Origin of the sequence: Serratia sp. B501 (genome assembly GCF_051172315.1) — a bacterium.
Classification (GTDB): domain Bacteria; phylum Pseudomonadota; class Gammaproteobacteria; order Enterobacterales; family Enterobacteriaceae; genus Serratia; species Serratia ureilytica.
This window is the reverse complement of the sequence record NZ_JBPIZB010000004.1, coordinates 55391-170733: the sequence shown is the minus strand read 5'-3', so window position 1 is coordinate 170733 and position 115343 is coordinate 55391. Positions and strand designations below refer to the sequence as shown.

General features: G+C 61.0%; 96 protein-coding genes, 1 pseudogene and 1 riboswitch (2 of these 98 running past the window's edge). Of the genes and pseudogenes, 55 read left to right on the top strand and 42 right to left on the bottom strand.

The window, feature by feature from the left end; all coding sequences use genetic code 11:
* A protein-coding gene (gene kefC / locus ACSBQV_RS14360) for a glutathione-regulated potassium-efflux system protein KefC (protein WP_033651689.1) crosses the window boundary here: on the top strand, nucleotides 1-1567 show its 3' portion. It extends 287 nt beyond the left edge of the window; the window shows 1567 of its 1854 coding nt (coding positions 288-1854); its start codon lies off the left edge, out of view; it ends in the stop codon at nucleotides 1565-1567.
* 34 nt (nucleotides 1568-1601) lie between these two features.
* Here the strand turns inward: kefC and ACSBQV_RS14355 are convergent, their stop codons facing one another.
* Nucleotides 1602-2216: a LysE family translocator gene (locus tag ACSBQV_RS14355; RefSeq protein WP_015376619.1), complete on the bottom strand. Its 615-nt coding sequence runs from the start codon at nucleotides 2214-2216 to the stop codon at nucleotides 1602-1604.
* A 128-nt stretch (nucleotides 2217-2344) separates the two neighbouring features.
* Here ACSBQV_RS14355 and ACSBQV_RS14350 point away from each other — a divergent pair, with 128 nt between their 5' ends.
* The 4 genes from ACSBQV_RS14350 to ACSBQV_RS14335 all read left to right on the top strand — a co-directional run bounded on the left by ACSBQV_RS14350 (nucleotide 2345) and on the right by ACSBQV_RS14335 (nucleotide 6302).
* Nucleotides 2345-3145 carry a threonine/serine ThrE exporter family protein gene (locus tag ACSBQV_RS14350; protein WP_099785592.1) on the top strand — a complete coding sequence of 267 codons (801 nt, stop codon included), beginning with the start codon at nucleotides 2345-2347 and terminating at the stop codon, nucleotides 3143-3145.
* Entirely contained in the window at nucleotides 3142-3606 is a 465-nt protein-coding gene (locus tag ACSBQV_RS14345; protein WP_168177245.1) for a threonine/serine exporter, read from the top strand. Before ACSBQV_RS14350 ends, ACSBQV_RS14345 begins: the two co-directional genes overlap by 4 nt.
* Nucleotides 3607-3749: 143 nt before the next feature.
* On the top strand, nucleotides 3750-4232 hold the full coding sequence (gene folA, locus ACSBQV_RS14340) for a type 3 dihydrofolate reductase (protein WP_033637073.1): 483 nt from the start codon (nucleotides 3750-3752) through the stop codon (nucleotides 4230-4232).
* A 180-nt stretch (nucleotides 4233-4412) separates the two neighbouring features.
* A complete protein-coding gene (locus ACSBQV_RS14335; RefSeq protein WP_099785587.1) occupies nucleotides 4413-6302 on the top strand; it encodes a PhoX family protein in 1890 nt (629 codons plus the stop codon).
* Between the two features lie 46 nt (nucleotides 6303-6348).
* Here the strand turns inward: ACSBQV_RS14335 and apaH are convergent, their stop codons facing one another.
* The 6 genes from apaH to lptD all read right to left on the bottom strand — a co-directional run bounded on the left by apaH (nucleotide 6349) and on the right by lptD (nucleotide 13110).
* The gene (apaH, locus tag ACSBQV_RS14330; RefSeq protein WP_033641832.1) at nucleotides 6349-7200 is read right to left on the bottom strand and encodes a bis(5'-nucleosyl)-tetraphosphatase (symmetrical) ApaH; all 852 of its coding nucleotides are present in this window, start codon (nucleotides 7198-7200) and stop codon (nucleotides 6349-6351) included.
* Between the two features lie 2 nt (nucleotides 7201-7202).
* Nucleotides 7203-7580 (bottom strand): Co2+/Mg2+ efflux protein ApaG, encoded by a 378-nt coding sequence (gene apaG, locus ACSBQV_RS14325; protein ID WP_015376624.1) that lies wholly within the window; start codon nucleotides 7578-7580, stop codon nucleotides 7203-7205.
* Between the two features lie 12 nt (nucleotides 7581-7592).
* A complete protein-coding gene (gene rsmA / locus ACSBQV_RS14320) occupies nucleotides 7593-8411 on the bottom strand; it encodes a 16S rRNA (adenine(1518)-N(6)/adenine(1519)-N(6))-dimethyltransferase RsmA (RefSeq protein WP_099785585.1) in 819 nt (272 codons plus the stop codon).
* Complete coding sequence (pdxA, locus tag ACSBQV_RS14315; RefSeq protein WP_099785724.1) at nucleotides 8404-9396, bottom strand: 4-hydroxythreonine-4-phosphate dehydrogenase PdxA; 993 nt, start codon at nucleotides 9394-9396, stop codon at nucleotides 8404-8406. Before pdxA ends, rsmA begins: the two co-directional genes overlap by 8 nt.
* Nucleotides 9383-10684 (bottom strand): peptidylprolyl isomerase SurA, encoded by a 1302-nt coding sequence (gene surA / locus ACSBQV_RS14310; protein WP_033641834.1) that lies wholly within the window; start codon nucleotides 10682-10684, stop codon nucleotides 9383-9385. The genes pdxA and surA overlap by 14 nt, the downstream gene beginning before the upstream one ends.
* Nucleotides 10685-10749: 65 nt before the next feature.
* Nucleotides 10750-13110 carry an LPS assembly protein LptD gene (gene lptD, locus ACSBQV_RS14305; RefSeq protein ID WP_021505352.1) on the bottom strand — a complete coding sequence of 787 codons (2361 nt, stop codon included), beginning with the start codon at nucleotides 13108-13110 and terminating at the stop codon, nucleotides 10750-10752.
* Between the two features lie 228 nt (nucleotides 13111-13338).
* Here lptD and djlA point away from each other — a divergent pair, with 228 nt between their 5' ends.
* Nucleotides 13339-14160, top strand: coding sequence for a co-chaperone DjlA (gene djlA, locus ACSBQV_RS14300; RefSeq protein ID WP_025301546.1), 822 nt, complete (start codon nucleotides 13339-13341; stop codon nucleotides 14158-14160).
* A 45-nt stretch (nucleotides 14161-14205) separates the two neighbouring features.
* On the opposite strand, the gene rluA is transcribed toward djlA, so the two are convergent.
* The 3 genes from rluA to ACSBQV_RS14285 form a co-directional block, all read right to left on the bottom strand.
* Nucleotides 14206-14856: a bifunctional tRNA pseudouridine(32) synthase/23S rRNA pseudouridine(746) synthase RluA gene (rluA, locus tag ACSBQV_RS14295; RefSeq protein ID WP_099785583.1), complete on the bottom strand. Its 651-nt coding sequence runs from the start codon at nucleotides 14854-14856 to the stop codon at nucleotides 14206-14208.
* A 57-nt stretch (nucleotides 14857-14913) separates the two neighbouring features.
* On the bottom strand, nucleotides 14914-17820 hold the full coding sequence (gene rapA, locus ACSBQV_RS14290; RefSeq protein WP_047025192.1) for an RNA polymerase-associated protein RapA: 2907 nt from the start codon (nucleotides 17818-17820) through the stop codon (nucleotides 14914-14916).
* 247 nt (nucleotides 17821-18067) lie between these two features.
* Entirely contained in the window at nucleotides 18068-20434 is a 2367-nt protein-coding gene (locus ACSBQV_RS14285; RefSeq protein WP_099785579.1) for a DNA polymerase II, read from the bottom strand.
* 215 nt (nucleotides 20435-20649) lie between these two features.
* On the opposite strand from ACSBQV_RS14285, the gene ACSBQV_RS14280 reads away from it, so the two are divergent.
* The gene (locus ACSBQV_RS14280) at nucleotides 20650-21420 is read left to right on the top strand and encodes a DedA family protein (protein ID WP_099785577.1); all 771 of its coding nucleotides are present in this window, start codon (nucleotides 20650-20652) and stop codon (nucleotides 21418-21420) included.
* Between the two features lie 27 nt (nucleotides 21421-21447).
* On the opposite strand, the gene ilvN (ACSBQV_RS14275) is transcribed toward ACSBQV_RS14280, so the two are convergent.
* The 7 genes from ilvN (ACSBQV_RS14275) to sgrR form a co-directional block, all read right to left on the bottom strand.
* Nucleotides 21448-21741, bottom strand: a complete 294-nt coding sequence (ilvN, locus tag ACSBQV_RS14275) for an acetolactate synthase small subunit (protein ID WP_033641839.1) — start codon at nucleotides 21739-21741, stop codon at nucleotides 21448-21450.
* A 3-nt stretch (nucleotides 21742-21744) separates the two neighbouring features.
* The gene (gene ilvB / locus ACSBQV_RS14270; RefSeq protein WP_033641840.1) at nucleotides 21745-23439 is read right to left on the bottom strand and encodes an acetolactate synthase large subunit; all 1695 of its coding nucleotides are present in this window, start codon (nucleotides 23437-23439) and stop codon (nucleotides 21745-21747) included.
* A gap of 111 nt (nucleotides 23440-23550) precedes the next feature.
* Nucleotides 23551-23664 carry an ilvB operon leader peptide IvbL gene (ivbL, locus tag ACSBQV_RS14265; RefSeq protein WP_154747116.1) on the bottom strand — a complete coding sequence of 38 codons (114 nt, stop codon included), beginning with the start codon at nucleotides 23662-23664 and terminating at the stop codon, nucleotides 23551-23553.
* A gap of 88 nt (nucleotides 23665-23752) precedes the next feature.
* Nucleotides 23753-24457, bottom strand: coding sequence for a thiamine ABC transporter ATP-binding protein ThiQ (gene thiQ, locus ACSBQV_RS14260; RefSeq protein WP_046688226.1), 705 nt, complete (start codon nucleotides 24455-24457; stop codon nucleotides 23753-23755).
* On the bottom strand, nucleotides 24444-26051 hold the full coding sequence (thiP, locus tag ACSBQV_RS14255; RefSeq protein WP_099785573.1) for a thiamine/thiamine pyrophosphate ABC transporter permease ThiP: 1608 nt from the start codon (nucleotides 26049-26051) through the stop codon (nucleotides 24444-24446). Before thiP ends, thiQ begins: the two co-directional genes overlap by 14 nt.
* Complete coding sequence (gene thiB / locus ACSBQV_RS14250; protein WP_099785571.1) at nucleotides 26027-27013, bottom strand: thiamine ABC transporter substrate binding subunit; 987 nt, start codon at nucleotides 27011-27013, stop codon at nucleotides 26027-26029. The genes thiP and thiB overlap by 25 nt, the downstream gene beginning before the upstream one ends.
* A gap of 57 nt (nucleotides 27014-27070) precedes the next feature.
* Nucleotides 27071-27189: riboswitch (TPP riboswitch) on the bottom strand.
* Nucleotides 27190-27226: 37 nt separating this feature from the next.
* Nucleotides 27227-28888, bottom strand: a complete 1662-nt coding sequence (gene sgrR / locus ACSBQV_RS14245) for an HTH-type transcriptional regulator SgrR (protein ID WP_033641844.1) — start codon at nucleotides 28886-28888, stop codon at nucleotides 27227-27229.
* Between the two features lie 90 nt (nucleotides 28889-28978).
* Here sgrR and sgrT point away from each other — a divergent pair, with 90 nt between their 5' ends.
* The 3 genes from sgrT to ACSBQV_RS14230 all read left to right on the top strand — a co-directional run bounded on the left by sgrT (nucleotide 28979) and on the right by ACSBQV_RS14230 (nucleotide 32122).
* A complete protein-coding gene (gene sgrT, locus ACSBQV_RS14240) occupies nucleotides 28979-29152 on the top strand; it encodes a glucose uptake inhibitor SgrT (protein ID WP_071883530.1) in 174 nt (57 codons plus the stop codon).
* A gap of 156 nt (nucleotides 29153-29308) precedes the next feature.
* A complete protein-coding gene (locus ACSBQV_RS14235; RefSeq protein WP_099785569.1) occupies nucleotides 29309-30505 on the top strand; it encodes an MFS transporter in 1197 nt (398 codons plus the stop codon).
* Nucleotides 30506-30649: 144 nt separating this feature from the next.
* Nucleotides 30650-32122 carry a DASS family sodium-coupled anion symporter gene (locus ACSBQV_RS14230; protein WP_033651677.1) on the top strand — a complete coding sequence of 491 codons (1473 nt, stop codon included), beginning with the start codon at nucleotides 30650-30652 and terminating at the stop codon, nucleotides 32120-32122.
* A 37-nt stretch (nucleotides 32123-32159) separates the two neighbouring features.
* On the opposite strand, the gene leuD is transcribed toward ACSBQV_RS14230, so the two are convergent.
* Genes leuD through leuA form a run of 4 tightly spaced genes read right to left on the bottom strand, consistent with a single transcriptional unit; the run spans nucleotide 32160 to nucleotide 36842 of the window.
* Nucleotides 32160-32762 carry a 3-isopropylmalate dehydratase small subunit gene (gene leuD / locus ACSBQV_RS14225; protein WP_025159634.1) on the bottom strand — a complete coding sequence of 201 codons (603 nt, stop codon included), beginning with the start codon at nucleotides 32760-32762 and terminating at the stop codon, nucleotides 32160-32162.
* Nucleotides 32763-32771: 9 nt separating this feature from the next.
* Nucleotides 32772-34172 (bottom strand): 3-isopropylmalate dehydratase large subunit, encoded by a 1401-nt coding sequence (gene leuC, locus ACSBQV_RS14220; RefSeq protein ID WP_033651676.1) that lies wholly within the window; start codon nucleotides 34170-34172, stop codon nucleotides 32772-32774.
* 1 nt (nucleotide 34173) lies between these two features.
* On the bottom strand, nucleotides 34174-35265 hold the full coding sequence (leuB, locus tag ACSBQV_RS14215) for a 3-isopropylmalate dehydrogenase (RefSeq protein ID WP_099785567.1): 1092 nt from the start codon (nucleotides 35263-35265) through the stop codon (nucleotides 34174-34176).
* A gap of 2 nt (nucleotides 35266-35267) precedes the next feature.
* Nucleotides 35268-36842: a 2-isopropylmalate synthase gene (gene leuA, locus ACSBQV_RS14210; protein ID WP_033641848.1), complete on the bottom strand. Its 1575-nt coding sequence runs from the start codon at nucleotides 36840-36842 to the stop codon at nucleotides 35268-35270.
* An 872-nt stretch (nucleotides 36843-37714) separates the two neighbouring features.
* Between leuA and leuO the strand changes: the two genes are divergently transcribed.
* The 5 genes from leuO (at nucleotide 37715) to cra (ending at nucleotide 44688) form a co-directional block, all read left to right on the top strand.
* A complete protein-coding gene (gene leuO, locus ACSBQV_RS14205) occupies nucleotides 37715-38662 on the top strand; it encodes a transcriptional regulator LeuO (RefSeq protein WP_099785565.1) in 948 nt (315 codons plus the stop codon).
* Between the two features lie 465 nt (nucleotides 38663-39127).
* Nucleotides 39128-40936, top strand: a complete 1809-nt coding sequence (locus tag ACSBQV_RS14200) for an AMP-dependent synthetase/ligase (protein ID WP_033641850.1) — start codon at nucleotides 39128-39130, stop codon at nucleotides 40934-40936.
* Between the two features lie 316 nt (nucleotides 40937-41252).
* Entirely contained in the window at nucleotides 41253-42971 is a 1719-nt protein-coding gene (gene ilvI, locus ACSBQV_RS14195) for an acetolactate synthase 3 large subunit (RefSeq protein ID WP_028127857.1), read from the top strand.
* A 2-nt stretch (nucleotides 42972-42973) separates the two neighbouring features.
* Nucleotides 42974-43465, top strand: a complete 492-nt coding sequence (gene ilvN, locus ACSBQV_RS14190) for an acetolactate synthase small subunit (protein ID WP_004932806.1) — start codon at nucleotides 42974-42976, stop codon at nucleotides 43463-43465.
* 218 nt (nucleotides 43466-43683) lie between these two features.
* The gene (cra, locus tag ACSBQV_RS14185; RefSeq protein ID WP_004932801.1) at nucleotides 43684-44688 is read left to right on the top strand and encodes a catabolite repressor/activator; all 1005 of its coding nucleotides are present in this window, start codon (nucleotides 43684-43686) and stop codon (nucleotides 44686-44688) included.
* Between the two features lie 34 nt (nucleotides 44689-44722).
* Here the strand turns inward: cra and ACSBQV_RS14180 are convergent, their stop codons facing one another.
* Nucleotides 44723-45163: an L-alanine exporter AlaE gene (locus tag ACSBQV_RS14180; protein WP_033651675.1), complete on the bottom strand. Its 441-nt coding sequence runs from the start codon at nucleotides 45161-45163 to the stop codon at nucleotides 44723-44725.
* A gap of 863 nt (nucleotides 45164-46026) precedes the next feature.
* Between ACSBQV_RS14180 and mraZ the strand changes: the two genes are divergently transcribed.
* The 16 genes from mraZ to lpxC all read left to right on the top strand — a co-directional run bounded on the left by mraZ (nucleotide 46027) and on the right by lpxC (nucleotide 63878).
* Nucleotides 46027-46485, top strand: coding sequence for a division/cell wall cluster transcriptional repressor MraZ (gene mraZ, locus ACSBQV_RS14175; protein ID WP_004932796.1), 459 nt, complete (start codon nucleotides 46027-46029; stop codon nucleotides 46483-46485).
* A gap of 2 nt (nucleotides 46486-46487) precedes the next feature.
* Nucleotides 46488-47429, top strand: coding sequence for a 16S rRNA (cytosine(1402)-N(4))-methyltransferase RsmH (gene rsmH, locus ACSBQV_RS14170; RefSeq protein ID WP_004932794.1), 942 nt, complete (start codon nucleotides 46488-46490; stop codon nucleotides 47427-47429).
* Entirely contained in the window at nucleotides 47426-47746 is a 321-nt protein-coding gene (ftsL, locus tag ACSBQV_RS14165; RefSeq protein ID WP_033651674.1) for a cell division protein FtsL, read from the top strand. Before rsmH ends, ftsL begins: the two co-directional genes overlap by 4 nt.
* A 42-nt stretch (nucleotides 47747-47788) precedes the next feature.
* Nucleotides 47789-49552, top strand: coding sequence for a peptidoglycan glycosyltransferase FtsI (locus ACSBQV_RS14160; RefSeq protein ID WP_004932790.1), 1764 nt, complete (start codon nucleotides 47789-47791; stop codon nucleotides 49550-49552).
* Nucleotides 49539-51026 carry a UDP-N-acetylmuramoyl-L-alanyl-D-glutamate--2,6-diaminopimelate ligase gene (gene murE, locus ACSBQV_RS14155; RefSeq protein WP_099785563.1) on the top strand — a complete coding sequence of 496 codons (1488 nt, stop codon included), beginning with the start codon at nucleotides 49539-49541 and terminating at the stop codon, nucleotides 51024-51026. Before ACSBQV_RS14160 ends, murE begins: the two co-directional genes overlap by 14 nt.
* Nucleotides 51023-52384 carry a UDP-N-acetylmuramoyl-tripeptide--D-alanyl-D-alanine ligase gene (gene murF, locus ACSBQV_RS14150; protein WP_033651672.1) on the top strand — a complete coding sequence of 454 codons (1362 nt, stop codon included), beginning with the start codon at nucleotides 51023-51025 and terminating at the stop codon, nucleotides 52382-52384. The genes murE and murF overlap by 4 nt, the downstream gene beginning before the upstream one ends.
* Nucleotides 52378-53460, top strand: a complete 1083-nt coding sequence (gene mraY, locus ACSBQV_RS14145) for a phospho-N-acetylmuramoyl-pentapeptide-transferase (protein ID WP_004932782.1) — start codon at nucleotides 52378-52380, stop codon at nucleotides 53458-53460. Before murF ends, mraY begins: the two co-directional genes overlap by 7 nt.
* Nucleotides 53461-53462: 2 nt before the next feature.
* Entirely contained in the window at nucleotides 53463-54782 is a 1320-nt protein-coding gene (murD, locus tag ACSBQV_RS14140; protein ID WP_042783688.1) for a UDP-N-acetylmuramoyl-L-alanine--D-glutamate ligase, read from the top strand.
* Nucleotides 54779-55981 carry a cell division protein FtsW gene (gene ftsW, locus ACSBQV_RS14135; protein WP_015376649.1) on the top strand — a complete coding sequence of 401 codons (1203 nt, stop codon included), beginning with the start codon at nucleotides 54779-54781 and terminating at the stop codon, nucleotides 55979-55981. The genes murD and ftsW overlap by 4 nt, the downstream gene beginning before the upstream one ends.
* Before the next feature lie 3 nt (nucleotides 55982-55984).
* Nucleotides 55985-57049 carry an undecaprenyldiphospho-muramoylpentapeptide beta-N-acetylglucosaminyltransferase gene (gene murG / locus ACSBQV_RS14130; RefSeq protein WP_004932773.1) on the top strand — a complete coding sequence of 355 codons (1065 nt, stop codon included), beginning with the start codon at nucleotides 55985-55987 and terminating at the stop codon, nucleotides 57047-57049.
* Between the two features lie 84 nt (nucleotides 57050-57133).
* Nucleotides 57134-58609, top strand: coding sequence for a UDP-N-acetylmuramate--L-alanine ligase (murC, locus tag ACSBQV_RS14125; RefSeq protein WP_025301571.1), 1476 nt, complete (start codon nucleotides 57134-57136; stop codon nucleotides 58607-58609).
* Nucleotides 58602-59522 (top strand): D-alanine--D-alanine ligase, encoded by a 921-nt coding sequence (locus ACSBQV_RS14120; protein WP_033651670.1) that lies wholly within the window; start codon nucleotides 58602-58604, stop codon nucleotides 59520-59522. Before murC ends, ACSBQV_RS14120 begins: the two co-directional genes overlap by 8 nt.
* 1 nt (nucleotide 59523) lies before the next feature.
* A complete protein-coding gene (gene ftsQ / locus ACSBQV_RS14115; RefSeq protein WP_004932761.1) occupies nucleotides 59524-60375 on the top strand; it encodes a cell division protein FtsQ in 852 nt (283 codons plus the stop codon).
* Nucleotides 60372-61628: a cell division protein FtsA gene (ftsA, locus tag ACSBQV_RS14110; RefSeq protein ID WP_004932758.1), complete on the top strand. Its 1257-nt coding sequence runs from the start codon at nucleotides 60372-60374 to the stop codon at nucleotides 61626-61628. The genes ftsQ and ftsA overlap by 4 nt, the downstream gene beginning before the upstream one ends.
* 74 nt (nucleotides 61629-61702) lie before the next feature.
* Nucleotides 61703-62857, top strand: coding sequence for a cell division protein FtsZ (gene ftsZ, locus ACSBQV_RS14105; protein WP_004932757.1), 1155 nt, complete (start codon nucleotides 61703-61705; stop codon nucleotides 62855-62857).
* Between the two features lie 103 nt (nucleotides 62858-62960).
* On the top strand, nucleotides 62961-63878 hold the full coding sequence (gene lpxC / locus ACSBQV_RS14100) for a UDP-3-O-acyl-N-acetylglucosamine deacetylase (protein ID WP_004932754.1): 918 nt from the start codon (nucleotides 62961-62963) through the stop codon (nucleotides 63876-63878).
* 114 nt (nucleotides 63879-63992) lie between these two features.
* Here the strand turns inward: lpxC and ACSBQV_RS14095 are convergent, their stop codons facing one another.
* Complete coding sequence (locus ACSBQV_RS14095) at nucleotides 63993-64508, bottom strand: DUF721 domain-containing protein (protein WP_004932751.1); 516 nt, start codon at nucleotides 64506-64508, stop codon at nucleotides 63993-63995.
* A gap of 26 nt (nucleotides 64509-64534) precedes the next feature.
* Here ACSBQV_RS14095 and secM point away from each other — a divergent pair, with 26 nt between their 5' ends.
* From secM to mutT, 3 genes are all read left to right on the top strand, one after another.
* Nucleotides 64535-65065 carry a secA translation cis-regulator SecM gene (gene secM, locus ACSBQV_RS14090; protein WP_033641856.1) on the top strand — a complete coding sequence of 177 codons (531 nt, stop codon included), beginning with the start codon at nucleotides 64535-64537 and terminating at the stop codon, nucleotides 65063-65065.
* A gap of 82 nt (nucleotides 65066-65147) precedes the next feature.
* On the top strand, nucleotides 65148-67856 hold the full coding sequence (gene secA, locus ACSBQV_RS14085) for a preprotein translocase subunit SecA (protein ID WP_042783690.1): 2709 nt from the start codon (nucleotides 65148-65150) through the stop codon (nucleotides 67854-67856).
* An 80-nt stretch (nucleotides 67857-67936) separates the two neighbouring features.
* On the top strand, nucleotides 67937-68341 hold the full coding sequence (gene mutT / locus ACSBQV_RS14080) for an 8-oxo-dGTP diphosphatase MutT (protein WP_033651668.1): 405 nt from the start codon (nucleotides 67937-67939) through the stop codon (nucleotides 68339-68341).
* A 39-nt stretch (nucleotides 68342-68380) separates the two neighbouring features.
* Here mutT and yacG read toward each other — a convergent pair whose 3' ends face one another.
* Both yacG and zapD read right to left on the bottom strand, forming a co-directional pair.
* Nucleotides 68381-68572, bottom strand: coding sequence for a DNA gyrase inhibitor YacG (yacG, locus tag ACSBQV_RS14075; RefSeq protein ID WP_025301578.1), 192 nt, complete (start codon nucleotides 68570-68572; stop codon nucleotides 68381-68383).
* 51 nt (nucleotides 68573-68623) lie between these two features.
* Nucleotides 68624-69364: pseudogene (gene zapD / locus ACSBQV_RS14070) on the bottom strand (cell division protein ZapD); the annotation flags it as partial.
* On the opposite strand from zapD, the gene ACSBQV_RS14065 reads away from it, so the two are divergent.
* On the top strand, nucleotides 69252-69482 hold the full coding sequence (locus ACSBQV_RS14065) for a hypothetical protein (RefSeq protein WP_434991465.1): 231 nt from the start codon (nucleotides 69252-69254) through the stop codon (nucleotides 69480-69482). The pseudogene zapD and the gene ACSBQV_RS14065 sit on opposite strands and share 113 nt — an antisense overlap.
* Here the strand turns inward: ACSBQV_RS14065 and coaE are convergent.
* The gene (gene coaE, locus ACSBQV_RS14060; RefSeq protein ID WP_047025205.1) at nucleotides 69382-69996 is read right to left on the bottom strand and encodes a dephospho-CoA kinase; all 615 of its coding nucleotides are present in this window, start codon (nucleotides 69994-69996) and stop codon (nucleotides 69382-69384) included. The two genes, ACSBQV_RS14065 and coaE, sit on opposite strands and share 101 nt — an antisense overlap.
* A gap of 361 nt (nucleotides 69997-70357) precedes the next feature.
* Between coaE and ACSBQV_RS14055 the strand changes: the two genes are divergently transcribed.
* Entirely contained in the window at nucleotides 70358-71401 is a 1044-nt protein-coding gene (locus tag ACSBQV_RS14055; protein ID WP_015376656.1) for a GMP reductase, read from the top strand.
* Nucleotides 71402-71455: 54 nt separating this feature from the next.
* Here ACSBQV_RS14055 and hofC read toward each other — a convergent pair whose 3' ends face one another.
* From hofC to nadC, 4 genes are all read right to left on the bottom strand, one after another.
* Complete coding sequence (gene hofC, locus ACSBQV_RS14050; protein ID WP_099785561.1) at nucleotides 71456-72655, bottom strand: protein transport protein HofC; 1200 nt, start codon at nucleotides 72653-72655, stop codon at nucleotides 71456-71458.
* Entirely contained in the window at nucleotides 72652-74094 is a 1443-nt protein-coding gene (gene gspE / locus ACSBQV_RS14045) for a type II secretion system protein GspE (RefSeq protein WP_099785559.1), read from the bottom strand. The genes hofC and gspE overlap by 4 nt, the downstream gene beginning before the upstream one ends.
* A gap of 5 nt (nucleotides 74095-74099) precedes the next feature.
* Nucleotides 74100-74537, bottom strand: a complete 438-nt coding sequence (gene ppdD / locus ACSBQV_RS14040) for a prepilin peptidase-dependent pilin (protein ID WP_047025208.1) — start codon at nucleotides 74535-74537, stop codon at nucleotides 74100-74102.
* A gap of 189 nt (nucleotides 74538-74726) precedes the next feature.
* Nucleotides 74727-75617 (bottom strand): carboxylating nicotinate-nucleotide diphosphorylase, encoded by an 891-nt coding sequence (nadC, locus tag ACSBQV_RS14035; protein WP_025301584.1) that lies wholly within the window; start codon nucleotides 75615-75617, stop codon nucleotides 74727-74729.
* A gap of 84 nt (nucleotides 75618-75701) precedes the next feature.
* Here nadC and ampD point away from each other — a divergent pair, with 84 nt between their 5' ends.
* Together ampD and ampE are read left to right on the top strand one after the other, a co-directional pair.
* Nucleotides 75702-76298 (top strand): 1,6-anhydro-N-acetylmuramyl-L-alanine amidase AmpD, encoded by a 597-nt coding sequence (ampD, locus tag ACSBQV_RS14030; protein ID WP_025301585.1) that lies wholly within the window; start codon nucleotides 75702-75704, stop codon nucleotides 76296-76298.
* Nucleotides 76298-77152, top strand: a complete 855-nt coding sequence (gene ampE, locus ACSBQV_RS14025; protein WP_434991456.1) for a beta-lactamase regulator AmpE — start codon at nucleotides 76298-76300, stop codon at nucleotides 77150-77152. Before ampD ends, ampE begins: the two co-directional genes overlap by 1 nt.
* A gap of 62 nt (nucleotides 77153-77214) precedes the next feature.
* On the opposite strand, the gene hemL is transcribed toward ampE, so the two are convergent.
* Complete coding sequence (hemL, locus tag ACSBQV_RS14020; RefSeq protein WP_015376661.1) at nucleotides 77215-78504, bottom strand: glutamate-1-semialdehyde 2,1-aminomutase; 1290 nt, start codon at nucleotides 78502-78504, stop codon at nucleotides 77215-77217.
* Between the two features lie 174 nt (nucleotides 78505-78678).
* On the opposite strand from hemL, the gene clcA reads away from it, so the two are divergent.
* Entirely contained in the window at nucleotides 78679-80118 is a 1440-nt protein-coding gene (gene clcA, locus ACSBQV_RS14015) for a H(+)/Cl(-) exchange transporter ClcA (RefSeq protein WP_033641864.1), read from the top strand.
* An 89-nt stretch (nucleotides 80119-80207) separates the two neighbouring features.
* Nucleotides 80208-80552, top strand: coding sequence for an iron-sulfur cluster insertion protein ErpA (erpA, locus tag ACSBQV_RS14010; RefSeq protein ID WP_033641865.1), 345 nt, complete (start codon nucleotides 80208-80210; stop codon nucleotides 80550-80552).
* 56 nt (nucleotides 80553-80608) lie between these two features.
* On the opposite strand, the gene ACSBQV_RS14005 is transcribed toward erpA, so the two are convergent.
* From ACSBQV_RS14005 to mtnN, 4 genes are all read right to left on the bottom strand, one after another.
* A complete protein-coding gene (locus ACSBQV_RS14005; protein WP_108680175.1) occupies nucleotides 80609-80857 on the bottom strand; it encodes a hypothetical protein in 249 nt (82 codons plus the stop codon).
* A 186-nt stretch (nucleotides 80858-81043) separates the two neighbouring features.
* Complete coding sequence (locus ACSBQV_RS14000) at nucleotides 81044-81658, bottom strand: TRIC cation channel family protein (protein ID WP_033641866.1); 615 nt, start codon at nucleotides 81656-81658, stop codon at nucleotides 81044-81046.
* On the bottom strand, nucleotides 81658-82464 hold the full coding sequence (btuF, locus tag ACSBQV_RS13995; RefSeq protein WP_099785555.1) for a vitamin B12 ABC transporter substrate-binding protein BtuF: 807 nt from the start codon (nucleotides 82462-82464) through the stop codon (nucleotides 81658-81660). Before btuF ends, ACSBQV_RS14000 begins: the two co-directional genes overlap by 1 nt.
* Before the next feature lies 1 nt (nucleotide 82465).
* The gene (gene mtnN / locus ACSBQV_RS13990; RefSeq protein ID WP_099785553.1) at nucleotides 82466-83167 is read right to left on the bottom strand and encodes a 5'-methylthioadenosine/S-adenosylhomocysteine nucleosidase; all 702 of its coding nucleotides are present in this window, start codon (nucleotides 83165-83167) and stop codon (nucleotides 82466-82468) included.
* A 129-nt stretch (nucleotides 83168-83296) separates the two neighbouring features.
* Between mtnN and dgt the strand changes: the two genes are divergently transcribed.
* Both dgt and degP read left to right on the top strand, forming a co-directional pair.
* Nucleotides 83297-84814, top strand: a complete 1518-nt coding sequence (gene dgt / locus ACSBQV_RS13985; RefSeq protein ID WP_099785551.1) for a dGTPase — start codon at nucleotides 83297-83299, stop codon at nucleotides 84812-84814.
* Between the two features lie 181 nt (nucleotides 84815-84995).
* On the top strand, nucleotides 84996-86438 hold the full coding sequence (gene degP, locus ACSBQV_RS13980) for a serine endoprotease DegP (protein ID WP_033651660.1): 1443 nt from the start codon (nucleotides 84996-84998) through the stop codon (nucleotides 86436-86438).
* A gap of 74 nt (nucleotides 86439-86512) precedes the next feature.
* Here the strand turns inward: degP and barA are convergent, their stop codons facing one another.
* Complete coding sequence (gene barA, locus ACSBQV_RS13975; protein WP_099785549.1) at nucleotides 86513-89239, bottom strand: two-component sensor histidine kinase BarA; 2727 nt, start codon at nucleotides 89237-89239, stop codon at nucleotides 86513-86515.
* A 66-nt stretch (nucleotides 89240-89305) separates the two neighbouring features.
* Here barA and rlmD point away from each other — a divergent pair, with 66 nt between their 5' ends.
* From rlmD to ACSBQV_RS13935, 8 genes are all read left to right on the top strand, one after another.
* Nucleotides 89306-90655, top strand: a complete 1350-nt coding sequence (gene rlmD, locus ACSBQV_RS13970) for a 23S rRNA (uracil(1939)-C(5))-methyltransferase RlmD (protein ID WP_099785547.1) — start codon at nucleotides 89306-89308, stop codon at nucleotides 90653-90655.
* Nucleotides 90656-90664: 9 nt separating this feature from the next.
* A complete protein-coding gene (gene relA / locus ACSBQV_RS13965) occupies nucleotides 90665-92896 on the top strand; it encodes a GTP diphosphokinase (RefSeq protein WP_099785545.1) in 2232 nt (743 codons plus the stop codon).
* A 99-nt stretch (nucleotides 92897-92995) separates the two neighbouring features.
* The gene (gene mazG, locus ACSBQV_RS13960; protein ID WP_099785543.1) at nucleotides 92996-93790 is read left to right on the top strand and encodes a nucleoside triphosphate pyrophosphohydrolase; all 795 of its coding nucleotides are present in this window, start codon (nucleotides 92996-92998) and stop codon (nucleotides 93788-93790) included.
* 358 nt (nucleotides 93791-94148) lie between these two features.
* A complete protein-coding gene (pyrG, locus tag ACSBQV_RS13955) occupies nucleotides 94149-95786 on the top strand; it encodes a glutamine hydrolyzing CTP synthase (protein ID WP_004932674.1) in 1638 nt (545 codons plus the stop codon).
* An 81-nt stretch (nucleotides 95787-95867) separates the two neighbouring features.
* On the top strand, nucleotides 95868-97163 hold the full coding sequence (eno, locus tag ACSBQV_RS13950) for a phosphopyruvate hydratase (RefSeq protein WP_004932670.1): 1296 nt from the start codon (nucleotides 95868-95870) through the stop codon (nucleotides 97161-97163).
* Between the two features lie 284 nt (nucleotides 97164-97447).
* Complete coding sequence (locus ACSBQV_RS13945) at nucleotides 97448-98638, top strand: NAD(P)/FAD-dependent oxidoreductase (RefSeq protein ID WP_042783697.1); 1191 nt, start codon at nucleotides 97448-97450, stop codon at nucleotides 98636-98638.
* Nucleotides 98635-99039 (top strand): hypothetical protein, encoded by a 405-nt coding sequence (locus tag ACSBQV_RS13940; RefSeq protein WP_099785541.1) that lies wholly within the window; start codon nucleotides 98635-98637, stop codon nucleotides 99037-99039. Before ACSBQV_RS13945 ends, ACSBQV_RS13940 begins: the two co-directional genes overlap by 4 nt.
* A 30-nt stretch (nucleotides 99040-99069) precedes the next feature.
* Complete coding sequence (locus ACSBQV_RS13935; protein ID WP_099785538.1) at nucleotides 99070-100266, top strand: methionine gamma-lyase; 1197 nt, start codon at nucleotides 99070-99072, stop codon at nucleotides 100264-100266.
* A gap of 36 nt (nucleotides 100267-100302) precedes the next feature.
* On the opposite strand, the gene ACSBQV_RS13930 is transcribed toward ACSBQV_RS13935, so the two are convergent.
* The 4 genes from ACSBQV_RS13930 to ACSBQV_RS13915 form a co-directional block, all read right to left on the bottom strand.
* Complete coding sequence (locus ACSBQV_RS13930; RefSeq protein ID WP_099785536.1) at nucleotides 100303-101697, bottom strand: amino acid permease; 1395 nt, start codon at nucleotides 101695-101697, stop codon at nucleotides 100303-100305.
* 102 nt (nucleotides 101698-101799) lie between these two features.
* Nucleotides 101800-103335 carry a histidine ammonia-lyase gene (hutH, locus tag ACSBQV_RS13925; protein WP_099785534.1) on the bottom strand — a complete coding sequence of 512 codons (1536 nt, stop codon included), beginning with the start codon at nucleotides 103333-103335 and terminating at the stop codon, nucleotides 101800-101802.
* Nucleotides 103332-105023, bottom strand: a complete 1692-nt coding sequence (hutU, locus tag ACSBQV_RS13920) for a urocanate hydratase (protein WP_025159649.1) — start codon at nucleotides 105021-105023, stop codon at nucleotides 103332-103334. The genes hutH and hutU overlap by 4 nt, the downstream gene beginning before the upstream one ends.
* 375 nt (nucleotides 105024-105398) lie before the next feature.
* Nucleotides 105399-106739: an MFS transporter gene (locus ACSBQV_RS13915; RefSeq protein ID WP_099785532.1), complete on the bottom strand. Its 1341-nt coding sequence runs from the start codon at nucleotides 106737-106739 to the stop codon at nucleotides 105399-105401.
* A gap of 327 nt (nucleotides 106740-107066) precedes the next feature.
* On the opposite strand from ACSBQV_RS13915, the gene queE reads away from it, so the two are divergent.
* Nucleotides 107067-107738, top strand: a complete 672-nt coding sequence (gene queE, locus ACSBQV_RS13910) for a 7-carboxy-7-deazaguanine synthase QueE (protein WP_094143835.1) — start codon at nucleotides 107067-107069, stop codon at nucleotides 107736-107738.
* A gap of 29 nt (nucleotides 107739-107767) precedes the next feature.
* On the opposite strand, the gene queD is transcribed toward queE, so the two are convergent.
* Nucleotides 107768-108127 (bottom strand): 6-carboxytetrahydropterin synthase QueD, encoded by a 360-nt coding sequence (queD, locus tag ACSBQV_RS13905; protein WP_004932638.1) that lies wholly within the window; start codon nucleotides 108125-108127, stop codon nucleotides 107768-107770.
* A 436-nt stretch (nucleotides 108128-108563) separates the two neighbouring features.
* Here queD and cysJ point away from each other — a divergent pair, with 436 nt between their 5' ends.
* From cysJ to ACSBQV_RS13890, 3 genes are all read left to right on the top strand, one after another.
* Entirely contained in the window at nucleotides 108564-110363 is a 1800-nt protein-coding gene (gene cysJ, locus ACSBQV_RS13900; protein ID WP_033651649.1) for an NADPH-dependent assimilatory sulfite reductase flavoprotein subunit, read from the top strand.
* Nucleotides 110363-112078: an assimilatory sulfite reductase (NADPH) hemoprotein subunit gene (gene cysI / locus ACSBQV_RS13895; protein ID WP_033641880.1), complete on the top strand. Its 1716-nt coding sequence runs from the start codon at nucleotides 110363-110365 to the stop codon at nucleotides 112076-112078. The genes cysJ and cysI overlap by 1 nt, the downstream gene beginning before the upstream one ends.
* Before the next feature lie 61 nt (nucleotides 112079-112139).
* Nucleotides 112140-112874 (top strand): phosphoadenylyl-sulfate reductase, encoded by a 735-nt coding sequence (locus ACSBQV_RS13890; RefSeq protein WP_047025218.1) that lies wholly within the window; start codon nucleotides 112140-112142, stop codon nucleotides 112872-112874.
* Nucleotides 112875-112929: 55 nt separating this feature from the next.
* Here the strand turns inward: ACSBQV_RS13890 and ACSBQV_RS13885 are convergent, their stop codons facing one another.
* The gene (locus ACSBQV_RS13885; RefSeq protein ID WP_117188543.1) at nucleotides 112930-114000 is read right to left on the bottom strand and encodes an aminopeptidase; all 1071 of its coding nucleotides are present in this window, start codon (nucleotides 113998-114000) and stop codon (nucleotides 112930-112932) included.
* A gap of 261 nt (nucleotides 114001-114261) precedes the next feature.
* Between ACSBQV_RS13885 and cysG the strand changes: the two genes are divergently transcribed.
* On the top strand, nucleotides 114262-115343 hold the 5' portion of the coding sequence (gene cysG / locus ACSBQV_RS13880) for a siroheme synthase CysG (protein ID WP_042783702.1). Its footprint extends 349 nt past the window's final position; 1082 of the gene's 1431 nt are visible here — the first part of the coding sequence; the start codon lies at nucleotides 114262-114264; its stop codon lies beyond the right edge, outside the window.

Sequence of the window (115343 nt, the reverse complement as noted above, 5' to 3'; positions counted from 1 at the left end):
GGGCTGCGGCCTGGCGCTGAGCGCCTTCTGCTACTTCCTCGGCCTCAACTGGAAGGTGGCGCTGCTGATCGGTTTGACGCTGGCGCTCTCATCGACCGCCATCGCCATGCAGGCGATGAGCGAACGCAATTTGACGCCGTCGCCGATCGGCCGCAGCGCGTTTGCGGTGCTGCTGTTCCAGGATATCGCGGCGATCCCGCTGGTGGCGATGATCCCGCTGCTGGCCAGCAGCGGCGCCACCACGACGCTGGGCGCTTTCGTACTGTCGGCGGCCAAAGTGGTGGGCGCGTTGACGATGGTGGTGCTGCTTGGCCGCTACGTCACCCGCCCGCTGCTGCACTTCGTCGCCCGTTCGGGCATGCGCGAGGTGTTCAGCGCCGTGGCGCTATTCCTGGTGTTCGGCTTTGGCATCCTGCTGGAGATGGCCGGGTTGTCGATGGCGATGGGGGCGTTCCTCGCCGGGGTGCTGCTGGCGAGCTCGGAATACCGCCACGCGCTGGAGAGCGATATTCAGCCGTTCAAAGGGTTGCTGCTGGGGCTGTTTTTCATCGGCGTCGGCATGTCGATCGACTTCGGCACGCTGTTCCATCATCCGTTGCTGATCGCCTCGTTGCTGCTGGGCTTTATGCTGATCAAGGCGGCGTTGCTGTGGCTGATCGGCCCGCTGCTCGGGGTGCCGAAGCGCCAGCGCGGCCTGTTCGCCATTCTGCTGGGGCAGGGCAGTGAGTTCGCCTTTGTGATCTTCAGCGCCGCGCAGCTGGCCGGCGTCTTGCCGGTTGAATGGGCCAAGTCGCTGACGCTGGCGGTGGCGCTGTCGATGGCGGCCACCCCGCTGCTGTTGGTGATCGCCGCGCAGCTGGAGAAAAATGCGCCGAAAGAGGATCGCCCGGCTGATGTCATTGATGACGAGAACGCCAGCGTGATCATCGCCGGCTTCGGCCGTTTCGGCCAGATCGCCGGTCGTTTACTGTTGGCCAACGGCGTGCACACCGTGGTATTGGATCACGATCCGGACCATATCGAAACGCTGCGTAAATTTGACACCAAGGTGTTCTACGGCGACGCCACGCGCGCCGATCTGCTGGAGGCGGCCGGCGCCGCTCACGCCAAGGTGCTGATCAACGCCATCGACGATGTGGAGGACAGCCTGGCATTAACCGAGCTGGCCAGGCAGCACTTCCCGCATCTGAAAGTGGTGGCGCGGGCGCGCGACGTCGATCATTGGTATCAGTTGCGGCAGTTGGGGGTGGAAAAACCGGAGCGCGAAACCTTCGAAAGCTCGCTGCGCGTCGGCCGTGAAACGCTGGAGCTGCTGGGGCTGGACGCCTATGAGGCGCGCGAGAAAGCGGACACTTTCCGCCGCTATAACCTGAAGATGCTGGAAGATACGCTGGATAATTACCAGGATACTGAATTCCGTATCGCCAGCCTGCAGCGGGCCAAGGAGATGCTCAGCGCGGCCATCGAGCAGGATCAGAATCGGCTGGCGCGGGTGCAGCAGACCGGCTGGCGCGGCAGTATCGACGGCAAGGCGCCGGAAGACGAAGTGGTGGAAGCCAAAGGATAAGGGGAGGGGCGCCGTGATGGCGCCCCTTTTTTGCTTAGCTCAGCGCGACCTTGATGCCTAAGGCGATCAACATGCCGCCCAGCAATTTGTCGACGATCTTCTGCGTCTTTTCCAGCCCGCGGCGCACCGGCCCGCTCTGGATCAAAAACACCAGCAGCGGCCACCAGATGACCGACAGGCCGAGAATAATCCCCGCGTACCACAGCTTGTCACCCAGACCGGAATCGATCTGCAACACCTGGGTGAAGACCGCCAGGAAGAACAGGGTGGCTTTCGGGTTCAGCAGGTTGCACAGGTAGCCTTGCGCAAAGGCGCTCTTCAGGCTGACCTGTTGCTGCGGCAGATTGCTGACGTTCATTTTGCCGCCGCCGCGCGACAGCAGCGCTTGGATGCCGATCCACACCAGATAGACCGCCCCGGCGTATTTCAGCAGGTTGAACAGCCACGGCGTGGTGGTGATCACCACCGCCAGGCCGGCGACGCAGTAGGACATGTGGGTGGCGACGCCGCAGATCACGCCGAAGGCGGTCATCATGGCGGCCAGACGCGGGTAGCGGGCGGCGTTTTTGATCACCAGGAAAAAATCCGGGCCGGGGGAAAGCATGCCGAGGGCGGCAATGCCGGCGACGAACAGTGAAGTTTCAAGCATGGGAGGCGTCTCGCGCAAAAGGCAGCATGTTGGCGATAATAACGCCGCTTCCTCTGATGCGCATCAACCCAATGAGGTATTGTTAGGCTCTATGATAATAATTCATCTATCGCCAGCAACGGAGCACCATGCAGCAGACTACCGCCACAGACAGGCCGGAACCGCACCGGCAACAGCGTGAAATCACCCGCTTGTGCATTCAATGCGCGCTGCTGCTGTTGCAGCACGGCGCCGAGAGCACGGTGGTGGAGCAGTTGTCCACCCGCCTGGGGTTGGCGCTGGGGATGGACAGCGTGGAAAGTTCAATCTCCGCCAATGCGGTGGTGTTGACCACCCTCAGCCACGGCGCCTGCCTGACCACGACCCGCAAGAATGTCGATCGCGGCATCAATATGCAGGTGGTGACGGAAGTGCAGCATATCGTGATCCTCGCCGAGCATCATCTGGCGGATACGCACGACGTGGCGCGGCGCTTCGTAAAGATCCGGCCGCTGCGCTATCCGCGCTGGCTGGTGGTGCTGATGGTGGGGTTGTCCTGCGGGTGTTTCAGCATGCTCAACGGCGGCGGCGGCGATGCCTTCCTGGTGACCTTTATCGCCAGCGGCGCGGCGATGCTGGTGCGCCAGATCCTCACCGCCCGCCATATGAATCCGCTGATCAATTTTTGCCTGACGGCGTTTGTCGCTACGTCGATATCCGGGCTGCTGCTGCGCCTGCCGGTGTTTAAAGAGACTTCGAGCGTGGCGATGGCCGCCAGCGTGCTGCTGCTGGTGCCGGGCTTCCCGCTGATCAACGCGGTGGCCGACATGTTCAAGGGGCACGTCAACACCGGGCTGGCGCGCTGGGCGATGGCCAGCCTGTTGACGCTGGCGACCTGTATCGGCGTGGTGATGGCGATGTCGCTGTGGGATCTGCGGGGGTGGTCATGAGTCTGCTGTGGGCATTGTTACAGGAGATGCTGTTGGCGGCGGTGCCGGCGCTGGGCTTCGCCATGGTGTTCAACGTGCCGCTGCGCGCGCTGCGCTATTGCGCGTTGCTTGGGGCAATCGGGCGCGGCTCGCGCATGCTGATAATGCACGTGGGCATGAACATCGAGTGGGCGTCGCTGCTGGCGGCGATCCTGATCGGCATCATCGGTATCTATTGGTCGCGCTGGCTGTTGGCGCATCCGAAGGTGTTCACCGTGGCGGCGGTGATCCCGATGTTCCCCGGCATTTCCGCCTATACCGCGATGATAACTGTGGTGGAGATCTCGCATCTGGGCTACAGCGAGGCTTTGATGGAGACCATGATCACCAACTTCCTCAAGGCCAGTTTCATCGTCGGCGCGTTGTCGATCGGCCTGTCGTTACCGGGCCTGTGGTTGTACCGCAAACGCCCCGGCGTGTGAAATTCCCCGGCAAAAGAACGTTGGTTATTAGATATGCTGATAAGAGCTATCTTATATATTCATCTTGCTTGATTAGCCTATCGACGGCACTCAGGCCTTTACGTATAGTGTCACCAATTTTGCTGCCTACACAGGGTTAAACAATGATTATCAGCCTGATCGCTGCCTTGGCGGCGGATCGCGTTATTGGCATGGAAAACGCCATGCCGTGGCACCTGCCGGCGGACCTTGCGTGGTTTAAACGCAACACGTTGAATAAGCCGGTTATTATGGGCCGCAAGACCTTCGAGTCCATCGGTCGCCCGTTGCCGGGCCGCCACAATATCGTTTTGAGCAGCCGCCCGGGCAATGCCGCCGGGGTGACCTGGGTGACCTCGCTGGATGAGGCGCTGGCCGCCGCGGGTGAGGTGGAAGAAGTAATGGTGATCGGCGGTGGGCGCATCTATACCCAGTTGCTGCCGCGCGCCGATCGCCTGTACCTGACACACATCGACGCCGAAGTCGGCGGCGATACTCACTTCCCGGATTACGAGCCGGACGAGTGGGAAACCACGTTCAGCGAATTCCACGACGCCGACGATCTGAACTCGCACAGCTACTGCTTCGAAATCCTGCAGCGCCGCTGATCTCAGCGCGTTAGCCAGTCATCCCCGGGGGCGCAAGCAATTGCGCCCCCGGCCTTTTTGCGCCGGTCATTCGTAACCTTTCCGTCACATTACCTGATTAGTATGAAGCCCAACTCCGAGCGCAACGGCAACTCTGGTGAATCTTGACCGCGGCGCCATAACTAAAAAGGTAACCACGTTATGACCAAGCAAATTGAGCAATTAGACGCCGACCGCCTGATCGATCCCACTCGCCGCAAGCTGCTGCTTGGCAGCGCCGGCGCCGTCGGCCTGGCCGGTTTTCTCGGCGGCGGCATCTGGTCGGTCTCCACCGAGGCGTTAGCCGAGGATCTGCCGCCGAACACGCTGCTGGGCTTCCGGGGCATCGCCGCGTCTACCGCCGATGAAGTGACGATAGCGCCAGGCTACCGTGCCGAGGTGCTGATCTCCTGGGGCGAGCCGCTGGTGGACGGCGCGCCGGCCTTCGATCCGCAGGGCAACAACAGCGCCGCCGATCAGGAAAAACAGTTTGGCGACAACAACGATGGCATGAGCTTTTTCCCTATCGATGACAATCACGGCGTGATGGCCATCAATAACGAATACGTTAACGAGCAGTACCTGTTCGCCCACGGCGGCGCCAAGGCCACCAGCCTGGAAGAGGTGCGCAAATCGCAGGCGGCGCACGGCGTCTCCATTGTCGCGGTCAAGCGGGTCGGCGGCGGCCAGCGCTGGGAGGTGGAACGCCCGTCGCGCTATAACCGCCGCATCACCGCCAACAGCGAGATGCAATTCAGCGGCCCGGCCGCCGGACATCCGCTGTTGCAGACCGCCGCCGATCCGAGCGGCCGTAAGGTGCTGGGCACCTTCGGCAACTGCGCCAACGGCAAGACGCCGTGGGGCACCTACCTGACTTGCGAGGAAAACTTCGACACCTATTTCGGCACCCGTCAGGCCGATTATCGAACCACGCCGGAACAGAAGCGCTACACGCTGAAGGTCAGCGAACCGGAACGCAACTGGCCGGACTATGACGAGCGTTTTGATGTGGCGAAGAATCCCAACGAATTCAACCGTCACGGCTGGATCGTCGAGATCGATCCGTTGAATCCGACCTCGACGCCCATCAAGCACACCGCGCTGGGCCGCTTCAAACATGAAAACGCGGCGGTGACCGTGGCCAAAGACGGCCGTCTGGTGGTGTATATGGGCGACGACGAACGCGGCGAACATATCTATAAGTACGTCTCCAAAGGCGTGGTCGACGCCGCCAATCCGGCCAACAATCGTACGCTACTGGATGAGGGGACGCTGTACGTGGCGCAGTTCGACGGCGATGAAGCCGGCACGCCGCTGAAAGGCAAAGGGCGCTGGATTGCGCTTGAGTTCGGCAAGAACGGCCTGACGCCGGAGAACGGTTTCCGCGATGAGGCCGAAGTGCTGATCTTCGCCCGCAAGGCGGCGCAGCAGGTCGGCGCCACCAAAATGGATCGCCCGGAGTGGATCGCGGTGAACCCGCATGACGGGCGCGCGTACTGCACGCTGACCAACAACAGCAAGCGCGGCGAGGAAGGGATGCCGTTGAACGCCGCCAACCCGCGACCGAACAATATCTACGGCCAAATCATTCGCTGGGACGAGGGCGGCGACGCCACCGCCGACGTCTTCGCTTGGGACATCTATGCGCTGTGCGGCAACCCGATTGCCCACCCCGAAGGCGTCAACCGCGGCACGCCGAACATTACGGCGGAAAATACCTTCAACAGCCCGGACGGGCTGGGCTTCGATCGCGCCGGCCGTCTGTGGATCCTCACCGACGGCAAGTACAGCAACAAGGGCGATTACGTCGGGCAGGGCAACAACCAGATGCTGGTGGGCGATCCGGTCAGCGGCGAGATCCGCCGTTTCATGGTGGGGCCGAAGTCCTGCGAACTGACCGGCATCACCTTCACCCCGGACTACAAGACGATGTTCGTCAACGTACAGCATCCCGGAGAAGAAGGCGATTCGCACTTCCCGAACAACAGCCCGCGCCCGCGTTCATCGGTGTTGATGATCACGCGTGAAGATGGCGGAGTGATTGGGGCGTAAGGTGGCAATACAGAACAAAGGCGGCCACCGAGCCGCCTTTATCGTTTCAGGATGCGGCTAATCTGCCGGCGTGGTCAGGCGCTTCGCCGCGATTGGCGGGTTGCGTGAAGTAACGGCGGTCTTCCCAGCGCAGCATCGTCAGATCGCCGCCCCAGCAGCAGCCGGTATCCAGCCCGATCACGCCCTCCGGCGTGCCCTTGCCTTCCAGCGAGGCCCAGTGGCCGAAGATGATGGTGTATTCCGGGTCCACCAGGCGCGGCAGCTCGAACCACGGTTTCAGCGGCGCCGGCGCGCTGCCCGGCGCATCTTTGCAGATCATGTCGAGCTGGCCGTTGGGGAAGCAGTAGCGCATGCGCGTCAGCGCATTGGTGCTGAAACGCAGACGCGCCAGGCCGCTCAGCTCCGGCGCCCAGTTGTTCGGCATGTCGCCGTACATGGCGTCGAGGAACAGCGGATAGCTGTCGCTGCTCAATACCGCCTCCACTTCGCGAGCGCACATTTTCGCGGTGTCGATGTCCCACTGCGGGGTGATGCCGGCGTGGGCCATCACCAGTTTTTGCTCATCATCCACCTGCAGCACCGGTTGGCGGCGCAGCCAGTTGATCAGCTCGTCGGCGTCCGGCGCTTCCAGCAGCGGCGTGATGCGATCTTTGGGTTTGTTGCGGCTAATGCCGGCGTAAACCGCCAGCAGGTGCAGATCGTGGTTGCCCAGCACCATGCGCACCGCCGGGCCGAGCGAGCGCACATAGCGCAGCACATCCAGCGAGGCGGGGCCGCGCGCCACCAGATCGCCGGTCAGCCACAGTTGATCGCGCTCGGGATCGAACGCAACCTGAGCCAGCAGCGACTTCAGTTCATCGAAACAGCCGTGAACGTCGCCGATAAGGTATGTCGACATAATTAATGGATCAGCGTTGGAATGGCTAAGCGGAACACGGGAATAGCGGTGCGGAACGGCTGACCCTGATGGTCAACCATTTCGTAATGGCCTTCCATGGTGCCCAGCGGCGTTTCCAGAATGGCGCCGCTGGTGTACTGAAACTCTCCACCGGGCGGAATGACGGGCTGTTCGCCGATCACGCCTTCGCCCTGGACTTCGGTTTGGCGGCCGTTGCTGTTGGTGATCAGCCAGTAACGGCCCAGCAGTTGCACGTTGGTCCGCCCCAGATTGCGGATGGTAATGGTATAGGCGAAGACGTAACGCTCTTCTTCAGGGATCGACTGTGATTCCACATAGATGCTCTGAACCTGAATACACACGCGGGGCGAATCAATCATGACAACAACTCCTTATTGCTGCGGCGCCGGATTGGCTGACAGCCAGTTCGCCAGCTTGCAGTACTGCGCCACAGAAATATTCTCTGCTCTGAGCGAAGGATCGACGCCGAGCTCCGTCAGCTGCTCCGGCGTGAACAGATCGCCCAGGCTATTGCGGATGGTTTTCCGCCGCTGGTTGAACGCCTGCGTGGTGATGCGGCTCAGCATGCGCACGTCGCCCACCGGGTTCGGCAGCTCGGTGTGCGGGACCAGGCGCACCACGGCGGAATCGACCTTCGGCGGCGGCGCGAACGCGGTCGGCGGCACTTCCAGCACCGGAATGACGTTGCAGTAGTACTGCGCCATCACGGTCAAGCGCCCGTAGGCCTTGCTGTTCGGGCCGGCCACCAGACGGTTGACCACCTCTTTTTGCAACATAAAGTGCATGTCGCGGATTGCCTGAGTATAGCTGAAAAGGTGGAACATCAGCGGCGTCGAAATATTGTACGGCAGGTTACCAAATACGCGCAGCGGTTGGCCAGCTTCCTCGGCCAGTTCGGCGAAATTCACCGTCATGGCGTCCTGCTGGTGGATGGTCAGCTTGTCTTTCAACTGCGGGTGGTTCTCCAGCCGGGTGGCCAGATCGCGGTCCAGTTCGATCACCGTCATGCGGTCCATGCGCGCGCCGACCGGTTCGGTCAAGGCGCCGAGGCCGGGGCCGATCTCGACCACCGCTTCGCCCGGCTGCGGGTGAATGGCGGAGACAATGCTATCGATGACAAACTGATCGGTTAAAAAGTTTTGTCCAAAGCGTTTGCGGGCAAAGTGCCCTTGGTGGACTCTGTTATTCATTACAATTAATTATCATTTTAATGGCGAGATTCAGGGCCGTTTGGAAACTGCCGACATCGGCGGTGCCGGTGCCGGCCAGTTCCAGAGCGGTACCGTGGTCGACCGAGGTGCGTATGAAAGGCAAACCGAGGGTGATATTCACCGCGCGGCCGAACCCTTGGTATTTTAGCACCGGCAGCCCCTGATCGTGATACATCGCCAGCACCGCATCGGCATCTTGCAGATATTTGGGCTGGAACAGGGTGTCCGCCGGCAGCGGGCCGACAAGATGGATACCGTCAGCGCGCAGCGCGTCGAGCGCCGGGATGATGGTGTCTATCTCTTCGTGCCCCATATGGCCGCCTTCCCCGGCGTGGGGATTCAGACCGCAGACGTAAATGTGCGGCTGGGCGATGCCAAATTTGGTTTTCAGATCGTGGTCGAGGATGCGAATGACTTCGAACAGGCTCTGCTGCGTGATGGCGCCCGGCACCGCCAGCAGCGGCAGGTGGGTGGTCGCCAGCGCCACGCGCAGCTCTTCGGTCGCGAGCATCATCACCACGCGATCGCAGCGGCTGCGATCGGCAAAGAATTCGGTATGGCCGATAAACGGCACGCCGGCGTCGTTGATCACGCCCTTGTTCACCGGGCCGGTGATCAAGGCGGCAAACTCGCCGTTCAGGCAGCCGTCGCAGGCGCGCGCCAGGGTTTCCACCACGTAGGCACTGTTGCCGACGTTCAGTTCACCGGCGGTGACCGGCTGAGCGAGCGACACCGGCAGCACGGTCAGCGTGCCGGCGCGTTGCGCCTCGGCCGGCTGCTGCGGCTGGTAGTCGCGCAGCGTCAGCGGCAGGCCCAAACATTGGGCGCGTTCAAGCAACAGGGCCGGATCGGCGCACACCACCAGCTCAACAGGCCAATCCTGTTGCGCCAGGGCGGCTACCAAATCCGGCCCCACCCCGGCGGGTTCGCCGGGGGTAATGACGACGCGTTTATTGCTGCGCATCGCTGCCATCGAGGATCTTCACGTAAGCCTGGGCGCGCTGTTCCTGCATCCAGGTCTGCGCCTCTTCGGCGAACTTACGGTTGAACAGCATGCGGTAAGCGCGATCTTTCTGCGCGGCGTCGGTCTTATCCACCTGACGGGTATCCAGCAGCTGAATCAGGTGCCAACCGAAGGAAGAGTGCACCGGCGCGCTGATCTCACCTTTGCTCAGCTTGAGCAACGCATCGCGGAAGGCGGGATCGTAGATGTCCGGAGAAGCCCAGCCCAGATCGCCGCCCTGCATGGCGGAACCCGGATCCTGCGACAGCTGTTTGGCTTCGTCGGCGAATTTGGCGCGGCCGCTCTTGATCGCTTCCGCGACGGATTGCAGTTTGGCGCGTGCCTGGTCGTCGGTCAGCACCACCGAAGGTTTCAGCAGGATGTGACGGGCGTGCACTTCGGTGACCGACACCGACTGGCTGGCGCCGCGGATATCGTTGACTTTCAGGATGTGGAAGCCGACACCGGAACGGATTGGGCCGACAACGTCGCCTTTCTTGGCGCTCACCAGGCGTTCAGCGAACAGGGTCGGGATCTCTTGCAGCTTGCCCCAGCCCATGTTGCCGCCTTTCAGCGCCTGAGAGTCGGCGGAGTAAGTGATCGCCAGCTTGCCGAAGTCGGCGCCGCTGTTGATCTCGCCCACCAGGCGTTTGGCCAGCTCTTCGGCTTTGTCGACCTGCTGCTGCGACGGGTTCTCCGGCAGCGGGATCAGGATGTGGCTGATGTTCATTTCGGTGTCGCTGCCGTTCTGCGCGCCCACCTGTTTGGCCAGCGCGTCCACTTCCTGCGGCAGGATGGTGACGCGGCGGCGCACTTCGTTGTTACGCACTTCGGAGATCAGCATCTCTTTGCGGATCTGCGCGCGGTAGGTGTTGTAGTTCAGCCCTTCGTACGACAGGCGGCTGCGCAGCTGATCGACGCTCATGCGGTTCTGCGCGGCGATGTTGGCGATCGCTTTGTCCAGATCGGCGTCGGAGACGGTGATGCCCATTTTCTTGGCCATCTGCAGCTGGATGTTGTCCATGATCAGACGTTCGATGATCTGATGGCGCAGCGTCTTGTCGTCCGGCAGTTGCTGACCGGCCTGCTGGGCGTTGAGCTTCACCGACTGCAACAGTCCGTTGACGTCGCTTTCGAGTACCACGCCGTTATCCACGACGGCGGCGACTTTATCCACTTCTTGGGGTGCTGCGAACGCGGCATTGGCGCAAACCACCAATCCGAGAATAAGCGTTCTCCAGTTCTTCATACATTTCCCATTATGTAATCCGCAAATGCGGGTGAAAGTTCTCGTTTTCAAAGTGTTGCAAAGCGTCAGAATGCGCGCTGATACGGCAGAATGCCGGAGCGCAGCATTTCTGCGGAGCCGAGACTATGATCGCTGCTCAGGCCGCGCAGTTCGACGTTGAACGAAACTCTGTTGTCGTAAACGCTGGTATTGTTGCTGTTGTTCCAGTCGGTGATCTTGCGCTCATAGCCCAGCGTCACCGCCCAGCAGCAGGTGTTGTACTTCAGCCCCACCAGCTGATCGGCGGATTGTTTGGCGCGGGTGTCGTAGTAGTACGCCCCGACCACCGCCCAACGATCGGCGATCGGCCAACTGCCGGTGATGCCCACCTGCGAGATGCCGTCCTGGAAGGCCGGAACCGTTTTGGTGTTCAACGCCGTCTGGATATATTCCGGGGTGGCGTAACGGTAGTTCAGCTGCACTACGCGCTCGGCATCCTGGCGGTATTCCACCACGCCGTTGCCCAGCGAGACGCTGTTCAGGCGGGTGTCATACTGCAGGCCGCCGCGCAGGCCCCAACGATCGTCGATTTTCCAATAGGTATCGCCGGCCCAGGCCACGCTGCCGGTATCGTCGTTGTTGTCGTACCCGGTTACCCGATCGCCGGTGCGCGAACGGCTGAAGTAGTAGATTTGACCCACGGAAGCGTTAAAACGTTCAACCAGCGCGTCATCATAAATGCGCGTGGTCAAACCGGTAGACACGCGGTTCTGCGAAGCGATGCGATCCAGGCCGCTGTAGGTGCGATCGCGGAACAGGCCGGAGTAGTCGGTCTGCAGCAGCGTGGTGTCGTAGGTGTAGATGTTGCTCTGGTCGCGGTACGGCACGTACAGGTACTGCACGCGCGGCTCCAGCGTCTGGGTGGCGCCTTCGGCCCAGATCATCGGCCGCTCGAACACCAGCTTGCCGTCGACTTTGAACTGCGGCAGTACGCGGTTGACCGAATCATCGAGCTCCGGCGCGGCAGCGTTTTTGCGGCTCTGGTAGTTGGCGGCGAAACCGTCAGGAATATCCTGCTGGTAATGGGTCGCCATCACCTTGGCTTCGGTGTTCAGGCTGGCCCAGCCGTTGGTGAGCGGCAGACTCAGCGTCGGTTCCATATGCAAACGGGTGGCGTCCGGGCTGTATGGGTTGACGCTGGTGAACTTGGCCGCCTGGCCGTAGATATGGAAATCGAACGGACCGAGGTCGTTCTTGTAGTAGTTCAGATCCAGCTGCGGCTGGACTTTATACGAGTCCGACTGTGAGCGATCGGTATCGTCGTAAATCTGGAACTGCTTGGAGCTCAGCGTGGCGTTCCAGTTCTCGTTGGCGTAGCCGAGGCTGAATTTCTGCGTGGCGTAGCCGTCGGTGGTGGAGCCGTATTTGGAGTCCAGATCGGTGAAGTACTTGGAATCGCTGACCTTGGTGTAATCGACGTTGAAGCGCCACACTTGATCCATAACGCCGTTGTGGTTCCAGTAGAACAACCAGCGTTTGTTGTCGTCATGATCTTTGCCGTATTCCTTGTCGTCCGGCAGCCAGTCGAACTCCATCAGGCCGAGGCCCGGCTGCACCAGATAACGGAACTCGGTCTGCCACTGCAGGCCGCGCTTGGACATATAGTGCGGGGTAATGGTGGCGTCGTAGTTCGGCGCGATGTTCCAGTAGTACGGCAACATGAACTCGAAGCCGTTGTTGCTGCCGTACTTGGCGTTCGGGATCAGGAAGCCGGAACGGCGCTTGTCGCCGACCGGCAGCTGCAGGTACGGGCTGTAGAACACCGGCACGCCACCGATGCGGAAGCGGGCGTTCCATATTTCCGCCACCTGCTCTTCGCGATCGTGGATCACTTCGGAACCGACCACGCTCCAGCTGTCATCGCCCGGCAGACAGGAGGTAAAGGTGCCGTTTTCCAGGATGGTGTAACGGTTGGCGCCGCGCATTTTCATCTTGTCGGCGTCGCCGCGCCCCTGACGGCCTACCATCTGGTAGTCGCCTTCATAGACGTCGGTATCTTTGGTATTCAGGTTAGACCAGGCCTTCGGGCCTTTCAGTTTGATCTGATTGTCGCTGTAGTGCACGTCGCCGGTGGCGGTGACGGTACGCACCGGTTCCGTCTGGCCGGGGTTTTGCGTCTGATTCAGCTCAACTTCTTTGGCGGTCAGGGTGCTGTTGCCCTGCTCGATATGCACGTTGCCGCTGAACAGGGCGCTTTTCGGGTAGTCGGCGCGCGAGTCATCGGCATTGATGGTCACCGGCTGGCTGTTCGGATCGCCGCTGACCAAAGGCTTGTCGTAAACAGGAACGCCAAGCATGCATTGCTCGGCCAGATCAGCCAGCGCATGCTGACTGTAGAGTGCCGTCCAAATCATCGTGGCCAGCAGTGTTGGGAAACTTTTTTTCATACGCGGTTTTGGTGTTCCGTCATCAGAGGCGTCGTGTCCGGCAAACGGTCAGAGACTATATTACTCATCTGCGTTGCGCTAGTGCTAAATCCAGCCGTTTACTTGCGTCGTCGTTAGGCGCAAAGATAAATGACAGGTATGATAATCCAAATTCTAGGAAAAATCGCCTGCGCCCTTTCCTGAAACGGAGGAGAGCGGGCGGCTTTCGGCATGATAATTGAGGAGTATATGCAGTATTGGGGAAAACTGCTCGGCGTCATCGTCGCCATCTGGTCTGGCGCGGGATTCTGGGGTGTAGTTCTGGGGCTGATTATCGGTCATATGATCGATACGGCGCGCAGCAACAAGCGCAGCCGGGGGTTTTTCACCGACCAGCAAACGCGGCAAACGCTGTTTTTCCGCACCACTTTTCAGGTTATGGGCCACCTGACCAAATCCAAAGGACGCGTCACCGAGGCGGATATCCAGATCGCCAGCCTGTTCATGGATCGCCTGCAGCTGCACGGCGAAGCCCGCACTGCGGCGCAGCAGGCGTTCCGCGAGGGCAAACAGAGCCAGTTCCCGCTGCGTGAGACGCTGCAGCAGTTCCGCAGCATCTGTTTCGGCCGCTTCGATCTGATTCGGATGTTTCTGGAAATTCAGATTCAGGCGGCGTTCGCCGACGGCTCGCTGCACCCGAACGAACGTCAGGTGCTGTATGTCATCGCCGAAGAGCTGGGCATTTCGCGCGCGCAGTTCGATCAGTTCCTCAGCATGATGGAGGGCGGGCGTCAGTTCGGCGGCGGTCAGCAGGGCGGGTATTCGCAGGGCGGTTATCAGCAGGCTCAGCGCGGCCCGACGCTCGACGATGCGTGCAAGGTGCTCGGCGTGCGCAGCAGCGACGATGCCGCCACCATCAAACGCGCCTACCGCAAGCTGATGAGCGAACATCATCCGGATAAGCTGGTGGCGAAAGGCTTACCGCCGGAGATGATGGAAATGGCCAAGCAGAAAGCGCAGGAGATCCAGGCGGCGTACGACCTGATCAAACGCGAGAAAGGTTTTAAATAAGCGATGAAAGCGGGCCCGGCATGCCGGGCCCGTTTAATATGTGGTTCAGAAATCCGGCTCGGCGCGAAAGTGCATCGGCGTCTGGAAGGCGGGGTGGGTGATGCGCAGCTCTTGCGCATGCAGCTGCAGCCGCGGCGCCATCGCTTTGGCTTCCGGCGGGGCGTAGAAACCGTCGCCGAGGATCGGGTGTCCCAGCGCCAGCATGTGCACCCGCAGCTGGTGCGAGCGGCCGGTGATCGGCGTCAGCTTCACGCGGGTGCTGCCGTCGGCGTCGCGCGACAGCACCAGATATTCCGTCTGCGCCGCTTTGCCGGTTTCAAAACACACCTTTTGCAGCGGCCGGTTCGGCCAGTCGCAGATCAGCGGCAAGTCCACCAATCCTTCGTCATGCGCCATATGCCCCCAAACGCGGGCGATATAGGATTTCTTCGGTTCGCGTTCGCGAAACTGACGCTTCAGCTCACGCTCGGCGGCCTTGTTGAGCGCCACCACGATCACCCCGCTGGTGGCCATATCCAGCCGGTGCACCGATTCGGCGGCCGGATGATCGGCCTGAATGCGGGTCATCAGGCTGTCTTTGTTTTCCGGCGCGCGGCCGGGCACCGACAGCAAGCCGCTGGGCTTGTTGACCACCATGATGTGTTCATCCTGATACAGGATGTGCAGCGGGTCCTGCGGGGGATTATAGGGTTCCATCTTGGCTCCGCGAAAAGGGCCGAACGGGGAGACGGTGGTCTCCCCGCGTCGCGCCGGTTACTGGTGGGTGACCACCACCAGACGAATGGCGTCGAGACGCCAGCCGGCTTCATTGAGGTTGGCCAGCACCTGACGGCGGTTGAACTCCAGCGTCTCGACTTCGTCGTCGCGGATGTTCGGGTTGACCGCCTTCAGCGCTTCCAGACGCGCCAGCTCGGCGCTCAGCTTGTCGTCCGCCTCTTGCTTCGCCTGTTCGATAAGCGTGCGTGCCTGCGCTTCCACCAGGCTTTCCGCCTGCTGCAGCATGGCGTGCACGTCTTGCTGCACGGCGTTGACCAGTTTGCTGGAGGTGTGGCGGTTGACCGCGTTCAACTGGCGGTTGAAGCTTTCGAACTCGACCTGCGCCGCCAGGTTGGTGCCCTTGCGGTCCATCAGCATGCGGATCGGCGTCGGCGGCAGGAAGCGGGTCAGCTGCAGGTGCTTCGGCGCCTGGGCTTCCACCACGTACACCAGCTCAACCAGCAAGGTGCCGACCGGCAACGCTTTGTTTTTCAACAGGGACACCGCACAGCTGCCGGTATCGCCGGACAGGATAAGATCCAGGCCGTTGCGGATGATCGGGTGTTCCCAACTGACGAACTGCGCGTCTTCGCGCGACAGCGCCTGATCGCGATCGAAGGTGACGGTGCAGCCGTCCTGCGGCAGGCCCGGGAAGTCCGGCACCAGCATATGGTCGGACGGCGTGAGCACGATCAGGTTGTCGCTGCGATCTTCCTGATTGATGCCGACGATGTCGAACAGGTTGAGCGCGAAGCCCACCAGGTTGACGTCGTTATCTTGCTCGGCGATGGCGGCGGCCAGCGCCTGGGCTTTGTCGCCGCCGTTGGAGTGCATCTCCAGCAGACGGTCGCGGCCTTGTTCCAGCTGCGCTTTCAACTGGTCATGCTGCTGGCGGCAGGCGTGGATGAATTCGTCCAGGCCCTCCTGCTCGGTCGGCGCGGCCAGATAGCCGATCAACTGCTCGTAGCAGCTGTCGTAGATGGTGCGGCCGGTCGGGCAGGTGTGTTCGAAGGCGTCGAGCCCTTCGTGGAACCAGCGGCCCAGCACCGCCTGTGCGGTGTGCTCCAGGTAAGGCACCATGATTTGGATATCGTGCATCTGGCCGATACGGTCCAGACGGCCGATGCGCTGTTCCAGCAGATCCGGATTGAACGGCAGATCGAACATCACCAGTTGGCTGGCGAACTGGAAGTTGCGGCCTTCGGAACCGATCTCGGAACACAGCAGCACCTGCGCGCCTTCCTCTTCGGAGGCGAAGTAGGCGGCGGCGCGGTCGCGCTCGATGATCGACAGCCCTTCGTGGAACACCGCGGCGCGGATCGCTTCACGCTCGCGCAGCACCTGCTCCAGCTGCAGCGCGGTGTCGGCCTTGGCGCAGATCACCAGCACTTTTTCGTTGCGGTTGGCCAGCAGGTAGTCCAACAGCCACTCGACGCGCGGGTCGAAGTTCCACCAGGTGGCGTTTTCGCCTTCGAATTCCTGGTAGATCTGCTCCGGGTACAGCATATCGCGCGCGCGCGCTTCGACGGATTTCTTGGCGCCCATGATGCCGGACACTTTGATCGCGGTCTGATACTGGGTTGGCAACGGCAGCTTGATCTGGTGCAGGTTGCGGTGCGGGAAGCCCTTCACGCCGTTGCGGGTGTTGCGGAACAGCACGCGGCTGGTGCCGTGGCGATCCATCAGCATGGCCACCAGCTCCTGGCGCGCCTGTTCGGCGTTGTCGCCTTCGCTGTTGGCCGCTTTGAGCAGCGGTTCGATGTCCTGCTCGTCGATCAGCTCGCCCAGCAGGTTCAGCTTGTCGTCGGCCAGGCGTTCACCGCTCAGCAGCAGGGTGACGGCGTCGGCAACCGGACGGTATTTCTGCTGTTCGGCGACGAACTCGCCGTAGTCGTGGAAACGGTTCGGATCGAGCAGGCGCAGGCGCGCAAAGTGGCTCTGTTGGCCCAGCTGTTCCGGGGTGGCGGTCAGCAGCAGCACGCCGGGGATATGCTCGGCCAGCTGTTCGATCACCTGATATTCGCGGCTCGGCGCTTCTTCACTCCAGGCCAGGTGGTGCGCTTCATCGACCACCAGCAGATCCCACTGGGCGTCCGCCAGCTCTTCCAGGCGCTGCTTGTTGCGGCGCACGAAGTCCAGCGAGCAGATCACCAGCTGTTCGGTCTCGAACGGGTTGCTGCTGTCGAGCTTGGCTTCGGCGTAGCGGCTGTCGTCGAACAGCGAGAAGTAGAGGTTGAAGCGGCGCATCATCTCCACCAGCCACTGGTGCTGCAGCGTTTCCGGCACCACGATCAGCACGCGCTCGGCGCGGCCCGCCAGCAGTTGCTGGTGGATGATCATGCCGGCTTCGATGGTTTTGCCGAGGCCGACTTCGTCCGCCAACAGAACGCGCGGCGCATGGCGCTGGCCGACTTCATGAGCGATGTGCAGCTGGTGCGGGATCAGGCTGGCGCGCATGCCGCGCAGGCCGGCGAACGGCAGGCGATACTGCTCGCTCTGGTATTTGCGGGCGCGAAAACGCAGCGCGAAACGGTCCATGCGGTCGATTTGGCCGGCGAACAGGCGATCCTGCGGCTTGCTGAAGGTCAGTTTGCTGTCCAGCAGCACTTCGCGCATCGCCACGCCGCTTTCCTGGGTGTCCAGGCGGGTGCCGATATAGGTCAACAGACCGTTTTCCTCTTTCACCTCTTCCACCTGCAGCTGCCATCCCTCGTGGCTGCTGACGGTATCGCCCGGGTTGAACATCACGCGGGTGATCGGCGAATCGTTTCTGGCATAGAGGCGGTTTTCACCGGTGGCGGGGAAAAGCAGGGTAATCATGCGCGCATCCAGCGCCACGACGGTGCCCAGTCCTAATTCGCTTTCCGTGTCGCTGATCCAGCGTTGACCAAGAGTAAAAGGCATATATTGTCGGCTCGATTCTTTGTAAGTAAGTCTTGTTACCGGGCGGGAAGGGCCGCGGCACCTGTACTGAACATCGGTTAATCCCGGTTTGTTTTAAATTTGACGGGCAATAGCCGTTCACGCCATGCAGACGTCGCGAGACGGCAGGGCTAAGCGTGGTTCAGTTTTGGGAAGGGCGCTATGGTAATGGAAGGCGGCGCGTTCGTCACCTGCAAAACCGGATGATTTTTCTTAACCTGGCGCAATCTCAAAACAGCCCCATCTGCCCGGTGACCAGCGTGGTGAAGTCGTCGTGCAAGAAAGGGAGTATAGCGTCTGCCACCGGTTGCAGCTGACGTTCGAGGTAGTGCTGATAATCGATGGGCGAATGGCGGGTTTCCAGCGGTTCCGGCCCGGCGACGGTCATCACGTAGCTGATCCAGCCGCCGTTCTGATACTGCAGCGGCCGCCCCTGACTGCGGTTGTAGTCGTCGGCGATGCGCGCGGCGCGGGCGTGCGGCGGCACGTTGCGCTGATAGTCGTCGAGCTTTCTGCGCAGCCGTTTGCGGTACACCAATTGATCGTCGAAGTCGCCGTTCAGGGTTTTGCCGACGTAGTCGCGCACATAGTCCTGGTAGGGCTGTTGTTTGAAGATGCGCTGATAGAGCTGCTGCTGGAACTGCTGCGCCAGCGGCGTCCAGTCGGTGCGCACCGTTTCCAGGCCTTTGTACACCATCTCTTCCTGGCCGTCGGCGCGCGCGATCAGGCCGGCGTAGCGTTTCTTGCTGCCCTGCTCGGCGCCGCGAATGGTCGGCATCAGGAAGCGGGAATAGTGGGTTTCGAACTCCAGCTCCAGCGCGTTCTCCAGCCCGAACTGCTGCTGCAGATGCTGCTGCCACCAGGCGTTGACCCGTTGCACCAGCGCCCGGCCGATCTGCGCCGCCTGTTGCTCGTCATGCGGCTGTTTCAGCCAGACGAAGGTGGAGTCGGTGTCGCCGTAAATCACCTGATAGCCTTCGGCTTCGATCAGCTCGCGGGTTTGGCGCATGATCTCGTGGCCGCGCAGGGTGATCGACGACGCCAGCCGCGGATCGAAGAAGCGGCAGCCGCTCGATCCCAGCACGCCATACAGCGCGTTCATGATGATCTTCAGCGCCTGTGACAGGGGCTTGTTGTGCTGGCGTTTTGCGGCCTCGCGCCCTTGCCAGATCTGCTCGACGATCGCCGGCAGGCAGTGTTTGCTGCGCGAGAAGCGGGCGTTGCGAAAGCCGGGCACCGAGTTGGCGTCGTTTGGGTGGCGCATGCCTTCCACCAACCCGACCGGATCGATCAAGAAGGTGCGGATGATCGACGGGTACAGACTTTTATAGTCCAGCACCAGCACCGAGTCGTACAGGCCGGGCCGGGAATCCATCACAAAGCCGCCGGGGCTGTGTTCCTCCGGCTGTTCGCCGAGGTTGGGGGCGACAAAGCCCAGGCGATGCATGCGCGGCATATAGAGGTGGCTGAAGGCCGCCACCGATCCGCCGCTGCGATCGGCCGCCAGCCCGGTGACGGTGGCGCGCTCCAGCAGGAAGTTGAGCAGGTCGGCCTTGGCGAAGATGCGCGTCACCAGCTCGCAGTCTTTCAGGTTGTAGCGGGCCAGCGCCGGCTTGTCTTCGGCGAAGCGCCGGTCGATCTCCGCCATGCGCTGATAAGGATTGTCGATCGCCTTGCCTTCGCCCAGCAGTTCCTGCGAAACGTATTCCAGGCTGAAGGAGGGAAAATTCCAGGTGGCGGATTTCAGCGCCTCGATGCCGTCGATGATCAGGCGGCCGGCGGCGGCGGCGAAAAAGTGATTCTGCTTGAAGCCATGCTCGCGCCACTCCAGCAGGTTGCCGCCGCGCCCCAGCCGCAGCGGGATTTGGTAGCGCTCGGCGTGCTTTTGCAGCACCCGCAGATCGAACTGCACCAGGTTCCAGCCGATGATGGCGTCGGGATCGTGACGTTCCAGCCACGCGTTCAGCCGTTCCAGCAGTTGGGGGCGGCTGGCGCAGTATTCCAGATCGAAATCCAGCGGCTCATCACCGCCGTTGGCCGGCCCCAGCATGTAGACCTGCCGCTGGCCGCAGCCTTCCAGCGCGATGGAGTAAAGCTCGCCGTGGGCGGTGGTTTCGATATCCAGCGACACCAGTTTTAGCGTTGGGCGATAGTCCGGCGCCGGCTTCATTTGGCCGCTGAGCAACGGCCCATTGCCGTCGCCCTGGCCGTTGAACCATACCGGCGCGGTGATGAAGCGTTCCATCAGGTAGCGCTCGGGCGGGCGAATATCGGCCTCGTAGACCGCAACGCCGCCTTCCCGCAGCAGTTTTTCCAGCTTGATGAGCTGACGGTGCTGGCGGCAGTACAGCCCCAGCATCGGGCGGTGATGAAAATCCGTCAGCGCCAGCGGTTTCAGTTCGACTTGCCGCTCTTCTCGCAGCAGCAGTTCCGCGCGCTGCCTTTGTTCGGCGGGGATAAACGCCACCGAGGTTTGCGGCGGCAGACGCAGCTGGCGCGGGCCCGCGTCGGTCGCCAGCCAAAAATCGACCTCGGTGCCGGCGGGCGTGTCGCGCCAGTGGCGAGTGAGCAGGAACCCCTGTTGCAGTGCTGTCATAACCCCTTCGTTTTCCGCCGGGCGGCGTGTGCGACGTTCAGCGTGATGTCGGTTTTGGCGCTAATATAGATAAATTACAGTATGGGTTTTTATACAGTGATTGTCCATCGTCGTGCGGCGTTGCCAAATACGCATACAATTCATCGATTGACTCGCCAGCGGCGGCGCTGGAAAATCCTCCGCCCCGTTTGGCCCGAATAATCCGCAGAGGTGTAATGGAAGCCTATTTACAAGATTTGATCACCCAGTCACTGGCTTTCACTCTGATGGTCGTTCTGCTGGTCGCTTTTCTGGAGTCGTTGGCGCTGGTGGGGCTGTTGTTGCCTGGCACGGTGATGATGGCCAGCATCGGCGCGCTGATCGGCAGCGGCAAGGTGGATTTTTACTACGCCTGGGCGGCGGGCATCGTCGGCTGCCTGCTCGGCGATTGGATCTCCTATTTCGTCGGTCGCGCCTTTAAGGGGCCTTTGCACCGCTGGTCGTTCCTGAAGAAGAACAAAGCGCTGCTCGACAAAACCGAACATGCCTTGCACCAGCACAGCATGGCGACCATTTTGATCGGTCGCTTCGTTGGCCCGACGCGCCCGCTGGTGCCGATGGTGGCCGGCATGCTCGATTTGCCGCCGTACAAGTTTGCGTTGCCGAACATCATCGGTTGCCTGACCTGGCCGCCGGTCTATTTCTTCCCCGGCATTCTGGCGGGGGTGGCGATCGATATCCCCGCCGACGCCAACAGCGCGACGTTCAAGTGGCTGTTGCTCGCGGCGGCGCTGCTGGTCTGGCTGGCGGTGTGGCTGAGCTGGCGCTGGTGGCGCGAGGGCAAGCGCAGCGCCGATCGGCTGAGCCGTTGGCTGACGCCGCTGCGGCTGCGCGTGGTGTGCGGATTGAGTTGGCTGGCGGCGTTGGCGGTCGGCTATTTGCTGAGCCAACAGCCGCTGATGCCGGTGTACCGGCATCTGTTGTGGCAGGTGCTGTCCGGGCAATGATTGCGGGGGCATTAGCCCCCGTTCGCCTTACTGGAAGAACGCTTCCAGCTGTTCAAATACCCGCACGTCTTCGCTGTGGCGCTTCACCCGCAGCACGTCTTCCAGCTTTTCCACCTGGCTTATCATTTGTTCCAGCCGCTGATCGTCGGCGACCAATAGCCAAATGCGGCTCTGTTGGCCGTCTTTCAACGGCAGACACAGAATGCCTTCGACGTTGAACGCGCGGCGGGCGAACAGCCCGCAAACGTGCGACATCACGCCGGGATGGTTGCGCACCGCCAGCTCCAGGATCACCTGTGGTTTATCTTGTGGTTGCAGCATGGCTTATTCTCCAATCATGTCGATGTTGGCGGCGCCCGGCGGCACCATCGGGAACACTTTTTCATTGATATCGATCAGCGCGTGGATCAGGCAGGGCCCCGGGCGTTGGATCGCCTCAGCCAGCGCTGCCTGCGGATCTTCCGCGGCGTTCAGATCGCAGGTATCCAGCCCGAATCCGGCGGCGATTTTCAGGAAGTCGGTACGCTTCGGATAGGCGGCGGCGAAGATGCGCTGTTGGTAGAACAGGGTTTGCTGCTGGTGCACCAGCCCCAGCGCCTGGTTGTTCATCAAAATGATTTTCACGTCCAGATCGTGCTCGACTGCGGTGGCCATTTCCTGAATGTTCATCATCAGGCTGCCGTCGCCGGAGAAGCACAGCACTTTACGTTCGGGCTCCGCCAACGCCGCGCCGATCGCCGCCGGCAGACCGAAGCCCATGGTGCCCAGGCCGCCCGACGTCAGCCACTGGCGCGGCCGGCTCAGCGGATAGGCCTGCGCTACCCACATCTGATGCTGACCCACGTCGGTGGTGATGATGGCGCTGTCGTCCACGCAGCGCGCGGCGGCCAGCACCAGGCCGTAATGGCTCAGCGGATCGTCGGCGTTCGGCATGTTGAACGGGAATTCGCGTTTCAGGTCATTGACGGTGTTCAGCCATGCGCTGCGCGGCTGCGTGTCGATCTGCGGCAGCAGCTGTTGCAGCACCTGGCCGACGTCGGCATGGATCGCCACGTTGGCCTGTTTGACCTTGCCCAGCTCGGCGCGGTCGATATCTACGTGGATGATGGCGGCGTTAGGGCAGAACTGCTCGGTTTTACCGATTGCCCGATCGTCGAAGCGCGCGCCCAGCACGATCAGCAGATCGGCCTCCTGCAGGATGAAGTTGGTGCTGCGCGCGGCGTGCATGCCCAGCATGCCCAGCGACAGCGGGTGTTCCACCGGCATCGCGCCCAGCGCCATCAGCGTCATGGTGGTGGGCAGACCGGCGCGCTCGGCCAGCTCCAGCGCCTGCCGGTGAGCGTCGGCGCAGATGATGCCGCCGCCCAGGTAGAGGATGGGGCGTTTCGCCTGATTGATCATCGCGGCGGCCTGCGAAACCAGCGCCGGATCGAAGCTCGGGGCGGCGTCCGGCACGGCGATCGGCGGCAACTCTTCCAGGGTGATGGTGGCGGTCTGCACGTCTTTCGGCACATCGATCCAGACCGGGCCGGGACGGCCGGACTCGGCGATGCGGAACGCGTCGCCAATCACCTGCGGCAGCTCGCGGATATCGCGCACCAGATGGTTGTGCTTGGTGATCGGGATGGAAATGCCGTAGGTGTCCACTTCCTGGAAGGCGTCGGTGCCGATCATCGAGGAAGGCACCTGCCCGGTGATGCACACCAGCGGAATGGAGTCGAGCTTGGCGTCGGCGATGGCGGTGACCAGGTTGGTGGCGCCCGGCCCGCTGGAGGCGATGCATACCGCCGCTTTGCCGTTGGCGCGCGCCATGCCTTGCGCCATAAAGCCCGCGCCCTGTTCGTGGCGCGCCAGCACGTGGTGAATGCGGGTGCTTTGGCTCAGCGCGTCATACAGCGGCAGCGCGGCGCCGCCGGGAATGCCGGCGACGGTGGTGATGCCCTGACGCTCCAGCAGATGAACGATCAATTGTGCGCCGGTGAAACTGGTGCCCGGTTGAGGCGTGCCCGAAGTTGCCATGTTCCTGTCCTTTCTCAAGGCCGGTGAGCTTTTCTGGGCAGGGTGCTAAAACAAGAAACCCCGCCCGGTTTGCGCCGGCGGGGTTTTGGAATCGATGCGTTGATTCGGACCCTACGGCGCATTGCCGACGACCACCACCACACGCACGACGACCACCGCGGCTGGTAGCGCGGTAACTAGTAGGGTCGAAGTCAGCGAGGATGCGATCACAGGGAACCTTATCATCAGTAAAAAAAGTCAGGTTTTTATAAAAACACAGGCGCAAAATTCGCACAACAGGTTTATTGGCGCAGCATAAAAAACGCGCGTCAGATCACGCTTTACCCGAAATGCCCAGCACGCGCGCTTCGGGGGCGCTGCCGTCCAGCAGGGCCTGCGTCGGGCCGTCGTAGTAGATGCGGCCGTCGACCACCAGCAGCGTGCGCGGCGCGATGCGCGCGGCGTCGTCGAGGTTGTGCGACACCATCAGCAGCGTCAGGTCGCGCTGTTCGCACACCGTCTGCAGCAGTTGCAGCATCTCGTTGCGCAGCGCCGGATCGAGCGCCGAGAAGGGTTCGTCGAGCAGCAGGATCGGCCGCCGGCGAATCAAACAGCGCGCCAACGCGGCGCGCTGACGCTGACCGCCGGAAAGCTGCGCCGGCAGGCGATCCAGGTGTTCTTCCAGGCCGACCTGACGGGCGATGTGTTCTCGCTGTTGACGCTGCTGCGCAGTCAAGCGCAGACCGGGATCCAACCCCAACCCGATGTTCTGCGCCACCGTCAGGTGCGCGAACAGGTTGTTTTCCTGAAACAGCATCGACACCGGCCGTTTGGCCGGCGGCGTGGCGGTGTGGTCTTCGCCGTTCAGCAGCAGCCGGCCGCTGGCCGCCGGCAGAAAACCGGCGATCAGGCTCAGCAGGGTGCTTTTACCGGCGCCGCTGGGGCCGAGCACCGCGACGCGCTCGCCCGGCTGGATGCGCAGATCAAAGCGCATCGGCAGGTGTTCATACAGATAGGTCAGTTTTTCAAGCGTCAGCATGGCGGCCCGGTAAGCGTTCAATCAGGGTAAACAGCAGGAAGCACAGCAGCAGCAACAGCAGCGCGGTCACCGCCCCGTCCTGGCTGCGGTAGGCGCCAATCTGCTGATACAGGTAAAAAGGCAGGGTACGGAAATGCTCGTTGCCAAACAAGGCGACCACGCCGAAATCGCCGATCGACAGCACGCAGGCGAAGGCCAGCGCCTGCGCCAGCGGGCGGCGCAGGGCGCGCAGTTCAATCAGCCGCAGCCGTCGCCAGCCGCGGATATCCAGCGACAGGCACAGCGGGTTGTAACGTTCGGCGAGGTCGCGCATCGGGTTCTCCAATACCTTCAGCGCATAGGGCACCGCCATCAGCGCATTGGTGAGGATCACCAGCGCATAGGGCGACTGCGGCAACCCGATCGTATCGTTCAGCAGCAGGAAGAACCCGGTGGCCAGCACGATGCCCGGCATCGCCAGGATCACCATGCCGCTCAGCTCCAGCGCTTGGCCGCCGCGCAGCTGCTGCCGCAGTTTCAGCTCGCGGCTGCTCCACAGCAGCATCATCGTGAGCGCCACGCACAGCGCTCCGGCACCAAGGGCGATGCGCAGCGACGTGAACAGCGCCTGCCACAGCACCGGCTGGCGCAGCACGCTGACGATAGCCTGATTGGCGCCGTCGGCGATCACCGCCAGCAGAGGCGGCAGCAGCAGCAACAGCGCGGCGGCGATCAGCAGAAAATCGCTGATGCGCCGCCACAGGCTGTCTTCCGGGTTGCGCCAGCGCTGGGCGTGGGTATGCCCTACCGGCAATGCCTGGCTCAGGCGTTGGCTGATCAGCACCAGCCCCAGACAACAGCCCAGTTGGATCAGAGCCAGCAGGGCGGCGCGGCCCAGATCGTAGTCGTAACTCAGCGCCTGGTAGATCGCCAGCTCGATGGTGGTGGCCTGCGGCCCGCCGCCCAGTGACAGCACGGTGGCGAAGCTGGCGAAGCACAGCATGAAGATCAGCGCGCCGCTCGGCAGGATTTGGCGGCGCAGCGCCGGCCATTCGACGAAGCGGAACTGCTGCCAGCCGTTCATGCCCAGCTGGGCGGCCAGCTGGCGCTGTTCCATCGGAATATTCTCCAGCGCCTGCAGCAACAGGCGGGTAGCCAGCGGCAGGTTAAAGAACAGGTGCGCCAGCAGAATGCCCTGCAGCCCGTAGGGCGAGAAATCATACTCGACGCCCAGCCAGCCGCACAGCGTCGCCAGCCAGCCCTGGCGCCCATAGACGCTGAGCAGGCCGAACACCGCCACCAGCACCGGCAGCACCAGCGTCATGGCGCACAGCCGCAGCAGCAGCTGCCGGCCGGGGAAACGACGCCGGTAGAGCGCGCGCGCCAGCAGAATGGCGGGCAGCACCGAAATCAGCGCCGACAGCAGCGCCTGCAGGAAAGTGAAGCGCACCACGTGCCACAGGTAGCTGTCCTGCCACAGGCCGCGCCAGTCGCTGTCCGGCGCGTGACGCCACAGCGAGCCCATCGCCAGCGCGGCGACCAGCAGGATCATGCCGGCGGCCAGCAGCCCCGGCCAGAGCCCGCGGGGGATCAGCGGCTGACGGCGGTTTGCCATGCCCGGATCCAGCCGCCGCGTTGTGTGGCCACCTCTTCGGCGCTGTATTGCAGCGCGCTATGCGGCACGTTCATCTGTTCAAAGCCGACGGGCAGCGGTGTGTTGATCACCGGGTACATCCAGTTGCCGGTCGGGATGGTGTTCTGGAACGCCGGCGTCACCATGAACTGCATGAAACGCTCCGCCAGCTCAGGCTGTTTGGCGGCCTTCAGTTTGCCGGCCACTTCCACCTGCAGGTAGTGGCCTTCGCTGAACGTGGCGGCGGCGTAGCGGTCTTTTTTCTCGGCGATCAGATGATAGGCGGGGGAGGTGGTGTAGCTGAGCACCAGATCGCCTTCGCCTTTCAGGAACAGGCCGTAGGCTTCGCTCCAGCCTTTGGTGACGGTCACGGTCTTTTTCGCCAGCTGCTGCCAGGCGGCCGGCGCCTTGTCGCCATACACTTTTTGCATCCACAGCAGCAGGCCGAGGCCCGGCGTGCTGGTGCGCGGATCTTCGTAGATCACCTTCCAGTCACGATCGCTGCTGACCAGCTCCTGCAGGCTTTTCGGCGGGTTCTTCAGTTTTTCCTTGTCGTAGACGAAGGCGAAGTACCCGTAGTCGTAAGGCACGAAGGTCGCGTCCTGCCAGCCGCCCGGCACCGTCAGTTTGGCGGTGTCCACGCCGCTCGGCGCGAACAGGCCGGTTTGCTGCGCCGCCTGCAGCAGGTTGTTGTCCAGCCCCAGCACCACGTCGGCGGCGCTGTTCTTGCCTTCCATACGCAGGCGGTTCAGCAGTGAGACGCCGTCTTCCAGCGCCACGAACTTCAACTCACAGTCGCACTCGGCTTCGAAGGCTTTTTTCACCGCCGGGCCTGGGCCCCAGTCGGCGGCGAAGGAATCGTAGGTGTAAACCGTCAGCGTCGGCTTGGCGAACACCGGTGCGGCGCACAGCAGCAATAAGCAGGGCAGATATTTTTTGACCACGTTGCACTCCTGAAAAATAAGGGGGCAAGGGCATCTGAGGGGGCGAGGCGGCGTCGCCGGTTCGCTGGGCTCAAATCCCTCCGCCGGTATTGACCGGATCAGGTTCGACGGGTGTGCTCTCAGCGGAAAATCGGGCTTATCACGCGGCCCGACTCTCCGCACCCCGTTGAGACGGCGCTATTGTAAAGATTAACCGACTTGGGCGAAAGGCGCTTATGCCTCCGGCGGGGCAAACCAGGCGGATTTGAAGTCGAACCAGCCGAGGGTGTTCATTCGCACGCCGCGCATGCTGCGCTGGCCGTGCAACTGCAGCCAGTGGTGGAACAGCGGATGCAGTTGGTGATTGCTGACCAGGCGCTGGCAGAACTCCGCCAGCGGCAGACGGTTGGCGCGCCACAGCGCCGCATCCTGCGCCAGGTCCTCGCTCATGCAATGCTGCATCAGCGGCAGCTCGTACAGCGTGGCGAACAGCGAAAACTCCAGCGGCAGATAGAAGTTGGCGCTGCCGAGCCACAGATCGCTGCGCGCGTCGCCCTGGTGCCAGGTCGCGTAATCCACGCTTTGCACGATCAGGCGGATGCCGTGCTGCGCCAGCAGCGGCTCGATCGCCTGGCGGATGGCGTGGAACTCCGAATGCTCATTGAAGTGGGTCAGCGTCAGTTCGGTCAGCCCCGCCGGTTTGGGCTGCTGCGCCAGCGCGCGGTTGTGGTGCCAGCGCGGCAGCAGGCCGTACGCCGGCGACCAATAGCGCTGGTAGAGCGGCCCGGCGTGGCTCAGCAGCGAAATGGGGTTGATCAATTCGCACAGCCAGCTGCGCATGGCGGGATCGGCCGCCAAGGGAGAGCGCTGATCGAACAGCAGGAAGTAGCAGCCTTCTTCCAGCCGGCTTTCCAGCTCGCTGTTGCCGGTTTCATCGCCCTGCAGCTGTACGCCGGAGTGCACCAGTTCTTCGGAGAACTCCGGCAGCACCCAGATGTTGACCTCATCGATCAGCGCCCGGTAGCCGAAATAGTCGTCGAAGGCGTGGATCTTCATCTGGCTGGGAAGGTTGCGCACCACGCGGTAGGGGCCGGTGCCGATCGGATGGCGGGTGAAGTCCGGCAGATCGCGCCATTCGCGCGGCAGGATCATGGCGTGCACGCTGCCCAGCAGCCAGGGCAGCCAGTGGTCGGGGCTGCGCAGATGCACGTCGACAACGAACGGCGTCGGCGAGGTGACGCTTTCGATATGCGAGAACAGCGGTTGTGAGGTCAGACGCGAAAGCGAGCTGATGACGTCCGCCATCTCCAGCTCGCGGCCATGATGAAAATGGATCGCCGGGCGCAGGTAAAATCGCCAGTGCAGCGGCGTCAGCGCCTGCCAATGGTGGGACAGATCGGATTCGAGTTCCCCGTTTTCCTCATTTATGCGCGTCAGGCCGTTGAAGATCTGACGCGCCAAATGGGTCTCGGAACGCCGCAGCGCCGAGCCGGGCAGCAGGTTGTACAACTGCCGATAGTAGAGCACCCGCAGGATATGTTTCCCCTGACGGAAGCTGCGGCCCAGCTGCGACAGCAGCATTTGGCGCACCACGTTTTTGTCGCCCACCAGTTGCACCAACTGATCGATGCGATCCTGCTCCAGCAGCTCCTCGGCCCGCTGTTGCTGCAGCGCCAGGCCGGTGTAATGGAAGGTTAGCCGGGAACGCTTGCCGCGTCCCGACTCCGCCTGCCAGGTGAGCCAGCCCTCCCGCTGCATGGCGCTCAGCAGGGAGCGCACGTGGCGCCGCGAGCAGCTCAGCGCCTCCGCCAGCGCCTGCAGCGTGGTGTCGGTGGTTTCACCGTGGCAGCGCTGCCACAGACGGATGAACTGCTGCTGCAATCTGGACGTGGACATAAAAGAGGAACACTCCTGTCTCAACTCGTCAATTTTTCTTTCCCTATATTACGCCGATAATTTTCATCAATGAAAGGGGAGGGCGTAATCATGAAAGCTTTCTTATCCAAATCGTTCTATCAGCGCTATTTCAGCGCGGTGCGTCGGCAGCACGCCGACTGGCTGAGCGTGGTGCCCGAGCAGGCGCGGCTGGCGATATTGGCGCACCTGACGCAATGGGATATCAAAGAGATGAGCGACAAGCAGTATCGCGAGCACCTGTAAGGCGCTGCGGCATAAAAGTTTCTGAGTAATGGTGCTGTTTCACCAGCCAGTGGGTCGCCCCACTGGTTTTTTTATTTGCGGTTAGGGCGATGGACTTGCATTTTCCTCGCCGTGACCTAAGGTTTTTGCTTCTGCTTTGGGATCAGGGAAGAGGATATGGAACGCCTGAGACGGTTATCACTGCGCATCAACCCCATCTTTGCCGCCTTCCTGCTGATCGCTTTTCTCTCCGGCATCGCCGGCGCGTTGCTGACGCCGACGCTCAGCCTGTTTCTGACCACCGAAGTTAAGGTGCGGCCGCTGTGGGTCGGGTTGTTTTACACCGCCAACGCGGTGGCCGGCATCGTCGTCAGCTTCCTGCTGGCCAAACGTTCCGACACCCGTGGCGATCGGCGCAGGCTGATCCTGCTGTGCTGCCTGATGGCGGTCGGCAACTGCCTGCTGTTCGCTTTCAACCGCGACTACCTGACGCTGATCACCGCCGGGGTGTTGATGTCTGCCGTTGCCAACACCGCCATGCCGCAGATCTTCGCGCTGGCGCGGGAATACGCCGACAGCGAGGCGCGTGAAGTGGTGATGTTCAGTTCGGTGATGCGCGCCCAGCTTTCGCTGGCGTGGGTGATAGGCCCGCCGCTGTCGTTTGCGCTGGCGCTGAATTACGGCTTTACCGTGATGTTCCTGATCGCCGCCGCCACCTTCGCTATCTGCGTGCTGCTGGTCGGGTTCATGCTGCCTTCGGTGCCGCGCGCGGCGGACGGCAACGGGCTGCAGGACGGCGCTTCTGCGCCGATTGCGCCCGCCAGCGCCTGGCGCAATCGCGACGTGCGTCTGCTGTTCATCGCCTCGATGCTGATGTGGACCTGCAACACCATGTATATCATCGACATGCCGCTGTATATTACCGCCGATCTCGGCCTGCCTGAAGGGCTGGCCGGGGTGCTGATGGGCACCGCCGCCGGGCTGGAGATCCCGGCGATGCTGCTGGCCGGTTACTACGTCAAACGTTTCGGCAAGCGCAACATGATGCTGCTGGCGGTGGCTGCGGGCGCGCTGTTTTACCTCGGGCTGACGGTGCTGGCGACCAAGCCGACCCTGATCGCGTTGCAGCTGCTCAACGCGGTGTTTATCGGCATCGTCGCCGGTATCGGCATGCTCTATTTTCAAGATTTGATGCCGGGCCGACCGGGCGCCGCCACCACGCTGTTCACCAACAGCATCTCGACCGGGGTGATCCTGGCCGGGGTGTTGCAGGGCGCGCTGGTGGAGAACCTCGGTCATGGCTCGGTGTATTGGATGGCGGCGCTGCTGGCGCTGGCGGCGCTCTGGATGAGCGCCAAAGTGCGTGAAGTGTGAGGCCAAACGACGGCATTCTTGATGCAAGTCATTGAGAAGGCTGAAGCGGACGCCCAAGCTGAAGGCATATGGAGCGCGATCGTTGCGTCCACGCCCGTCTCGCTATTGAGATGCCGCCTTGTTGTTTAGAACAGTGGGAACGTTATGGATAAACTCACACCGCTCAAACCGCTTCCTTCCCTGTGCGCCCTTGCCGCCACGCTGATCATCTGGTTCCTCATTCCCGTGCCGGAGGGCGTTGCGCCCAACGCCTGGCAGCTGCTGGCGCTGTTTATCGGCACCATCATCGCCATCATCGGCAAGGCGATGCCGATCGGCGCAGTCTCGGTGATTGCCATCGCCCTGGTGGCGGTGACCGGCGTCACCAATCCCGGCAAGCCGGGCGCCGCGCTGGACGACGCGCTCAGCGGTTTTTCCAACCAGCTGATCTGGCTGATCGGCTTTTCTATCATGATCTCCCTCAGCCTGAACAAAACCGGGCTGGGCGCGCGCATCGGTTACTACTTTATCTCGCTGTTCGGTAAAAAAACGCTCGGCATCGCCTACGCATTGACGTTGGCGGAAACCACCCTGGCGCCGGTGACGCCGAGCAACACCGCGCGCGGCGGCGGCATCATTCACCCGATCATGAAATCGATCGCCGACAGCTTTGGTTCCAAACCCGAGCTCAATACCTCCGGCAAGATCGGCCGCTATCTGTCGCTGGTGAACTACAACATTAACCCGGTCACCTCGGCGATGTTTATCACCGCCACGGCGCCTAACCCGCTGATTGTCAGCCTGATCGCCAAAGGCACCCACGGCAGCTTCGAACTGTCCTGGTCGATGTGGGCGATCGCCGCCCTGGTGCCGGGGCTGTGTTCGCTGATCGTGATGCCGCTGGTCATTTATCTGCTGTACCCGCCGGAGGTGAAAAGCACCCCGGACGCGCCGCGTTTCGCCTGCGAAAAGCTGCAGGCGCTGGGGCCGGTGACGCTGCCGGAGAAAATTACTCTCGGGGTGTTCGCGCTGCTGTTGGTGCTGTGGGCCGGCATTCCGGCGATGATTTTCGGCCCGGCGCTGGCGGTCAATCCTACCACCGCGGCGCTGATCGGCCTGGCGGTGCTGCTGGCTACCGGGGTGTTGAGCTGGGAGGATGTGCTGAAGCATAAAGGGGCCTGGGATACCGTCGTGTGGTTCTCGGCGCTGGTGATGATGGCCAGTTTCCTCGGCAAGCTGGGGCTGATCGGCTGGCTGTCGCAGACCGTCGGCAACGGCATCGACCATATGGGCATGAGCTGGGTGGGCGGCACGATCTTGCTGACCATCATTTATCTGTATTCTCACTATTTCTTCGCCAGCACCACCGCACACGTAACGGCGATGTTCGCCGCCTTCTTCGCTGCCGGCATCGCGCTCGGCGCGCCGCCGGCGCTGCTGGGCCTGATCCTGGCGTTCTCTTCTTCGCTGATGATGTCGCTGACGCATTACGGTACCGGCACCGCGCCGATCATCTTTGGCTCCGGCTATGTGACGTTGGGGGAGTGGTGGAAAGCGGGGTTGGTGATGAGCGTGGTTAACTTGCTGATCTGGATAGTGATCGGTGGCGCATGGTGGAAGCTGCTGGGCTACTGGTGAGGAAAAAATTCACCCGCCGGACGGCGGGTGAAGGGGATTAATTCAGAAACGCCGGTTGCTGCGCTTCGTAGCGGGAGATGTCCGCTTCATGCTGCAGCGTCAGGCCGATGCTGTCCAGCCCGTTGATCATGCAGTGGCGGCGGAAGCTGTCTATTTCGAACGGATAGCTTTTGCCACCGGCGTTGACCGTCTGGTTCTCCAGATCCACCACGAACTCCGTACCCTCGTTGGCGTCAACCAGTTTGAACAGCTCATCCACCTGCTGCTCGCTCAGCGTGACCGGCAACAGCTGGTTGTTAAACGAGTTGCCGTAGAAGATATCGGCGAAGCTCGGCGCGATCACCACTTTGAAACCGTAGTCGGTCAGCGCCCAAGGGGCGTGTTCGCGCGAGGAGCCGCAGCCGAAGTTCTCCCGCGCCAACAGGATGCTGGCGCCTTTATAGCGCGGTTTGTTCAGCACGAACTCCGGGTTGGGTTGCTGGCCGGCATCGTCGAGGAAGCGCCAGTCGTTGAACAGGTGCTGGCCGAAACCGGTCCGGGTCACCTTCTGTAAGAACTGTTTGGGAATAATGGCGTCGGTGTCGACGTTGGCCGCATCCAAAGGCACCACTAAGCCGGTATGTTGAGTAAATTTAGCCACGTTAGCCCCTTAGTGAATATCACGGATGTCAGCGAAGTGACCGGCGACGGCGGCCGCGGCGGCCATTGCCGGGCTGACCAGGTGGGTGCGCCCACCGCGGCCCTGGCGCCCTTCGAAGTTACGGTTGCTGGTGGAGGCGCAGCGCTCGCCCGGATTCAGACGGTCGTTGTTCATCGCCAGGCACATCGAGCAACCCGGCAAGCGCCATTCGAAACCGGCTTCAATAAAGATTTTGTCCAACCCTTCGGCTTCCGCCTGGGCCTTCACCGGGCCGGAGCCCGGCACCACGATGGCCTGCACGCCGTTGGCGACCTTGCGCCCCTTGGCGATCGCCGCCGCCGCACGCAGATCTTCGATGCGCGAGTTGGTGCAGGAACCGATGAACACTTTGTCGATCGGCACTTCGGTCAATTTGATGCCCGGCTTCAAATCCATGTAGGCCAGCGCTTTCTCGGCGGAGGCGCGCTCAACCGGATCGTTAAACGATTCCGGCGCCGGGATCGCCTGATTGACGGCGATCACCTGGCCAGGGTTGGTGCCCCAGGTGACCTGCGGCGCGATCTCTTCGGCGCGCAGCGTCACCACGGTATCGAACTGGGCGTCGGCGTCGGACTTCAGCGTGCGCCAGTAAGCGACCGCCTGCTCCCAGTTTTCACCGGTCGGTGCGAACTGACGCCCCTTCAGGTAGGCGAAGGTGGTGTCGTCCGGCGCGACCAACCCGGCTTTGGCGCCCATTTCGATCGCCATGTTGCACAGGGTCATGCGGCCTTCCATGCTCAATGCCTCGATCGCCTTGCCGCAGAACTCCACCACGTGGCCGGTGCCGCCGGCGCTGCCGGTTTTGCCGATCACCGCCAGCACGATGTCTTTGGCGGTAATGCCCTCGGCGGCATCGCCGGTGACCTCAATCTTCATGGTTTTGGCGCGGCCCTGCTTCAGGGTCTGGGTCGCCAACACGTGCTCCACTTCGGAGGTGCCGATGCCGAACGCCAGCGAGCCGAAGGCGCCGTGGGTCGCGGTGTGTGAATCGCCGCAGACGATGGTCATGCCCGGCAGCGTCATGCCTTGCTCCGGCCCGATCACGTGCACGATGCCCTGGAACGGGTGGTTCAGGTCATACAGCGAAACGCCGAATTCCGCGCAGTTCTTGATCAGCTCCTGCATCTGGATGCGCGCCATTTCGCCGCTGGCGTTGATGTCTTTGGTCTGGGTCGACACGTTGTGATCCATGGTGGCGAAGGTTTTGCCGGGCTGGCGCACCTTGCGGCCCATGGCGCGCAGGCCGTCGAACGCCTGCGGCGACGTGACTTCGTGCACCAGGTGACGGTCGATATACAGCAGCGGCGTCTCGTTCGGCGCTTCGTGCACCACGTGGGCGTCATACAATTTCTGGTATAAGGTCTTGGCCATGTTATGCCCCCTGAGCTACAAAGCGAGCGATGATGTCGCCCATTTCATCGGTGCTGACGGCTTTGCCGTCACCGGCCAGATCGGCGGTGCGGTAGCCCTGTTCCAACGCCTGGTTGATGGCGCGCTCCACGGCGTCGGCCGCTTCATCGGCGCCCAGGCTGTAACGCAGCAGCAGGGTGGCGGACAGGATCTGCGCAATCGGGTTGGCGATGCCTTTGCCGGCGATATCCGGCGCGGAACCGCCCGCCGGTTCGTACAGGCCGAAGCCTTGCTCGTTCAGGCTGGCGGACGGCAGCATGCCCATCGAACCGGTGATCATCGCGCACTCGTCGGACAGGATGTCGCCGAACAGGTTGGAACACAGCAGTACGTCGAACTGGGACGGATCCTTGATCAGCTGCATGGTGGCGTTGTCGATATACATGTGCGACAGCGACACGTCCGGGTAATCCTTGGCGACCTGATTGACCACTTCACGCCACAAGATGGAGCTTTGCAGCACGTTGGCCTTGTCGATCGACGTCACCTTGTGGCGGCGCTTGCGGGCGGATTCGAAGGCGATGCGCGCGATGCGTTCAATCTCGAAGCGGTGATACACCTCGGTGTCGAAGGCGCGCTCCTGCATGCCCTGGCCTTCGCGGCCCTTCGGCTGGCCGAAATAGATGCCGCCGGTCAGTTCGCGCACGCACAGAATGTCGAAGCCGCGGGCGGCGATATCGGCGCGCAGCGGGCAGAACGCCTCCAACCCTTGATACAGGCGGGCCGGGCGCAGGTTGCTGAACAGTTTGAAGTGCTTGCGCAGTGGCAATAGCGCGCCGCGTTCCGGCTGCTCGGCCGGCGGCAGGTGTTCCCATTTCGGGCCGCCCACCGAGCCGAACAGGATGGCGTCGGCCTGCTCGCAGCCGGCGACGGTCGCCGCCGGCAACGGACTGCCGTGGCGATCGATGGCGATGCCGCCGACGTCGTACTCGGCGGTGGTGATGCGAATGTCAAAGCGTTGACGCACCGCGTCCAACACTTTGCGTGCCTGAGCCATTACTTCCGGGCCGATACCGTCTCCGGGCAAGACGGCAATGTGATGAGTCTTCGTCATGTTCACACCGTTTCCTGATTATTTTGATGTTTGTTTTGCTGCAGACGCTGTTTTTCTTTTTCTACCTGCTGTGAGCGCCAAATATTGTTCAACACGTGCACCATCGCCTTGGCGGAGGATTCGACGATGTCGGTCGCCAGACCCACGCCATGGAAACGACGGCCGTTATAAGAGACGACGATATCCACCTGGCCCAGCGCATCGCGCCCATGGCCTTTGGCGGTCAACTGGTACTTCACCAGTTCGATCGGGTAATCGGTGATGCGATTGATCGCCTGATAGACCGCATCGACCGGGCCGTTTCCGGTGGCGGCTTCGGCTTTCTCTTCGCCGCCGCAGATCAGTTTCACCGAGGCGGTGGCCATGATGCTGCTGCCGGACTGCACGCTGAAGTAACCCAGGCTGAAGTGTTCCGGTTCTTCCTGTTGTTTGTTGATGAAGGCCAGCGCCTCCAGGTCATAGTCGAATACCTGGCCTTTTTTGTCGGCCAGCTTCAGGAAGGCGGCGTACAGGGTATCCAGGTTGTAGTCCTGTTCCTGGTAGCCCATCTCTTCCATGCGGTGTTTCACCGCCGCGCGGCCGGAGCGGGAGGTCAGGTTCAACTGCACGTCTTTCAGGCCGATCGACTGCGGGGTCATGATTTCGTAGTTTTCGCGGTTCTTCAGCACGCCGTCCTGGTGAATGCCGGAGGAGTGGGCGAAGGCGTTGGCGCCGACGATCGCCTTGTTGGCCGGGATCGGCATGTTGCACAGCTGGCTGACGATCTGGCTGGTGCGGAAGATTTCCTGATGATTGATGTTGGTGTGCACGTTCATGATGTCCTGGCGCACCTTAATCGCCATGATCACCTCTTCCAGCGAACAGTTGCCGGCGCGCTCACCGATGCCGTTCAGGGTGCCTTCCACCTGACGGGCGCCGGCCTGGACCGCGGCAATGGAATTGCCGACCGCCATGCCCAAATCGTCGTGGCAGTGTACGGAAATGATGGCTTTGTCGATGTTCGGCACGCGGTCATACAAGGTGGTGATGATGCCGCCGAACTGGTTCGGCGTGGTGTAGCCGACGGTGTCCGGAATATTGATGGTGGTGGCGCCGGCGTTGATGGCGGCTTCGACCACGCGGCACAGGTTGTCGATCGGCGTGCGGCCGGCGTCTTCGCAGGAGAATTCCACGTCGTCGGTATAGTTGCGGGCGCGTTTGACCGAGCGCACCGCCATCTCCAACACTTCGTCGAACGAGCGCTTCAGCTTCGATTCGATGTGCAGGGTGGAGGTGGCCAGGAACACGTGGATACGGAACGCTTCAGCGACGCGCAACGCTTCGGCGGCCACGTCGATGTCTTTGTCCACGCAGCGGGCCAGGCCGCAGACACGACTGTTCTTGATCTGGCGAGCGATGGTTTGCACCGATTCGAAATCGCCCGGCGAAGAGACCGGGAAGCCGACTTCCATCACGTCAACGCCCATTCTTTCCAGCGCCAGCGCAATCTGAATCTTCTCTTTTACGCTCAGGCTGGCCTGCAATGCCTGTTCGCCATCACGCAGCGTGGTATCGAAAATAATGACTTGTTGGCTCATCGGTGCATTCCTTATCGTGTTGATTTCACGCTAAGCGGGCAAAAAAAAACCCGCGCAGTAGCGCGGGTTTCTTATGGGTGATCGGCTGAGTCAGCTCCGAACTTCGTCCACAGGCATACCGCGCAAACAAGATGCGTTGAGTAGTAGGCCTAGTAGACGGTGAGTACGGATCATAATGGTTCAGCTTCTCTTAAATTGGGTGTCTGCCTAATTTGATACGTGATTGGCCTGGCGATGTCAACACCTGATTGAATACGGGGACAATGCACCGGCTATGCGTCCCAACAGAGGATCATTCGGTAAAAATGCGGTGCTATAGAGAAAAAATGGGAGCAGTTTGCGTGCTGCTTAGCATAAACGAATCGAATATATACTGCGCTAATTGCTTCTGGATTTTGTTGGGTTAAGATTTGTGATGAAAAAATAAGGAGGATTAATCACGGGAGGAAACAAAATAATATTTTTAATACGAATGATTTAAATTGAATTCATATGATTAATTGATTGTTTTAGTCGTAATATAACAAAATAATGCGATTTTACACAAAGCGATTGATGTTTTTAGATGGTTTGATTGCTTATGATGTGTTTTTATAGTTTGTCTCATACAGTGGGGTTACGTTGTTTAATTGTATTAATCATTGTTAATACCTAATTATTAGTACCACCCAGGTGGCATTCTTCCTGCTGAAGGTAGAAGTGACTGATATGTATTCCATATACGACTTAAATCGTGTCGATAACACGAGGTTTTTTATCGGCTGATGACGGTAATGGCAGGATTTGTCGTGCAAAGATAAGACAATGCGGCGTTTCATTGTTTGTCGAGCATAAGGATTAGATTATCTACACAGGATTTAGTGGAGTGAAATATGGCTGAATATGATTCAGAAATCGCCATGGTCAAAGAGCCGGCGGACATCCATTTGCGCAGCGTCGATCTTAATTTGCTGACGGTGTTTGACGCCGTGATGCAAATGCAAAATATTACGCGAGCCGCTAACTCGTTAGGGATGTCGCAGCCGGCGGTGAGCAACGCGGTAGCGCGTCTGAAGGTGATGTTCAACGACGAGCTGTTCGTGCGCTGCGGGCGCGGGATCCAGCCCACCATGCGGGCCAGAAAGCTGTTCGGGCCGGTGCGGCAAGCGCTGCAGCTGGTGCAAAATGAGTTGCCGGGATCTGAGTTTGAGCCGCTGACCAGCACGCGAGCGTTCTCCCTGTCCCTGTGCAGCCCGCTCGATTTGCGTCTGGGCGCCGGGATAATCAATCACGTCAAACAGATAGCGCCGCAGCTTAACCTGCAAATAAAGTCATACATTAACAATAATATTGAACATCAATTACGTTATCAGGACGTCGAATTTGTCATCGGCTACAGCCGTTTCGAGTCGGCGGAGTTTCGCAGCCTGGCGATGTTCGACGACGAATTAGTGCTGGCGGTTGCGCAGGCGCACCCGCGAATAGGGGAGGAGGTGACGCCGGAACACATGTTGGCCGAACAGCACGCGGCGGTTTCCCTGGAAAGTTTTGGATCGTTCAGTAAACCTTTCTATTTAGAGGAGCCGATGCTGCGCGCCGTGACACAACAGTGCACGGATCTCTACAGCGTGTTGAATATGGTGTCGCAAACGGAAATGGTGGCGATTGCGCCCGCCTGGTTGGTGCGGCAACAGACGGAGGCGTTGAAAATAAAGGCAGTTCCTTTGTGCGCCAATCACAATAAAGCGACCTGCTATCTTTCCTGGCATGAATCCTCCGAACGGGATAAAGGGCACCAGTGGATGAAGTCCGTCCTGATTGAGGCGGGTAACCCAAAGTAAAGCGATAAAAAATGGGGATATATAAAGATAATATTCAACTGAGCGTTTTTTTCTCATGATAAAAACTAAGAACTATCTGGGTTTTTATTAAGATGTTTCTTGGTTTTGCGGCGATTAAATAACTTATTTTCAGGGTGAGTTGGTTCGTTTACCAAAAATAATTAATATAAATTAATATTCTGATTTTTACTTTACGACTGGTATTTTAAACTAACTCGATGCGGCGGCCCAGATGGGCCGCGTTTTATTGCCGCCAGCAAACCTTTTCCTTCCCGTTCTGTCCAACCCATGAAAGCGCGAAAGCCGGCCTGAGTTTTGGCTCACACTTCTACGCTGAAATCGCTTTTCCCCCTGCCTGAGAGTAGGTAGACTGCGCGGAAAAAAGTAAACACGTGTAAGCTGAGATGAGGGCCGTAAGGCGTCGTTCAGGCTTAACTGTATGATTCATTTCAGGCTTAGAGCACTATGATCACTAATCTGCTGCAATACCATTTGATCCATCGTATACAGCATCAAATCACCCACCGAGCCGATCGCACAGCTTTTCGCCAATGGTCGCCCAACGGCGAGTTTCAACTGACCTGGGAAGAGGCCGCCGTTCGCATCGATCGCATTGCCGCCGGGCTGTTGGCCCTGGGGGCCGAAGTGCAAGAGCGCATCGGCATTTTCGCCAATAACGGCATGGCCTGGTCGCTGGCCGATCTCGCGATTCTCCACCTGCGCGGCGTCAGCGTGCCGCTCTATTCCACCAATACGCCGGCGCAGGCGGCCTTCGTCATCAACGACGCCGACATTCGCATACTGTTCGTCGGCGAACAGGCGCAGTTGGATGCGGCCATCGCGCTGCGCGGCGTTTGCCCACAGCTGCGCCATATTATCGTGTTTGACCAAGATGCCGACCTGCGCGGCTGCGAGATAGCGCGACACCTGAGCGCCTTCGAGCATGCCGCCGATCCGGCGGCTTTTATCGCTCAACGTCGGCAGCGCATTGAAGAGTGCGACCTGCAGGACCTCTTCACCCTGATCTATACCTCGGGCACCACCGGTGAGCCGAAAGGGGTGATGCTGGATTACCGCAACCTGGCGGCGCAGCTCTACCTGCATGATGAGAGACTGACGGTCGGCGAAGAGGATGTGTCGCTCAGTTTCCTGCCGCTGTCGCATGTGTTCGAGCGTGCCTGGAGCTTCTTTGTCATGCATTCCGGCGCGCAGAACGTTTTCTTGCCGAACACCGACTGGGTGCGGGAAGCGATGGGGCAGGTTCGCCCGACGCTGATGTGCGCGGTACCGCGTTTCTACGAGAAGATTTTCAGCGCGGTGCATGAAAAAGTGGCGCGCGCGCCTTGGCTGCGCCGCGCGCTGTTCCACTGGGCGATCGTCTGTGGGGAGCGCAAGTTCCTTCAGGAGCGGGCCGGCAAACCGTTGGGCAAACTGTTCGAACTCTCTCATCGCTGGGCCGACAAGCTGGTATTGAGCAAGCTGCGCGGCATCCTCGGCGGGCGGGTGCGCTTCCTGCCGGCGGCGGGCGCCAAGCTGGATGACAATGTGATCCTGTTTTTCCAGGCGATGGGCGTCAACATCAAGTACGGCTATGGTATGACCGAAACCTGTGCGACCGTGTCCTGCTGGGAAGAAGGGCATTTCCGCTTCGGCTCTATCGGCAAACCGCTGCCGGAGGTCGAGGTGCGCATCGGTGAGGAAAATGAAATCCAGGTGCGCGGGCCGATCGTGATGCGCGGCTATTTCAACAAACCGTTGGAAACCGCCGCGACCTTTACCGCAGACGGCTGGCTGAAAACCGGCGATGCCGGGGCGATCGATGAAGAGGGCAATCTGTTCATCACCGAGCGCCTTAAGGATTTGATGAAAACCTCCGGCGGCAAATACATCGCGCCGCAGATGCTGGAAGGCACGCTGGCGCAGGACCGCTTTATCGAGCAGGTGGCGATCATCGCCGATGCGCGCAAGTTCGTTTCCGCGCTGATCGTGCCGTGCTTTGAGTCGCTGGAAGAGTACGCGAAGTCAGTCAACCTGAAGTATCAGGATCGCCTGGAGCTGCTGCGCAACGGTGAAATCCTCGAGATGTTCGAAAAGCGTCTGCGTGAGATGCAAAAGGAGCTGGCGCGCTTCGAGCAGGTGAAGAAGTTCACGCTGCTGCCGGCGGCCTTTTCCATGGAGTTGGGGGAGCTGACGCCAACGCTGAAGCTGCGCCGCAAAGTGATCCTGCAGCGCTATCAGCGTGAAATCGACTCCATGTACCAGGAACAGGGCTGAGGCCGCCGCCGGGCCGTGCGTTCGGCGAAAAAAACGGCATATTCTTCGCCTGATTTAGTTCTGTAATTTTCCCTCTGTTCGAAACAATGCCTAGCCTGACGCCCCTGGGGCTAGCGCATTGTTTTTATAAAGTCGCGATCTCCAGCCGCTTGGCAATAACCCCGCCGTCGTTAAGCCATTTTGCCGTTTGCCTGCCCCATATTCTGACGTTATGTTAATTCGATAGCGACAACCCATAAAAATTTAGGGGCATTGCCCCGCAGCAGGCGCTACGTTCCGGCGCCAGAGAAGAATAAGCAAGCCTGGAGGCAAACCCATGGAGATGTTGTCAGGAGCCGAGATGGTCGTCCGATCGTTGATCGATCAGGGCGTTAAACATGTATTCGGCTACCCCGGCGGGGCGGTGCTCGATATCTACGACGCCCTGCATACGGTCGGAGGGATCGATCATATTCTGGTGCGCCACGAGCAAGGTGCGGTGCACATGGCCGACGGTTATGCGCGCGCCACCGGCGAAGTGGGCGTGGTGCTGGTGACCTCCGGCCCCGGTGCCACCAACGCCATTACCGGTATCGCTACCGCTTATATGGACTCGATCCCGATGGTCGTCCTGTCGGGGCAGGTGCCCAGCTCGCTGATCGGCTACGACGCCTTCCAGGAGTGCGATATGGTGGGGATTTCTCGGCCGGTGGTGAAACACAGCTTCCTGGTGAAACGCACCGAAGACATCCCGGCGGTGTTGAAGAAGGCCTTTTACCTGGCCTCCAGCGGCCGCCCCGGCCCGGTGGTGATCGATCTGCCGAAAGACATCGTCGGCCCGGCGGTGCGGATGCCTTATGCCTATCCGCAGGACGTGAGCATGCGTTCTTACAACCCGACGGTGCAGGGCCACCGCGGGCAAATCAAACGCGCGCTGCAAACCATTCTGGCGGCCAAAAAGCCGGTGATGTACGTCGGCGGCGGCGCGATCAACGCCGGCTGCGAAGCCGAACTGTTGGCGTTGGCGGAGCAGTTGAACCTGCCGGTGACCAGCAGCCTGATGGGGTTGGGGGCCTTCCCCGGTACCCACCGCCAGAGCGTCGGCATGCTCGGCATGCACGGCACCTATGAAGCCAATAAAACCATGCACCATGCCGACGTGATCTTCGCCGTCGGCGTGCGTTTCGACGATCGTACGACCAACAATCTGGCCAAATACTGTCCGGATGCCACCGTGCTGCACATCGATATCGATCCGACCTCGATCTCCAAAACGGTGGACGCCGATATCCCGATCGTCGGCGATGCCAAGCAGGTGTTGGTGCAGATGCTGGAGCTGCTGGCGCAGGACGAGAAAGCGCAGGATCACGATGCGCTGCGCGATTGGTGGCAGTCTATCGAGCAGTGGCGCGCTCGCGACTGCCTGGGCTACGACAAAAACAGCGGCACCATCAAGCCGCAGGCGGTGATTGAAACCCTGCATCGCCTGACCAAAGGCGACGCCTATGTCACCTCGGACGTCGGCCAGCACCAAATGTTCGCCGCGCTCTATTATCCGTTCGACAAACCGCGCCGTTGGATCAACTCCGGCGGCCTCGGCACCATGGGCTTCGGCCTGCCGGCGGCATTGGGCGTCAAACTGGCGCTGCCGGAGGAAACCGTGGTGTGCGTGACCGGCGACGGCAGCATTCAGATGAATATTCAGGAGCTGTCCACCGCGCTGCAATATAACCTGCCGGTGGTGGTGGTGAACCTCAACAACCGCTATCTGGGCATGGTCAAGCAGTGGCAGGACATGATTTATTCCGGCCGTCATTCGCAGTCTTACATGGATTCACTGCCGGACTTCGTCAAGCTGGCCGAGGCTTACGGCCATGTCGGCATCGCCATCCGCACGCCGGATGAGCTGGAAAGCAAGCTGGCGCAGGCGCTGGCGGAAAAAGAGCGGCTGGTGTTCGTCGACGTGACCGTCGATGAAACCGAACATGTCTACCCGATGCAGATCCGCGGCGGAAGCATGGACGAAATGTGGCTTAGCAAAACGGAGAGGACTTGATCATGCGCCGTATTTTATCTGTCTTGCTGGAAAACGAATCCGGCGCCCTGTCGCGCGTGGTGGGGTTGTTCTCCCAGCGCGGTTACAACATCGAGAGCCTGACGGTGGCGCCGACCGACGATCCGACGCTGTCGCGCATGACTATCCAGACCGTCGGCGACGAGAAAGTGCTGGAGCAGATTGAGAAGCAGTTGCACAAGCTGGTGGACGTGTTGCGCGTCAGCGAGCTGGTGCAGGGCGCTCACGTTGAACGCGAGATCATGCTGGTGAAGCTGCAGGCCAGCGGCTACGGCCGTGAAGAGGTGAAACGCTGCGCCGATATTTTCCGCGGCCAGATCGTCGATGTGACGGCGACGCTGTATACGGTGCAGCTGGCCGGCACCAGCGACAAGCTGGACGCCTTCCTGAGCGCGGTGCGTGAAGTGGCGGAGATCGTGGAAGTGGCCCGTTCCGGCGTGGTTGGCGTGTCGCGCGGCGACAAAATTATGCGCTGAGCGCGGTCTGGCGGCGAATAATCGGGGGCGCGGCGTGGCTGCGCCCTTTGTTTTTCGGCCTTTTTTGCCCGATTGCCGGCACCTTTCGGCAAAAGCGGTTGCTAGGTAGTGTTTTCTGCTGTTAGATCGCAGAGGCTGGATTGAATAACCGCACGGGATGCCATGGTTAATCCGAGCACAGCCTTCACTTCTATTTTCAGCGTCATTAAGGGGTTAATGTGAAACTGGATGAAATCGCGCGTCTCGCGGGCGTTTCGCGCACGACGGCCAGTTATGTCATCAACGGCAAGGCGAAGCAGTATCGTGTCAGCGATAAAACCGTCGAGAAAGTGATGGCCGTGGTCAGGGAGCATAACTATCACCCGAATGCCGTCGCGGCGGGGCTGCGCGCCGGGCGCACCCGTTCTATCGGCCTGGTGATCCCGGATCTGGAAAATACCAGCTATACCCGCATCGCCAACTACCTGGAGCGCCAGGCGCGCCAGCGTGGCTACCAATTGCTGATCGCCTGTTCCGAAGATCAGCCGGACAACGAAATGCGCTGCATTGAGCACCTGCTGCAGCGTCAGGTGGACGCCATCATCGTCTCCACCGCCTTGCCGCCGGAGCATCCTTTCTATCAACGCTGGGCCAACGATCCGCTGCCGATCATCGCGCTGGACCGCGCGCTGGATCGCGAGCATTTCATCAGCGTTGTGGGCGCCGATCAGGAAGACGCTTTTGCGTTGGCGCAGGAGCTGCGCACCTTCCCGGCGGAGTCGGTGCTGTACCTGGGCGCCTTGCCGGAGCTTTCGGTCAGCTTCCTGCGTGAGCAGGGCTTCCGCCAGGCCTGGCAAGAGGATCCCCGCCACGTCGATTACCTGTACGCCAACAGCTACGAACGCGAAGCCGCCGGCGCGCTGTTTGCCGAATGGTTGAAAACGCACCCGATGCCGCAGGCGCTGTTTACCACGTCGTTCTCTTTATTGCAGGGCGTGATGGACGTGACGCTGAAGCAACGCGGCCGCTTGCCGACCGATCTGGCGATCGCCACCTTCGGCGATCATGAACTGTTGGATTTCCTTGAGTGCCCGGTATTGGCGGTTGCGCAGCGCCATCGCGACGTGGCCGAGCGCGTGCTGGAACTGGTGCTGGCCAGCCTGGACGAACCGCGTAAACCCAAGCCGGGGCTGACGCGCATTCGCCGCAATCTGTTCCGCCGCGGCAGTCTGAGCCGCAAGTAGTTTGGCTGACAGGGGCCCGCGTTGGCGGGCTCCTTTAGACGTAACCCGCTACCCGAAACAGCCGCCGGCAGTACTCCAGGAAGTAACCATACACCACGCCCATCGCCATGGAGACCAGCGCATTGCTGGTTACCGCCGCCAGCATTTGTTGGCCGTCGGCGCCCACGCTCCATAAAATTGCAGCATAAACCGGCGACTGGAAGCTGACATAAGCCAGCAGATCGGCGAGATTGCGCAGTAGGAACTGGCCGTGCGGGCAACGACGCGCCGTGCGGATAAACAGATCGCGATAGCGGCCATAAGGCCAGGCGATCAGAATGTTGACCGGGATCGACAACAGGCGTGAAGAGAGGGATTGCTGGAAGCTCATGCCGGAGATCAACACTTCAATCGCCATACCGGCGATAAAACAGTACACCACCAGTGCAAACGTATCGGCAGCGGCGCTGCGCCAGTGTGCGGCGGGCGAAAGCATGCATCTCTCCTTTTGTGTTAATGTGCTGTTAATTTTATAATTTGTAGTTGTTAGTTATGGTTTTTTGCTTTTTATATAGTTTACTGCTCTGGTTTGTGTTTTTTAACTAGGTTTATATTTTTATTTTTAACATTTGTTCGGTTTTTGTCCCGCAGGGCCGGGGCGCAGGAAGGGATGGAGAGATTAAAATCGGTGTTTTTAAATAAACCTATTAAAAACATGCTGTTGCGATTTTTTGTGTCCGCAGGGGGATTTTTCCGGCAAAAATTGTGGAAATAAAGGTGTAAGAAAATGAAACCATAATTGTAAACAGGTGTTTTGGGAATAATCTTACCAAATTGATTTAAATCGAAATTACTTCTGCTCGTAATATCCGAGCCATTTATTTTCGCCGTGCTCTCATCACGGCGGTGCAAATTGAAGTAAAATAGCGCGCAGTTTCACGGTGAATAACGATTGAGCGTTATTAACTCAAGGAGTTATGGCCTTATTCTGCGGTCGACTCGTCAGGCGCCGAGCCTTGGCGCGCGCGGGGCGGCAGCGGTTACAGCCCTGAGATTGCCGAGCTGAAAAATGAGACATGGCTTGCAGAAGGAAGTAATGAGTTAATTAATCGCCAGTTCGTCAGGTTTTTAATCAGATTCTTTCCGCTTAGAAAATTCTCTCCGTTTATCATGGTGTTAATTTTTAATCGTCGAATAATCAGAGTTTCTTTCGCGAGTCAGCTCCCAAAACGACCAGAGAAATATTGCCAAAGCGCTGGCGCTCTGGCTTGACAAGGTTTTCATACCCTCCGTAAACTCCATTGTGTGGGAATTTGTGGGGTAAAGTGGTGAAAACGGTCACTAAGGGGTAGCTCAGGAATGTTCCGTGGAGCGACGATGGTCAACCTCGACAGCAAAGGGCGGCTCGCCGTACCTACCCGATATCGGGAATTGCTCAACGAGGAATCGCAAGGCCAAATGGTCTGTACCATTGACCTCCATCAGCCCTGCCTGCTGCTTTATCCTTTGCCCGAATGGGAAATTATTGAACAAAAATTATCACGTCTGTCGAGCATGAATCCCGCCGAGCGCCGCGTTCAGCGCCTGCTGTTGGGACATGCCAGTGAGTGTCAGATGGATAGTGCCGGTCGTTTGCTGTTAGCCAGTACGCTGCGGCAACACGCCGGGCTCACGAAAGAAGTGATGCTGGTCGGTCAGTTCAACAAGTTTGAACTGTGGGATGAACAGACCTGGTATCAACAAGTCAAGGATGATATTGACGCTGAACAGTCGACTCAGGAACCGTTGTCTGAGCGGCTACAGGACTTGTCGCTATAAGCATGTTGGAAAACTATAAACACACCACCGTCCTGCTGGACGAAGCCGTCAACGGCCTCAATATCCGCAGCAACGGCATATATATCGACGGTACTTTTGGTCGCGGTGGCCATTCTCGTCTGATTCTGTCCCAACTGGGGCCGGAAGGGCGCTTGCTGGCAATTGACCGTGACCCTCAGGCGATTGCAGCCGCCAAATCTATTGAAGATCCTCGTTTTACCATCGTACACGGCCCATTTTCCGAGTTGTCGCACTATGTGCGGGAGCGCGAGCTGGTGGGCAAGATCGACGGCGTTCTGCTCGATCTGGGCGTTTCCTCGCCGCAGCTTGACGACGCGGAGCGCGGGTTCTCCTTTATGCGCGACGGTCCGCTGGACATGCGCATGGATCCGTCCACCGGCCTGTCTGCCGCAGAGTGGCTGATGAAGGCCGAAGCGGACGACATCGCCTGGGTGCTGAAAACCTTCGGCGAAGAGCGTTTTGCCAAGCGCATCGCGCGCGCCATCGTCGAAAGAAACCGCGTGGAGCCGATGACGCGCACCAAAGAGCTGGCGGATCTGATCGCCGATGCCAGCCCGTTCCGTGAAAAGCACAAGCATCCGGCGACGCGCAGCTTCCAGGCGATCCGCATTTATATCAACAGCGAGCTGGAAGAGATCGAGCGTGCGCTCGACGGCGCGCTGGAAGTGCTGGCCCCGCAGGGCCGTTTGTCGATCATCAGCTTCCACTCGCTGGAAGACCGCATCGTCAAACGCTTTATGCGACACCACAGCCGCGGCGCTCAGGTGCCGGCCGGCATTCCGTTGACCGAGGAGCAACTGCGCGGCATGGGCGGGCGAACGCTGAAAGCGCTGGGCAAAATGATGCCGTCGGAAGCGGAAGTGGCGGACAACCCGCGTGCGCGCAGCTCGGTGCTGCGCATTGCTGAGAGGATGCCCGCGTGATTGGCAACGAACGTCACGGCCTGGTCGGGGTGATTGGCGGCGATCTGCTGCGCAACGCCAAGATCCCCATGATTTTACTGATTGCGTCACTGGTCTCCGCGATTTTCGTGGTGACCACCGCGCACCGCACCCGCCTGCTGACCGCCGAACGCGAGCAGCTGGTTCTGGAGCGCGATGCGCTGGATATCGAGTGGCGCAACCTGATTTTAGAAGAGAACGCCCTCGGCGATCACAGCCGGGTTGAACGTATCGCGACAGAAAAACTGCAGATGCAACACGTTGATCCATCGCAGGAAAATATCATCGTTAAACAATGAATGGTTTAACCGGAATAATGACACGGAGTAGAAAGGAAACGCATGAAAGCAGCGCGCCCCGGTAAGTTGAGACGCCAGGAAGATCAGGCCAGCTTTGTCAGCTGGCGTTTTGCGTTGCTGTGCGGCTGCATTTTGCTGGCGATGGTTGGCCTGATGCTGCGCGTCGCGTACCTGCAGGTCATCAACCCCGATCGTCTGGTGAAAGAAGGCGACATGCGTTCGCTGCGCGTGCAGGAAGTGCCGACCGCGCGCGGCATGATCAGCGATCGCGCCGGCCGTCCGTTGGCGGTCAGCGTGCCGGTGAATGCGGTGTGGGCCGATCCGAAAGAGCTGAACGAACGCGGCGGCATCACGCTGGACAGCCGTTGGAAAGCGCTTTCCGATGCGCTCAACATCCCGCTGGACCAGCTTTCCAACCGCATCAACGCCAACCCGAAAGGGCGCTTCGTTTATCTGGCGCGCCAGGTTAACCCGGCGATCGGCGACTACATCCACAAACTCAAGCTGCCGGGGATCTACCTGCGGCAGGAGTCGCGCCGTTACTACCCGGCGGGGCAGGTGACGTCGCACATCATCGGCGTGACCAACATCGACGGGCAAGGCATCGAAGGCGTCGAGAAGAGCTTCGATCGCTGGCTGACCGGGCAACCGGGCGAGAGAACGGTGCGCAAGGACCGCTTCGGCCGAGTGATTGAAGATATCTCCTCCGTCGACAGCCAGGCGGCGCATAACCTGGTGCTGAGCGTCGATGAGCGCCTACAGGCGCTGGTGTATCGCGAGCTGAACAACGCCGTGGCGTTCAACAAGGCCGAATCGGGCACTGCGGTGTTGATCGACGTGAACACCGGCGAAGTGCTGGCGATGGCCAACAGCCCGTCTTACAACCCGAACAACATGGCCGGTACGCCGAAAGAAACCATGCGTAACCGCGCTATCACCGATATTTTTGAACCCGGTTCAACCGTGAAGCCAATGGTGGTGATGACCGCGCTGCAAAACGGCGTGGTGAGAGAAAACAGCGTGCTGAACACCATCCCGTACCGCATTCAGGGCCACGAGATCAAAGACGTGGCGCGGTACTCGGAGCTGTCATTGACCGGGATCTTGCAGAAGTCGAGTAACGTCGGTGTTTCAAAGCTGGCGTTAGCGATGCCGTCCTCAGCGTTAGTAGATACTTACTCTCGTTTTGGGCTGGGAAAAGCGACCAATTTGGGGCTGGTCGGAGAAAGCAGTGGCATATACCCAAAAAAACAACGGTGGTCTGACATAGAGAGGGCCACCTTCTCTTTCGGCTACGGGCTGATGGTAACTCCGTTACAGTTGGCGCGAGTCTATGCAACGATCGGCAGTCTGGGCGTGTATCGCCCATTGTCGATCACCAAGGTTGACCCTCCGGTCGCCGGCGAACGCGTTTTCCCTGAACCTCTGGTGCGCACCGTGGTGCACATGATGGAAAGCGTGGCCTTGCCGGGCGGCGGCGGCGTGAAAGCCGCCATCAAGGGATACCGTATCGCCATCAAAACCGGTACCGCGAAAAAAGTGGGCCCGGACGGCAAATACGTCAACCGATACATCGCTTATACCGCCGGCGTCGCGCCGGCAAGTAACCCCCGTTTTGCCCTGGTGGTCGTCATCAACGACCCGCAGGGTGGGAAATACTATGGTGGCGCAATCTCCGCGCCGGTGTTCGGCGCCATCATGGGCGGCGTATTGCGCACCATGAACGTCGAGCCTGACGCGTTGCCCACCGGTGACAAAAGCGAATTAGTGATTAACAAGAAAGAGGGTTCAGGTGGCAGATCGTAATTTGCGCGACTTACTCGCCCCGTGGGTGCCGACGGCGCCCGGGCGCGCGCTGCGGGAAATGACATTAGACAGCCGTGTGGCGGCTGCCGGGGATCTGTTTGTCGCCGTGGTTGGCCATCAAACGGATGGACGCCGCTATATTCCGCAGGCCATCGCGCAGGGCGTCGCCGCCGTGATCGCCGAAGCTGACGGTCAGGCCGAAGACGGCGCCATCGTTGAGATGCACGGCGTGCCGGTGATCTACCTGAGCCAACTGAACCAGCGCCTTTCCGCGCTGGCCGGGCGTTTTTACCATCAGCCGGGCGAGCGTCTGCGCCTGGTCGGCGTGACCGGCACCAACGGCAAAACCACCACCACGCAGTTGTTGGCGCAGTGGAGCCAACTGCTGGGCGAAACCAGCGCGGTGATGGGCACCGTCGGCAACGGTCTGCTGGGCCAGGTCTGCCCGACCGAGAATACCACCGGTTCCGCGGTGGATGTTCAACACGTATTAAACGACTTGGCGGAACAGGGCGCGACCTTCGCCGCGATGGAAGTCTCATCCCACGGTTTGGTGCAACACCGGGTGGCGGCGCTGCCGTTCGCTGCCGCGGTCTTCACCAACCTGAGCCGCGATCACCTGGATTACCACGGTGACATGGCCAATTACGAAGCGGCCAAATGGTCGCTGTTCGCCGCCCACAATGTGGGGCAGGCGATCATCAACGCCGACGATGAAGTCGGCCAGCGCTGGCTGAGCAAGCTGCCGGATGCGGTGGCGGTGACGATGCAGGACAACCTGCAGCCGGGCTGTCACGGCCGCTGGCTGAAAACCACGGCGGTCGATTATCACGACAACGGCGCCACGGTTCGGTTCAGCTCCAGCTGGGGCGACGGCGAGATCGAAAGCCGCCTGATGGGCGCTTTCAACGTCAGCAATCTGCTGTTGGCATTGGCGACGCTGCTGTCGCTGGACTACCCGCTGGAGGCGCTGGTGGAAACCGGCAACCGTCTGCAGCCGGTCTGCGGCCGCATGGAAGTGTTTAACGCGCCGGGCAAACCGACGGTCGTGGTGGATTACGCCCACACGCCGGATGCGCTGGAGAAAGCGCTGGAAGCGGCGCGCCTGCACTGCCAGGGGCAGCTGTGGTGCGTCTTCGGCTGCGGCGGCGATCGCGACAAGGGCAAGCGTCCGCTGATGGGCGGCATCGCCGAGCAGTTCGCCGATCGCGTGGTGATCACCGATGACAACCCGCGTACCGAAGAGCCGCGCGCGATTATCAACGATATCCTGACCGGATTGCTGGATGCCGGGCAGGCGCTGGTGATCCACGGGCGCGCCGAAGCGGTGACCAGCGCCATCATGCAGGCGCAGGAGCAGGATGTGGTGTTGGTGGCGGGCAAAGGCCACGAAGATTATCAGCTGGTGGGCAACCGCCGCCTGGATTACTCCGACCGCACGACGGTCGCCCGACTGCTGGGGGTGCTGGCATGATCCCTGTCTCTCTTCAGACACTGGCTGAGGTATTGAGCGCTGAACCGATCGGCGCCGATTGCCAAATTGTCGAGGTGACGACAGACACCCGCAAGGTGACCGCCGGTTGCCTGTTTGTGGCGCTGAAAGGCGAGCGTTTCGACGCTCACGACTTTGCGGCGGATGCCGTAGCCGCAGGCGCCGGGGCGTTGCTGGTCAGTAAGCGCTTATTGGTGGACGTGCCGCAGCTGGTGGTGAAAGACACCCGTCTGGCGCTGGGGCAGCTTGGCGCCTGGGTGCGTCAGCAGGTGCCGGCGCGCGTGGTGGCGCTGACCGGCTCCTCGGGCAAGACATCGGTGAAAGAAATGACCGCCGCCATTCTGCGTGAATGCGGCGAAGTGCTGTATACCGCCGGCAACTTCAATAACGACATCGGCGTGCCGTTGACGCTGTTGCGTCTGGAGCCGCAGCATGATTTTGCCGTGATAGAGCTGGGCGCTAACCACATTGGCGAAATTGCTTACACCACCGCATTGACGCGTCCGCAGACCGCTTTGGTGAACAACCTGGCGGCGGCGCACCTGGAAGGCTTCGGCTCGCTGGCCGGCGTCGCTCAGGCGAAAGGTGAAATCTTTACCGGCCTGCCGGCCGACGGCGTGGCGATCATCAACGCCGATAACAACGACTGGCCGCACTGGCAGAGCATGCTGGGCGGCAAAACCGTCTGGCGCTTCTCGCCGCAGGCGGCCGAAGGCGTGGACTTCTTCGCGGACGACGTGCGGGTGAACGGCGCAGGCACGCAGTTTACGCTGCACAGCCCGTTCGGCACCGCCGAGATCGCGCTGCCGCTGCCGGGGCGCCACAACGTGGCCAACGCGCTGGCGGCCACGGCGCTGGCGATGTCGGTGGGCGCCACCCTCGAAGCGGTGCGTCAGGGGTTGAAACAATTGCAGGCGGTGCCGGGGCGTTTGTTTCCGGTGGCGCTGGCCGAAGGCAAGCTGCTGCTGGACGACAGCTACAACGCCAACGTCGGGTCGATGACCGCGGCGGCGCAGGTGCTGGCGGAGATGCCGGGCTACCGCGTGATGGTGGTCGGCGATATGGCCGAGCTGGGCGCAGAAGCGGAAGAGTGCCATCGTCAGGTGGGTGAAGCCGCCCGCCAGGCCGGGGTCGATAAAGTGATCAGCGTCGGCGGGTTGAGCCGCGTGCTGAGCGAGGCTTCCGGCAACGGCGAACATTATCAGGACAAGACAGCAGTGATCGCGCGCGTGGCGGAATTACTGTCGGAACATGCGGTCATCACCGTGTTAATCAAAGGTTCACGTAGTGCCGCAATGGAGCAGGTAGTACGCGCGTTACAGGAGAAAGCACCATGTTAGTTTGGCTGGCCGAGCATTTGGTCAAGTATTACTCAGGCTTCAACGTCTTTTCTTATCTGACGTTCCGAGCCATTGTCAGCCTGCTGACCGCGCTGTTCCTGTCGCTGTGGATGGGCCCGCGGGTGATCAAGCGTCTGCAAGAAATGTCCTTCGGCCAGGTGGTGCGTAACGACGGCCCCGAGTCGCACTTCAGCAAGCGCGGCACGCCGACCATGGGCGGCATCATGATCCTGACCTCCATCACCATTTCGGTGCTGATGTGGGCCTACCCGTCCAATCCGTATGTCTGGTGCGTGCTGTTTGTGCTGGTGGGTTACGGCATCGTCGGTTTCGTCGATGACTACCGCAAGGTGGTGCGTAAGGACACCAAAGGACTGATCGCCCGCTGGAAGTATTTCTGGCAGTCGGTGATTGCGCTGATTGTCGCATTCGCCATGTACGCCGTAGGAAAAGACACGCCAGCCACCGAGCTGGTTGTGCCGTTCTTTAAGGACGTGATGCCGCAGTTGGGCTTGCTGTACATCCTGCTGGCCTATTTCGTCATCGTCGGCACCAGCAACGCGGTCAACCTGACCGACGGTCTGGACGGCCTGGCGATTATGCCGACGGTATTCGTGGCGGCCGGTTTCGCGCTGGTGGCCTGGGCGACCGGTAACATGAACTTCGCCAACTACCTGCATATTCCGTATCTGCGTCATGCCGGTGAGTTGGTGATCGTCTGCACCGCCATCGTCGGCGCCGGCCTCGGCTTCCTGTGGTTCAACACCTACCCGGCTCAGGTGTTTATGGGCGACGTCGGTTCACTGGCGCTGGGCGGCGCGCTGGGCACTATCGCGGTGCTGCTGCGCCAGGAGTTTTTGTTGGTGATCATGGGCGGCGTGTTCGTGGTAGAGACGCTGTCGGTGATCCTGCAGGTGGGATCGTTCAAGCTGCGCGGACAACGCATTTTCCGCATGGCGCCGATCCACCACCACTATGAATTGAAAGGCTGGCCGGAGCCGCGCGTGATCGTGCGCTTCTGGATCATTTCGCTGATGCTGGTGCTGATTGGCCTGGCAACGCTGAAGGTGCGTTAATCATGGCAGACTATCAGGGTAGAAAAGTCGTCATCATCGGGTTGGGCCTCACCGGCCTGTCCTGTGTCGATTTCTTCATGGCGCGCGGCGTGACGCCGCGCGTGATGGATACCCGTATCGCGCCGCCAGGGTTGGACAAACTGCCTGAAAGCGTGGAGCGCCATCTGGGCGATCTGAACCAGGACTGGCTGCTGGCGGCGGATCTGATCGTCGCCAGCCCGGGCGTCGCGCTCGCGACCCCGGCATTGAGCGCCGCGGCTGACGCCGGCGTGGAAATCGTCGGCGACGTCGAACTGTTCTGCCGCGAGGCGCAGGCGCCGATCGTGGCGATTACCGGCTCCAACGGCAAGAGCACCGTCACCACCCTGGTGGGCGAGATGGCGAAAGCCGCCGGTTGGGCGGTGGGCGTGGGCGGCAATATCGGCCTGCCGGCGCTGAGCCTGTTGCGCCAGGAATGTCAGCTTTACGTGCTGGAGCTGTCCAGCTTCCAGCTGGAAACGACGCATAGCCTGCGGGCGGCGGCGGCGACCATCCTGAACGTGACCGAAGATCATATGGATCGCTATCCGTTCGGCCTGCAGCAGTATCGCGGCGCCAAGCTGCGCGTGTATGAAAACGCCGCGGTGTGCGTGGTGAACGCGGACGATGCGCTGACCATGCCGGTGCGCGGCGCCGACGAACGCTGCGTCAGCTTCGGGGCGGACGTGGGCGACTATCACCTGAACCGCCAGCAGGGGGAAACCTGGCTGCGGGTGCGCGGTGAGAAGGTGCTGAATACGCGCGAGATGAAGCTGACCGGCCGCCACAACTACACTAATGCCCTGGCGGCGCTGGCGTTGGCGGATGCGGTCAATATCCCGCGTGCCTCCAGCCTGAAGGCGTTGACCACCTTCACCGGCCTGGCGCACCGCTTCCAGCTGGCCTGGGAGCACAACGGCGTGCGTTGGATCAACGATTCCAAAGCCACCAACGTCGGCAGCACCGAAGCGGCACTGAACGGCCTGCAGGTGGACGGCACGCTGCATCTGCTGCTGGGCGGCGACGGCAAGTCCGCCGATTTCTCGCCGCTGGCGCGCTATCTGCAGGGCGACAACGTGCGGCTGTATTGCTTTGGCCGCGACGGCGCCCAGCTGGCGCAGCTGCGGCCGGAAGTGGCGACGCTGACCGAGACCATGGAGCAGGCGATGCGCACCATCGCCGGCCGCGTACAGCCCGGCGATATGGTGCTGTTGTCGCCGGCCTGCGCCAGTCTCGATCAGTTCCGTAATTTTGAAGTGCGCGGCGATGAGTTCGCCCGCCTGGCGCAGGAGCTTGGCGGATGAAACTACGCTTGCCGAACTTCGGGCTGACAGAACGGCTGAAAGACTGGGTGACCGGCGCGCGCGACAACGACGCGGTCAACATGGTGCTGTACGATCGCACCCTGCTGTGGCTGACCTTCGGGTTGGCGATCATCGGCTTCGTGATGGTGACCTCGGCGTCGATGCCGATCGGCCAACGCCTGGCGGACGATCCGTTCCTGTTCGCCAAACGCGATGCGCTGTACCTCGGCCTGGCGTTCGGCCTGTCGCTGGTGACGCTGCGCATCCCGATGGAAGTTTGGCAGCGCTACAGCAACGTGATGCTGCTGATGTCGATCGTGATGCTGCTGATCGTCCTGGTGGTGGGGAGCTCGGTGAACGGGGCCTCGCGCTGGATCGCGCTTGGCCCGCTGCGTATTCAGCCGGCGGAGCTGTCCAAGCTGTCGCTGTTCTGCTACCTGGCGAGCTATCTGGTGCGCAAGGTGGAAGAGGTGCGCAGCAACTTCTGGGGCTTCTGTAAGCCGATGGGCGTCATGGTGGTGCTGGCGGTGCTGCTGCTGGCGCAGCCGGATCTCGGCACCGTGGTGGTGCTGTTCATCACCACGCTGGCGATGCTGTTCCTGGCCGGCGCGAAAATGTGGCAGTTCCTGGCGATCATCGGCTCCGGCGTGTTCGCCGTGGTGCTGCTGATTATCGCGGAACCGTACCGTATGCGCCGCGTGACCTCGTTCTGGAACCCGTGGGCCGACCCGTTCGGCAGCGGCTACCAGTTGACCCAGTCGCTGATGGCGTTCGGCCGCGGCGAGTTCTGGGGGCAGGGGCTCGGCAACTCGGTGCAGAAACTGGAGTATTTGCCGGAAGCGCACACCGACTTCATCTTCTCCATTTTGGGTGAAGAACTGGGCTATATCGGTGTGGTTTTAGCCCTGTTAATGGTATTCTTCGTCGCTTTTCGCGCGATGTCCATCGGGCGCCGCGCGCTGGAGATCGACCAACGCTTCTCGGGCTTCCTGGCCTGCGCGATCGGCGTGTGGTTCAGCTTCCAGGCGCTGGTTAACGTTGGCGCCGCCGCGGGCATGCTGCCGACCAAAGGTCTGACGCTGCCGCTGATCAGTTACGGCGGCTCGAGCTTGCTGATTATGTCGACGGCGATCGTGCTGTTGCTGCGAATTGATTATGAAACGCGCCTGACCAAGGCTCAGGCGTTTGTGAAGAGGTAAGGGATGAGCGGGAAACCTAAGCGTTTAATGGTGATGGCAGGCGGTACCGGCGGGCACGTGTTCCCGGGGCTGGCGGTCGCGCATCATCTGATGGCGCAGGGCTGGCAGGTGCGCTGGCTCGGAACCGCAGACCGAATGGAAGCCGATCTGGTGCCGAAGCACGGGATCGAGATTGATTTTATCCGCATCTCCGGCCTGCGCGGCAAGGGCCTGAAGGCCCAGTTGACGGCGCCGCTGCGGATCTGGCAGGCGGTGCGGCAGGCGAAAGCCATCATGCGCAGTTATCAGCCGGATGTGGTGCTGGGGATGGGCGGTTACGTTTCCGGCCCCGGCGGCCTGGCGGCCTGGCAGTGCGGCATCCCGGTGGTGCTGCACGAGCAGAACGGCATCGCCGGCTTGACCAACCGCTGGCTGGCGCGCATCGCCGCCAAAGTGATGCAGGCCTTCCCCGGCGCGTTCCCGAACGCCGAGGTGGTGGGCAACCCGGTGCGCACCGACGTGTTGGCGCTGCCGTTGCCGGCAGAGCGGTTGCAAGGGCGCGAAGGCCCGATCCGCGTGCTGGTGATTGGCGGAAGTCAGGGCGCCCGCGTGCTGAATCAGACAGTTCCTGAAGTCGCGGCGCGTTTGGGCGATAGAATTACGCTCTGGCATCAGGTTGGCAAGGGCGCGCTGGAAACGGTGCTGCGCGACTACGAGAGGGTAGGGCAGACGCAGCACAAGGTGACCGAGTTCATCGACGACATGGCCGCCGCCTATGCCTGGGCCGACGTGGTGGTCTGCCGCTCCGGCGCGTTGACCGTCAGCGAAATCGCGGCGGCGGGGCTGCCGGCGATCTTCGTGCCGTTCATGCACAAGGATCGTCAACAGTACTGGAACGCACGCCCGCTGGAAGAAGCCGGCGCGGCGAAGATTATCGAACAGCCGCAGTTCAACGCCGATGTGGTGGCCGAACTGCTGGCGAGCTGGGATCGCAAGACGCTGCTGGCCATGGCCGAGAAAGCGCGCGCGGTCGCCATTCCGGACGCCACCGAGCGCGTGGCGGCGGAGCTGGTGCGGCTCGCCAAGTAACGAGTGCAGGGGTTCGGCGCGCCGAACCTGAATAAAAGCAATGTGATGTAGGGCCGGGGTACCGGATCCGGATTAGAGAGAGTGATGAATACACAACAACTGGCGAAACTACGTACTATCGTGCCCGAGATGCGTCGCGTCCGGCACATTCACTTTGTCGGCATCGGTGGCGCCGGCATGGGTGGTATCGCCGAAGTGTTGGCAAACGAAGGGTATCAGATCAGCGGCTCCGACCTGGCGCCGAATCCGGTGACCCAGCAGTTGAGCGCGCTCGGGGCGACGATTTATTTCAATCACCGTCCGGAAAACGTGCTGGATGCGAGCGTGGTGGTGGTGTCTACCGCCATCTCCGCCGACAACCCGGAGATCGTCGCCGCCCGTGAAGCGCGCATCCCGGTGATCCGCCGCGCTGAAATGCTGGCGGAGCTGATGCGTTTTCGCCACGGCATCGCTATCGCCGGCACGCACGGCAAAACCACCACCACGGCGATGGTCTCGAGCATTTACGCCGAAGCCCGCCTGGACCCGACCTTCGTTAACGGCGGGCTGGTGAAGGCGGCGGGCACCCACGCACGACTGGGGTCCAGCCGTTATCTGATCGCGGAAGCGGATGAGAGCGATGCGTCGTTCCTGCATCTGCAGCCGATGGTGGCCGTGGTCACCAACATCGAAGCCGACCATATGGACACCTACCAGGGCGACTTCGAGAACCTGAAGCAGACGTTTATCAATTTCTTGCACAACCTGCCGTTCTACGGTCGCGCAGTGATGTGCATCGACGATCCGGTGGTGCGTGAGCTGCTGCCGCGCGTGGGTCGCCATATCACCACCTACGGCTTCAGTGAAGATGCCGACGTGCGCATCGAAGACTACCGGCAGATTGGGCCGCAGGGGCACTTTACCCTGAGCCGTCAGGACAAACCGTTGCTGACGGTGACGCTGAACGCGCCGGGCCGCCACAATGCGTTGAACGCAGCGGCGGCGGTGGCGGTAGCGACCGAAGAAGGCATCGACGACGAAGATATCCTGCGCGCGCTGGCGGGCTTCCAGGGCACCGGGCGCCGCTTCGATTTCCTCGGCGAGTTTCCGCTGGAGCCGGTCAACGGCAAAGCGGGCAGCGCGATGCTGGTGGACGATTACGGCCACCATCCGACCGAAGTGGATGCCACGCTGAAGGCGGCGCGCGCCGGTTGGCCGGACAAGCGTCTGGTGATGATCTTCCAGCCGCACCGCTACACGCGCACCCGCGATCTGTACGACGATTTCGCCAACGTGCTGTCGCAGGTGGATGTGCTGCTGATGCTCGACGTGTACGCCGCCGGCGAAGCGCCGATCCCGGGCGCGGACAGCCGCTCGCTGTGCCGCACCATCCGCAGCCGCGGCAAGCTGGATCCGATCCTGGTTTCCGATGCCGATACCGTGCCGGAAACCCTGGCGCAGCTGCTGCAGGATGAAGACCTGGTGCTGGTGCAAGGCGCCGGCAACGTGGGCAAAATCGCCCGTAAACTGGCCGAGCTGAAGCTGCAGCCGCCGAAGAAAGAGGAGGAGCACCATGGCTGATAAAGTTGCAGTTCTGCTGGGCGGCACCTCCGCTGAACGTGACGTTTCTCTGCAGTCCGGCGCCGCGGTGCTGGCCGGGTTGCGCGAAGCCGGTATCGATGCGCACGGCGTCGATACCCGCGATTTCCCGGTGACCCAGCTGAAAGAGCAGGGGTTCACCAAAGTGTTTATCGCGCTGCACGGCCGCGGCGGCGAGGACGGCACCCTGCAGGGGCTGCTGGAGTTCCTCGAGTTGCCTTATACCGGCAGCGGCGTGATGGCCTCGGCGCTGACCATGGACAAATGGCGCACCAAGATGGTGTGGCAGTCGATGGGCTTGCCGGTGGCGCCTTACGTGGCGCTGAATCGCCAGCTGTATCTCGGCGCCGAAAAAGCGGCGCTGCTGGCGCGCGTGGCGGATCTCGGTCTGCCGGTGATCGTCAAGCCGAGCCGTGAAGGCTCCAGCGTCGGCATGAGCAAGGTCACCGAAAGCGCGGCGTTGGCAGCGGCGTTGGAAGAAGCCTTCCGCCATGACGACGATGTGCTGGTGGAGAAGTGGTTGAGCGGCCCGGAATACACCGTGGCGATGCTGGGCGATCAAGTGTTGCCGTCGATCCGTATCCAGCCGGCCGGCGTGTTTTACGACTATCAGGCCAAGTACATTTCGGACGACACGCAGTACTTCTGCCCGAGCGGTTTGAGCGCCGAGCAGGAAGCCGAGATGGCGGCGTTGGCGCTGCGCGCCTACCGCGGTCTGGACTGCAGCGGCTGGGGCCGCGTCGATGTGATGCAAGACAGCGATGGCAGCTTCTATCTGCTTGAGGTGAACACCTCTCCGGGCATGACCAGTCATAGCCTGGTGCCGATGGCGGCGCGCCAGTTTGGATTAAGCTTCTCGCAGCTAGTGGCGAGAATTTTGGAGTTGGCCGACTGATATGTCGCAAGCTGCCCTGAATGCGCGCGATCGCGAGGTGGATAACGGCCCGCGCCGCAGCAATGGAACCCAGTTGGCGGGAATGATTTTCCTGCTGATGGTGTTGGGAACGGTCGTGTGGAGCGGTTGGGCGGTGCTTGGCTGGATGAAAGACGCCAGTCGCCTGCCGCTCTCAAGGCTGGTGGTGACCGGCGAACGCCATTACACCACCAACGATGATATTCGTCAGGCGATCCTGGCGCTGGGCGCGCCCGGCACCTTTATGACGCAGGATGTGGACGTCATCCAGCAGCAGATCGAACGTCTGCCGTGGATCAAGCAGGCCAGCGTGCGCAAACAATGGCCAGATGAGCTGAAGATCCATCTGGTGGAGTATGTCCCGGTGGCGCGCTGGAACGATTTGCACATGGTGGACGCCGAGGGCAAAGCGTTCAGCGTGCCGGCGGAGCGGGCGGGCAAGCAGAAGTTGCCGCTGCTCTACGGGCCGGAAGGGAGCGAGCAGGATGTGCTGGAAGGCTATCGGGCGATGAGCGCCACGTTGGCGGCCAGCAAATATACGCTGAAAATGGCGGCGATGACCGCGCGCCATTCCTGGCAGCTGGCGCTGGACAACGATGTCCGGCTTGAGCTGGGGCGCGATGACCGCAACGGGCGTTTGCAGCGGTTTATCGAGCTTTACCCGGTATTGCAGCAGCAGGGCCAGGCGGAGAGCAAGCGTGTCAGCTATGTCGATCTGCGCTACGAGTCCGGCGCTTCGGTAGGGTGGGCTCCGGTGTTGGTCGATCCGCAGGCGCTTGGCGGTCAGCAAAACAGTAATCAGCAACAGAATCAGGCACAGGCAAAACAACAATGATCAAGTCGACGGACAGAAAACTGGTAGTTGGACTGGAGATCGGTACTGCAAAAGTCTCCGCGTTGGTAGGGGAAGTTCTGCCCGATGGCATGGTCAACATTATCGGGGTGGGCAGCTGCCCGTCTCGCGGCATGGATAAGGGCGGCGTAAACGACCTGGAGTCGGTGGTGAAGTGCGTACAGCGCGCCATCGATCAGGCCGAGCTGATGGCGGACTGCCAGATCTCGTCGGTGTACCTGGCGCTGTCGGGCAAACACATCAGCTGCCAGAACGAAATCGGCATGGTGCCGATCTCGGAAGAGGAGGTGACGCAGGACGACGTGGAGAACGTGGTGCACACCGCCAAATCGGTGCGCGTGCGTGACGAACACCGCATCCTGCACGTGATTCCTCAGGAATACGCCATCGATTATCAGGAAGGCATCAAAAACCCGGTTGGGCTGTCCGGCGTGCGCATGCAGGCCAAGGTGCATCTGATTACCTGCCATAACGATATGGCGAAGAACATCGTCAAGGCCGTGGAACGTTGCGGCCTGAAAGTTGACCAACTTATTTTCGCCGGTCTGGCCGCGAGCTACGCGGTGCTGACCGAAGATGAACGCGAACTCGGCGTTTGCGTGGTGGATATCGGCGGCGGCACCATGGATATGGCGGTGTACACCGGCGGTGCGCTGCGCCACACCAAAGTGATCCCTTACGCCGGGAACGTGGTCACCAGCGATATCGCTTACGCCTTCGGCACGCCGCCGACCGACGCGGAAGCGATTAAAGTTCGACACGGTTGTGCGCTTGGGTCGATTGTTAGCAAGGATGAGAATGTAGAGGTGCCTAGCGTCGGGGGACGTCCTCCGCGCAGTCTGCAAAGACAGACGCTGGCTGAAGTCATTGAGCCACGCTACACCGAACTGTTGAATCTGGTTAACGATGAAATTTTGCAATTGCAGGAGCAACTGCGTCAGCAAGGGGTGAAGCATCATCTGGCGGCAGGTATCGTGCTGACCGGTGGCGCCGCCCAGATTGATGGCCTGGCAGCCTGTGCGCAACGGGTGTTCCACACCCAGGTACGCATCGGCCAACCCTTGAACATCACGGGTCTGACGGATTATGCGCAGGAGCCTTACTACTCGACGGCGGTAGGTCTGCTGCACTATGGAAAAGAGTCTCACCTGAGCGGTGAGACAGAAGTAGAAAAACGCGCCTCGGTGGGCAATTGGTTTAAACGCATCAATAGCTGGCTGAGAAAAGAGTTTTAATGTTTCAACAAAGAGATCATGCTGAGTAATCTTTTTATGATCTCGCAGCGACAGGCACAAAACGGAGAGAAACTATGTTTGAACCAATGGAACTAACCAATGACGCGGTGATTAAAGTCATCGGCGTCGGCGGCGGCGGTGGCAACGCCGTTGAACACATGGTGCGCGAGCGCATCGAAGGTGTTGAATTCTTCGCTGTGAACACGGACGCCCAGGCGCTCCGCAAAACGGCGGTTGGCCAAACCATCCAGATTGGTAGCGGTATTACCAAAGGTCTGGGTGCGGGCGCGAACCCGGAAGTGGGTCGCAATTCAGCGGAAGAAGACCGCGAAGCCCTGCGCGCAGCGCTGGACGGCGCAGACATGGTCTTCATCGCAGCCGGCATGGGCGGCGGCACCGGTACCGGTGCGGCGCCAGTGGTGGCTGAAGTGGCTAAAGATTTGGGTATTCTGACCGTGGCCGTGGTGACCAAGCCTTTCAACTTCGAAGGCAAAAAGCGCATGGCATTCGCGGAGCAGGGTATCGCTGAACTGTCCAAACACGTGGACTCACTGATCACCATCCCGAACGACAAGCTGTTGAAAGTTCTGGGTCGCGGCATCTCCCTGCTGGACGCGTTCGGCGCGGCCAACGACGTGCTGAAAGGCGCGGTGCAGGGTATCGCCGAGCTGATCACCCGTCCGGGCCTGATGAACGTCGACTTCGCCGACGTGCGCACCGTGATGTCCGAAATGGGCTACGCGATGATGGGTTCCGGCGTGGCTTGCGGTGAAGACCGCGCCGAAGAAGCGGCCGAAATGGCGATCTCCAGCCCACTGCTGGAAGACATCGACCTGTCCGGCGCGCGCGGCGTACTGGTCAACATCACCGCCGGCTTCGACCTGCGTCTGGATGAGTTCGAAACCGTGGGTAACACCATCCGTGCGTTCGCTTCCGACAACGCCACCGTGGTTATCGGTACCTCGCTGGATCCGGAAATGAACGACGAACTGCGCGTAACCGTGGTTGCAACCGGTATCGGTATGGACAAGCGTCCTGAAATCACTCTGGTGACCAATAAGCAGGCCAGCCAGCCGGTGATGGATCACCGTTATCAGCAGCACGGCATGTCGCCTCTGCCGCAGGAAGTGAAACCTGCCGCGAAGGTGGTCAACGACCAAGCTGCGCAGCCGAATAAAGAGCCCGACTATCTTGATATTCCAGCCTTCCTGCGTAAACAGGCAGACTAAGAATATCCTGAGAATTTGGAATCTCCGCTCTTTGTGCTAAACTGTCCCGCCAGCCATGCTGTATGCTTGGCTGGTAGGATGGATAACATTGCGAGATAAAACGATGATCAAACAAAGGACATTAAAACGTATTGTTCAGGCGACTGGCGTCGGTTTGCATACCGGCAAGAAAGTCACGCTGACAATGCGCCCAGCGCCGGCTAATACCGGGGTCATCTATCGTCGCACTGACTTGAATCCACCGGTTGATTTTCCGGCTGATGCAAAATCCGTGCGTGATACCATGCTCTGTACTTGCCTGGTGAATGAGCATGACGTGCGTATTTCGACCGTTGAGCATCTTAACGCCGCGCTGGCTGGGCTGGGCATCGACAACATCGTCATCGAAGTCGACGCCGCTGAAATCCCAATCATGGACGGCAGCGCCAGTCCGTTCGTGTTCTTGCTGCTGGATGCCGGCATCGAAGAACTGAACTCGGCGAAGAAATTCCTGCGTCTGAAAGAGACCGTACGCGTTGAAGATGGCGACAAGTGGGCCGAGCTGTCCCCGCATAACGGGTTCCGCCTGGACTTCACCATCGACTTCAACCACCCGGCCATCGACGCCAGCTCTCAGCGCTATCGTCTTGATTTCTCGGCTGAGTCGTTCGTGCGTCAAATCAGCCGCGCGCGCACCTTCGGGTTCATGCGTGATATCGAATACCTGCAGTCCCGCGGCCTGGCCTTGGGCGGCAGCTTCGACTGCGCCATCGTGGTGGACGACTACCGCGTGCTGAACGAAGACGGTCTGCGTTTCGAAGACGAATTCGTACGTCACAAAATGCTGGACGCCATCGGCGACCTGTTCATGTGCGGCCACAACATCATTGGCGCGTTCACCGCGTTCAAGTCTGGCCACGCGCTGAACAACAAACTGCTGCAGGCCGTGCTGGCCAAGCAGGAAGCGTGGGAATACGTGACCTTCCAGGACGAAGCCGAAATGCCATTGGCATTCAAGGCACCGTCTACCGTATTGGCGTAAGGTCTGCATTCCTCGCCTGCGAATAACGGCAGGCGCATCCCCTCAGAGCCTGAGAATACAGGCTCACGATGGTGTGGTGCCGGCTGTCCGGTATTTTGCAGTCCGTGTCGCTGATTACTTATCACGACTGGTTGTGTTGGTACCCTCTCCGGCCAATGCAGCCAGCCGTTCCAATATCTTGCGCAGTTTCTCTGGGCTACGGCTCGCCAATCCCCTCAGCTCTTCCGCACTCTCCAGACTCAAATGCCGCATCGGCACGGGTTTTTCCGGCGCTTTTTCGGCGTTTTGCACCTGGTTGCTGCCTTTCGCCATCAAGGCCGGATTAATCCTGATGTCGATCGACGACAATGATGGTAGAATTTGCGCTCGTAGTGCAGACAGCAAAGCGGGTTGTTCGTAGCGCAAGCGCATCATCCAACTGGCATTTGCCGTTTCGAGCACTAAAATACCCTGTCGGAAATTCGCGACGCGGCACCAGGGATGCAGGGGAGCGGGCAACAGGCCCTTCACTGCACGGTTAAGCTTGAGCAGCGCCACCGCGCGTTGCTGGACGTTATGCAGCGGTCCTTTGCTGCCGGCAGACGCGTCGTCGAACAGGACATCTAATAATTGTGGACGGCTATCGCGCATAATGGGCTCCGGCGGATTATAAACTCGTGATCGGTATTCTAAATCGTTGGCGACAATTTGGCAGACGTTATTTCTGGCCCCATCTCCTGTTAGGGATGGTTGCGGCCACGCTTGGCGCGCCTTCCAATTTGTCCGGCGCACCCGATCAGGCCGCATTGCCGAGCACATCGTCCAGCCTTAACCGGCAAAATTCGGCCAACGGCACCTTCAACAGCCTGGCCCTGCTGCAGGACGCGCATCGCCGTCCTACCTTCAGCGTAGATTATTGGCAGCAACATGCGCTGCGCACCGTCATTCGTCACCTCTCTTTCGCGCTGGCGCCGCAGGCGGTTTATGCGCGGGTGCAGGAGAGCGAAGCCGAAGCGGAACCCCCTTTGCAGGTAGCGCAACTGGCGCTGCTTTCTACTCTCAACGCGCTGCTGACGCACGAGCCGAAGCCGCCGACCATCATTCGCCACACCCACCTTGAGGTGCTGCCAACGCTGGCGCGGCACCAGACCGGCCTGTGGGTGGCGCAGGTGCAGGGCATTCGCGCCGGACCCGTCGCCCTCGTCTGATCTCGCCCTTTGGGCACAAAAACCATAAATAATAGCAAGTTGACTGCCGCGCTCGGCGGTCATGACAGAGATATCAAACATCATGTTAGTGAAATTATTAACCAAAGTTTTTGGCAGCCGTAACGATCGTACCCTGCGCCGCATGCGCAAAGTGGTTGAGCAGATCAACCGCATGGAACCGGACATGGAAAAGCTGTCCGATGACGAGTTGAAAGCGAAAACCAACGAATTCCGCGCGCGCCTGGAGAAGGGCGAATCGCTGGAAAGTCTGATCCCGGAAGCCTTCGCCGTGGTGCGTGAGGCGAGCAAGCGCGTGTTCGGCATGCGTCACTTCGACGTGCAGCTGCTGGGCGGCATGGTACTGAACGACCGCTGCATCGCCGAGATGCGCACCGGTGAAGGTAAAACCCTGACCGCGACGCTGCCGGCTTATCTGAACGCCCTGAGCGGCCGCGGCGTGCACGTCGTGACCGTCAACGACTATCTGGCGCAGCGCGACGCCGAAAACAACCGTCCGCTGTTCGAGTTCCTCGGTCTGAGCATCGGCATCAACCTGCCGGGCATGCCGGCGCCGGCCAAGCGCGAAGCTTACGCTGCCGACATCACCTACGGCACCAACAACGAGTACGGCTTCGACTACCTGCGCGACAACATGGCGTTCAGCCCGGAAGAGCGCGTGCAGCGCAAACTTCACTATGCGCTGGTGGATGAGGTGGACTCCATCCTGATCGATGAAGCGCGTACGCCGCTGATCATCTCCGGCCCGGCAGAAGACAGCTCGGAGATGTACATCAAGGTCAACAAGCTGATCCCTAAACTGATCCGCCAGGAAAAAGAAGACTCCGACACCTTCAAAGGTGAAGGGCACTTCTCGGTGGACGAGAAGGCGCGTCAGGTACACCTGACCGAACGCGGCCTGATCCTGATTGAAGAGATGCTGGTGGAAGCCGGCATCATGGATGAAGGCGAATCGCTGTACTCGCCGACCAACATCATGCTGATGCACCACGTTACCGCCGCGCTGCGCGCTCACGTGCTGTTCACCCGCGACGTGGACTACATCGTGAAAGACGGCGAAGTGATCATCGTCGATGAGCACACCGGCCGTACCATGCAGGGCCGCCGCTGGTCCGACGGTCTGCACCAGGCGGTAGAAGCCAAAGAAGGCGTGGAGATCCAGAACGAAAACCAGACGCTGGCTTCGATCACCTTCCAGAACTACTTCCGTCTGTACGAGAAGCTGGCCGGGATGACCGGTACCGCCGATACCGAAGCCTTCGAATTCAGCTCGATCTACAAGCTGGACACGATCGTGGTGCCAACCAACCGTCCGATGATCCGTAAGGATATGCCGGATCTGGTGTACATGACCGAGAAAGAGAAGATCGGCGCCATCATTGAAGACATCCGCGAGCGTACCGCCAAAGGCCAGCCGGTGCTGGTGGGGACCATCTCGATCGAGAAATCCGAAGTGGTGTCCCGAGAGCTGACCAAAGCGGGCATCGACCACAAGGTGTTGAACGCCAAATTCCACGCCATGGAAGCGGACATCGTCGCCCAGGCCGGCCAGAGCGGTGCGGTGACCATCGCCACCAACATGGCGGGCCGTGGTACCGATATCGTGCTGGGCGGCAGCTGGCAGGCCGAAGTGGCGCTGCTGGAAGAACCGACCGAAGAGCAGATCGAAGCCATCAAAGCCGCCTGGAAAGAGCGCCACGACGCGGTGCTGGCGGCGGGCGGCCTGCATATCATCGGCACCGAGCGCCATGAATCGCGCCGTATCGATAACCAGCTGCGCGGCCGTTCCGGTCGTCAGGGCGACGCCGGTTCATCCCGCTTCTACCTGTCGATGGAAGATGCCCTGATGCGTATCTTCGCCTCGGATCGCGTGTCTGGCATGATGCGTAAACTGGGCATGAAAGAAGGCGAAGCGATTGAGCACCCGTGGGTGACCAAGGCGATCGCCAACGCGCAGCGCAAAGTGGAAAGCCGCAACTTCGATATCCGTAAGCAACTGCTGGAATACGACGACGTCGCCAACGATCAGCGCCGCGCCATCTACAGCCAGCGTAACGAATTGCTGGACGTGTCCGACGTGAGCGAAACCATCGCCAGCATCCGCGAGGACGTGTTCAAGAGCACCATCGACAACTACATCACGCCGCAGTCGCTGGAAGAAGAGTGGGATATTCAGGGGCTGGAAGAGCGCCTGAAGAACGACTTCGATCTGGAGATGCCGATTGCCCAGTGGCTGGACAAAGAGCCGGAGCTGCACGAAGAGACGCTGCGCGAACGCATTCTGGAGAACGCCAAAGAGCAGTACCTGCGTAAGGAAGAAGTGGTCGGCAGCGAAATGATGCGCAACTTCGAGAAGGGCGTGATGCTGCAGACGCTGGATTCCCTGTGGAAAGAGCACCTGGCGGCGATGGACTACCTGCGTCAGGGCATCCACCTGCGCGGCTATGCGCAGAAGGATCCGAAGCAGGAGTACAAGCGCGAATCCTTCAACATGTTCGCCACCATGCTGGAATCGCTGAAATATGAAGTGATCAGCGTGCTGAGCAAGGTTCAGGTGCGGATGCCGGAAGAGGTGGAAGCGCTGGAACAGCAGCGCCGTGAAGAGGCCGAGCGCCTGGCGCAGCAGCAACAGCTTAGCCACCACGACGAGAACGCGCTGGTGACCGAAGATCCGAACGCGCCGGCGACCGCCGAGCGCAAAGTGGGCCGCAACGATCCTTGCCCATGCGGTTCCGGCAAGAAATACAAGCAGTGCCACGGCCGCCTGCAGTAATGCCGGCCGCGGTTGACCGATAATACCCGGGGGTTCAGCTTGCTGAGCCCCTGTTTTTTGGCACCCATCAGGAGGGTGAGATGAAACATCTGAATATCGCCGTGGGCATCATCCGCAATGCTCAACGGGAGATCTTTATTACGCGCCGCGCCGCTGACGCGCACATGGCCGGATTTTGGGAGTTTCCCGGCGGCAAGATCGAACCGGGTGAGACGCCGGAACAGGCGCTGAACCGCGAGCTGCGTGAAGAGACCGGTATCGAAGCCGAGCGGGCCGAACTGCTGGAGGTGGTGGAACATCGCTTCAGCGATCGCATCGTGACGCTGAATTTTTATCTGGTGGAGCATTGGGCGGGCGAGCCGTTTGGCCGTGAGGGGCAGCCGATGCGCTGGGTAAAACAGGCGGAGCTGCGTGAAGACGAGTTCCCGGAAGCCAACGCCGGCATTATCCAACTGCTGGTGGCGCAGGCTGGCGCCGCGCAATAACACTATCGGCCTGGCGTGCGCCAGGCCTTCAATCGGCGATTAGCGGTCGTCGAGTTCGCTCCAGTCCTCACTTTCCGACAGATCGCTGTTGCTCGGAATGCGCTTCTCTTCATCGGCCCACTCGCCAAGATCGATCAGCTGGCAGCGCTTGCTGCAAAACGGCCGGAACGGGCTGACTTCGCCCCAAACCACGCCGGTGCCACAGGTTGGGCATTTCACTACGGTCGTCATAACGGTTCCTTACGCCTTCTGGCGGTGCTGAGAAGGCTTGCTTTCATGAGTTCAACAACAGGCCAGTTCGAACGTCAGGCGTTCAGGCACCATGCCATGTTCGCTGTCCAACGGCAGGAAACGAATGGCATAACGCGTCTTGTGGCCGGAAATTTGCGGATAAAGCTGCGGCGCCAGATGAAGGCGCAGGCGCAGCAGGTCCGCCCCTTCGGCGTTGTCCTGGAAAAAGCCGTTCAGACTGATTTGATTGCGGAACGGCCCCGACTGACGGATCAGATCCAGCACCATGATCAGCGCCTGGTTCAGCGGATCCAGCGACTGCAGCCAGGCGGCGACGTCGGCATCGCGATCCTGCTGCGGCGCATGCATCCACATGTGCAGGGTCGGCAAATCGAAGCTGCAGCAGCCGCCGGGAATGTTCAGACGCTGGCGCACCAGGCCGATCAGCCGGTCTTCACGCAGTGCCTGACCGAGGCGCGGTGCCGCCATCAGCGCCGATGAACGCGACTTCAACTGGCCGCGCAACTGCTCGATCAGCGCCATATCCACGCCCGGCACATCGGCCCAGGCCAACAGTTTTTGCTGCTGACGCTCCAGCTCTTTGAGCAGTTCGGTGCGTACCTCGCCGCGCTCCAGTACGTCCAGCAAATCGGAGACGGTGCGGAAAAAGGTAAGGGCGATGGCGGTTTCGCTCAGGGCGCGCTGGCCGTGCAGCTGTTGCAGTAAAAACTCGATGCGCAGCCAGGTACGCATTTTTTCGTTCAGCGGGTGTTCAAAGAGAACGGTTGGGGAAACATCACTCATGCAGTTTAATCCTGTTGGGGCGCTGTTGCCGCCAGTTCAAGGTAGCGACGATGCAGTGCGGCGACCCGTGGTTCTATCCCCTGAGCGGCGCCGCTGTTGTCAATAATGTCATCCGCCACGGCGAGGCGCTGCTGGCGCGTGGCCTGGGCGGCGAGAATGCTCTGCGCTTGCTCGCGGCTGATGCCGTCGCGCGCGATGGTGCGAGCCAACTGGGTTTCGGTGTCGACGTCGATCACCAGCACCCGATCGGCGCGATCCTGCAGGCCGTTTTCCACCAGCAGCGGCACGACCCACAGCGCGTACGGGCTGGCCGCCTGCGCCAGTTGGCGTTGGGTCTCGCGGTGTATCAGCGGATGCAGCAGTTGGTTCAGCCAGGTTTTATCATCGGGGCGGCTGAAGATGCGCTGACGCAGAGCAGCGCGGTTGAGCGCGCCGTCCGGCAGCAACATTTCATTACCAAATCGCTCGGCGATCGCGGCCAGAGCAGGGGTGCCCGGCTCAACGACCTGACGGGCGATCACGTCGGCATCGACAATGGCTGCGCCGTGGCGCGCAAAGGCGTTCGCAACGGTCGTTTTGCCGCTGCCTATGCCCCCGGTCAACGCAACAATGTAGGCCATGGTGTTAGGTGCATCCGATGTTCATAAAAAATAATAGACGAATCATAAAGCGATCGCGCAGAAGTGCAAGTCGGCAGGCGGCGCTTGCGCCTCGGCCCCGTTTGGACGGCGAGAAAAAGCGCAGCGGCACGGCAGAAATGAGCGGGCAATCACACTGCGATTATGCAGGTAAATTTGTCGGATTGTAGCGTAAATAAAGGCGAATTCGCAGTCTTGTTCGGCGATTATTAGCGCGTATTATAACGTCACTGGAACTGGCATTAATCTCGCCGTCATCTTTCCGCGCCACGGGAAAGCCGTCGGGCAGAGGTTCGAATATCCTCCTTGCGATCCGTCGCCATTAACCAGGAAATCATAAGTCATGCGTATTGAAGAAGATTTGAAGTTAGGCTTTAAAGACGTGTTGATCCGCCCTAAGCGTTCCACGTTGAAAAGCCGTTCCGAGGTTGAACTGGAACGTCAGTTTACCTTCAAGCATTCAGGTTGCAGCTGGTCCGGCGTGCCGATTATCGCCGCCAACATGGACACGGTTGGCACCTTCCGCATGGCTGAGGCCCTGGCTTCTTTCGACGTTCTCACCGCCGTACACAAACATTACAGCGTCGAGCAATGGGCTGACTTCGTGCAGCGCATGCCGGAATCGGTGCTGCGCCACGTGATGGTGTCCACCGGCACCTCCGAAGCCGACTTCGCCAAAATGCAGCAGATCCTGGCCCTGTCTCCGGCGCTGAAATTCATCTGTATCGACGTGGCCAACGGCTACTCTGAACACTTCGTCGCCTTCCTGCAGAAAGCGCGCGAAGCCTGCCCGAATCACGTCATCTGCGCCGGCAACGTAGTGACCGGCGAGATGGTGGAAGAGTTGATCCTCTCCGGCGCCGACATCGTTAAAGTCGGCATCGGGCCGGGATCGGTATGCACCACCCGCGTGAAGACCGGCGTGGGCTACCCGCAGCTGTCGGCGGTGATCGAATGCGCCGATGCGGCCCACGGGCTGGGCGGCCAAATCGTCAGCGACGGCGGTTGCTCGGTGCCGGGCGATGTCGCCAAAGCCTTCGGCGGCGGCGCGGACTTCGTGATGCTGGGCGGCATGCTGGCCGGCCACGACGAGTGCGAAGGCACCGTGGTGGAAGAGAACGGCGAGAAATTCATGCTGTTCTACGGCATGAGCTCCGAGTCAGCGATGAAGCGCCACGTCGGCGGCGTGGCGGAGTATCGCGCGGCCGAAGGCAAAACTGTCAAGCTGCCGCTGCGAGGCGAGGTGGAGTTCACCGTGCGCGATATCCTCGGCGGCCTGCGTTCCGCCTGCACCTACGTCGGCGCCGAGCGTTTGAAAGAGCTGACCAAGCGCACCACCTTTATCCGCGTGGCGGAGCAGGAAAACCGCGTCTTCGGCAGCAAATAAGCCGCACCTTGCATTCGGGCGCAGCGCACCGCGGCGCCCGCTATCCTTTTACCCTTATCCCAACACGCTGCCCAGTTGAAAGATAGGCAGATACATGGCGATCACCAAAGCGCCGACAATCCCACCTACCACCAGCATCAGCAGCGGCTCCAGCGTTTGCGCCAGCGTATCGGCCAGCTCGTGCGTCTGCCGTTCATACCACTGCGCCAATTTATCCAGCAAGGCGTCCAGTGAACCGGACTCTTCGCCCACCCGCACCAGCTGCCGGCACAGCGGCGGAAACAGCGGTTGCAGACCCAGGGCATGATGAAAGGCTTCGCCTTCGGCGATCTGCCGTTGCACCTGCTCCAGCGCCTGTTTGTACAGCAGATGGTCAGCCGCCAGCGCCGCCGCGTTCAACCCTTCCACCAGCGTCAGCCCGGCGCGTTGGGTCATGGTCAGGATGTGAAATGTTTGGCTCAGCGCGCCGCCGCTCACCAGCCGGGCGATCAGCGGCAGGCGCAGCAAGAGTGCCTGTTCACGTCTGCGCCACGGCGGGCGCGGGTGCAGCCAGCGGCCATAGCCGAACAGCGACGCGCCCAGCAGCAGCGCCAGATAGGGGCCGGTGGCGATCAACTGCGCAGACAACGCCAGCAACCCTTGGGTAAACCAGGGCAGCGGCGCATCGAACGATTGATAAACCTTGGCGAATTCCGGCAGCACCATCACCAGCATCAACACGCTGACCATCAGCGCCACCGCGCAGATGAAGAGGGGATAACGCAGCGCTTTGGTCACCTTGCGGCGCAGCAGCAACTGGGCCTCCTGTTGTTGCGCCAGCTGCAGGCAGCAGCGATCGAGGTTGCCGGTCAGTTCACCGATGGCGATCAGCTGGCGATAGATCAGGGGAAAAATCCCCGGTTGTTCGGCGAGGGTTTCGGAAAGCGGTTGCCCTTCGCGCACCTGGTCGGCCAGCTGGCGCAACAGGCAGCGCCAGGCTGCCGAAGGATGCTCTGCTGCCAGCAACTGCAGCGCATTGACCAGCGGCAACCCCGCCTGCAGCAGAGTGGCGAGCTGGCGGGTGAAGTGGATTAACGGTTCTCCACGCCATTGGCCGGGCGTAACGCGTTTGCCGTGCCCGATTCGGCACGGTTGCAGGCCTTGTTCGATCAGCAACCGGCTCACCTGCCGTTTTTCCTCGCTCATCAGTTCGCCGCGGCGTAAGGCGCCCTGTGCGTCGAAAGCCTGCCAAAGAAACAGCCGGCGCGCTTTCATGGCGCGGCTATGCCAGGCTGGACGACGTCGATCACGCGGTACAGTTCTTCCAGCGAGGTCGTGCCTTCGGCGGCCAGCGCCAGGCCCGCTTGCAGCAGCGAAAGCTGCCCCTGTTCGCGGGCGATATCCGCCAGCAGACTGGGAGCGGCGTTCGCCAGCAATGCCGCCTGTATTTCCGGCGTAATGGTCAACAGTTCATACACGCCGATGCGCCCATAGTAACCGCCGAAGCAATGCTCGCAGCCATCGGCGCGCCAGACAGTGAGCGGTTCCGGCCAGATCGCGCTGGGAAAATGCGTCGGCTGGCTGTGCGGATAGCGGCAGTGGCGGCACAGTCTGCGCACCAACCGCTGCGCGACGACCAGCTTCAGGCAGCCGGCGAGCAGGTAGCCGGGGATCCCCATGTGCATCAGCCGCGTCAGGGTTTCGCCGGTGGAGTTGGTATGCAGCGTCGACAGCACCAGGTGGCCGGTTTGCGCGGCCTTGACCGCGATCTCGGCGGTTTCCGCATCGCGGATCTCGCCGACCATGATGACGTCCGGATCCTGGCGAAGCAGGGCGCGCAGCACCCGGGCGAAGCTCAGCTCGGTTTTGGCGTTGATCTGGGTCTGATTAACGCCGAACAGCGGGATCTCGACCGGATCCTCGACGCTGCACAGGTTGCTCTGCGCATCGTTCAACTGGCGCAGACCGCTGTACAGCGTCACCGTTTTGCCGCTGCCGGTCGGGCCGGTCACCAGGATCAACCCTTGCGGGCAGGCCAGCGCCGTCGCGTAGCGCGCCAGATCCGCCCGGCTCATGCCCAACTGATCCAGCGGCAGTTCTTGTTGCTCGCCCTGCTGAACGCGTAGCACCACCTTTTCGCCGTGCAGCGTCGGCAGAGTGGCGATACGCATGGCATAGCGCGCGCTGTCCAGCGTCAGGCTGAGCTGCCCGTCCTGAGGCTGACGGCGCTCGGCGATATCCAGTTGGCCGAGGATCTTCAGCCGGGCGATGAGGCGCGCGGTCAGCTGCGGCGGCGGTGAGGCGAGGGTTTGCAGTACGCCGTCGATGCGCAGACGAATGCGAAAATGCTGTCGAAAGGGCTCGAAGTGGATGTCCGAGGCGCGGCGCTGGATGGCCAGGCGCAGCGTCTGGTTGATGAATTGCACCACCGGCGCATCGCCGTCGTCGGGGTAGGCGATGTCGGTTGTGTCCTCTTCGGCCGCCAGCGGCGCCGAGAGCGGTTCGTGGCGCTGGTTAAGCGCCAGCTCCAACCTGGCCGCCGGCCATTGTTCCAGATGGATGCGTTTACCGGTGGCGAAACGCAGCGCCGCCAGCAGCCCCTGCGGCGCTTCTTCGCTGAGCGCGACCGTCAGTGTGGTCGGGTCTTCGCTCAGCGCCAGCGCCTGATAGCGCCGACACAGGGTGTGAACCTCTTCGCTGATTTGCGCGTTCATCGCCGTTACTCCGCCGCGTCGTCGAAGCGGAAGACTTCCCGGCACACCTCAACCAGCGTCGCGTTTTCACTGCTGCACAGCCGGGTCCAGCGGGTCAGCCCATCGGCGTTCGACTTGGGGGTTAACGCCACCGCCAGCCCCTGCAGCGTTTGGGCGCCGGTCAGCGTGATTACGCCTTTAACGACTTTCACCCCGCTGACGTAACGCGACGCGCCGCCTGTGGGAATGCCTTTGCTGCCGGCTTCACAGCCGGCGGGCGCGCCTTCATCCAGCACGCACAGCTCGACCGCCAGCTTATACGGCGCCATGGTTTGCAGCATGTCGGTCATCGCCGCTTTCTGGATGTAGCGCTGGTAGGCGGGAATGCCGATGGCGCTGAGGATGGCGATGATGGCGATCACCACCATCAGTTCGATCAGGCTAAAGCCGCGTTGCGTTTCCATGCGTTGTTTCCTCCATAAGGGTGTGGAAAACAACGGTAGCGGTTTGCGCAGGGGAACGGCGAGCGGGTTTTACGCGTTTCTCGGCGTACTTCCATCAGTATTGATGTCGTTTGCAGCGGAGGGAAAAACGGTGCGAGGGGCTTCGCAAATCTGCGGTAACGCCCCCGGCGGCGGCCGGGGGCGAGGGGATCATTTGAAGCGCATCGACAGATCGAGCGCGGTCACATGTTTGGTCAGCGCGCCGACCGAAATGTAATCCACGCCGGTCTCGGCGAAGGTGCGCAGCGTCTCGCTGGTGACGTTGCCGGACACCTCCAGCTGGGCGCGGCCCTGGGTTTGGGCGACCGCCTGACGCATCATCTCGACGCTGAAGTTGTCCAGCATGATGATGTCGGCACCGGCGTCCAGCGCCTGCTGCAGCTCATCGAGCGATTCGACTTCCACTTCCACCGGCACGTCGGCGTGCAGCCAGAAGGCTTTTTCCACCGCGTTTTTGATCGAGCCGGAGGCGATGATGTGGTTTTCCTTGATCAGGAAGGCATCGGACAGCCCCAGCCGGTGGTTGCTGCCGCCCCCGCACAGCACGGCGTATTTCAGCGCGGTGCGCAGGCCGGGCAAGGTCTTGCGGGTATCGAGCAGGCGAGTCTGGGTGCCTTCCAGCAGAGCCACGTAGCGGCTGACCTCGGTCGCCACGCCGGAGAGCATCTGCACGAAGTTCAGCGCGGTGCGCTCGCCGGTCAACAGCACCCGCGCAGGGCCACGCAGCCGGCAAAGCGGTTGGTTCGGTATCAGACGGTCGCCGTCTGCCACCAGCCACTCCACCTGCACCTGGTTGCCCAACTGAATAAAGACTTCGTTCAGCCAGCGGCGGCCGCAGAACACGCCGGCTTCGCGAGTAATGACGGTGGCTTCGGCCTGCTTGTCCGCCGGTAACAATTGCGCGGTAATATCGCGCCCGGCGTCAACTTCACCTCCCAGGTCTTCGCGCAGCGCCTGGGCGACGGAATAGGGAATATCACTTTCAATACGTTCAAGAAGCTCGGTGCGGCGACGGTCGGCACTGTAGCGGCGTGTCGGCATGGAAAACTCCGAAATGGACGGTTAGTTCGTAGGGGAACATGCTACTCTGTTGCAGGAATAAGTACCACCGCAGAGAGGTGTCTGATGCAGTTGGAAAATGGCTGGATTGTCGGGGTGACGCGAGTGGTTTCGCCGCACTGCGATCGGCGCCCGGATGACGAGCCGCCCTCGCTGCTGGTCATCCATAACATCAGCCTGCCGCCCGGCGAATTCGGTGGCCCCTATATCGACCAGCTGTTCACCGGCACGCTCGATCCCGCGCAGCACCCTTATTTCGCCGAGATCCATCAGCTGCGAGTGTCTGCGCACTGCCTGATCCGCCGCGATGGGGAGATCGTGCAGTATGTGCCCTTCGACCAGCGCGCGTGGCACGCGGGCGTTTCTCTGTATCAGGGGCGCGAACGGTGCAACGATTTCTCCATCGGCATCGAGCTGGAAGGCACTGACCAGTTAGCCTACACCGAGGCGCAATATCGCACGCTGCAGGCGGTCACCGCGCTGCTGGCCGAACATTATCCGCCGTTGGCGGCGCATATCGCCGGGCATTGCGATATCGCCCCCGGCCGCAAAACCGATCCCGGGCCGGCGTTCGATTGGGATCGCTATCTGGCATCTCTGGAACAACGCGGCGCGCCCGCCGACGCTATGCTTGAGACAAGAAAAAGGGAGAGGAATCGCTAATGACGCTGTTTACGCTGTTGCTGGTTTTGGCCTGGGAGCGCCTGTTCAAGCTGGGCGAACACTGGCAGCTGGATCATCGCCTCGAAGTGGTATTTCAGCGGCTGCATCGGGTTTCGCTGGCGCAGACGCTGGCGATGACCGCCGCCTGGATGGTGATCGTCTGGGGCGTTCTGTGGTTGTCGCACGGGTTATTCTTCGGCGTGGTGACGCTGCTGATGTGGATTGTCATCGATCTGCTGTGCGTCGGTGCCGGCATCAAGCGCAAACACTATCGCGCCTACCTGAAAGCGGCGCGGCAGGGGGATACCCATGCCAGCGATCAGATGGCGGAAGAGCTGGCGTTGATCCACGGTTTGCCGGTGGACTGCAGTGAGGAGCTGCGCCTGCGCGAGCTGCAAAACGCGCTGCTGTGGATCAACTTCCGTTATTACCTGGCGCCGCTGTTCTGGTTCGTGGTCTTTGGGCCGTACGGGCCGATCGCGCTGGCGGGATATGCCTTCCTGCGCGCCTATCAAACCTGGCTGGCGCGCCACAATACGCCGCTGGAGCGTTCGCAGTCGGGCATCGATCATCTGCTGAACTGGCTGGACTGGATCCCGGTGCGTTTGGCCGGGGTGGCCTATGCGTTGTTCGGCCACGGCGAGCGCGCGTTGCCGGCCTGGTTCGCCTCACTCGGGGATCGGCATTCGTCGTCGTATCAGGTGTTGACGCGGCTGGCGCAGTTCTCGCTGGCGCGCGATCCGCATATGGACCTGGTGCAAACGCCGCGGGCGGCGGTGACGCTGGCGCGCAAGGTGACGATGATCATCGTGGTGGTGGTGGCGCTGTTGACCATTTACGGCACGCTGCTGTAAACCGCCGTGAAAAACAAAACGGGCGCCTCGGCGCCCGTTTCTTTTTGGCCATCCGGCCGGGATTACAGCTTGGCGAAGCAGCGACGCGCGGCGTCGATGGTGCGCTGGATGTCTTCCTTGCTGTGCGCCACGGACATGAAGCCCGCTTCGAAGGCGGACGGCGCGAGATACACCCCCTCTTCCAGCATCAGGTGGAAGAAGCGCTTGAAGCGTTCCACGTCGCATTGCATCACGTCCTGGTAGCAGGTGACCGCCGGCGCGTCGGTGAAGAACAGGCCGAACATGCCGCCGACGTTGTTGACCACCAACGGAATATTCTCTTCCTGCGCCGCGTGCAGCAGGCCAGCAGCCAGCATCTCGGTCAGTTCGGTCAGCGTCTGATGCACGCCGACCTGCGACACTTCGGTCAGGCAAGCGTAGCCCGCCGCCATGGCGATCGGGTTGCCGGACAGGGTGCCCGCCTGGTAGACCGGGCCGGTCGGCGCCAGCGCGTCCATCACCTCGCGACGGCCGCCGAAGGCGCCCACCGGCATGCCGCCGCCGATGATTTTGCCGAGGCAGGTCAGATCCGGCTCGACGCCGTAATAGGATTGCGCGCCGGCCAGCGCGACGCGGAAACCGGTCATCACTTCGTCGATGATCAAGAGCGCGCCGTACTTGTCGCACAGGGCGCGCAGGCCCGGCAGGAATTCCGGCAGCGGCGGCACGCAGTTCATGTTGCCGGCGACCGGCTCGACGATGATACAGGCGATCTCGGACGGGTACTGTTCGAAGGCGGCGCGCACTGAATCCAGATCGTTATAGGTGCAGGTCAGGGTGTGTTTGGCGAAGTCGGCTGGCACGCCCGGTGAGTTCGGCTGGCCGAGGGTCAGCGCGCCGGAGCCGGCTTTCACCAGCAGGCAGTCGGCGTGGCCGTGGTAGCAGCCTTCGAACTTGATGATTTTATCGCGGTTGGTGTAGCCGCGCGCCAGGCGGATGGCGCTCATGGTGGCTTCGGTGCCCGAGTTCACCATGCGCACCATATCCATCGTCGGCACCAGTTCGGTGACCAGCTGCGCCATTTTGACTTCCATCTCGGTCGGCGCGCCGAAGCTCAGGCCGCGCTGCGCCGCTTCGATCACCGCGTCGCGGATCGCCGGGTGGTTATGCCCCAGCACCATCGGCCCCCAGGAACCGACATAGTCGATATAGGCCTTGCCGTCGGCATCGAACAGGTAAGCCCCGTCTGCGCGCTCGATAAACAGCGGCACACCGCCCACGCCGGTGAATGCACGCACCGGAGAGTTTACCCCGCCGGGGATCAACTGTTGCGCCTGGGCGTACAGACTTTCGGACTTGCTGTGTAGGCTCATAAATCGGCTCCTGGATTCTCTTTTGAATGATTTGACCGCGCTATTCTAGAGGAGAGCGCCGCGTTATGAAACGATCACAGTCAGATACCATTAACGGCAGCGCCCGCCGCCGGGTTGGGGTAGAATTATCGCCCTGCCTATTTGTATTACAAATTACCTGACGAATCACTCGCGATGACAGAATCACAATCACAGCCAGTCGGGACGTTGAGCCCGCGTCTTAGCCGCAGCGATGCGGTGCGCCAGTTTATCCGCCGCGACAAAACGCCGGTGGCGATCCTGTTGATGGCCGCGCTGGTGGGGACGCTGGCCGGTTTGCTCGGCGTGGCCTTCGATAAAGCGGTGGAGTGGGTGCAGCAGCAGCGGCTGGCTTCGCTGGCGCAGGTCGCCGACTTCTGGATCCTGGTGTGGCCGCTGGCGTTTATCTTGTCCGCCGCGCTGGCGGCGCTGGGTTATTACCTGGTGCGGCGCTTTGCGCCTGAGGCGGGTGGTTCGGGCATTCCGGAGATCGAAGGCGCGCTGGAGGAGCTGCGGCCGGTGCGCTGGTGGCGCGTGATACCGGTGAAATTCATCGGCGGCATGGGAACGCTGGGGGCGGGCATGGTGCTGGGGCGCGAAGGGCCTACGGTACAGATGGGCGGCAACGTCGGGCGCATGGTATTGGACGTGCTGCGCATTCGCGGCGCCGAGGCGCGCCATTCGCTGCTGGCGACCGGGGCCGCCGCCGGGCTGTCCGCCGCGTTCAACGCGCCGCTGGCCGGCATTCTGTTTATCATCGAAGAGATGCGGCCGCAGTTTCGCTACAACCTGATCTCGATTAAAGCGGTGTTTATCGGCGTTATCATGTCGAGCGTGGTGTTCCAGCTGTTCAACGGCCAAGGCTCGGTGATCGCGGTCGGCAAACTCGCCTCGGCGCCCATCAACACCTTGTGGCTCTATCTGGTGCTGGGCGCGATATTCGGCGCGGTGGGCGTGGGATTCAACGCGCTGATCTTTCGCACTCAGGACATGTTCGCGCGCCTGCACGGCGGCAGAATGCGCAATGTGCTGCTGATGGGCGGGCTGCTCGGCGGCGTGTGCGGCATTCTGGGGCTGATCCAGCCGGAGGCGGCGGGCGGCGGCTTTGGGCTGATCCCGATCGCCGCGGCGGGCAATTACAGCGTCGGCATGTTGATGTTCATTTTCATTACCCGCATCTTCACCACGCTGCTGTGCTTCGGTTCCGGCGCGCCGGGCGGCATCTTTGCGCCGATGCTGGCGCTGGGCACGCTGTTCGGCACCGCCTTCGGGCTGGCGGGGGCGCATTTGTTCCCGCAGTACGGTATCGAGGCGGGCACTTTCGCCATCGCCGGCATGGGGGCGTTGTTCGCCGCCACGGTGCGCGCCCCGCTGACCGGTATCGTGTTGGTGCTGGAAATGACCGACAACTACCAGCTGATTTTACCGATGATCATCACCTGCCTCGGCGCTACGGTGGTGGCGCAGCTGCTCGGCGGCAAGCCACTGTATTCGTCGATCCTGGCGCGCACCCTGCAACGGCAGGAGGCGCAGTTGGCGCGGGAAGCGGCGGAGAAAACAAGTAAAGAAAATACAACAAATGCGGTGAATACTTGAACGCAACACTCAGGTATCGGATAATCGTTAATATTAATCAGGCAGCCCTGGTCGCGATCTGATGCTGAACAATGTTGGGAGTAAAGAGTATGAGTGATGAAACGGCACTGCCCCTGCAATTTACCGAGGCAGCAGCAAACAAGGTCAAGTACCTGATTGCTGACGAAGAAAATCCGAACCTGAAGTTGCGGGTTTACATTACCGGCGGCGGCTGCAGCGGATTCCAGTACGGTTTCACTTTTGACGACAAGGTCAACGATGGCGACATGACCATCGAGAAGCAGGGCGTGGCGCTGGTGGTCGATCCGATGAGCCTGCAGTATCTGGTTGGCGGTTCGGTGGACTACACCGAAGGGCTGGAAGGATCGCGCTTCGTGGTGACCAACCCGAATGCCAAAACCACCTGCGGTTGCGGTTCGTCGTTCAGCATCTGAGTTTGTCTGTCAGAATATCAACCCGCTCGCTTTCCGGCCGGCGGGTTTTTTTATGCCTACCATTCCACGAGGATCACTGCCACGCCGTTCTCCTGGGCCGGTGGGCTGTGGATGATATTCGGCTGTGCTGTCGCGTGGCTGCATTCGGCCCGTGGGGCGGCGGCTTCGAGGCGCACGGTGCATTGCGGTTCAATAGTCAGGGTAATGCCGATCTGGCCGCTGACGGCATCGGCATAGGCGGCTCCACTCAGCAGGGAGCCACAGCAGGCAAGCAGAATTTTTTTCATCATTGCGGGAATAGCCATCCGTAAGCCATCTTGTGATGACTTATCGGCAAAAAGTTAAAAAGTTTTAACAGCGCGGGGAAGGAATTAACCTGAGGGTTACAGAACTTTACATCGTCACTACGCTATTTTCTGGACGAAAATAATACCACCAAACCCGTTTATAGTCTAATAAATCACCAGGCCGCCGCCCCGCAGGGCGGCGGCTCAGCGTTCGAGAATAAAGGCGGGCAGCTTGAGGTGCCAGCGGATGGCCGCCAGCCGAATGGCCAGCGTGATGACCATCCCCAGCATCATGGCCTGTTGCAGCGGCATGTTGAAGGTGTAAAACGCCGTGGCGTGCGCGATGCCGCCGATGATACAGGCGGTGGCGTAAATTTCGGTGCGCAGGATCATCGGGATCTCGCGCGCCAGCACGTCGCGGATAATGCCGCCGCCGACGCCGGTGATCACCCCCATGCAGATCGCCACCAGTGGGCCGGTGCCGGCCGCGAAAGCCTTGTTGACGCCGATGCCGACGAACACCGCCAGCCCGACGGCGTCGAGCACCGGCAGCACCCATTTCGGCAGGCGGCGCGGCTGGCGCACCAGCAGCAGCGTCAAGACGCAGGTGATCATCGCCACCACCAGATCGGTGGGATCCTTGACCCAGAACACCGGGCCGTTGGCCAGCGCCATATCGCGGATGGTGCCGCCGCCGACCGCGGTAACCACGCCCAATACCAGCACGCCGAACGGATCCATGCGCAGCTTGCCGGCCAACAGCACACCGGAGACGGCGAACACCGCCGTGCCGAGAATATCCAACCAGAACACCAGCATCAGCGGATCTCCGCCAGCTGGCGGCACAGTTGTTGCGCCGCCAACAGCAGCCGCGGCCCGCCGCGATTGAACCAGTCTTCATTCAGCGCGATCACCGGCACCTGCAGCTGCGGCGCCCAGAAGGCTTTCACATTGGCGGCCTCTTTCGCGCCGCCGGTGATGACGATGGCCTGGGGTTGGCGCGCCAGCACCTGCTCACGGCTGATCTGCGGCCAAGGCGTGCGGCTGTCGGCGAAGACGTTCTGCGCGCCGCACAGCGCCAACACCTGGCTCTGCAGCGTGGCGCCGGAGCTGGTGAACAGCGGCTGGGTGCCGAACTGCAGCAACACGCGTCGCGGAGGGCTATCTGCGTACTGTTGCCTGAGAGCGGCGAACTGGCGGCGAAGGCCGGCGGCCGCCTGATGCGCCTGGTCCGGGTGCGGGCTGTATTGCGCCAGCTTATCCAGCAAGCCGGCGATCCCTTCGAGATTATCGGCGTCCGCATAGAAGATCGGGATGCCGAATGCGGCGAGCTGATCCAGCACGCGCTGCGGATTGCCGCCGCGCCAGGCGAGGATCAGATCCGGCTTGAGCGCCAGCACCCGCTCCAGGTTGATGCCCTGCCAGGAGGCCACCTGCTCCAGCCTGGCGGCCTGCGGCGGATAATCGGAATAGGCGCTCGCCGCCACCAGCACCTCGCCCATGCCGGCGGCATAGGCGAGTTCGGTCGCATTGGGCGCTAGGCTGATCACTCGCTGGGCGGCCCCGGCCGGCAGGGCCAGCCAGAATGCCAGCAGCCAGAGCGCCGAGGTGAAGCGCAGCCTCACATCAACCGCGCTTGGCCAGGGTTTGCAGCATGGCGTTGACCATCAGCGTAGACTGCTTGGCCGCTACCACCAGGAACTCATCAAAGCTCATGTGCGACTCACTGTCGGCGACGTCGGAAATGGCGCGCACCACCACGAACGGCGTGCCGAACAGATGGCAGACGTGGGCGATCGCCGCGGCTTCCATTTCCACGGCGGCGACGCGCGGGAAGGTGGCGCGGATGCGCGCCAGCGGCTCGGCGCCGTTGATGAAGGCGTCACCGCTGCAGATCAGGCCGCGCACCGCGTGCAGATCCAGCTGTTTGATGCAGCTTTCCGCCAGCGCGATCAGTGCGTCGTCGGCGACGAACGCCGCCGGGCAGCCGGCCATCTGGCCCGGCTCGTAGCCGAAGGCGGTGACGTCGGCGTCGTGGTAGCGCACTTCTTCCGACACCACGATATCGCCCACGCGCAGGCTGCTGGCCAGGCCGCCGGCGGAACCGGTGTTGATCACCACGTCGGGGCTGCAGTGTTCCAGCAGCAGGGTGGTGCCCATGGCTGCGGAGACTTTGCCGATGCCGGATTTCAGCAGGGCCACGTCAACGCCGCCGATCTGGCCGGTGTAGATTTCGCAGCCCGCGCGCTGGATGGTTTGACGGTTTTCGATTTGATCGCGCAGCAGGGTGACTTCCTGCTCCATTGCGCCGATGATGCCTACTTTCATAAATAACACTCGCTGATTGGCCGTGAGAATTGCGGCATAGTCTATCATGGCTGTGTATCAGAGATAATGCGTTGCATCCGCCGCCGGGAATTGTTATCACGGGGGCAGGGCGCAACGGCGGAGAAACAGATGTCCGGGATCGACTTCAAGCAAAAAATCAGCTTCCAACGGCCTTTCAGCAAACCGATCGAGGCCGAGGAAGAGTACGACATCGTGCGGCAGTTCGAGAGCGATCGCGGGCGCATCGTCAACTCGGCCGCCATTCGCCGTTTGCAGCAAAAAACCCAGGTGTTTCCGCTGGAGCGCAACGCAGCGGTGCGCAGCCGCCTGACGCACTCGATGGAGGTGCAGCAGGTCGGGCGCCATATCGCCAAAGAGATCCTCAACCGCTTCAAACAGGCGGGTAAGATCGATGAATTCGGCCTGACCCGGCTACTCGATCCGTTTGAGAGCATCGTGGAAATGGCCTGTCTGATGCACGATATCGGCAATCCGCCGTTCGGTCACTTCGGCGAGTCGGCGATCAACGACTGGTTCGCCCAGCGGCTCGATCCTGCCAGCTGCGGCAGCGAGCCGGGCAGTCACGATCGCTGCCAGGTCGCGTCGCTGCGGCTGCATGAAGGGGAGAGCGATCTGAACCGGCTGCGCAGCCGGATCCGTCAGGATCTCAGCCATTTCGAGGGCAACGCCCAGGCGATCCGCATGGTGTACAGCCTGCTGAAACTCAATCTGACCTACGCGCAGGTCGGCTGCATTTTGAAATACACCCGCCCGGCTTATTGGGCGGGCGACATCCCCGCCAGCCACAGCTATTTGATGAAAAAGCCCGGCTATTATCTGGCGGAAGAAGCCTTTGTCGATAGGCTGCGGCGCGAGCTGCACATGGGCGAGTTCGATCGTTTTCCGCTGACCTACATCATGGAGGCCGCCGACGATATCTCATACTGCGTGGCCGATCTGGAAGACGCGGTGGAGAAGAGCATTTTCACCGTCGAGCAGCTGTATCAGCACCTGATTCAGGAGTGGGGCGAGGTGGTGCCGGGCGATCTGTTCGACAAGACCGTCGCCAGCGCGTTTCGCAAGATCGACCGCGGCGGCGCTCGGCGCAGCGCGGAAGATCAGTTCTTCATGTATCTGCGGGTGTTTACCGTGGCGCGGCTGGTGCCGCACGCGGCGCAGCGCTTTATCGATAATCTTGACGCGGTTTATCAGGGCAGTTTCAATCAGGCGCTGCTGGAAGATTCCAGCCCGGCCTATCAGCTGCTGAAAATATTTAAAAATGTGGCGTTCAAGCACGTGTTCAACCACCCGGAGGTCGAGCAGCTCGAGCTGCAAGGCTACCGGGTGATCAGCGGCCTGCTGGACATTTACAGCCCGCTGCTGGCGATGTCGCTGGCGGACTTCAGCCGGTTGGTGCGCGAGGACAGCCATCGCGCTTACCCGATCGAAACGCGCCTGTTCCACAAGCTGTCCACCAAGCATCGGCTGGCTTATGTGGAAGCGGTAGAAGGGCTGCAGCATTTATCGCCGGAGCAGCAAACCATTCGGGAATATTATTTCCGCGCGCGTTTATTGCAGGACTATATCAGCGGAATGACCGATCTTTATGCCTATGATGAATATCGTCGATTAATGGCGGCGGAATAATTAAGCGGAGGAATAATTATCAGCAATTCCAACCGGTTGGCTGTCTCGAGTTTTGTAAAGACGAACAATATTTGTTTACTATTGCCAATCATCTGTGCCGGAACTTCGGGCTATTAATTAACTCTGAATAAGCACGCAAGACAGCCATTCTTTTTTGAACGACTTTATAAGAGACACACAGATGAAAAAAACCGCATTAGTTCTGAGCGCACTGGCATTCAGCATCGGTATGGCGATGGGCCCGGTTACGGCCAGCGCCGCTGAAACCGCGTCTTCCAGCACCCAGCAGTTGCCGAGCCTGGCGCCGATGCTGGAGAAGGTGATGCCTTCCGTCGTGAGCATTAACGTTGAGGGCAGCACCACGGTCAATACGCCGCGCATGCCGCAACAGTTCCAACAGTTCTTCGGTGAAGATTCGCCGTTCTGCCAGGACGGTTCACCGTTCCAGGGCTCACCGATGTGTCAGGGCGCTGAACAGCCCGGACCGGATGGCCAGCAGCCGCAGGGCACTCAGCAGAAATTCCAGGCGCTGGGCGCCGGGGTGGTTATCGATGCCGCCAAGGGCTATGTGGTGACCAACAATCACGTGGTGGACAACGCCAACAAGATCCAGGTGCAGCTGAGCGACGGCCGCCGTTTCGACGCCAAAGTGATCGGCAAGGATCCGCGTTCCGACATCGCCCTGATCCAGCTGAAAGACTTCAAGAACCTGACGGCGATCAAGATGGCGGACTCCGATCAGCTGCGCGTCGGCGATTACACCGTGGCGATCGGCAACCCGTACGGGCTGGGTGAAACCGCCACCTCGGGCATCGTGTCCGCCCTGGGGCGCAGCGGCCTGAACATCGAAAACTACGAAAACTTTATCCAGACCGATGCGGCAATCAACCGCGGCAACTCCGGCGGCGCGCTGGTTAACCTGAACGGCGAGCTGATCGGCATCAACACCGCGATCCTGGCGCCGGACGGCGGCAACATCGGCATCGGCTTCGCCATTCCGAGCAATATGGTGAAAAACCTGACGGCGCAAATGGTCGAGTATGGCCAGGTGAAACGCGGCGAGCTGGGCATCATGGGCACCGAGCTGAACTCGGAGCTGGCCAAGGCGATGAAGGTCGACGCGCAGCGCGGTGCTTTCGTCAGCCAGGTAATGCCGAAATCTTCCGCCGCGAAGGCGGGCATCAAGGCCGGTGACGTGATCGTCACCATGAACGGCAAGGCCATCTCCAGCTTCGCCTCGTTCCGGGCAGAGATCGGCACGTTGCCGGTCGGCAGCAAGATGTCGCTGGGCATTATCCGCGACGGCAAGCCGGTAACGATTGACGTCACGCTGGAGCAAAGCGCGCAGACCCAGGTGGCCTCGGGCAATATCTACACCGGCATTGAAGGCGCCGAGCTGAGCAATACCCAGGTCGGCAACGTGAAAGGCGTCAAGGTCGACAGCGTGAAAGCCGGCAGCGCCGCCGCGCGCATCGGCCTGAAAAAGGGCGACGTGATCCTGGGCGTGAACCAACAGCCGATCCAGAACCTGGGCGAGCTGCGTAAAATCCTCGACAGCAAACCGTCGGTGCTGGCGTTGAATATTCAGCGCGGCGATAGCCAGCTGTACCTGCTGGCGCAGTGATAAACGTCAGGCGCTAAAAGCAACAAAGGCACGCTACGGCGTGCCTTTTTGCATTATGGCAATGGCATGAGGATTCAGGCCGGTTGCGCCAGATGCGCGCGCGCCGCGTGGATCACCAGTTCAATCTCATCCAACAGCTCCAGCCACTCCGGCTCCAGCTCGTCGTTGGTGATGCCCTGGCGCAGCTGCCGCTCGAGGTAGAAACACAGCTGCTTGAGGCGCGGCACGCCGCTGTAGCTGCAGCTGCCGTGTAGCTTATGGACCAGGTCGAGGATCTCGTCGTCGTGTTGCCCCTCGAGCAGCGCCTGCACCCGTTCGCGCACCTGCGGCAGGAAATCGAGCAGCATTTGCAGCAGATCGCGCGCCAGATCCGGCTTATTGGCCGCCTGGCGCAGCGCCAGCGGCCAGTCGAGCGACAGCGGGGCATCGTCGGCGACGGCGCTTTCCACGTCGCCGCTGTGGTAGCGCGACAGCACGCGGGTCAGCATTTTCTCGTCGATCGGCTTGGCCAGGTAGTCGTCCATCCCCGCCTGCAGCAGATGCTCGCGTTCGCCGCTGGCGGCATGGGCAGTGACGGCGACGATCGGCGTGGAGTTGTGGTGCGGCAGTTGGCGGATCAGTTCGCTGGCGTGAATGCCGTCCATCTTCGGCATTTGAATGTCCATCAGGATCAGATCCAGCACGTTATTGCGCGCCAGCGCCAGCGCTTCCTCACCGCTTTCACACAGCAGCGTTTTCTCCACCTGTTCGCCCAGCAGCGTGCCGATCAGCTTCAGGTTGGCCGGGTTGTCGTCGACCGCCATCACCGTCAGCGGCAGACGTTTACGCTCAGGCGGGGCGGCGAGCCGATCGGGCGTCTCCATTCTCAGCAGCGGGAACAGACGCGTGCTGGTGATAGGCTTGATCAGGCAGCCGAGCGCGCCTTGTTGCTTAAGCAGCTCGGCGTCGATCTGCGCCTGGCACGGCAGCGCCAGAATGACCCGATCGGCCAGCTTCAGCGAGGCCAGCAATTTGTCCTGGTGCTGCGCCATGTTGTCGCGGAACGGGATCGGCACACCGGCCAGCAGGAAATCGTAATGGCCTGACGGCAGCTGGCCCAGCGTCGGTGAGTGGGTGATCACCAGCTGCGTGACGCTGAGCATGTTGAGCGTCGCCTGTGCCGCCGTCGGGTTGGATTCGATATAGGCGAGCGTTTTGCCGTTCAGATCCGGCAGGTTCGGCGCCAGCGACAGCATGCCCTCGTTCAGATCCAGCGTGATGTGGAACCAAAAGGTCGAGCCGCGATTCAGCTGGCTGTGGAAGCAGATATCGCCGCCCATCTCCTTCACCAGCTTTTGCGTGATCACCAACCCCAGCCCGGTGCCGCCGTGGCGGCGGGAGATGCTGGCGTCCGCCTGACGGAACGCCTGGAACAGCTGCGACTGCTGGCGTTCGGAGATGCCGATGCCGGTGTCGTGGATCTGCACTTCCACTTCCACCCGGCGATCCAACTGTTTGCGCAGTTCGACGCGAATATCGATATTGCCGGTTTCGGTGAACTTGATGGCGTTGCCCAGCAGGTTGGTGATGATTTGCTGCAGGCGCAGCGAGTCGCCGATCACCTGCTCCGGCACGTCGTTGTGCACATCCAGCGTTAGCTCCAGCCCCTTGTCGTGGGCGCTGGGCGCCAGCAACACCACCACTTCGTCCAGCGTTTCGCGCAGGGCGAACGGAATATGCTCCAGCACCAGTTTGCCGGCCTCCAGCTTGGAGAAGTCCAGCACGTCGTTGATGATGGTCAGCAGGTTGTTGGCCGAGCGTTCGATGGTCTGCAAATAGTCGGTCTGGGTCGCGCTCAGATCGGTTTTCAGCATCTGGCGGGTAAAACCGATCACGCCGTTGAGCGGGGTACGCAGCTCGTGCGACATGTTGGCCAGGAATTCGGACTTGATGCGCGCCGCCTCCTGCGCGCGTTTTTTCGCCAGATCAAGTTCGACGTTCTGGATCTCCATCTGCTCCAGCGTTTCACGCAGGTCAGACGTGGCCTGATCGATGTTCTGCTGCATCTCTTCGTGATAGGCGGTGAGCGACATCGCCATCGAGTTGATGCCGTTCTTCAGCATGTGCAGCTCGCCGAGCATGTAGCCCTCCACGCGGCTGTCGAGCTGGCCGCGACGGATGCGATCGACGGTGTTCACCATGTTGCGGATCGGACCGGTCACGTCGCGCATCAGGCGGTAAGCGAACAGGATGGCGATGCACATGCACAGCAGCAGCAGCAGGGTGGAGACGAACACCTCTTTATACTGCTGCAGCCGCACCGACTGCAGATCCAGCTCGATCGCCACATAGCCCAGGTTGTTGTCGGGGTGGCTGCCGCCGTCGGCGGTTTCATCCGGATACTGATTTTCCGACAGGATCGGCGTGCGCAGGATCAGCGAATCGCCGCGCCGGGTGAGCATCAGTTCGGTGGGCAACGGCACGCCTTTCGGCAACTGCAGCTGAGCGAAGTTGTGGTGATAATTGGAGGTGACGAACAGGTTGTTCTGCGCATCGAACACGGTGATCGAACGCACGATGTCCGAATGGCGGCGGTGCAGCAGGCTGACCAGTTGCCTGACCGATTCGCGGCTGCGGAACGTCATGCCGTACTCGCTGGCTACCGCCAGCGGCTCGATGATGCTGGCGCCGGCGTCGACCAATTGCTCCTGCAGCTCGTTATAGCGGTGCACCACGAAGAAGGTGCTGAGCAGCAAACCAATCAGCAAGGTCGGGGCCAGAATCAGGATCATCATGCGCGCACGCAGGCTGTATTTGGTCATGGGATTCCAATGTGGGAGAATTGACAGCTGACACTAGCTTAATGAACCAGCACACAATCGACAAATATGGCGCAATTCTACTCTCCCAAACGCCGCGTGACGACCCGGCAGAGCTCACAAATCTTCACCGTGACGGTGAGCGATCTCGATCCTTTCGGCCAGGGCGTGGCGCGCCACGACGGCAAAGCGGTGTTCGTGCCGGGCGTATTGCCGGGCGAGCAGGCGGAAATCCAGCTGACCGAAGACAAGCGCCAGTTCGCCAAAGGCAAGCTCAAGCGCCTGCTGAGCCGCAGCCCGCAGCGGGTGGAGCCGCGCTGCCCGCATTTCGGCGTGTGCGGCGGCTGCCAGCAGCAACATGCGGATGAGGCGCTGCAACAGCAGAGCAAGGCGGCGGCGCTGGTGCGCATGATCGCCCGCGAAACCGGGGTGACCCCGCAACAGGAACCGGTGATCGCCGGCCCGGAATACGGCTATCGCCGCCGCGCCCGCCTGAGCCTGGCGTGGCAGCCGAAGCTGCAGCGCCTGATGATGGGGTTTCGCCAGGCGGCCTCCAGCGAGCTGGTGGCGGTGGAGCACTGCCCGGTGCTGCGGCCGGAGCTGGAGCAGCTGCTGGCGCCGGTGCGCGCCTGCCTGAGCGGGTTGCAGGCGGTGCGGCGGCTGGGGCATGTGGAGCTGGTGCTGGCGGATAACGGCCCGCTGCTGGTGCTGCGCCATCTCGATGCCCTGAAAGAGGCGGATCGCCAGGCGCTGTTGGCGTTTGGCGAGCGGGAAAAGGTCGCCGTTTATCTGGCGCCGGACAGCGATCGGGTGGAAAAACTGTGCGGTGAAACGCCGTATTATCAGGTTGACGGGCTACGCTTAGACTTCAGTCCGCGCGACTTTATTCAGGTCAATGACGCCGTAAACCAACAAATGGTGGCGCAGGCCCTTGAATGGCTCGACATTCAACCCAATGATCGGGTGCTGGACCTGTTCTGCGGCATGGGGAATTTCACCCTGCCGCTGGCGCGCCGCGCCGCTGAGGTGGTGGGCATCGAAGGTGTTGCCACGCTGGTAGCGAATGGGCAATATAATGCACATAAGAATAAGCTGAATAATGCGTCGTTCTTCCATGAGAATCTGGAGGACGACGTTGAGCGGCAACCTTGGGCAGCACAAGGGTTTGATAAGGTGATGCTGGATCCCGCCCGCGCCGGTGCGGCCGGGGTGATGTCACACATTGTAAAACTGGCGCCGGCGCGGGTGGTGTATGTTTCCTGTAACCCCACCACGCTGGCTCGCGACAGCAAAGTGCTGTTGAACGCCGGTTATCGTCTTGCGCGCGTGCGGATGTTGGATATGTTTCCGCACACGGGGCATCTTGAATCAATGGCGCTGTTTATCAACGAGCGCGCGCCAGAGGTCGCTGCAAAGTAGGGAGAAGTTATGGTTGCGGTAAGAAGTGCACATCTGAATACGGCGGGTGAGTTCGCTCTCGATGAGTGGATCGCCGGCTTGGGGCTACCCAACCCGCAGTCATGTGAGCGATTGGCCGCAACCTGGCGTTATTGTGAGCAGCAGACCCAAAACCATCCCGACGCCTCGCTGCTGTTGTGGCGCGGCCTGGAGATGGTGGAAATCCTCTCGACGCTGAGCATGGACAATGACAGCATGCGCGCCGCGCTGCTGTTCCCGCTGGTGGATGCAGACATCGTGCAGGAAGAGGTCCTGACGGAAACGTTCGGCAAGGGCATCGTCGCCTTGGTGCATGGCGTGCGGGACATGGACGCTATTCGCCAACTGAAAGCCACCCAAAACGACTCAATGGCCTCCGAACAGGTCGACAACGTGCGCCGCATGCTGCTGGCGATGGTGGAGGATTTCCGCTGCGTCGTCATCAAGCTGGCGGAGCGCATCGCCCACCTGCGCGAGGTGAAAGACGCGCCGGAAGACGAACGCGTGTTGGCGGCGAAAGAGTGTTCCAACATCTATGCGCCGTTGGCTAACCGGCTCGGCATCGGCCAGTTGAAGTGGGAGCTGGAGGATTTCTGCTTCCGCTACCTGCACCCGGAAGAATACAAGCGCATCGCCAAGCTGCTGCATGAGCGCCGCATCGATCGCGAACAGTTCATCGACGATTTCGTCGCCGGGCTGCGCGACGAGATGGCCAAAGAAGGCATTCGGGTGGAGATCTACGGCCGGCCGAAACACATCTACAGCATCTGGCGCAAGATGCAGAAAAAGCACCTGGCGTTCGACGAACTGTTCGACGTGCGCGCGGTGCGCATCGTGGCGGAGCGCCTGCAGGATTGCTATGCGGCATTGGGCATCGTGCATACCCACTTCCGCCATCTGCCGGATGAGTTCGACGACTACGTCGCCAACCCCAAACCCAACGGCTACCAGTCGATCCACACCGTGGTGCTGGGGCCGCGCGGCAAAACCGTCGAGATTCAGATCCGCACCCGGCAAATGCACGAAGACGCCGAACTGGGGGTGGCCGCGCACTGGAAGTACAAAGAGGGCGCGGGGGTTACCGTGCGCTCCGGCTATGAAGAGCGCATCGCCTGGCTGCGTAAGCTGATCGCCTGGCAGGAAGAGATGGCGGACTCCGGCGAGATGCTCGACGAAGTGCGCAGCCAGGTGTTCGACGATCGAGTCTATGTATTTACCCCGAAAGGCGACGTGGTCGATCTGCCGGCCGGCTCCACGCCGCTCGATTTCGCCTACCACATTCACAGCGACGTTGGTCACCGCTGCATCGGCGCCAAGATCGGCGGCCGCATCGTGCCGTTTACCTATCAGCTGAAGATGGGCGATCAGATTGAGATCATCACCCAGAAACAGCCGAACCCGAGCCGCGACTGGCTGAACCCGAACCTGGGCTACGTGACCACCAGCCGCGGGCGCTCGAAGATCCACAACTGGTTCCGCAAGCAGGATCGCGACAAGAACATTCTTGCCGGCCGCCAGATGTTGGACAACGAATTGGAACACCTCGGCATCAGCCTGAAAGAGGCCGAGAAGCTGCTGATCCCGCGCTACAACATGAACTCGCTGGACGAGGTGCTGGCGGCGATCGGCGGCGGGGACATTCGCCTGAACCAGATGGTGAATTACCTGCAGGGCAAGTTCAACAAGCCGAGCGCCGAAGAGCAGGATCGCGAGGCGCTGCGCCAGCTGGTGCAGCAGAAAGCGCCGCCGCCGGCCCGCAACAAGGATAACGGCCGCGTGGTGGTGGAGGGCGTGGGCAACCTGATGCACCACATCGCCCGCTGCTGCCAACCGATCCCGGGCGACGACATCGTCGGCTTTATCACCCAGGGGCGCGGCATCTCGATCCACCGTGCGGACTGCGATCAGCTGGCCGATTTGCAATCGCATGCGCCGGAGCGCATCGTCGATGCGGTGTGGGGCGAAAGCTACTCCAGCGGTTATTCGCTGGTGGTGCGCGTGATGGCCAACGATCGCAGCGGGCTGCTGCGCGATATCACCACCATTCTGGCCAACGAAAAGGTCAACGTGCTGGGCGTCGCCAGCCGCAGCGATACCAAGAAGCAGTTGGCCACCATCGATATGGACATCGAAATTTATAACCAGCAGGTGCTGGGCCGGGTGCTGGCGAAGCTGAACCAGCTGCCGGACGTGATAGACGCCAAGCGTCTGCACGGCAACTAACTCCTGCGCCTTTCGGGCCGCATCCGAGGTCGATGCGGCCCGAACTCCATCAGTTCCGGCGGACATGTCCGTGCGCCCCCATTTTCTCAGAGATTTTTTATGACCCAATCCACTCCGCTGCAGCGCCTGCTGAACATCATGAAAACGCTGCGCGACCCGCAGAACGGTTGCTCATGGGACCGTAAGCAAACCTTCGCCACCATCGCGCCCTACACGCTGGAAGAGACTTACGAAGTGCTGGACGCCATCGAACGGCAGGACTACGCCGATCTGCGCGACGAACTGGGCGACTTGCTGTTCCAGGTGGTGTTCTACGCCCAGATGGGGCAGGAACAGGGGCTGTTCGATTTTGATGAGGTGTGCACCGCCATCAGCGACAAGCTGGAGCGCCGTCATCCGCACATCTTCGGCGACGCTGAGGGCGGAGACAGCGAAGCCGTGGCGGCGCGCTGGGAGCAGCTCAAGGCCGGCGAGCGCGCCGAAAAAGCGCTGCACTCGGTGCTGGACGACATTCCGCAGGCGTTGCCGGCGTTGATGAAGGCGCACAAGATCCAAAAACGCTGCGCCTCGGTCGGCTTCGACTGGAACACGCTGGGCCCGGTGCTGGACAAAGTGTATGAAGAGATCGACGAAGTGATGCACGAAGCCCGCCAGGCGGTGGTCGATGAGAGCAAGCTGGAAGAGGAGATCGGCGATCTGCTGTTCGCCACGGTGAACCTCTCGCGCCATTTGGGCCACAAGGCCGAGAACGCATTGCAGGCGGCCAACCGCAAGTTCGAACGCCGCTTCCGCGAGGTGGAGGCGATCGTCAAGCAACGCGGGCTGCTGCTTGAAGATGCCACGCTGGAGCAGATGGAAGACGCCTGGCAACAGGTGAAACGCCAGGAAAGTTGAATCGCTGCAACGACAATGTTGAATGTTGATCACAAACAAGGTTCACTCAGGCTGAAACGGTTAAGCTTACGGTCAGGTCACAGGCGCAGGGCTGCCGTCGGCAGCAAAAGGCCAACAAACTGAAATCTAAGGTGTTTTATCGTTCGAGAGGGGCGGTAAAAAGAAATTTTCTCCGCTAACTCTTTGTATTTCCTGGAGGGTTTTGGGCGCGCCGGCGGAGTAAACCCTGATGAACACGGGAGGGCGGCCGAGATGATGGACAGCAAAACGATCGTTTGTAGGTCAGGAGAGGTTCGGGTATACTACTTTCCCGTCCTGGTTCTTCCATCGTCTTTAAACCTAAACTCTCAGGTTCAGCATGACAACTAATTATATTTTTGTGACCGGCGGGGTCGTATCCTCTCTGGGTAAAGGCATTGCCGCAGCCTCTCTGGCGGCTATTCTTGAAGCCCGTGGCCTCAACGTTACCATCATGAAACTGGACCCGTACATCAACGTGGATCCGGGCACCATGAGCCCGATTCAGCATGGGGAAGTTTTCGTCACCGAAGACGGCGCAGAAACCGATCTGGATTTGGGTCACTACGAGCGCTTCATCCGCACCAAAATGTCGCGTCGCAACAACTTCACCACCGGCCGCATCTACTCCGACGTGCTGCGTAAAGAACGCCGCGGCGACTATCTGGGCGCGACCGTGCAGGTCATTCCGCACATCACCAACGCGATCAAAGAACGCATCATCGAAGGCGGCGAAGGCCACGATGTGGTGCTGGTGGAAATCGGCGGCACCGTCGGCGATATCGAATCGCTGCCGTTCCTCGAAGCCATCCGTCAGATGGCGGTGGAAGTGGGCCGCGAGCACACTCTGTACATGCACCTGACGCTGGTGCCGTACATGGCGGCGGCGGGCGAAGTGAAAACCAAGCCGACCCAGCATTCCGTAAAAGAGCTGCTTTCCATCGGTATTCAGCCTGATGTGCTGATTTGCCGTTCCGACCGCGCGGTTCCTGCTAACGAACGCGCTAAAATCGCGCTTTTCTGCAACGTGCCGGAAAAAGCGGTTATCTCTCTGAAAGACGTTGATTCTATTTATAAAATCCCAGGCCTATTGAAATCTCAGGGGCTGGACGATTATATTTGTAAACGATTCAGCCTGAACGCGCCGGAAGCCAACCTGGCCGAATGGGAACAGGTGATCTACGAAGAAGCCAATCCGGGCGGCGAAGTGACCATCGGTATGGTCGGCAAATACGTTGAGTTGCCGGACGCCTACAAGTCGGTGATCGAAGCGCTGAAGCACGGCGGGCTGAAAAACCGTCTGACCGTGAACATCAAGCTGATCGACTCGCAGGACGTGGAAACCCGCGGCGTGGAAGTGCTGAAAGGGCTGGACGCGATCCTGATCCCGGGCGGCTTCGGCTACCGCGGCGTGGAAGGCAAAGTGATGACCGCACGCTATGCGCGCGAGAACAACATTCCTTACCTGGGCATTTGCCTGGGCATGCAGGTGGCGTTGATGGAGTTCGCTCGCAACGTGGCGGGGATGGAGAACGCCAACTCCACCGAGTTTATGCCAGACTGTAAGTACCCGGTGGTGGCGTTGATCACCGAATGGCGCGATGAAGACGGCAACGTCGAAGTGCGCAGCGAAGAAAGCGATTTGGGCGGCACGATGCGCGTAGGTGGCCAACAGTGCAACCTGAGCGACAACAGCCTGGTGCGTCAGCTGTACGGCGAACCGACCATTGTCGAGCGTCATCGTCACCGTTACGAAGTTAACAACATGCTGTTGAAGCAGATCGAAGCCGCAGGGCTGCGTGTCGCCGGTCGTTCCGCCGACAACAAGCTGGTCGAGATCATTGAACTGCCGAATCACCCGTGGTTTGTGGCCTGTCAATTCCACCCGGAATTTACATCGACGCCGCGTGATGGGCATCCGCTGTTCGCCGGCTTCGTGAAAGCCGCAGGCGAGCATCAGAAGCGCCAGGTGAAATAAAATATTTGGTAGGCGGCGCGCGGTGAGAACCGCGCGCTGTTTGTCTGGAGTTTTAGTTTAACTTGTACTGAGGAAAACCTAATGTCCAAAATCGTTAAAGTCATCGGTCGTGAAATCATCGACTCCCGCGGTAACCCGACTGTTGAAGCCGAAGTTCATCTGGAAGGCGGTTTCGTCGGCCTGGCTGCTGCGCCGTCAGGTGCTTCTACCGGTTCCCGCGAAGCGCTGGAACTGCGTGACGGTGACAAGTCTCGTTTCCTGGGTAAAGGCGTACTGAAAGCCGTTGCTGCAGTAAACGGTCCGATTGCTCAGGCAGTACTGGGTAAAGATGCCAAAGACCAGGCGAACATCGACAAGATCATGATCGAGCTGGACGGCACTGAAAACAAATCCAACTTCGGCGCCAACGCCATTCTGGCGGTTTCCCTGGCAGCAGCGAAAGCGGCCGCAGCCTCTAAAGGCATGCCGCTGTACGAGCACATCGCTGAACTGAACGGCACCCCAGGCAAATTCTCCATGCCACTGCCGATGATGAACATCATCAACGGCGGCGAGCACGCTGACAACAACGTCGACATTCAGGAATTCATGATTCAGCCGGTTGGCGCGAAGACCCTGAAAGAAGCGGTGCGCATCGGTTCCGAAGTGTTCCACCACCTGGCGAAAGTTCTGAAAGCCAAAGGCATGAACACCGCCGTGGGCGACGAAGGCGGCTACGCGCCAAACCTGGGCTCCAACGCCGAAGCGCTGGCCGTTATCGCTGAAGCGGTAAAAGCGGCGGGCTACGAGCTGGGCAAAGACGTCACTCTGGCGATGGACTGCGCGGCTTCCGAATTCTACAAAGACGGTAAATACGTGCTGGCCGGCGAAGGCAACAAAGCCTTCACTTCCGAAGAGTTCACTCACTTCCTGGAAGAGCTGACCAAACAATACCCAATCGTGTCTATCGAAGACGGCCTGGATGAATCCGACTGGGCGGGCTTCGCTTACCAGACCAAAGTGCTGGGCGACAAAATCCAGCTGGTGGGCGACGATCTGTTCGTGACCAACACCAAGATCCTGAAAGAAGGCATCGAGAAAGGCATCGCTAACTCCATCCTGATCAAGTTCAACCAGATCGGTTCTCTGACCGAAACGCTGGCGGCTATCAAGATGGCGAAAGACGCCGGCTACACCGCGGTGATCTCTCACCGTTCCGGTGAAACCGAAGACGCAACCATCGCCGACCTGGCGGTAGGTACTGCAGCTGGCCAGATCAAAACCGGTTCCATGAGCCGTTCTGACCGCGTTGCCAAGTACAACCAACTGATCCGCATCGAAGAAGCGCTGGGTGACCGTGCGCCGTTCAACGGCCTGAAAGAAGTTAAAGGCCAGTAAGTTCGACCGATTCGGTTGCTAAATAAAAACCCGCCGCGGCGGGTTTTTTTATGGCTGACGTACCAATGTTAACCCTTTTTTATTTATTAACAATCGCTGCGTTTACCCTAATAAATTTATTGTGCAGTTTTCTTGCCGGTTTTTATATTCCGTTTTTATTTGCTTTATAATTATTCGTTACTAGACTGCCAATAAGGCGGCGTTATTTTTTTCTTGCCGTTAAATATCGCCATCATCGTAATGCGTTCTTTCATACTGCCGGGTTTCGGCTGGGGGAGGGCCTGATGCGACAGCGAGTCGTCATTGTCGGCGGTGGAACCGGCGGCACCATGCTAGCCAATCTGCTGGCCGTGAAATTGCACTGGGAAATTCTCAATAATAAAGTTGAATTATTAATGATTTCGGATTCGCCGCTGCATTATTACAAGCCGGCGTTTATGTATGTTGCATTCAATAATTTTTTCAAGCAGGAGCTCACGCGTTCACAGCGGAGTTTATTGCGGCCGGAAATACAGTTTGTCGTCGATAAAGCGGAATCTTTTGATTTAAAACAGCGGTATATCATTACGCAAAGCGGCAAGCATTATCCGTATGACTTCCTGGTTTTCGCCACCGGCTGCGTGCCCTGGCCGGAGCGCATCGAAGGATTGGCGCAGGCGGGCGATCATTTCTACCAGTATCAGGCCGCGCGGCGGTTGGCGCATAAGCTGGCGACGATCGAGAAAGGCCGCATTTTCATCACCGTGTCCTTCCCTGAAACGCCCAACGTGCCCCATCAGTGCGGCATTGCGCCGATCGAAACCACCCTGATGCTGGACGACTACCTGCGGCGGCGCGGCGTGCGCAAGGCGGTAGAGATTGTGTACACCTACCCGACCATTTCCCAACTGCTGCGCAACTGCCTGTTTTTACAGCGCCCGACCGGCGAAGCGCTGCCCGCCATTTTTGCCGCGCGCGACATTCGCCACCAGCGTGGGTTTACCCTCAGCCGGGTGGACGCTCAGCGCAACATCGCCTATTCCGCCGAGGGGGAAGAACAGCCGTTCGACATTCTGATGGCGACGCCGCCCATCCGTGCAGTGGAGGCGGTGCGCAATACCGGGTTGAGCGAGAGCCAAAACGGCGAAGGCTGGCTGCCGACCGATCATCAAACGCTGCAGGTCTACGGCCAGCAAGGGGTGTATGTCATAGGCGATACCGTGGATTTGCCGGTCAGCAAGGCCGGTGGCTCTTGTCATAATCAGGCGCCGGTCATTGCCGACAACATCGTGGCGGAAATGCGGCTGGGCCAAACCGTGAGCCATTACGACGGCAAGGTGCAGGCGGTCGCGCAAATGGGGCTGAATGCCGGCATGCCGCTGGTCTACGACTACCGTCACGACGTGCTGCCGACGCCCGCCACCAAGGCGGGCGGCATGCTGCGCAACGGGTTCAACCGCGGCCTTTACTGGGCCACGGTAAGGGGGCTGATATGACGGAAAGCACGGTGCACGCGGCTGACCTGCAATCATTGGCGGCGTTGCTCGAGAAACTGCAGCCGCTGCTGGCGGGCGGCCGGTTGGATAACGTGGTCGATCTGTTGTCGCTGCTGTCGGACGTGGTAGACATCGCCGACAACGCGCTGGTAGAGAAACTGGCCGGCGTCTTTGAAGGTTTGGTGACCATCGGTTGGGAAGGCGGAACGGCGCTGCAGATGGCGCACAGCGAGCTGCAATTGAATCCTCCGCCGGCCAGTTTTCGCGCGCTGTACGCCTTGCTGAAGCAGCCGGATACTCTGCTGGGGTTGACGCTGCTGCTGCGTACTTTACAAATCATCGGCCAGCGCACGCGAGACAGCGCATTGCCGCCGGCCCTTTCGGATGAATCAAAAAATTAAGCTTCACCCACTCAGGTAAGGAGTTGTGTTATGTCCGCTACAGCAGTTGGCCACGACTTTGCCACCCGGGCTATTCATTACGGCTACGATCCGCAGAGGTATCAGGGGGCACTGTCTCCGCCGGTGTTTATGAGCTCTACGTTTGCTTTTCCCACTGCAGAATACGGCGGCGCCTGCTTTGCCGGCACCGAGCCGGGGTACTTTTACTCGCGCATCGCCAATCCGACGTTAAACCTGCTCGAGCAACGCATCGCCAACCTGGAGGAGGGGGAGGCGGCGGTGGCGTTCGCTTCCGGCATGGGGGCGATCACCGCCTGTTGCTGGACGCTGCTCAGACCGGGCGATGAGCTGATTGTCGACGAAACCGTGTATGGTTGCACCTTCAGCTACTTTCATCATGGTCTGGCGCGCTTTGGCGTCAAGATAACCCACGTTGATCTGACCCGGCCGGAGCGGCTGGCGGCGGCCATTGGACCGCGTACCCGCCTGGTGTATTGCGAAACGCCGGCCAATCCCAATATGCGTTTGATCGATATCGCCGTCGTGGCGGAGATTGCCCATCGGCATCAGGCGCTGTTGCTGGTGGATAACACCTATTGCACGCCCTATCTGCAGCGGCCTTTGGCGTTAGGCGCCGATATCGTGGTGCACTCGGCGACCAAGTACCTCGGCGGACACGGCGATCTCCTGGCCGGAATAGCGGTGACGCGTCAGGCGTTGGCCGAGGCGATCCGTCTGGAGGGGTTAAAGGACATGACCGGGGCGGTACTGTCGGCGCAGGATGCCGCGCTGGTGCTGCGCGGGATGAAAACCCTGCCGCTGCGCATGGATCGTCATTGCGATAACGCGCAGCGCCTGGCGGAGATGTTGGCGGAGCATCCGGCGGTCGAGCGGGTATATTACCCCGGCCTGGCGAACTTCCCGCAGCATGCGTTGGCGCAGCGGCAAATGGCCCGCCCCGGCGGCATGCTGGCGTTTGAGCTGCGGGGCGGCCTGCGTGCGGGCATTCGTTTCCTCAACGCGCTGCAGCTCATCTTGCGGGCGGTCAGCCTGGGGGATTGCGAAAGCTTGGCGCAGCACCCGGCCAGCATGACGCACTCGGCCTACACGCCGGAAGAGCGGAAACGGCACCACATCAGCGAGGGGCTGGTGCGGTTGTCCGCCGGGCTGGAGGCGTTTGACGATCTGCAGGCGGATATCCTGCAGGCGTTGGCGCAGGCGCAATAAAAAACCCGCCGCAGCGGGTTTTAGCAGAAGCGAGCGTTACATCTGTTGCGTCGCCGCGGTCACCGGCGAACCGCCGCCTTTCTTGCGCACCCACAGCCAGTAAGCCACGGTGAGTAAAGCGATCCACACCAGCCCGACGTACAGCGCGATGCGGCTCTCTTCGAAATAGCCGAGCAGGCCGATGACGAACGCCATAAAGGCGGTCGCCAATGCCGGCGCCACCGGCCACCATGGCACCTGGAAGCTCAACTGACGCGTTTCTTCCGGCGACAGCGTGCGGCGCATGACGATCTGCGACAGCAGGATCATCAGCCACACCCAGACGGTGGCGAAGGTGGCGATCGAAGCGATGATCATGAAGACCTTCTCCGGGATCAGGTAGTTGAGCACCACCGCCAACAGCAGGGCGACCGACATCACCAGCACCGTCATCCACGGCACGCCGCTGGCGGTCAGTTTGGTGAAGCTGCGCGGCGCCTGGCCGTCCTGCGCCATGCCGTACATCATGCGGCCGGCGCCGAAGATATCGCTGTTGATGGCCGAAATGGCGGCGGTGATCACTACCACGTTCAGCACGTTGGCGGCGGAGCTGATGCCGAGGTTGCTGAAGATCTCAACGAACGGGCTGCCGTTCTGGCCGATGCTGTTCCACGGATAGATAGCCATCAGCACCGTCAGCGTCAGCACGTAAAACAGCAGGATGCGCACCGGCACGGCGTTGATCGCCTTCGGCAGCACTTTGGCGGGGTCTTTCGCCTCGCTGGCGGTGATGCCGATGATCTCGATGCCGCCGAAGGCGAACATCACCACCGCCAATGACGCGACCACGCCGCCGAAGCCGTTAGGCATAAAGCCGCCGTGTTGCCACAGGTTGCTGATGCCGGTGGCGTGCTGGGTTTGCCCGAAACCGAACAGCATCACCGCTGCACCGCCGACGATCATCGCCACGATGGCGGCGACCTTGACCAGCGACAGCCAGAACTCCAGCTCGCCGAAGACCTTGACGCTGCACAGGTTGAGCGCGCCGATAAACAGGATGATGCTGAGCACCCAAACCCACTGAGCGACGTCCGGGAACCACAGCCCCATATAGATGCCGAAGGCGGTGACGTCCGCCAGGGCGACGATCACCATTTCGAAGGTGTAGGTCCAGCCGGTGAGGAACCCGGCCAGCGGGCCGAGATAGTGGCTGGCGTAGTGGCCGAACGAGCCGGAAACCGGCTGATGCACCGCCATTTCACCCAGCGCGCGCATCACCATGAATACCGCCGCGCCGCCCACCAGATAGGCCAGCAGCACCGCCGGGCCGGCCAGTTGGATGGCGCCGGCGGAGCCGTAGAACAGGCCGGTGCCGATCGCCGAGCCGAGAGCCATGAAACGGATATGCCGCGCGTTTAGTCCGCGTCTGAGTTGTGTCGTTTCGTTACGCATGTTGTTTCCCGTTAAGTGTTTGCCGAACAGGCACGCGCTGCCCGCACCGGGTGGAACGCACCCGGCGGGGCAGAACAAACTGCGTGATTCAGTGTGTGATGATTATGCCTGGCTAGGCAGCAGCGCCGCAGGCAGCAGCGATGTCAGGTGACCGGCCGCCAAGAGTTGGCTGGCGGCTTCAATGTCGGGGGCGAAGAAACGATCCTTGTCGTAGAAACTGACATGCTCGCGCAGCAGACGGCGCGCCTGCTCCAGACCTTCCGAGGTCTTCAGGCCGTTGCGGAAATCCAGGCCCTGGCAGGCGGCCAGCCATTCGACCGCCAGAATGCCGCGCACGTTGTCCGCCATGCTCCACAGGCGGCGACCGGCGGCCGGCGCCATGGAGACGTGGTCTTCCTGGTTGGCGGAGGTCGGGATGCTGTCGACGCTCGACGGATGCGCCAGCGCTTTGTTTTCGCTGGCCAGCGCCGCGGCGGTGACCTGAGCGATCATGAAGCCGGAGTTCACGCCGCCGTTTTCCACCAGGAACGGCGGCAGTTGCGACATGTGTTTGTCCATCATCAGCGAGATGCGGCGTTCGGACAGCGAACCGATTTCGGCGAACGCCAGCGCCAGGTTATCGGCGGCCATCGCTACCGGTTCGGCATGGAAGTTGCCGCCGGACAGCACGTCATCCTGCTCGGCGAACACCAGCGGGTTATCGGAGACGGCGTTGGCTTCTATCTCCAGCACCTCGGCGGCCTGGCGGATCTGCGTCAGGCAGGCGCCCATCACCTGCGGCTGACAGCGCAGGGAGTAAGGATCCTGCACTTTTTCGCAGTTGCGGTGCGAGTCGGAGACTTCGCTGCGCGCACCGAGCAGGTGGCGGTAGGCGAGGGCGGCGTCGATCTGGCCGCGCTGGCCGCGCACCTCATGGATACGCGCATCGAACGGGCTGCGGGAGCCCAGCGCCGCTTCCACCGTCAGGCTGCCCGCCACGGTCGCGGCGGCGAACAGGTCTTCCGCGTCGAACAGGCCGCGCAGCGCGAAGGCGGCGGAGACCTGGGTGCCGTTCAGCAGCGCCAGGCCCTCTTTCGCTGCCAGCGTCAGCGGTTTCAGACCGGCCTTGGCCAGCGCTTCGGTCGCCGGCAGCCATTGGCCCTGATGGCGCGCCTGGCCTTCGCCCAGCAGCACCAGGCTCATGTGCGCCAGCGGCGCCAGGTCGCCGGAGGCGCCGACCGAGCCCTTCAGCGGGATATGCGGATAAACTTCGGCGTTGACCAGCGCGATCAGCGCCTGGATGACTTCCAGACGAATGCCGGAGAAGCCGCGCGACAGGCTGTTGATTTTCAGCACCATGATCAGGCGCACCAGATTGTCGTCGGTGGGCTCGCCCACGCCGGCGGCGTGTGACAGCACGATCGAACGCTGCAGGTTTTCCAAATCGTTGCGGGCGATGCGGGTCGAAGCCAGCAGGCCAAACCCGGTGTTGATGCCGTAAGTGGTGCGGTTTTCTTCAACGATGCGTTCCACGCAGGCCACGCTCTGCTGGATAGGGCCGTAGGCGTTGTCGTCCAGCGTCAGCGTCACCGGGTGTTGATACACGTCGCGTAGCTGGGCCAGCGTCAGTTTGCCTGGGCGAATAGTCAGCGCTTTCATGCTTTTTCTCCTTGGGTCGCGGCAACCATCGGCAGGTTCAGGCCTTGCTCACGGGCGCAGTCGATAGCGATATCGTAACCAGCGTCGGCGTGACGCATGACCCCGGTAGCCGGGTCATTGTGCAGGACGCGGGCGATGCGCTCGGCGGCTTCGTCGGTGCCGTCGCAGACGATCACCATGCCAGAGTGTTGGGAGAAGCCCATGCCGACGCCGCCGCCGTGGTGCAGGGAAACCCAGGTGGCGCCGCTGGCGGTATTCAGCAGTGCGTTCAGCAGCGGCCAGTCGGAAACGGCATCTGAGCCGTCTTTCATCGCTTCGGTTTCACGGTTCGGGCTGGAAACGGAGCCGGAATCCAGGTGGTCGCGGCCGATGACGATCGGGGCGGACAGTTCGCCGCGGCGCACCATCTCGTTGAACGCCAGGCCCAGCTTGGCGCGCTGGCCGAGGCCAACCCAGCAGATGCGCGCCGGCAGGCCCTGGAAGCTGATGCGCTCGCGCGCCATGTCCAGCCAGCGGTGCAGGTGCTCGTCATCCGGGATCAGCTCTTTCACCATGGCGTCGGTTTTGTAGATGTCCTGCGGATCGCCGGACAGCGCCGCCCAGCGGAACGGCCCGATGCCGCGGCAAAACAGTGGACGGATGTAGGCCGGCACGAAGCCCGGGAAGTCGAAGGCGTTGTCGACGCCGGTTTCTTTCGCCATCTGGCGAATGTTGTTGCCGTAGTCGAAGGTCGGCACGCCCATCTGCTGGAACGCCAGCATGGCTTTGACGTGATCGGCCATCGATTGCTTGGCGGCGGCGACCACTTTGGCCGGCTCGGTTTGCGCGCGCTGGCGATACTCTTCCCAGCTCCAGCCCTTCGGCAGGTAGCCGTTCAGCGGATCGTGGGCGCTGGTCTGGTCGGTGACCATGTCCGGGCGCACGCCGCGGCGCACCAGCTCAGGCAGGATTTCCGCCGCGTTGCCGCACAGAGCGATGGAGATGGCTTTGCCTTCTGAGGTGTATTTCTTGATGCGGGCCAGCGCGTCGTCCAGATCTTTGGCCTGCTCATCGACGTAGCGGGTTTTCAGACGGAAATCGATGCGGCTCTGCTGACATTCGATGTTCAGCGAGCAGGCGCCCGCCAGCGTCGCGGCCAGCGGCTGCGCGCCGCCCATGCCGCCCAGACCGGCGGTCAGCACCCAGCGCCCCTGCAAGCTGCCGTCGTAGTGCTGGCGGCCCGCTTCGACGAAGGTTTCATAGGTGCCCTGAACGATGCCCTGGCTGCCGATGTAGATCCAGCTGCCGGCGGTCATCTGGCCGTACATCGCCAGGCCTTTGGCGTCCAGCTCGTTGAAGTGTTCCCAGGTGGCCCAGTGCGGCACCAGGTTGGAGTTGGCGATCAGCACGCGCGGCGCGTTGCTGTGGGTTTTGAAGACGCCGACCGGTTTGCCGGACTGCACCAGCAGGGTTTCGTCTTCTTCCAGCGTTTTCAGGGTTTCGACGATCTTGTCGTAGCAATCCCAGTCGCGCGCGGCGCGGCCGATGCCGCCGTACACCACCAGCTCGTGTGGGTTCTCCGCAACTTCAGGATCGAGGTTGTTCATCAGCATGCGTAACGGCGCTTCGGTCAGCCAGCTTTTTGCGTTTAATTGTGTGCCGCGTGGCGCGCGTACATCGACATTGCGAACTTTGTTATTTGTAGTCACAGCATTTTCCTCAAACAGTATCGGTGCAGATTCCATGCCGCGGTGGGGATGAGTACCACGGCATAACAATGCGTAGGGCTTATTAACATATACTTGTATGTACAAGCATATGCAACACTGACCAGTTGCCGCTGAAAAGTGGCATAAGAAAAAGTTATTTTCTTTTTATATCAGGTTGATATGCGATTTTTTATCGCCGGTCTCAGGTACGGAAAGCCGGAGAAAAGTGAGCTGTTCGGCAAAAATGAATTAAAATTGACTCATTTTTGGGCGGCTAGTCACAATATTTTTACAGTCTGATTACAGTTGACGGCGGAGGATAAAAAAGCCCTATCACCGCAGGAAGAAAGCCCGCCGTGGGCGGGCTTGCAAGGGTCAGGCGGCCGGCTGCAGCGTCGGTTTGCGGCTCATCTTGCACACCGTGGCGATGGCGGCGATCAGCGCCGGCACGCACAGGAACATCAGGATGCTCTGCACTTCCCACTGCATGGCCAGCAGTTGGGCGCCCATCATGGTGCCGGCGACGCCGCCGAAGCGGCCGATGCCCTGCATCCAGGCGATGCCGGTGGCGCGGCTGTGGGTCGGGTAGAAGGTCGCCGCCAGCGTTTGCAGCCCGGACTGCGCGCCGTTCATGGTGACGCCCATCAGGAAGATGAAGGCGCCCAGCAGCACGATCTGTTTATCCTCGGTGGCCATCGCCACGATCAGCAGGGCGGTGACGACAAAGCCGCTCGAGACTACTTTGTGCGCATTCCAGCGGTCCATCAACCAGCCGGCCACCAGGATGCCCAGCGTGCCGCCGAAGGTGAACAGCGAGGTGAGCATCGCCGATTGCTTCAACTGATAGCCCAATCCCTGCATCAGGATTGGCATCCAGCTCAGCAACACGTAGTAGATCACCAGCCCCATAAAGTAGGTCAGCCACAGCATCAGCGTGCCGAGCAGGTAAGGGCGGCTGAACAGCAGGCCGACGCTGGTCTTGGTCTGCGCCAGCTTCTCTTCGTACAGATAAAAACGCGTCACGCCGTCGAGGTTTCGGCTGACGAAGCGCTGCGCGATGCGCTTGATCTTCGCCGCATCCTGGCCGCGGTTAACCATATATTTAACCGACTCCGGCAGCAGCAGGATCAGCAGGACAGTCAAGACCAGCGGCGCGATGGCACCGAGCAGCAGCACGCTGTGCCAGCCGTAGGTCGGGATCAGCCACGATGAAATGGCACCGCCGCCGGCCGCGCCCAGCGGAAAACCGCAGTACATGGTGTTGATCGCCAGCGAACGGCAGCGCTGCGGCGCGTATTCGGAGATCAAGGTAATGGCGTTGGGCATCGCCGCCCCCAACCCGAGGCCGGTGAGGAAGCGCCACAGCGTCAGGCTGTTGAGCGAACCGGCGTAGGCGGTGGCCAGGCTCGACAGGCCGAAGAACAGGCAGGAAAACACCAGCACGCGCTTGCGGCCGATGCGGTCGGAGATCGGCCCGGCGATCAGCGCGCCAAGCGACAGCCCCAGCAGCGCAGCGCTCAGCACCGGCCCCAGATCCTGCTTCACGATGCCCCAGTCTTTGGCGACCGAGGGGGCGATATAGCCCATGGCGGCGGTATCGAAACCGTCGATGGCGAGGATCAGAAATCCGAGAATGATCAGTGTCCAGTGAAACAGCGAAAACTTGCTGTCGTCGATGGCCTGTTGAATGTTTAACTCGCTGGTGGAATGAGTCATGGCACCCTCTAAACGCAGATGTAGTCGTGATGGATGGAACGTGGCCGAAACTGGCGCTCGGCTTGTGTTTGCTTGTATATACATCTGCGCGTCGGCGCTTTATGTCAAATATAATTATCTTATTTGTTAACTGCGTGTTGTTTTCTGTGGAGCAGGTTGCACCGCCGATGAAAGGCCAAAGACCGGTTAACAAATTAAATGAACGCCCTTGGCGGTGAGATATGCTGACGGCGGCGCGGAGGATAAAATTTAATACAATTTTGGCCGTTTGGTCGCCGGGCCGGAATCTGCGATAATCGCTTTTTACTTTTCCAGATTGAGAAACCGATGCAGTACCCGATCAACGAGATGTTCCAAACCTTGCAGGGCGAAGGCTTTTTCACCGGCGTTCCGGCCATTTTCATCCGCCTGCAGGGCTGCCCGGTAGGGTGCAGCTGGTGCGACACCAAACATACCTGGGAAAAGGACGCCCATCGGGAAGTCGACCTGCAACGGATCCTGGTCAAAACAGAAGAGAGCGACGCCTGGGGCAATGCCGGCGCCGAGCAGCTGTTGGCGGTGATGCGCCAACAAGGTTACACCGCGCGCCATGTGGTGATCACCGGCGGTGAACCCTGCATCTACGATCTGGCGCCGTTGACCGAGCTGTTCGAACAGCACGGCTACCGTTGCCAGATTGAAACCAGCGGCACCCACGAAATTCGCTGCTCCGCCAACACCTGGGTGACGGTTTCGCCCAAGGTGAATATGCGCGGCGGCATGAAGGTGCTGGATCAGGCGCTGCGGCGCGCCGACGAGGTGAAGCATCCGGTGGCGCGCGAGCGCGATATCGAGGCGCTGGATGCGCTGCTGGCGACGCTGCAGGACGATAAGGCACGGATTATTGCGCTGCAGCCGATCAGCCAGAAAGAAGAGGCGACCCGCCTGTGCATCGAAACCTGCATCGCGCGCAACTGGCGGCTGTCGATGCAGACCCACAAGTATCTGAACATCGCCTAAAATCAGGGCGCCTTTGGGCGCCCTTTCTTTTAACCTTTATATACGCATCCCGCAGTACAGGTCTCTTTCACCATCACCGCAGTCAGTTCCGGCAACTGGGGCTTGAGCTGCTGCCAAATCCAGGCGGCGAGCACTTCGCTGGTGGGATTTTCCAATCCTGGAATATCGTTCAGATAATGGTGATCCAGCCGCTCCCAGATCGGGGAAAACACAGCCTTGAGCTCGGCGAAATCCATCACCCAACCGGTGTGGGGGTCCACTTCACCGGTCACTTCCAGACGCACCATAAACGAATGCCCATGCAGACGGCCGCATTTGTGGCCCTCCGGTACGTGCGGCAAACGGTGTGCGGCTTCAAACTGAAAATCTTTAAACAGCGTGGTTGCCATTATTACGGCCTCATTGACTCAAAAACCGCCGCATAGTACCGGAAAGCGCGCCTGCTTGCCATTTATACCGTTATGGTCTACCGCCACGGCAAACGCACCCGGTTAACACTTTTTTTGTTTGGTGTTTGCGGCACCTATCGGCTGGGGTTATGAGCCGAAATGTTGAACGGTGAAAAAATGATGAAAAAAAGTGCTTTATTTTCATCTGGATAAAAAACTTTGTTTAACGGTTTAAGCGTTATCCCTTACCAGAAAAACAGCTTAGTCATTTTGGTTATGATTTATTGCTATCCCTTATTTAATCGTTGCTATTCTGCTCGGTAACCTTACAAACTCTCCTGATCTTTTCCGCACGCCCGACGCAGCGAAGAGACAGCGACTGGCACTGGCGCGCGCCTGGCAGGAAAGGCGCTAAGTATAGGAAATAAGTACAGCAATGACGACTCAGGCTCCTCCAACATCTTTGCTCCCGCTGACGCCCGAACAGCTGGCACGCCTGCAGGCGACGATCGGCGACTATTCGCCGACGCAGCTGGCGTGGCTGTCCGGTTATTTTTGGGGCATGGTCAATCAACAGCCAGGAGCCGTGGCCATTGCGCCCGCCGCCCCTGCCGCCGCCGGCATCACCATCATTTCCGCTTCGCAGACCGGCAATGCGCGCCGCCTGGCGGAGCAGCTGCGCGATGATTTGCTGGCCGCCAATCTGAACGCCACGCTGATCAGCGCCGGCGACTACAAATTCAAGCAGATAGCGCAAGAGCGCCTGCTGGTGATCGTCGCCTCCACGCAAGGGGAAGGTGAGCCGGCGGAAGAAGCGGTGGCGCTGCATAAATACCTGTTCTCGAAAAAGGCGCCGAAGCTGAGTGACACCGCGTTTGCGGTGTTCGGGCTGGGCGACACCTCTTATGAGAATTTCTGTCAGTCCGGTAAAGATTTCGACGCCAAGTTGGCCGAACTGGGCGCCGAGCGCCTGGTGGAGCGCGTGGATGCCGACGTGGAGTATCAGGAACTGGCCGCCGCCTGGCGCAAACAGGTGGTGTCGGTGCTGAAGGCGCGCGCGCCGGCGGAAAGCGCCGCGCCGGGCGCGTTGGCCAGCGGCGCGGTCGACCTGATCGACAGCAGCCCGTACAGCAAGGAACAACCGCTCACCGCCCAACTGGCGGTCAAGCAGAAAATTACCGGCCGCGCGTCCGATAAAGACGTGCGCCATATCGAGATCGATTTGGGCGATTCGGGCCTGCGCTACCAGCCTGGCGATGCGCTCGGCGTATGGTTCGACAACGATCCGGCGCTGGTGGACGAATTGGTGCAGCTATTGTGGCTGAAAGGCGACGAACCGGTCGAGGTGGAAGGGCAAACCCTGCCGCTGGCGCAGGCGCTGCGCAGCCATTTCGAACTGACGCAGAACACCACGCCGATCGTCGATAAATACGCCGCGCTGTCGCGCGACGAAAAGCTGATCGGTCTGTTGGCGGATAAAGCCGCGCTGCAGCAGTATGCGCACAACACGCCGATCGTCGACATGGTGCGCCAGGCGCCGGCGGATCTGAGCGCCGAACAGCTGGTCGGGCTGCTGCGTCCGCTGACGCCGCGCCTGTACTCCATCGCCTCTTCACAGGCGGAAAATGAGAACGAAGTGCACATCACCGTGGGCGTCGTGCGTTACGACATCGACGGGCGCGCTCGCAGCGGCGGCGCCTCCGGTTTCCTGGCGGATCGCCTGGAGGAGGACGGCGACGTGCGGGTGTTTATCGAGCACAACGACAACTTCCGTCTGCCGGCCAACCCGGAAACGCCGGTGATCATGATCGGCCCGGGCACCGGCATCGCGCCGTTCCGCGCCTTTATGCAGCAGCGCGACGCCGACGGCGCCGGCGGCAAAAACTGGCTGTTCTTCGGCAACCCGCACTTTACCGAAGATTTCCTGTACCAGGTTGAATGGCAGCGCTACGTGAAAGACGGCCTGCTGACCCGCATCGATCTGGCCTGGTCCCGCGACCAGCAACATAAAATATACGTACAAGACAAACTGCGCGAACAGGGCGCGGAAGTGTGGCGCTGGATTCAGGAAGGCGCGCACATTTACGTCTGCGGCGATGCCAATCGCATGGCGAAAGACGTGGAACACACATTACTGGAACTGGTGGCCGAGCACGGTGGCATGGATACCGAGCAGGCGGATGAATTTTTAAGTGAGCTGCGCCTTGAGCGCCGTTATCAGCGAGATGTTTACTGATGAGTGATAAACACCCCGGGCCTTTGGTGGTCGAAGGCAAACTGGCCGATGCGGAGCGCATGAAGAAGGAGAGCAACTTCCTGCGCGGCACCATCGCCGAAGATTTGAACGACGGCCTGACCGGCGGCTTCAACGGCGACAACTTCCTGCTGATCCGTTTTCACGGCATGTACCAGCAGGATGATCGTGACATTCGCGCCGAACGCGCCGAGCAGAAGCTGGAGCCGCGCCACGCCATGATGCTACGTTGCCGCCTGCCGGGCGGCGTCATCAGCCCGCAGCAGTGGCTGGGCATCGACAAGTTCGCGCAGGAGAGCACGCTGTACGGCAGCATTCGCATCACCAACCGCCAGACGTTCCAGTTTCACGGCATCCTGAAAGGCAACGTCAAACCGGTGCACCAGTTGCTGAACCGCCTGGGGCTGGACGCGCTGGCGACCGCCAACGACGTGAACCGCAACGTGCTGTGCACCTCCAACCCGGTGGAGTCCGAGCTGCATCAGGAAGCCTACGAGTGGGCGAAGAAGATCTCTGAACACCTGCTGCCGCGCACCCGCGCCTACGCAGAGGTGTGGCTGGATCAGGAAAAGGTGGCCACCACCGACGAAGAGCCGATTCTGGGGCCGACCTACCTGCCGCGCAAATTCAAAACCACGGTGGTGATCCCGCCGCAGAACGACGTCGATCTGCACGCCAACGACATGAACTTCGTGGCGATCGCCGAAAACGGCAAGCTGGTGGGCTTCAACCTGCTGGTGGGCGGCGGGCTGTCCATTGAGCACGGTAACAAGAAAACCTACGCGCGGCAGGCCAGCGAGTTCGGCTACATTCCGCTCGAGCATACGCTGGCGGTGGCGGAAGCGGTGGTCACCACGCAGCGCGACTGGGGCAACCGCACCGACCGCAAGAACGCCAAGACCAAATACACGCTGGAGCGCGTCGGCGTGGACGTTTTCCGCGCCGAAGTGGAAAAGCGCGCCGGCATCACCTTCGCGCCGATCCGCCCGTATGAATTCACCGGCCGTGGCGATCGCATCGGTTGGGTGAAGGGCATCGACGATCAGTGGCATCTGACGCTGTTTATCGAGAACGGCCGCCTGCTGGACTATCCGGGGCGCCCGCTGAAGACCGGCATGGCGGAGATCGCCAAGATCCATAAAGGCGACTTCCGTCTGACGGCGAACCAAAACGTGATCATCGCCGGCGTGCCGGAAAGCGAGAAGGCCAAGATCGACGCCTTGGCGCGCGATCATGGCCTGATCGACGACCAGATCAGCGAGCAACGCAAGAACTCGATGGCCTGTGTGTCGTTCCCGACTTGCCCGCTGGCGATGGCGGAGGCCGAGCGCTTCCTGCCGCAGTTCGTCACCAAGGTTGAGGAGATCATGCATCGGCACGGGATGGGCGACGAGCATATCGTGCTGCGCATCACCGGCTGCCCGAACGGCTGCGGCCGCGCGCTGCTGGCGGAGCTGGGGCTGGTGGGCAAGGCGGTCGGCCGCTATAACCTGCATTTGGGTGGCAACCGCGAAGGCACGCGCATTCCGCGCATGTACCGCGAAAACATCAACGAAGACGAGATCCTGAGCGAGATCGACCTGTTGGTGGGGCGCTGGGCGAAGGAGCGTAACGCCGGCGAAGGCTTCGGCGACTTCACCGTTCGCGCGGGCATCGTCAAACCGGTGCTGGATCCGGCGCGAGATTTTTGGGAGTGAGGCCGGGCGGCCCCTGGGCAGAGGGGCCGCACAGGTCATTTCAAGTATCAGGAGAGACAACATGGCTGAATTCGATCTGGCGGCGCTGAACGCGTTGCCCAAATCCGGGCAGGCGCTGGCATTGGCGGTGGTCAACGGCCAGCTGGAGAGCCTCAGCGCCGAACAGCGCGTTGCATGGGCGCTGGAGCATCTGCCCGGCGAGTTCGTACTCTCGTCCAGTTTCGGCATTCAGGCGGCGGTATGTCTGCACCTGGTGACGCGTATCCGGCCGGATATCCCGGTGATCCTGACCGACACCGGTTATCTGTTCCCGGAAACCTATCGCTTTATCGATCAACTGACCGACCAACTGAAGCTGAATCTGCAGGTGTTCCGCGCGGAGCAGTCTCCCGCCTGGCAAGAGGCGCGCTATGGCAAGCTGTGGGAGCAGGGCGTGGAAGGGATTGAAAAATACAACCAGATCAACAAGGTCGAGCCGATGAACCGCGCGCTGGAGACGCTGGGCGCGCAGAGCTGGTTCGCCGGCCTGCGGCGCGAACAGTCCGGCAGCCGCGCCAATCTGCCTGTGCTGGCGGTGCAGCGTGGGGTGTTCAAGATCCTGCCGATCATCGACTGGGACAACCGCAAGATTTACCAGTATCTGACCGAACACGGGCTGAGTTATCACCCGCTGTGGGAGCAGGGCTACCTGTCGGTAGGTGATACCCACACCACTCAAAAGTGGGAGCCGGGCATGAGCGAGGAAGAGACGCGCTTCTTTGGCCTGAAGCGCGAGTGCGGTCTGCACGAAGGCTAAACGACGAGAATGACATCACAGGGCTCAGCAATGCTGGGCCCTGTTTTTTTACGGGCTACTTTTTCTTTTGCGCTTTCGGCGGGTGCGCCTGCGCCAGCTCTTTGATCAAGGGCAGCAGGATCTGCACGCTGTCGCGGCTGCGTTTGTCGATCCGCCCCGGCAGGTAGCGATCCAGATATTGCAGGTTGTCGTACTGCGGGCGGTGCCAGGTGATGCCCTGCGGGAAGTGCGGGCTGACGGCGCGCTGCTGGTAACCGTCCTTGTCGCCCAGCGACCAGTTGGTGGCCTCCACTGACAATACCGGGATGCCTGCGGCGTCGAACACCTCTTGATCGGAACAGCAGCCGGTGCCTTGCGGATGCTGCGCGTTGCCTGGGTTGGTGGCGGCGGCGATGCCGTAGCGGTGGGCGATATCCAGCGCGCGATCGCGGGAGCGCTTCGCTATCTGCGGCGGCGTGTTGCGCCCGGCGTTGAAGTACAGACGATCGCCGGTGATCAGGCTGTCGAGGTTGATCACCAGCACGGTGTTGCTTTTCTCTTCCGCGCTCATGCGCTGCAGGTAGTTCTGCGCGCCCAGCGAACCGATCTCTTCAGCGCTGGTGGCGACGAAGCGCAGGCCGTAGGCGGTGGGGATATCCTTCAGGCGTTCCGCCAGCTCCAGCATTACGCCGATGCCGGAGGCGTTGTCGTCGACGCCCTGCAGCGTCAGGCCGCCGAGATTGTTATCCAGATCCTCGTCGCTCTGCGGCGTATAGGTGTCGAAGTGGGCGACGACCACGACCTGTTTCGGGCTGTTGCCGTTGCGGGCGGCGATCACCGAGCTGGCGGTGACGTTATTCCAGTTCTTCTTGCCGTCTTTGCTGGTGTAGAGATAGCGCGTATTGACGCTGCGAATATCGCTTTGGTAACCCATCTTGCCGAACTGCTGCTTGAGATAGTCGGCGGTGAGCAATTCTGCCGGGCTGCCCGCCATGCGGCCGGGGAAGTAAGTGGCGATGTGGCGGGTCTGTTCGGCGGCGAAACGGCCCATTGGCGCGTCTTTTACGGGCTGTGCGGCACAAACGCTGAAGACGCCGCCGAGTGCGAGGGCCAGCAGGCTGGTCTTCAGGTAAAAACGGGAAAACATACCGAAAAATCCTTCTTTGCTATCGGCGCTGCCGATCATTTTTCTTCGGCGCCCAGTATGAGACGACGGGCGGCATTACACAATTTCCCTGTCTCTTAATTTTCGCGCGAACGCGCAAATCGCCGTCGCGATGAGCATGGTTTGCCTCCTGCGCTGCGGCCTATATTCCATAAAGGAACTAATCATTCCTTTTCGTCATTTCAGAGGCTAAATCTCAGCCCGTATAGTCACACTATCTTTCTGTTATATGAAAAGGCTGTTGTGGACTATCTACCAATATTCGCCGACCTGAAACAACGTCCGGTGCTGGTCGTTGGCGGTGGTGACGTGGCGGCGCGCAAAGTCTCCCTGCTTCAACGCGCCGGGGCTGAAATACGGATAGTTGCGCAGTCGCTCTCACCGGAACTGGAACAACAACGTCAGCAAGGGCGGGTGCTCTGGCTGGGAAAAACCTTTGATCCGCAGCAGCTGGACGACGTGTTTCTGGCGATCGCCGCCACGGACGACAATGCGCTGAACGCCGCGGTGTTCGCCGAGGCGGATAAACGCCGGGTGCTGGCCAACGTGGTGGACGATCAGCCGCGCTGTTCGTTCATCTTCCCGTCGATCATCGATCGCTCGCCGCTGGTGGTGGCCGTATCGTCCAGCGGCCAGGCCCCGGTGCTGGCGCGGTTGCTGCGCGAAAAGCTGGAGGCGTTGCTGCCCGCCAGTTTGGGGCTGATGGCGCAGGTGGCGGGCCGCTGGCGTGGCCAGGTCAAACAGCGGTTGGCTTCGATCGGCGAACGTCGCCGTTTCTGGGAAAACACCTTCGGCGGCCGTTTCGCCACGCTGGTGGCCAACGGCCAGACGGCGCAGGCGGAACGCCAGCTGGAGCAGGATTTACACCGCTTCGCCGCAGGCGATGAGGGCACCCAGGGCGAGATAGCGTTGGTGGGCGCCGGGCCGGGCGACGTGGGGCTGTTGACCCTGCGCGGGCTGCAGGTGATGCAGCAGGCGGACGTGGTGCTGTATGACCATCTGGTCAGCGGCGAAATCCTCGATCTGGTGCGCCGCGACGCCGAGCGCATCTGCGTGGGCAAGCGCGCCGGCGCGCACTCGGTGATCCAGGAAGAGACCAATAGGCTGCTGGTGGAACTGGCGCAGCAGGGCAAGCGCGTGGTGCGCCTCAAGGGGGGCGATCCATTCATCTTCGGCCGCGGCGGCGAAGAGCTGCAGGTGGCCGCCGCCGCCGGCATTCCGTTCCAGGTGGTGCCGGGCGTCACGGCCGCCGCGGGGGCGACCGCCTACGCCGGCATTCCGCTGACGCACCGCGACCACGCGCAGAGCGTGACCTTTATCACCGG

Coding starts and splice junctions, on each gene's coding strand:
- mtnN (WP_099785553.1), bottom strand. CDS start 83,167: ATGAAAGTAGGCATCATCGGCGCAATGGAGCAGGAAGTCACCCTGCTG.
- thiP (WP_099785573.1), bottom strand. CDS start 26,051: ATGGCAAACCGCCGTCAGCCGCTGATCCCCCGCGGGCTCTGGCCGGGG.
- thiQ (WP_046688226.1), bottom strand. CDS start 24,457: ATGCTGACGCTTGAAAAACTGACCTATCTGTATGAACACCTGCCGATG.
- murC (WP_025301571.1), top strand. CDS start 57,134: ATGAATACACAACAACTGGCGAAACTACGTACTATCGTGCCCGAGATG.
- clcA (WP_033641864.1), top strand. CDS start 78,679: ATGACAGAATCACAATCACAGCCAGTCGGGACGTTGAGCCCGCGTCTT.
- ACSBQV_RS14280 (WP_099785577.1), top strand. CDS start 20,650: ATGGAAGCCTATTTACAAGATTTGATCACCCAGTCACTGGCTTTCACT.
- ilvN (WP_033641839.1), bottom strand. CDS start 21,741: ATGCTGCAACCACAAGATAAACCACAGGTGATCCTGGAGCTGGCGGTG.
- coaE (WP_047025205.1), bottom strand. CDS start 69,996: ATGGCCTACATTGTTGCGTTGACCGGGGGCATAGGCAGCGGCAAAACG.
- queD (WP_004932638.1), bottom strand. CDS start 108,127: ATGGCAACCACGCTGTTTAAAGATTTTCAGTTTGAAGCCGCACACCGT.
- mutT (WP_033651668.1), top strand. CDS start 67,937: ATGAAACATCTGAATATCGCCGTGGGCATCATCCGCAATGCTCAACGG.
- ACSBQV_RS14055 (WP_015376656.1), top strand. CDS start 70,358: ATGCGTATTGAAGAAGATTTGAAGTTAGGCTTTAAAGACGTGTTGATC.
- djlA (WP_025301546.1), top strand. CDS start 13,339: ATGCAGTATTGGGGAAAACTGCTCGGCGTCATCGTCGCCATCTGGTCT.
- pdxA (WP_099785724.1), bottom strand. CDS start 9,396: ATGCGCAGCAATAAACGCGTCGTCATTACCCCCGGCGAACCCGCCGGG.
- sgrT (WP_071883530.1), top strand. CDS start 28,979: ATGAAAGCTTTCTTATCCAAATCGTTCTATCAGCGCTATTTCAGCGCG.
- mraY (WP_004932782.1), top strand. CDS start 52,378: ATGTTAGTTTGGCTGGCCGAGCATTTGGTCAAGTATTACTCAGGCTTC.
- surA (WP_033641834.1), bottom strand. CDS start 10,684: ATGAAGAACTGGAGAACGCTTATTCTCGGATTGGTGGTTTGCGCCAAT.
- folA (WP_033637073.1), top strand. CDS start 3,750: ATGATTATCAGCCTGATCGCTGCCTTGGCGGCGGATCGCGTTATTGGC.
- ivbL (WP_154747116.1), bottom strand. CDS start 23,664: ATGATAAGGTTCCCTGTGATCGCATCCTCGCTGACTTCGACCCTACTA.
- ACSBQV_RS13915 (WP_099785532.1), bottom strand. CDS start 106,739: ATGACTCATTCCACCAGCGAGTTAAACATTCAACAGGCCATCGACGAC.
- secA (WP_042783690.1), top strand. CDS start 65,148: ATGTTAGTGAAATTATTAACCAAAGTTTTTGGCAGCCGTAACGATCGT.
- yacG (WP_025301578.1), bottom strand. CDS start 68,572: ATGACGACCGTAGTGAAATGCCCAACCTGTGGCACCGGCGTGGTTTGG.
- rlmD (WP_099785547.1), top strand. CDS start 89,306: ATGGCGCAATTCTACTCTCCCAAACGCCGCGTGACGACCCGGCAGAGC.
- pyrG (WP_004932674.1), top strand. CDS start 94,149: ATGACAACTAATTATATTTTTGTGACCGGCGGGGTCGTATCCTCTCTG.
- ftsZ (WP_004932757.1), top strand. CDS start 61,703: ATGTTTGAACCAATGGAACTAACCAATGACGCGGTGATTAAAGTCATC.
- ACSBQV_RS13885 (WP_117188543.1), bottom strand. CDS start 114,000: ATGTTTTCCCGTTTTTACCTGAAGACCAGCCTGCTGGCCCTCGCACTC.
- ACSBQV_RS13890 (WP_047025218.1), top strand. CDS start 112,140: ATGGCTGAATTCGATCTGGCGGCGCTGAACGCGTTGCCCAAATCCGGG.
- ACSBQV_RS14160 (WP_004932790.1), top strand. CDS start 47,789: ATGAAAGCAGCGCGCCCCGGTAAGTTGAGACGCCAGGAAGATCAGGCC.
- apaG (WP_015376624.1), bottom strand. CDS start 7,580: ATGATTGATTCGCCCCGCGTGTGTATTCAGGTTCAGAGCATCTATGTG.
- ACSBQV_RS14285 (WP_099785579.1), bottom strand. CDS start 20,434: ATGACAGCACTGCAACAGGGGTTCCTGCTCACTCGCCACTGGCGCGAC.
- ACSBQV_RS13930 (WP_099785536.1), bottom strand. CDS start 101,697: ATGCGTAACGAAACGACACAACTCAGACGCGGACTAAACGCGCGGCAT.
- cysJ (WP_033651649.1), top strand. CDS start 108,564: ATGACGACTCAGGCTCCTCCAACATCTTTGCTCCCGCTGACGCCCGAA.
- ppdD (WP_047025208.1), bottom strand. CDS start 74,537: ATGGAAACGCAACGCGGCTTTAGCCTGATCGAACTGATGGTGGTGATC.
- ACSBQV_RS14235 (WP_099785569.1), top strand. CDS start 29,309: ATGGAACGCCTGAGACGGTTATCACTGCGCATCAACCCCATCTTTGCC.
- ACSBQV_RS14005 (WP_108680175.1), bottom strand. CDS start 80,857: ATGGCTATTCCCGCAATGATGAAAAAAATTCTGCTTGCCTGCTGTGGC.
- ACSBQV_RS14120 (WP_033651670.1), top strand. CDS start 58,602: ATGGCTGATAAAGTTGCAGTTCTGCTGGGCGGCACCTCCGCTGAACGT.
- ilvN (WP_004932806.1), top strand. CDS start 42,974: ATGCGCCGTATTTTATCTGTCTTGCTGGAAAACGAATCCGGCGCCCTG.
- degP (WP_033651660.1), top strand. CDS start 84,996: ATGAAAAAAACCGCATTAGTTCTGAGCGCACTGGCATTCAGCATCGGT.
- nadC (WP_025301584.1), bottom strand. CDS start 75,617: ATGCCGACACGCCGCTACAGTGCCGACCGTCGCCGCACCGAGCTTCTT.
- gspE (WP_099785559.1), bottom strand. CDS start 74,094: ATGAACGCGCAAATCAGCGAAGAGGTTCACACCCTGTGTCGGCGCTAT.
- ACSBQV_RS14355 (WP_015376619.1), bottom strand. CDS start 2,216: ATGCTTGAAACTTCACTGTTCGTCGCCGGCATTGCCGCCCTCGGCATG.
- ilvI (WP_028127857.1), top strand. CDS start 41,253: ATGGAGATGTTGTCAGGAGCCGAGATGGTCGTCCGATCGTTGATCGAT.
- ACSBQV_RS14065 (WP_434991465.1), top strand. CDS start 69,252: ATGGCGGTTTCGCTCAGGGCGCGCTGGCCGTGCAGCTGTTGCAGTAAA.
- ampD (WP_025301585.1), top strand. CDS start 75,702: ATGCAGTTGGAAAATGGCTGGATTGTCGGGGTGACGCGAGTGGTTTCG.
- ACSBQV_RS13935 (WP_099785538.1), top strand. CDS start 99,070: ATGTCCGCTACAGCAGTTGGCCACGACTTTGCCACCCGGGCTATTCAT.
- ACSBQV_RS14095 (WP_004932751.1), bottom strand. CDS start 64,508: ATGCGCGATAGCCGTCCACAATTATTAGATGTCCTGTTCGACGACGCG.
- ACSBQV_RS14350 (WP_099785592.1), top strand. CDS start 2,345: ATGCAGCAGACTACCGCCACAGACAGGCCGGAACCGCACCGGCAACAG.
- ACSBQV_RS13940 (WP_099785541.1), top strand. CDS start 98,635: ATGACGGAAAGCACGGTGCACGCGGCTGACCTGCAATCATTGGCGGCG.
- leuA (WP_033641848.1), bottom strand. CDS start 36,842: ATGAGCCAACAAGTCATTATTTTCGATACCACGCTGCGTGATGGCGAA.
- ACSBQV_RS14180 (WP_033651675.1), bottom strand. CDS start 45,163: ATGCTTTCGCCCGCCGCACACTGGCGCAGCGCCGCTGCCGATACGTTT.
- murD (WP_042783688.1), top strand. CDS start 53,463: ATGGCAGACTATCAGGGTAGAAAAGTCGTCATCATCGGGTTGGGCCTC.
- rsmH (WP_004932794.1), top strand. CDS start 46,488: ATGTTGGAAAACTATAAACACACCACCGTCCTGCTGGACGAAGCCGTC.
- leuO (WP_099785565.1), top strand. CDS start 37,715: ATGGCTGAATATGATTCAGAAATCGCCATGGTCAAAGAGCCGGCGGAC.
- apaH (WP_033641832.1), bottom strand. CDS start 7,200: ATGTCGACATACCTTATCGGCGACGTTCACGGCTGTTTCGATGAACTG.
- erpA (WP_033641865.1), top strand. CDS start 80,208: ATGAGTGATGAAACGGCACTGCCCCTGCAATTTACCGAGGCAGCAGCA.
- murG (WP_004932773.1), top strand. CDS start 55,985: ATGAGCGGGAAACCTAAGCGTTTAATGGTGATGGCAGGCGGTACCGGC.
- eno (WP_004932670.1), top strand. CDS start 95,868: ATGTCCAAAATCGTTAAAGTCATCGGTCGTGAAATCATCGACTCCCGC.
- mraZ (WP_004932796.1), top strand. CDS start 46,027: ATGTTCCGTGGAGCGACGATGGTCAACCTCGACAGCAAAGGGCGGCTC.
- queE (WP_094143835.1), top strand. CDS start 107,067: ATGCAGTACCCGATCAACGAGATGTTCCAAACCTTGCAGGGCGAAGGC.
- lptD (WP_021505352.1), bottom strand. CDS start 13,110: ATGAAAAAAAGTTTCCCAACACTGCTGGCCACGATGATTTGGACGGCA.
- dgt (WP_099785551.1), top strand. CDS start 83,297: ATGTCCGGGATCGACTTCAAGCAAAAAATCAGCTTCCAACGGCCTTTC.
- hemL (WP_015376661.1), bottom strand. CDS start 78,504: ATGAGCCTACACAGCAAGTCCGAAAGTCTGTACGCCCAGGCGCAACAG.
- leuC (WP_033651676.1), bottom strand. CDS start 34,172: ATGGCCAAGACCTTATACCAGAAATTGTATGACGCCCACGTGGTGCAC.
- ftsQ (WP_004932761.1), top strand. CDS start 59,524: ATGTCGCAAGCTGCCCTGAATGCGCGCGATCGCGAGGTGGATAACGGC.
- murF (WP_033651672.1), top strand. CDS start 51,023: ATGATCCCTGTCTCTCTTCAGACACTGGCTGAGGTATTGAGCGCTGAA.
- ftsW (WP_015376649.1), top strand. CDS start 54,779: ATGAAACTACGCTTGCCGAACTTCGGGCTGACAGAACGGCTGAAAGAC.
- rsmA (WP_099785585.1), bottom strand. CDS start 8,411: ATGAATAACAGAGTCCACCAAGGGCACTTTGCCCGCAAACGCTTTGGA.
- sgrR (WP_033641844.1), bottom strand. CDS start 28,888: ATGTCCACGTCCAGATTGCAGCAGCAGTTCATCCGTCTGTGGCAGCGC.
- lpxC (WP_004932754.1), top strand. CDS start 62,961: ATGATCAAACAAAGGACATTAAAACGTATTGTTCAGGCGACTGGCGTC.
- relA (WP_099785545.1), top strand. CDS start 90,665: ATGGTTGCGGTAAGAAGTGCACATCTGAATACGGCGGGTGAGTTCGCT.
- hutH (WP_099785534.1), bottom strand. CDS start 103,335: ATGAAAGCGCTGACTATTCGCCCAGGCAAACTGACGCTGGCCCAGCTA.
- ACSBQV_RS14345 (WP_168177245.1), top strand. CDS start 3,142: ATGAGTCTGCTGTGGGCATTGTTACAGGAGATGCTGTTGGCGGCGGTG.
- ACSBQV_RS14000 (WP_033641866.1), bottom strand. CDS start 81,658: ATGCTGGTGTTCTGGTTGGATATTCTCGGCACGGCGGTGTTCGCCGTC.
- ilvB (WP_033641840.1), bottom strand. CDS start 23,439: ATGGCAACTTCGGGCACGCCTCAACCGGGCACCAGTTTCACCGGCGCA.
- mazG (WP_099785543.1), top strand. CDS start 92,996: ATGACCCAATCCACTCCGCTGCAGCGCCTGCTGAACATCATGAAAACG.
- ACSBQV_RS14200 (WP_033641850.1), top strand. CDS start 39,128: ATGATCACTAATCTGCTGCAATACCATTTGATCCATCGTATACAGCAT.
- ftsA (WP_004932758.1), top strand. CDS start 60,372: ATGATCAAGTCGACGGACAGAAAACTGGTAGTTGGACTGGAGATCGGT.
- ACSBQV_RS14230 (WP_033651677.1), top strand. CDS start 30,650: ATGGATAAACTCACACCGCTCAAACCGCTTCCTTCCCTGTGCGCCCTT.
- ampE (WP_434991456.1), top strand. CDS start 76,298: ATGACGCTGTTTACGCTGTTGCTGGTTTTGGCCTGGGAGCGCCTGTTC.
- ACSBQV_RS14335 (WP_099785587.1), top strand. CDS start 4,413: ATGACCAAGCAAATTGAGCAATTAGACGCCGACCGCCTGATCGATCCC.
- rapA (WP_047025192.1), bottom strand. CDS start 17,820: ATGCCTTTTACTCTTGGTCAACGCTGGATCAGCGACACGGAAAGCGAA.
- rluA (WP_099785583.1), bottom strand. CDS start 14,856: ATGGAACCCTATAATCCCCCGCAGGACCCGCTGCACATCCTGTATCAG.
- barA (WP_099785549.1), bottom strand. CDS start 89,239: ATGACCAAATACAGCCTGCGTGCGCGCATGATGATCCTGATTCTGGCC.
- hofC (WP_099785561.1), bottom strand. CDS start 72,655: ATGAAAGCGCGCCGGCTGTTTCTTTGGCAGGCTTTCGACGCACAGGGC.
- cysI (WP_033641880.1), top strand. CDS start 110,363: ATGAGTGATAAACACCCCGGGCCTTTGGTGGTCGAAGGCAAACTGGCC.
- ACSBQV_RS13945 (WP_042783697.1), top strand. CDS start 97,448: ATGCGACAGCGAGTCGTCATTGTCGGCGGTGGAACCGGCGGCACCATG.
- leuB (WP_099785567.1), bottom strand. CDS start 35,265: ATGACGAAGACTCATCACATTGCCGTCTTGCCCGGAGACGGTATCGGC.